Source organism: Halodesulfovibrio sp. MK-HDV, from assembly GCF_009914765.1.
Taxonomy (GTDB): Bacteria; Desulfobacterota; Desulfovibrionia; order Desulfovibrionales; family Desulfovibrionaceae; genus Halodesulfovibrio.
In genome coordinates, this window is sequence record NZ_WYDS01000018.1 from 1 (window position 1) to 104811 (window position 104811).

The 104811-nt window shown below is 44.9% G+C and carries 100 protein-coding genes, 2 tRNA genes and 1 pseudogene; 69 read left to right on the plus strand and 34 right to left on the minus strand.

From position 1 onward, the window contains the following. From rsgA to MKHDV_RS13930, 4 genes are all read right to left on the minus strand, one after another. A partial coding sequence (gene rsgA, locus MKHDV_RS13915; RefSeq protein WP_160716318.1) for a ribosome small subunit-dependent GTPase A occupies positions 1-986 on the minus strand: 986 nt, incomplete at its 3' end. A 180-nt stretch (positions 987-1166) separates the two neighbouring features. Then, the gene (hemC, locus tag MKHDV_RS13920; protein ID WP_160716320.1) at positions 1167-2111 is read right to left on the minus strand and encodes a hydroxymethylbilane synthase; all 945 of its coding nucleotides are present in this window, start codon (positions 2109-2111) and stop codon (positions 1167-1169) included. Positions 2112-2155: 44 nt separating this feature from the next. Next, complete coding sequence (locus MKHDV_RS13925) at positions 2156-2383, minus strand: zinc ribbon domain-containing protein (RefSeq protein WP_160716322.1); 228 nt, start codon at positions 2381-2383, stop codon at positions 2156-2158. 80 nt (positions 2384-2463) lie between these two features. Continuing rightward, entirely contained in the window at positions 2464-3084 is a 621-nt protein-coding gene (locus MKHDV_RS13930; RefSeq protein WP_160716324.1) for a D-sedoheptulose 7-phosphate isomerase, read from the minus strand. A 300-nt stretch (positions 3085-3384) separates the two neighbouring features. On the opposite strand from MKHDV_RS13930, the gene MKHDV_RS13935 reads away from it, so the two are divergent. The 4 genes from MKHDV_RS13935 (at position 3385) to MKHDV_RS13950 (ending at position 8359) form a co-directional block, all read left to right on the plus strand. Further along, entirely contained in the window at positions 3385-4236 is an 852-nt protein-coding gene (locus MKHDV_RS13935; protein ID WP_160716326.1) for an NAD(+)/NADH kinase, read from the plus strand. Between the two features lie 35 nt (positions 4237-4271). Continuing rightward, complete coding sequence (locus MKHDV_RS13940) at positions 4272-6020, plus strand: ARMT1-like domain-containing protein (protein ID WP_160716328.1); 1749 nt, start codon at positions 4272-4274, stop codon at positions 6018-6020. 103 nt (positions 6021-6123) lie between these two features. After that, positions 6124-7554, plus strand: coding sequence for an Asp-tRNA(Asn)/Glu-tRNA(Gln) amidotransferase subunit GatB (gene gatB, locus MKHDV_RS13945; RefSeq protein WP_160716330.1), 1431 nt, complete (start codon positions 6124-6126; stop codon positions 7552-7554). Between the two features lie 406 nt (positions 7555-7960). Further along, positions 7961-8359, plus strand: a complete 399-nt coding sequence (locus MKHDV_RS13950) for a MucR family transcriptional regulator (RefSeq protein WP_160716332.1) — start codon at positions 7961-7963, stop codon at positions 8357-8359. A 174-nt stretch (positions 8360-8533) separates the two neighbouring features. Here the strand turns inward: MKHDV_RS13950 and MKHDV_RS13955 are convergent, their stop codons facing one another. From MKHDV_RS13955 to rplM, 4 genes are all read right to left on the minus strand, one after another. Then, on the minus strand, positions 8534-9148 hold the full coding sequence (locus tag MKHDV_RS13955; RefSeq protein WP_254060489.1) for a hypothetical protein: 615 nt from the start codon (positions 9146-9148) through the stop codon (positions 8534-8536). Then, complete coding sequence (gene thrB, locus MKHDV_RS13960; protein WP_254060490.1) at positions 9145-9669, minus strand: homoserine kinase; 525 nt, start codon at positions 9667-9669, stop codon at positions 9145-9147. Before thrB ends, MKHDV_RS13955 begins: the two co-directional genes overlap by 4 nt. A 156-nt stretch (positions 9670-9825) precedes the next feature. Next, a complete protein-coding gene (rpsI, locus tag MKHDV_RS13965) occupies positions 9826-10218 on the minus strand; it encodes a 30S ribosomal protein S9 (protein WP_160716336.1) in 393 nt (130 codons plus the stop codon). Between the two features lie 20 nt (positions 10219-10238). Beyond that, entirely contained in the window at positions 10239-10673 is a 435-nt protein-coding gene (gene rplM / locus MKHDV_RS13970) for a 50S ribosomal protein L13 (RefSeq protein ID WP_160716338.1), read from the minus strand. Between the two features lie 227 nt (positions 10674-10900). Here rplM and MKHDV_RS13975 point away from each other — a divergent pair, with 227 nt between their 5' ends. The 7 genes from MKHDV_RS13975 (at position 10901) to MKHDV_RS14005 (ending at position 15635) form a co-directional block, all read left to right on the plus strand. Then, on the plus strand, positions 10901-12142 hold the full coding sequence (locus tag MKHDV_RS13975) for an HD domain-containing protein (RefSeq protein WP_160716340.1): 1242 nt from the start codon (positions 10901-10903) through the stop codon (positions 12140-12142). A gap of 204 nt (positions 12143-12346) precedes the next feature. Further along, on the plus strand, positions 12347-12730 hold the full coding sequence (locus MKHDV_RS13980) for a hypothetical protein (protein WP_160716342.1): 384 nt from the start codon (positions 12347-12349) through the stop codon (positions 12728-12730). Between the two features lie 21 nt (positions 12731-12751). After that, a complete protein-coding gene (locus MKHDV_RS13985) occupies positions 12752-13339 on the plus strand; it encodes an RNA polymerase sigma factor (RefSeq protein WP_160716344.1) in 588 nt (195 codons plus the stop codon). 1 nt (position 13340) lies between these two features. Beyond that, the gene (locus MKHDV_RS13990) at positions 13341-13643 is read left to right on the plus strand and encodes a hypothetical protein (RefSeq protein WP_160716346.1); all 303 of its coding nucleotides are present in this window, start codon (positions 13341-13343) and stop codon (positions 13641-13643) included. 9 nt (positions 13644-13652) lie between these two features. Further along, a complete protein-coding gene (locus MKHDV_RS13995; RefSeq protein ID WP_160716348.1) occupies positions 13653-14060 on the plus strand; it encodes a hypothetical protein in 408 nt (135 codons plus the stop codon). An 85-nt stretch (positions 14061-14145) separates the two neighbouring features. Next, the gene (locus MKHDV_RS14000) at positions 14146-14700 is read left to right on the plus strand and encodes a hypothetical protein (RefSeq protein ID WP_160716350.1); all 555 of its coding nucleotides are present in this window, start codon (positions 14146-14148) and stop codon (positions 14698-14700) included. Positions 14701-15155: 455 nt separating this feature from the next. Then, the gene (locus MKHDV_RS14005; protein ID WP_160716352.1) at positions 15156-15635 is read left to right on the plus strand and encodes an HPP family protein; all 480 of its coding nucleotides are present in this window, start codon (positions 15156-15158) and stop codon (positions 15633-15635) included. A 197-nt stretch (positions 15636-15832) separates the two neighbouring features. Here MKHDV_RS14005 and MKHDV_RS14010 read toward each other — a convergent pair whose 3' ends face one another. Next, positions 15833-16735: a hypothetical protein gene (locus MKHDV_RS14010; RefSeq protein WP_160716354.1), complete on the minus strand. Its 903-nt coding sequence runs from the start codon at positions 16733-16735 to the stop codon at positions 15833-15835. Between the two features lie 419 nt (positions 16736-17154). Here MKHDV_RS14010 and MKHDV_RS14015 point away from each other — a divergent pair, with 419 nt between their 5' ends. After that, complete coding sequence (locus MKHDV_RS14015; RefSeq protein ID WP_160716356.1) at positions 17155-17667, plus strand: hypothetical protein; 513 nt, start codon at positions 17155-17157, stop codon at positions 17665-17667. 149 nt (positions 17668-17816) lie between these two features. Here the strand turns inward: MKHDV_RS14015 and MKHDV_RS14020 are convergent, their stop codons facing one another. From MKHDV_RS14020 to MKHDV_RS14030, 3 genes are read right to left on the minus strand one after another with little or no spacing between them, the layout of a single operon-like run. Continuing rightward, the gene (locus tag MKHDV_RS14020; RefSeq protein WP_160716358.1) at positions 17817-18122 is read right to left on the minus strand and encodes an AlpA family transcriptional regulator; all 306 of its coding nucleotides are present in this window, start codon (positions 18120-18122) and stop codon (positions 17817-17819) included. A gap of 30 nt (positions 18123-18152) precedes the next feature. After that, entirely contained in the window at positions 18153-18599 is a 447-nt protein-coding gene (locus tag MKHDV_RS14025; RefSeq protein WP_160716360.1) for a hypothetical protein, read from the minus strand. Beyond that, positions 18590-18895 carry a hypothetical protein gene (locus MKHDV_RS14030; RefSeq protein ID WP_160716362.1) on the minus strand — a complete coding sequence of 102 codons (306 nt, stop codon included), beginning with the start codon at positions 18893-18895 and terminating at the stop codon, positions 18590-18592. The genes MKHDV_RS14025 and MKHDV_RS14030 overlap by 10 nt, the downstream gene beginning before the upstream one ends. Before the next feature lie 181 nt (positions 18896-19076). Between MKHDV_RS14030 and MKHDV_RS14035 the strand changes: the two genes are divergently transcribed. From MKHDV_RS14035 to MKHDV_RS14045, 3 genes are all read left to right on the plus strand, one after another. Then, positions 19077-19853, plus strand: a complete 777-nt coding sequence (locus MKHDV_RS14035) for a S24 family peptidase (RefSeq protein WP_160716364.1) — start codon at positions 19077-19079, stop codon at positions 19851-19853. A 342-nt stretch (positions 19854-20195) separates the two neighbouring features. Further along, complete coding sequence (locus tag MKHDV_RS14040; RefSeq protein ID WP_160716366.1) at positions 20196-20687, plus strand: hypothetical protein; 492 nt, start codon at positions 20196-20198, stop codon at positions 20685-20687. A gap of 30 nt (positions 20688-20717) precedes the next feature. Continuing rightward, positions 20718-22289: an SH3 domain-containing C40 family peptidase gene (locus MKHDV_RS14045; RefSeq protein WP_160716368.1), complete on the plus strand. Its 1572-nt coding sequence runs from the start codon at positions 20718-20720 to the stop codon at positions 22287-22289. Between the two features lie 42 nt (positions 22290-22331). Here the strand turns inward: MKHDV_RS14045 and MKHDV_RS14050 are convergent, their stop codons facing one another. After that, positions 22332-22976 carry a class I SAM-dependent methyltransferase gene (locus MKHDV_RS14050; protein ID WP_160716370.1) on the minus strand — a complete coding sequence of 215 codons (645 nt, stop codon included), beginning with the start codon at positions 22974-22976 and terminating at the stop codon, positions 22332-22334. Between the two features lie 688 nt (positions 22977-23664). On the opposite strand from MKHDV_RS14050, the gene mtaB reads away from it, so the two are divergent. The 7 genes from mtaB to recJ all read left to right on the plus strand — a co-directional run bounded on the left by mtaB (position 23665) and on the right by recJ (position 30523). Further along, a complete protein-coding gene (gene mtaB / locus MKHDV_RS14055; protein ID WP_160716372.1) occupies positions 23665-24963 on the plus strand; it encodes a tRNA (N(6)-L-threonylcarbamoyladenosine(37)-C(2))-methylthiotransferase MtaB in 1299 nt (432 codons plus the stop codon). A gap of 265 nt (positions 24964-25228) precedes the next feature. Continuing rightward, entirely contained in the window at positions 25229-26110 is an 882-nt protein-coding gene (locus tag MKHDV_RS14060; RefSeq protein WP_160716374.1) for a YicC/YloC family endoribonuclease, read from the plus strand. A gap of 3 nt (positions 26111-26113) precedes the next feature. Beyond that, positions 26114-26368 (plus strand): DUF370 domain-containing protein, encoded by a 255-nt coding sequence (locus tag MKHDV_RS14065; protein ID WP_019999788.1) that lies wholly within the window; start codon positions 26114-26116, stop codon positions 26366-26368. Then, positions 26368-27027, plus strand: a complete 660-nt coding sequence (gene gmk, locus MKHDV_RS14070; RefSeq protein ID WP_160716376.1) for a guanylate kinase — start codon at positions 26368-26370, stop codon at positions 27025-27027. Before MKHDV_RS14065 ends, gmk begins: the two co-directional genes overlap by 1 nt. 1 nt (position 27028) lies before the next feature. Then, positions 27029-27724: an orotidine-5'-phosphate decarboxylase gene (gene pyrF, locus MKHDV_RS14075; RefSeq protein WP_160716378.1), complete on the plus strand. Its 696-nt coding sequence runs from the start codon at positions 27029-27031 to the stop codon at positions 27722-27724. A 33-nt stretch (positions 27725-27757) separates the two neighbouring features. Continuing rightward, complete coding sequence (locus tag MKHDV_RS14080; protein WP_160716380.1) at positions 27758-28702, plus strand: lipopolysaccharide assembly protein LapB; 945 nt, start codon at positions 27758-27760, stop codon at positions 28700-28702. Positions 28703-28813: 111 nt separating this feature from the next. Then, entirely contained in the window at positions 28814-30523 is a 1710-nt protein-coding gene (gene recJ, locus MKHDV_RS14085; protein ID WP_160716382.1) for a single-stranded-DNA-specific exonuclease RecJ, read from the plus strand. Between the two features lie 112 nt (positions 30524-30635). On the opposite strand, the gene MKHDV_RS14090 is transcribed toward recJ, so the two are convergent. Then, positions 30636-30935 carry a TIGR03905 family TSCPD domain-containing protein gene (locus tag MKHDV_RS14090; protein ID WP_160716384.1) on the minus strand — a complete coding sequence of 100 codons (300 nt, stop codon included), beginning with the start codon at positions 30933-30935 and terminating at the stop codon, positions 30636-30638. 109 nt (positions 30936-31044) lie between these two features. Here MKHDV_RS14090 and MKHDV_RS14095 point away from each other — a divergent pair, with 109 nt between their 5' ends. Beyond that, complete coding sequence (locus MKHDV_RS14095; RefSeq protein ID WP_160716386.1) at positions 31045-31968, plus strand: Smr/MutS family protein; 924 nt, start codon at positions 31045-31047, stop codon at positions 31966-31968. Between the two features lie 147 nt (positions 31969-32115). Here MKHDV_RS14095 and MKHDV_RS14100 read toward each other — a convergent pair whose 3' ends face one another. Beyond that, positions 32116-33732, minus strand: coding sequence for a diguanylate cyclase domain-containing protein (locus MKHDV_RS14100; RefSeq protein WP_160716388.1), 1617 nt, complete (start codon positions 33730-33732; stop codon positions 32116-32118). A gap of 116 nt (positions 33733-33848) precedes the next feature. Then, the gene (locus MKHDV_RS14105) at positions 33849-34316 is read right to left on the minus strand and encodes a hypothetical protein (RefSeq protein ID WP_160716390.1); all 468 of its coding nucleotides are present in this window, start codon (positions 34314-34316) and stop codon (positions 33849-33851) included. A 119-nt stretch (positions 34317-34435) separates the two neighbouring features. Here MKHDV_RS14105 and MKHDV_RS14110 point away from each other — a divergent pair, with 119 nt between their 5' ends. The 9 genes and pseudogenes from MKHDV_RS14110 (at position 34436) to MKHDV_RS14150 (ending at position 42424) form a co-directional block, all read left to right on the plus strand. After that, positions 34436-35014: a tetratricopeptide repeat protein gene (locus tag MKHDV_RS14110; RefSeq protein WP_160716510.1), complete on the plus strand. Its 579-nt coding sequence runs from the start codon at positions 34436-34438 to the stop codon at positions 35012-35014. Between the two features lie 389 nt (positions 35015-35403). After that, complete coding sequence (locus MKHDV_RS14115) at positions 35404-35934, plus strand: hypothetical protein (RefSeq protein WP_160716392.1); 531 nt, start codon at positions 35404-35406, stop codon at positions 35932-35934. Then, positions 35924-36199, plus strand: a complete 276-nt coding sequence (locus tag MKHDV_RS14120) for a hypothetical protein (RefSeq protein ID WP_160716394.1) — start codon at positions 35924-35926, stop codon at positions 36197-36199. The genes MKHDV_RS14115 and MKHDV_RS14120 overlap by 11 nt, the downstream gene beginning before the upstream one ends. Beyond that, on the plus strand, positions 36199-36885 hold the full coding sequence (locus MKHDV_RS14125) for a terminase small subunit (RefSeq protein WP_160716396.1): 687 nt from the start codon (positions 36199-36201) through the stop codon (positions 36883-36885). The genes MKHDV_RS14120 and MKHDV_RS14125 overlap by 1 nt, the downstream gene beginning before the upstream one ends. Before the next feature lie 965 nt (positions 36886-37850). Continuing rightward, a pseudogene (locus tag MKHDV_RS14130) lies at positions 37851-38971 on the plus strand (branched-chain amino acid ABC transporter substrate-binding protein). A gap of 84 nt (positions 38972-39055) precedes the next feature. Next, positions 39056-39961, plus strand: coding sequence for a branched-chain amino acid ABC transporter permease (locus MKHDV_RS14135; RefSeq protein ID WP_160716398.1), 906 nt, complete (start codon positions 39056-39058; stop codon positions 39959-39961). After that, positions 39958-40926, plus strand: coding sequence for a branched-chain amino acid ABC transporter permease (locus MKHDV_RS14140; protein ID WP_174239244.1), 969 nt, complete (start codon positions 39958-39960; stop codon positions 40924-40926). The genes MKHDV_RS14135 and MKHDV_RS14140 overlap by 4 nt, the downstream gene beginning before the upstream one ends. Next, positions 40923-41693 carry an ABC transporter ATP-binding protein gene (locus tag MKHDV_RS14145; RefSeq protein ID WP_160716400.1) on the plus strand — a complete coding sequence of 257 codons (771 nt, stop codon included), beginning with the start codon at positions 40923-40925 and terminating at the stop codon, positions 41691-41693. Before MKHDV_RS14140 ends, MKHDV_RS14145 begins: the two co-directional genes overlap by 4 nt. 14 nt (positions 41694-41707) lie before the next feature. After that, positions 41708-42424 (plus strand): ABC transporter ATP-binding protein, encoded by a 717-nt coding sequence (locus MKHDV_RS14150; RefSeq protein WP_160716402.1) that lies wholly within the window; start codon positions 41708-41710, stop codon positions 42422-42424. 153 nt (positions 42425-42577) lie between these two features. On the opposite strand, the gene MKHDV_RS14155 is transcribed toward MKHDV_RS14150, so the two are convergent. Together MKHDV_RS14155 and MKHDV_RS14160 are read right to left on the minus strand one after the other, a co-directional pair. Further along, positions 42578-42802, minus strand: coding sequence for a SlyX family protein (locus MKHDV_RS14155; protein WP_160716404.1), 225 nt, complete (start codon positions 42800-42802; stop codon positions 42578-42580). After that, a complete protein-coding gene (locus MKHDV_RS14160; RefSeq protein ID WP_160716406.1) occupies positions 42799-43269 on the minus strand; it encodes an EVE domain-containing protein in 471 nt (156 codons plus the stop codon). The genes MKHDV_RS14155 and MKHDV_RS14160 overlap by 4 nt, the downstream gene beginning before the upstream one ends. A gap of 414 nt (positions 43270-43683) precedes the next feature. Between MKHDV_RS14160 and MKHDV_RS14165 the strand changes: the two genes are divergently transcribed. Next, complete coding sequence (locus tag MKHDV_RS14165) at positions 43684-44154, plus strand: DUF3124 domain-containing protein (RefSeq protein ID WP_160716408.1); 471 nt, start codon at positions 43684-43686, stop codon at positions 44152-44154. On the opposite strand, the gene MKHDV_RS14170 is transcribed toward MKHDV_RS14165, so the two are convergent. Continuing rightward, positions 44155-45561, minus strand: a complete 1407-nt coding sequence (locus tag MKHDV_RS14170) for a DNA integrity scanning protein DisA nucleotide-binding domain protein (RefSeq protein WP_162859872.1) — start codon at positions 45559-45561, stop codon at positions 44155-44157. 402 nt (positions 45562-45963) lie between these two features. Here MKHDV_RS14170 and MKHDV_RS14175 point away from each other — a divergent pair, with 402 nt between their 5' ends. Continuing rightward, positions 45964-47994, plus strand: a complete 2031-nt coding sequence (locus MKHDV_RS14175) for a hypothetical protein (protein ID WP_160716412.1) — start codon at positions 45964-45966, stop codon at positions 47992-47994. A 163-nt stretch (positions 47995-48157) separates the two neighbouring features. Here MKHDV_RS14175 and MKHDV_RS14180 read toward each other — a convergent pair whose 3' ends face one another. The 6 genes from MKHDV_RS14180 to MKHDV_RS14205 form a co-directional block, all read right to left on the minus strand. Further along, a complete protein-coding gene (locus MKHDV_RS14180) occupies positions 48158-50134 on the minus strand; it encodes a YgiQ family radical SAM protein (RefSeq protein WP_160716414.1) in 1977 nt (658 codons plus the stop codon). Positions 50135-50228: 94 nt separating this feature from the next. Then, positions 50229-50873: a LysE family translocator gene (locus MKHDV_RS14185; RefSeq protein WP_160716416.1), complete on the minus strand. Its 645-nt coding sequence runs from the start codon at positions 50871-50873 to the stop codon at positions 50229-50231. 176 nt (positions 50874-51049) lie between these two features. Beyond that, positions 51050-51382, minus strand: a complete 333-nt coding sequence (locus MKHDV_RS14190; protein WP_160716418.1) for a calcium-binding protein — start codon at positions 51380-51382, stop codon at positions 51050-51052. A gap of 325 nt (positions 51383-51707) precedes the next feature. After that, positions 51708-51783, minus strand: a tRNA-Asn gene (locus MKHDV_RS14195). 134 nt (positions 51784-51917) lie between these two features. Beyond that, a complete protein-coding gene (locus tag MKHDV_RS14200; protein WP_160716420.1) occupies positions 51918-52616 on the minus strand; it encodes a hypothetical protein in 699 nt (232 codons plus the stop codon). 332 nt (positions 52617-52948) lie between these two features. Further along, positions 52949-53024, minus strand: a tRNA-Asn gene (locus MKHDV_RS14205). A 284-nt stretch (positions 53025-53308) separates the two neighbouring features. Between MKHDV_RS14205 and lysS the strand changes: the two genes are divergently transcribed. The 13 genes from lysS to MKHDV_RS14270 all read left to right on the plus strand — a co-directional run bounded on the left by lysS (position 53309) and on the right by MKHDV_RS14270 (position 67372). Further along, positions 53309-54814, plus strand: a complete 1506-nt coding sequence (gene lysS, locus MKHDV_RS14210; RefSeq protein WP_160716514.1) for a lysine--tRNA ligase — start codon at positions 53309-53311, stop codon at positions 54812-54814. Positions 54815-54823: 9 nt separating this feature from the next. Further along, complete coding sequence (locus tag MKHDV_RS14215) at positions 54824-56050, plus strand: lipoprotein-releasing ABC transporter permease subunit (protein ID WP_160716422.1); 1227 nt, start codon at positions 54824-54826, stop codon at positions 56048-56050. After that, entirely contained in the window at positions 56050-56739 is a 690-nt protein-coding gene (locus MKHDV_RS14220; RefSeq protein WP_160716424.1) for an ABC transporter ATP-binding protein, read from the plus strand. The genes MKHDV_RS14215 and MKHDV_RS14220 overlap by 1 nt, the downstream gene beginning before the upstream one ends. Continuing rightward, on the plus strand, positions 56723-59410 hold the full coding sequence (bamA, locus tag MKHDV_RS14225; protein WP_160716426.1) for an outer membrane protein assembly factor BamA: 2688 nt from the start codon (positions 56723-56725) through the stop codon (positions 59408-59410). The genes MKHDV_RS14220 and bamA overlap by 17 nt, the downstream gene beginning before the upstream one ends. A gap of 164 nt (positions 59411-59574) precedes the next feature. Beyond that, a complete protein-coding gene (locus MKHDV_RS14230) occupies positions 59575-61338 on the plus strand; it encodes an N-acetylmuramoyl-L-alanine amidase (RefSeq protein ID WP_160716428.1) in 1764 nt (587 codons plus the stop codon). A gap of 308 nt (positions 61339-61646) precedes the next feature. After that, positions 61647-62201, plus strand: coding sequence for an OmpH family outer membrane protein (locus MKHDV_RS14235; protein WP_160716430.1), 555 nt, complete (start codon positions 61647-61649; stop codon positions 62199-62201). Positions 62202-62216: 15 nt separating this feature from the next. Next, a complete protein-coding gene (gene lpxD, locus MKHDV_RS14240) occupies positions 62217-63227 on the plus strand; it encodes a UDP-3-O-(3-hydroxymyristoyl)glucosamine N-acyltransferase (RefSeq protein ID WP_160716432.1) in 1011 nt (336 codons plus the stop codon). Positions 63228-63240: 13 nt separating this feature from the next. Next, the gene (gene fabZ / locus MKHDV_RS14245; RefSeq protein ID WP_160716434.1) at positions 63241-63705 is read left to right on the plus strand and encodes a 3-hydroxyacyl-ACP dehydratase FabZ; all 465 of its coding nucleotides are present in this window, start codon (positions 63241-63243) and stop codon (positions 63703-63705) included. 1 nt (position 63706) lies between these two features. Further along, positions 63707-64498: an acyl-ACP--UDP-N-acetylglucosamine O-acyltransferase gene (lpxA, locus tag MKHDV_RS14250; protein WP_160716436.1), complete on the plus strand. Its 792-nt coding sequence runs from the start codon at positions 63707-63709 to the stop codon at positions 64496-64498. A gap of 79 nt (positions 64499-64577) precedes the next feature. Continuing rightward, positions 64578-65414 carry an LpxI family protein gene (locus MKHDV_RS14255; protein WP_160716438.1) on the plus strand — a complete coding sequence of 279 codons (837 nt, stop codon included), beginning with the start codon at positions 64578-64580 and terminating at the stop codon, positions 65412-65414. A 164-nt stretch (positions 65415-65578) separates the two neighbouring features. Continuing rightward, positions 65579-66382, plus strand: coding sequence for a hydroxyethylthiazole kinase (gene thiM / locus MKHDV_RS14260; protein WP_160716440.1), 804 nt, complete (start codon positions 65579-65581; stop codon positions 66380-66382). After that, on the plus strand, positions 66382-67011 hold the full coding sequence (gene thiE / locus MKHDV_RS14265) for a thiamine phosphate synthase (protein WP_160716442.1): 630 nt from the start codon (positions 66382-66384) through the stop codon (positions 67009-67011). The genes thiM and thiE overlap by 1 nt, the downstream gene beginning before the upstream one ends. Before the next feature lie 46 nt (positions 67012-67057). Further along, complete coding sequence (locus tag MKHDV_RS14270; protein WP_160716444.1) at positions 67058-67372, plus strand: NifB/NifX family molybdenum-iron cluster-binding protein; 315 nt, start codon at positions 67058-67060, stop codon at positions 67370-67372. A gap of 118 nt (positions 67373-67490) precedes the next feature. Here MKHDV_RS14270 and MKHDV_RS14275 read toward each other — a convergent pair whose 3' ends face one another. Both MKHDV_RS14275 and MKHDV_RS14280 read right to left on the minus strand, forming a co-directional pair. Continuing rightward, a complete protein-coding gene (locus MKHDV_RS14275; protein WP_160716446.1) occupies positions 67491-69353 on the minus strand; it encodes a sigma-54-dependent Fis family transcriptional regulator in 1863 nt (620 codons plus the stop codon). Between the two features lie 287 nt (positions 69354-69640). Continuing rightward, entirely contained in the window at positions 69641-70780 is a 1140-nt protein-coding gene (locus tag MKHDV_RS14280; RefSeq protein ID WP_160716448.1) for an aminotransferase class I/II-fold pyridoxal phosphate-dependent enzyme, read from the minus strand. Positions 70781-70981: 201 nt separating this feature from the next. Between MKHDV_RS14280 and MKHDV_RS14285 the strand changes: the two genes are divergently transcribed. The 5 genes from MKHDV_RS14285 to MKHDV_RS14305 all read left to right on the plus strand — a co-directional run bounded on the left by MKHDV_RS14285 (position 70982) and on the right by MKHDV_RS14305 (position 77256). After that, the gene (locus tag MKHDV_RS14285) at positions 70982-72415 is read left to right on the plus strand and encodes a sigma-54 dependent transcriptional regulator (RefSeq protein WP_160716450.1); all 1434 of its coding nucleotides are present in this window, start codon (positions 70982-70984) and stop codon (positions 72413-72415) included. A 167-nt stretch (positions 72416-72582) separates the two neighbouring features. Then, positions 72583-74514: an aconitate hydratase gene (locus MKHDV_RS14290; protein WP_160716452.1), complete on the plus strand. Its 1932-nt coding sequence runs from the start codon at positions 72583-72585 to the stop codon at positions 74512-74514. 41 nt (positions 74515-74555) lie between these two features. After that, positions 74556-76442: a peptidylprolyl isomerase gene (locus tag MKHDV_RS14295; protein ID WP_160716454.1), complete on the plus strand. Its 1887-nt coding sequence runs from the start codon at positions 74556-74558 to the stop codon at positions 76440-76442. Between the two features lie 128 nt (positions 76443-76570). Beyond that, positions 76571-76819, plus strand: coding sequence for a DUF2188 domain-containing protein (locus MKHDV_RS14300; protein ID WP_160716456.1), 249 nt, complete (start codon positions 76571-76573; stop codon positions 76817-76819). 227 nt (positions 76820-77046) lie between these two features. Beyond that, positions 77047-77256 carry a hypothetical protein gene (locus MKHDV_RS14305; protein WP_160716458.1) on the plus strand — a complete coding sequence of 70 codons (210 nt, stop codon included), beginning with the start codon at positions 77047-77049 and terminating at the stop codon, positions 77254-77256. A gap of 47 nt (positions 77257-77303) precedes the next feature. On the opposite strand, the gene MKHDV_RS14310 is transcribed toward MKHDV_RS14305, so the two are convergent. The 3 genes from MKHDV_RS14310 to MKHDV_RS14320 all read right to left on the minus strand — a co-directional run bounded on the left by MKHDV_RS14310 (position 77304) and on the right by MKHDV_RS14320 (position 80024). Then, the gene (locus MKHDV_RS14310; protein ID WP_160716460.1) at positions 77304-78416 is read right to left on the minus strand and encodes an NAD(P)/FAD-dependent oxidoreductase; all 1113 of its coding nucleotides are present in this window, start codon (positions 78414-78416) and stop codon (positions 77304-77306) included. 12 nt (positions 78417-78428) lie between these two features. Further along, entirely contained in the window at positions 78429-79256 is an 828-nt protein-coding gene (locus MKHDV_RS14315; protein WP_160716462.1) for a rhodanese-like domain-containing protein, read from the minus strand. Between the two features lie 117 nt (positions 79257-79373). Continuing rightward, positions 79374-80024, minus strand: coding sequence for a peroxiredoxin (locus MKHDV_RS14320; protein WP_160716464.1), 651 nt, complete (start codon positions 80022-80024; stop codon positions 79374-79376). Positions 80025-80191: 167 nt separating this feature from the next. On the opposite strand from MKHDV_RS14320, the gene MKHDV_RS14325 reads away from it, so the two are divergent. The 5 genes from MKHDV_RS14325 to MKHDV_RS14345 all read left to right on the plus strand — a co-directional run bounded on the left by MKHDV_RS14325 (position 80192) and on the right by MKHDV_RS14345 (position 86580). After that, positions 80192-81088 (plus strand): sensor domain-containing diguanylate cyclase, encoded by an 897-nt coding sequence (locus tag MKHDV_RS14325; protein WP_160716466.1) that lies wholly within the window; start codon positions 80192-80194, stop codon positions 81086-81088. Positions 81089-81317: 229 nt separating this feature from the next. Continuing rightward, the gene (locus MKHDV_RS14330) at positions 81318-82844 is read left to right on the plus strand and encodes a hypothetical protein (protein ID WP_160716468.1); all 1527 of its coding nucleotides are present in this window, start codon (positions 81318-81320) and stop codon (positions 82842-82844) included. Beyond that, on the plus strand, positions 82837-83403 hold the full coding sequence (locus tag MKHDV_RS14335) for a hypothetical protein (protein ID WP_160716470.1): 567 nt from the start codon (positions 82837-82839) through the stop codon (positions 83401-83403). The genes MKHDV_RS14330 and MKHDV_RS14335 overlap by 8 nt, the downstream gene beginning before the upstream one ends. 448 nt (positions 83404-83851) lie before the next feature. Beyond that, complete coding sequence (locus tag MKHDV_RS14340; RefSeq protein WP_160716472.1) at positions 83852-85222, plus strand: sodium:alanine symporter family protein; 1371 nt, start codon at positions 83852-83854, stop codon at positions 85220-85222. A 296-nt stretch (positions 85223-85518) separates the two neighbouring features. After that, on the plus strand, positions 85519-86580 hold the full coding sequence (locus MKHDV_RS14345; RefSeq protein WP_160716474.1) for a metallophosphoesterase: 1062 nt from the start codon (positions 85519-85521) through the stop codon (positions 86578-86580). Between the two features lie 242 nt (positions 86581-86822). Here the strand turns inward: MKHDV_RS14345 and MKHDV_RS14350 are convergent, their stop codons facing one another. Beyond that, on the minus strand, positions 86823-88031 hold the full coding sequence (locus MKHDV_RS14350; RefSeq protein ID WP_160716476.1) for a M23 family metallopeptidase: 1209 nt from the start codon (positions 88029-88031) through the stop codon (positions 86823-86825). Positions 88032-88473: 442 nt separating this feature from the next. Here MKHDV_RS14350 and MKHDV_RS14355 point away from each other — a divergent pair, with 442 nt between their 5' ends. From MKHDV_RS14355 to MKHDV_RS14410, 12 genes are all read left to right on the plus strand, one after another. Further along, a complete protein-coding gene (locus tag MKHDV_RS14355) occupies positions 88474-88701 on the plus strand; it encodes a hypothetical protein (protein ID WP_160716478.1) in 228 nt (75 codons plus the stop codon). Positions 88702-88766: 65 nt separating this feature from the next. Then, a complete protein-coding gene (locus MKHDV_RS14360) occupies positions 88767-90497 on the plus strand; it encodes a portal protein (protein ID WP_160716480.1) in 1731 nt (576 codons plus the stop codon). 13 nt (positions 90498-90510) lie between these two features. After that, the gene (locus MKHDV_RS14365) at positions 90511-90888 is read left to right on the plus strand and encodes a hypothetical protein (protein WP_160716482.1); all 378 of its coding nucleotides are present in this window, start codon (positions 90511-90513) and stop codon (positions 90886-90888) included. A 62-nt stretch (positions 90889-90950) separates the two neighbouring features. Continuing rightward, entirely contained in the window at positions 90951-91676 is a 726-nt protein-coding gene (locus MKHDV_RS14370) for a hypothetical protein (protein ID WP_160716484.1), read from the plus strand. 12 nt (positions 91677-91688) lie between these two features. After that, positions 91689-92603: a major capsid protein gene (locus MKHDV_RS14375; protein ID WP_160716486.1), complete on the plus strand. Its 915-nt coding sequence runs from the start codon at positions 91689-91691 to the stop codon at positions 92601-92603. Positions 92604-92623: 20 nt separating this feature from the next. Further along, positions 92624-93025 (plus strand): hypothetical protein, encoded by a 402-nt coding sequence (locus tag MKHDV_RS14380; protein WP_160716488.1) that lies wholly within the window; start codon positions 92624-92626, stop codon positions 93023-93025. Between the two features lie 95 nt (positions 93026-93120). Continuing rightward, entirely contained in the window at positions 93121-93681 is a 561-nt protein-coding gene (locus MKHDV_RS14385) for a hypothetical protein (protein ID WP_254060491.1), read from the plus strand. 48 nt (positions 93682-93729) lie between these two features. Then, positions 93730-95790, plus strand: a complete 2061-nt coding sequence (locus MKHDV_RS14390) for a hypothetical protein (protein WP_160716492.1) — start codon at positions 93730-93732, stop codon at positions 95788-95790. Then, complete coding sequence (locus MKHDV_RS14395; RefSeq protein WP_160716494.1) at positions 95787-96257, plus strand: hypothetical protein; 471 nt, start codon at positions 95787-95789, stop codon at positions 96255-96257. The genes MKHDV_RS14390 and MKHDV_RS14395 overlap by 4 nt, the downstream gene beginning before the upstream one ends. Continuing rightward, entirely contained in the window at positions 96245-96742 is a 498-nt protein-coding gene (locus MKHDV_RS14400) for a hypothetical protein (RefSeq protein ID WP_160716496.1), read from the plus strand. The genes MKHDV_RS14395 and MKHDV_RS14400 overlap by 13 nt, the downstream gene beginning before the upstream one ends. A gap of 5 nt (positions 96743-96747) precedes the next feature. Continuing rightward, positions 96748-98112: a hypothetical protein gene (locus MKHDV_RS14405; RefSeq protein ID WP_160716498.1), complete on the plus strand. Its 1365-nt coding sequence runs from the start codon at positions 96748-96750 to the stop codon at positions 98110-98112. Between the two features lie 285 nt (positions 98113-98397). Continuing rightward, on the plus strand, positions 98398-98826 hold the full coding sequence (locus tag MKHDV_RS14410; RefSeq protein ID WP_160716500.1) for an FCD domain-containing protein: 429 nt from the start codon (positions 98398-98400) through the stop codon (positions 98824-98826). A 99-nt stretch (positions 98827-98925) separates the two neighbouring features. Here the strand turns inward: MKHDV_RS14410 and MKHDV_RS14415 are convergent, their stop codons facing one another. The 3 genes from MKHDV_RS14415 to MKHDV_RS14425 all read right to left on the minus strand — a co-directional run bounded on the left by MKHDV_RS14415 (position 98926) and on the right by MKHDV_RS14425 (position 104192). Further along, complete coding sequence (locus tag MKHDV_RS14415) at positions 98926-99504, minus strand: TetR/AcrR family transcriptional regulator (protein ID WP_160716502.1); 579 nt, start codon at positions 99502-99504, stop codon at positions 98926-98928. Between the two features lie 185 nt (positions 99505-99689). Continuing rightward, positions 99690-103433, minus strand: a complete 3744-nt coding sequence (locus MKHDV_RS14420; RefSeq protein WP_160716504.1) for an ATP-binding protein — start codon at positions 103431-103433, stop codon at positions 99690-99692. Between the two features lie 129 nt (positions 103434-103562). Next, positions 103563-104192 carry a tetratricopeptide repeat protein gene (locus tag MKHDV_RS14425; protein ID WP_160716506.1) on the minus strand — a complete coding sequence of 210 codons (630 nt, stop codon included), beginning with the start codon at positions 104190-104192 and terminating at the stop codon, positions 103563-103565. Positions 104193-104811 lie beyond the last annotated feature (619 nt).

Here is a 104811-nt window from a genome sequence, read left to right on the forward strand (position 1 = left end):
CCTGTGCGTGCCTGCTCTTCAATGAGCTTGTGATAGTTGTCGACTCGACGTTGGGTCAGGAGTCCCGCAGCAATCGCTTGCTGCACGGCACAGTCTGGTTCTTGGTCGTGCTTACAATCTACGAATGCACATTTATCTATGAATTCTTTAATATCGTGGAAAACTTTTTTTACGCCATCTTCACATGCAGGAAGTTGAAGTTCACGGAATCCCGGGACGTCCATGATCGTGCCGCCGCATGGCATTATGTATAAGGTGCGGCTGGAAGTGGTGTGTCGACCTTTGCTGTCTACATCACGAATAGCACCGGTGAGGGTAACTTCTTCTTCCATCATTGTGTTGATGAGGGTGGATTTACCTACCCCGGACGAACCTACAAGCGCAATAGAATGCCCTTGACCACACCAGTCTTTCAGGAGCTTTGATGTGTTGTCTGCTCTACTGTCAACAGCGATAACTGGTACGTCTTTATAGAGTTCTTTTGCATCAGCAACGCAGGCATCCGTAAAGGGCTGGTCTGCCTCATCTGCTTTAGTGAGGATGATAACCGGCTCTGCACCGCACTGGATAGCCAGTGCAAGGTAACGTTCGAGACGGGAAAGACTGAAGTCGTGGTTCAGTGAGGAGACAATGAAAACTGTATCCAGATTTGCTGCGACGAGCTGCACAGTTTTTTCATTCTGCGGAGAGCGACGCACAAAAACGGTTTTGCGATCCAGCATGCGGACGGGGTACTGCTTGTTTTTATCAAGCACAAGCCAGTCGCCGACTGTCGGTTTAGCTTCTGCTTTACCGCCAAGCCAGTTGCCCGGTAATGGCATTTGTACCTTCCCGAATTCGCCCCATACGTTCAAAAGAACGGAGTGAATGCTACAGACGCGACCAATGTGTTCAGTAGTTTCGTCTTCGGTAAGCTGCTGACTAAAAGAGTCAGACCAGCCAAGGGTGCTGAGAATATCGCTTTTCTGCGTGTCATCTGGGTGCAAGTGTGTTGTCTCCTTCGGTTCTACTAAAAAAAACCGATACATGTATTTGTTGCTGTTGTGTGCAGTATAGCAGAGCAAGCGTCAAGTCCCAAATGGCTGTATTAGACTGCATAAAAAAACAGCGGATGAACCATACTGATTCATCCGCTGTTTCGATGTGATTATCTATGTAGCAACGTGTTAGTTCTTAACAGCGTGTTCTGAAGCATAAACTTCTTCAAGGATGGCGTCTGCGCCTTTTCCTTTTACTACTTCGGCAAGATCAAGACCTGTCTGGCGTGCATTTTTTTCGCTACCGCTTGAGGTTTCGCGAATTTTACGTACGCCTTCGAGATCAGCTACAAAGCCAACCATTTCGAAGTTGTCTTCGTCTGTCATGGTTGCATATCCTGCGATAGGTACCTGACAGCCGCCCTGTAAGCCGAAAAGGAATCCACGTTCTGCTTCAACACAGATGCGGGTCGGACGGTGCTCAAGGAATGAAAGCATTTCATGCAGGTCTTTACGATCTTGATGGAATTCAATGCCGAGTGCACCCTGACCAGCTGCTGGCAGGAAGCGTGGTGCGCCGAGAATTTCATTCTTCGGTGCAGAAAGACCAAGGCGTTTAAGGCCGGAAGTTGCCATGATGATTGCATCAAAATTGCCTTCAATGAGCTTACGCAGACGTGTGTCTACGTTACCGCGCAGGGAAACAACTTTGAGATCAGGGCGAATGGACAGTAGCTGGGACTGACGACGCAGGGAGCTTGTGCCCACTGTTGCGCCTTCTGGCAAAGCATCAAGAGAATCGTACTGTACAGAAAGGAAGGTGTCTGAAGAGGCTTCACGTTCAGGGATACAACCAAGAATCAAGCCTTCGGGAAGTTCCATAGGAACATCTTTCATGGAATGAACGGCGATATCAGCGCGTCCGTCGAGCAGTGCTTCTTCGATTTCTTTTACAAAAAGACCTTTGCCGCCAACTTTGGCGAGCGGTACATCAAGAATGATGTCGCCTTTTGTTTTAAGAATCAAAAGCTCAACAGCAGTGCCTTCATGTTCTTTTTCAATGCAGTCTTTAATATGGTTAGCCTGCCACAGTGCAAGCTTAGAACCTCTGGTAGCAATAACGATTTTCTTCATGTCGTGTCCGAAAGTGCTTGGTAGTTCGAGTGTAGGTCTGCGTATTAGCCGCAGGTAGAACAATTGCCGCCGGAGCAGCCGGAACAGCTTGAGCCGCCGGAAGAACCGGTAGGGGCGGAGATGCTGCCTCCGGACATTTTAAACTTGGTAGCTGAGAGTAATTTGTGTGTGTTCGGTGACTTACATTCTGGGCATTCTGGAGTGTCATCACCAAAAACAAGTTCTTCAAACTCTTTACCGCACGCTTCGCATGCGTAATCGTACAAAGGCATAGCCGTTGCTCCTTAACTATCTATTTTGGCGAATAGATAGTGCGAAATTGAAAAAGGTCAATATTACAGCTGAAAATTTTTTATTCGGCGGCTTCTAAATCAGCCTGAAGTGCTGCTGCATCTTCAAACAGATAGTAGTCCGTAAGCTGGCAGAGGAGGTGCCCGATGGTAAGCTGCACTTCCTGAATGAGTGGAGTATGAGCGTGTGGTACGTCCAGAAGGAAGTCGCACAGTTCGGTCATTTTGCCGCCACCGTTGCCGGTAAGCCCTACAGTAACAAGTCCGCGTTCGCGGGCTGCATTGAATGCATTGATGATGTTAGTAGAGTTGCCGGAAGTGGAAATGCCAACGAGAATGTCGTTTTTATTTCCGAGCGCCTGAACTTGTTTGGAGAATACAAAGTCATAGCCATAGTCATTACCAATGGCTGTGAGAATGGAGGAATCAGTTGTCAGGGCAATGGACGGAAGTGGTGGGCGTTCGATTAAAAAACGGTTAACAAATTCTGCTGCAAGGTGCTGTGCATCCGCTGCACTGCCACCGTTACCGCAAAATAAAATTTTACCGCCTTTTGCAAGGCAAACAGCAAATTTGCGCGCAACAGCATCTACGTCTTCTGCGTGCTTAGAAAAATATTCTTCGCGTAGACGTGCGCCTTCGCGTGCGTGTTCTAAAATAGTGTCGATTGCTTGTTGTGTCATCAATTCTCCAGACGCACTTGCGTGCGTACGATATTGTATACAGGTCAGTACCACCTGACGGAATGGAAGTACACTATATACGCGGGTGTGACAATGTGCGAAGCCGTGCGTAAAAGCATGAATAATGCTAGTGTGCTATGTGTGTGCTATTGTGTTTTTAATGGTTGAAATGCAAAATAATACAATCCTGCGACGGGAATTACTGTCGTCCTAAAAAAGCTGGTGGTACAATTGGAATTATGCGATTCATTTTATCATACACTTCTTGAAGTCATAGCCGGTTTTTACTAGAGAACTGCGATGCACCATAAAATTTCTAATATTTGTATTGTAACTAAGGCCTCACATGAAGAAGCCGCGTCACTCGGGCAAAAATTGCTCGAATGGTTTGCTGCGCGTGATGTGCAAGGCGTTATTTGCGAAAATGGCACTTCTGAATGGTTGTACACACGTGAAGCTGTTCAGTGCGACCTTGTCCTTGTGCTTGGTGGCGACGGTACACTGCTTAGTGTTGCGCGACATCTTGCGGGTCGGGATATTCCCCTTGTGGGAATCAACATGGGGAAAGTAGGTTTTCTTGCCGAAATACCAAGCGACGCATGGGAAGAGCGATTACAGGCTATTCTCGATGGAAAAGTGAACTTTCGTAGAAGGCTTGCTCTCTCCTGTACTGTGACCCGTGGTGATGAGATTGTATTCAGTGGTGTCGCAGCAAATGACTTTGTCATTAACAGGGGCGCTCTTGCCCGTATTACCCGCCTGGAGCTTTCTGTAAACGGTAACCCGATGGGTGAAATCCGTGCAGATGGCATCATCATCGCTTCGCCTTCCGGTTCCACGGGATATGCTATTTCCGCCGGAGGCCCTCTTGTGCATCCGGATATGGACGCATACTCTGTCACACCTGTCTGTGCGTTTTTACGCAGTCTTTATCCTATGGTTTTACCGGGGGAACATATCTTTACTGCAGCTGTGCGCACACATGATGCAGACTTGTTCCTGACGCAGGATGGACAGGAAGGCATATTGTTGCAATCTAATGATGTTGTTTCCATTTCGAAAGCGCAGGGCGGCCTGCTGTACGCTGAGTTTGACGACAATTCGTATTATGAGAAGCTCCTCAAAAGAGGGTTTATTCGCGAAAATTGCTAGTTAAGGACAGTGTTCATACATGAGGGAGAAGAGAAATGGGGAAAGTACTGCCTGCAATTGCGTCTGCCAGAGATGTACACTGGGGAGAAGACGCAGGAATGGATGCCTGGCTGCATCACTTTAAGACAGAAAACAACATTGAACACCTCATGAATCCTGAAAACGTTGCTTCCGATGAGCAGCTCAAGTTCATGGTTGCCCTTGACGATAAACAAATTTTTATTCCTTGTTCTGATGAAACACTTAGTTGTCTGCTGGAAGAGAAGCCGTCAGATGAACTTATGCGTGAATACGGGCGTATCTGGTTGCACACCGTCCGTCTTATTCGCAAACATGCGTTTAATAAATATCACGAACGGAAAGTGATGGGGTTTTGCCGTTTGCGGTTTAAAACACATTTGTCATCACGGATTATGATTCCTTCCCGATTGCTTAAGCGCATGAACAGTATTGTACTTACACAGTGTTCTCTGGTTGATCCATCCAGCGGTGAAAAGCTTGCTGCAAACAGAAATGCATTTGAGTATTTTAAAAATCCTGCCACAGACCGAATGTTGTACTCAACACCGTCTGAGTGCATGTTTAACCCCGATTTGCGCGATTTGCGCTCGGAGTTGGACATTATAGAATTGATACGGCTCATGTACTTTTCTACCATGCCGGAGTTGTGGAGCGCAGGTACGCCTTCATATCTCGATACTGAAAGCGAAATGAACAAGCCTTGTCCTACATCACATTCGCTTGAAGTGCTCCTTGGTTCAGAAAAAGATGATCGAAAAACTATTCTGTTTCTGCCGGAAAGCAGTGGCGGAATTGTATTTGACCTCTACTTTATTCGGGCGTTACTCAGGCTGGGGCATAAAATCATTCTGGCATTGAAAGAAGGCTTTCTTTTTGATTCCCCGACATATTGGGATGCCATGCAGGATCCAGTGTTGCTCGAGTTGTGTAAGACAGCCAAAATGGTGCCGAATGACACAATTTCCAAGAACCTGTTACTTGCGCTGTTGCGTTCGCATCGGTTCCTCATTATTTCTGATGGAATGCGTGAGAAGCTGAATCTGTATAAAACAAATGTGACATTTTCTCGTGCATGGAAAGAGTGTGATATTGTTTTTGCAAAAGGTGCAGCGAACTACGATAACCTGCTGAATTGCGGGCACAGCTTTACGCGTGACGTGCTTGGATTCTACAGAAAACATGACGGCACGTTTGTATTGGAAGCAAAATCGCGTGCCAGCAATATTCGAAAATTTAGTGAAGAAGCCATTAATGACATGGCAAACCGCATCATTGAGAGTATGCGTAAAGAGAAGCAGAAGGGACGTAGTGTTATGTTTTATAGCGCAGTCATCGGTTCTATTCCCGGTGAAACGAACACAGCTATAAAGATAGTAAACACTTTTGTTGCTCACTTGCGTAAGCGTCTCGACAGTACATTTATTATTAACCCCGCTGAACACTTTGAAGAAGGTATGGACGGGGATGATTTGATGTTCATGTGGGAGCAGGTTCAACGAAGCGGCTTGTTGGACGTCTGGCGTTTTCAGACAGTTGAAGATATAGAAACGAGCTTTGGTTTGCTTGATCATAAAGTTCCATCCATCTGGTCGGGGAAAGATTCTACATTCTCCACCGGCTGTACAAAAGAAATGCGTATTGCATTGGACGTACAGAAGAGGAATCCGGAATTACAGATCATCGGGCCAAGTTCAGAGAAATTTTTCCGTAGAGCAGAATATGGCGTTGGTAAATATTATGACGCCGGTATTACCTCTATGTAACGTAGAGTTAGTAACAATTAAAAATTAACAGGCTACCTTGTTCAATATGCACAGGGTAGCTGTTCTTCGGTATTTTCCGGAAGATAGATGTAAGGAGAGTGTTATGGCTGATTTTGAAGTTGTCATCGGGCTGGAGGTTCATGCTCAGCTCAAGACGGAATCAAAATTATTCTGTTCCTGTTCGACCCGTTTCGGGTCTGAGCCGAATGAAAATGTTTGTGAAGTATGTTCCGGTATGCCGGGTGCGCTGCCAGTTTTAAACGCCAAGGCAGTTGAATTTGCCACAAAAATGGGCCTCGCAATGAATTGCACTGTGAGCCTTGATTCCATTTTTGAACGCAAAAACTACTTCTACCCTGATTCTCCTAACGGCTATCAGATTTCCCAGCTTGATAATGCAATCTGCCAGACTGGTCATATTGAAATTCCTGTTGGCGATTCCATGAAGCGTGTAGGTATTACCCGCATTCAGCTTGAAAATGATGCCGGTAAGTCTATTCACTCTCAGGCAGAAAACCTTTCATATGTCGATTTCAACCGTACCGGTGTGCCGCTTATCGAGATCGTTTCCGATCCGGATATGCGTAGCGCTGAAGAGGCTGTTTCTTACCTTAAAACACTGCACTCCATGTTGTTGTATCTCGACATTTGTGACGGCAACATGGAAGAAGGCAGCTTCCGTTGTGATGCGAACGTTTCTTTGCGTCCTCGTGGACAGGAAGAGTTTGGTACTCGTGTTGAATTGAAGAACATGAACTCCTTCCGTAACGTACAGCGTGGCATTGAATACGAAATCGTTCGTCAGGAAGACCTTATTCTTGATGGTGAAGCTGTTATTCAGGAAACTCGCCTGTACAACGCAGAAAAGAACTTTACTGCCTCCATGCGTGGTAAAGAAGAAGCGCATGACTACCGTTATTTCCCTGATCCAGATCTGATTCCAGTTAAATTGACTGAAGAACAGGTTGCAACATGGAAAAGTGAATTGCCGGAGCTTCCGCTTGAAAAATGCGCACGTTTTATATCAGAGTTCGGCTTGCCGGAATACGATGCAAATCTGCTTACACAAGATAGAGCAATTGCTGAATACTTTGAAGCAGCTGTAAAAGTATTTAATAACCCTAAAAAGTTAAGTAACTTTGTGATGGGTCAATTCATGCGTGAATTGAATGAGCGCAATATTACAGTCGCCGACGTTGCACTTAAGCCGGAAAACTTTGCAGAACTTGTCCGTATCGTTGAAGAGGGTATGATATCTACTAAGATTGGTAATGATGTTTTACCTGAACTTATGGAACAGGGCGGTTCCGCGGAAGCTTTTGTAAAAGCCAAAGGCATGGTTCAGATTTCAGATTCATCTGAACTGGAAGCAGTTATGGATGAAGTAATAGCAGAAAATCCTGCAGAAGCAGAAGCCTACCGCGGTGGTAAGCATAAGTTACAAAGCTTTTTCGTCGGTCAAGTTATGCGTAAAACGCGAGGAAAAGCGAATCCTGCTCTTGTTAATGAGCTACTACAGAAGAAATTGTTATAAGATACATAAAAGTACAATAAAGGACGCCATAACTGGCGTCCTTTTTTTTGTTTCATTGAAAAAGTTGGTTGGATAAGCAGTAGAAGGGAAGGACGGCTCTATATTGTGATCAAAACGATTGTAAGTACCGACGTACAACATGGTAAGTAAAAATAAAAAAAAAAATATATGAAAGGAACATAATGATATTCATTTTGCAATGGAAGTGAATACTAATTGAATAAGAATCCCCTTCTATGTCTGTACTGGCATAGTAAAAGACTGTCGCAAAAAAAGTATCAAAAATAAAAAGTGCTTTATTTGACGAGGGTTAAAAGAACATGTATTCAGGTGATGAATAGCATTTACATAACGCAAAAGAGTTGTGCCTAGTCGTTGAGCAATAGTATTTCATGAGGTGCATTAAATGGAAGACTACTTAAAAGAAGCGTTGGAAATTGTGAAGGCGCAAGCTAGTGTGCGGACCATGACAGAGGAAGAAATTACCTCGATGGTTAAAACACTTGCGTCTGGCATCAGGATTATTAGCGAAGAAGATGCTCTTGCTGAAGAAACACAGGAAGCTGCAGTTGATCCTAAAAAGTCCATTAAAGAAAAGACTGTAACATGTCTTGAATGTGGAAAAACTTTTAAGATTTTAACTAAACGTCATCTTGCGTTACATGATCTGGATGCGATTTCCTATCGTGAGAAGTGGGGGCTGAAAAAGAACACGCCGTTAGTTTGTAAAGCGTTACAACGCGAACGGCGTAAAAAAATGAACACAATGAAATTGTGGGAGAGAAGACGTAAAAACGAAGACTAATTTTGTTCTTTGTTAGTATGTAGAATCTACAACAATAGTGTTTCTACACTGTTTACTGTTCTCGGTACCTACAGTTTTAAAGATGTAGATATATGTGGATTCACAGTATTTGCAAACAGCACGGGATTTAACACACGAAAAAAACGCCTCATAGAGGCGTTTTTTTTGTTTTGGCTATGTGAGGTCGGGTTGGCCTTGAACGATCATCTCAGCCAGTGTGAGGTTGACTCTCGGGGCTGTCTGAAGGGCGGTCCCGGCGTACTTCATCTCCAGCTGAGCCAGTTCCTGATAAAACGGAGTTCTGTTCAGCATCGGGATCATGAATTCATCCATGCCTTCCACTTGTTCGCGGAATCGATAACATCCCTGAAAATAACGTTGCTCGCCGTTGGGAAGTATCATCAGGTTTTTAGTGCCGTGCATGCGACAAATCATAAGACGGTGATCATACAGGCCGCAAAGCCCTTCTTCGTTCAACGGACACATAACATGAGGGCGCTCTTTCTTGGCAATTGCCTCATCATACTGCGCTACAACATCTTGTGCTCGTTGAATAAAATATTCGCGTTTTTCATCCGGTAACGCGTTCAATCCTTTCCATAAATATGCCCACTCAATATATGTGTGGTGTTGGAAGTAACTGTAGCAACAGTTGTCTTTACAGTCTGCACAGGAAAGTCCGGCTTCTTCGGCAGTTTTTGAATAAGAATCTGCCATGTTCTTATAGAGTTTGGCGAGCTTGCCAAAAGTGCCTACTGATGCTGTTCGGTTGCTTTTTTTCTTTTTCACGATTGCACTCCTATAGCTGCCAGTAGCGCTGTGACACATTCTCCAGCTGTTTTATTCTCGCATTTAACACTGAAGTCTGCATAGTTTTTATATAATTCAGCACGCTCGTTGTAGAGATCTTCAATGGTCTGTCCTGGCGCGATGGCAAGGCCGCGATCCGGATTTTCGCTAATGCGCTCAAGAATCGTCGGCAGACTGACATCCAGATGGCATACCGGCCCTAATGAACTCAGGTGCTTCATTGCTTCTTCTCTGTACACAACACTACCGCCGGTGGCGATGATGCAACGCTTAGCGCGTAACGCGCTGACAACGGAGCATTCGACATCAAGAAATTCTTCTTTTGTCATAGAGTCGGTAACAGCCTGCAAGTTTGTTCCGTACTGGCCTTCAATAAGATGGTCGGTATCAATAAACACCCAGCCTAGCTCATGAGCAAGAATCTTCCCTAAGGTTGATTTGCCTGCGCTGGCCATGCCGATAAGTGTAATACAATCAGTTTCGTTCGGGTAATCTGCCATGAATGTTTCCTTGCTAATCTGGTTATCGCCTTTTGTTCTGCCTGTAGAGGCAGGCGGTGTCAATGCTGCTGGGCGTTGTCACAGGTGCATGGATATAAAAAAAGGCAGGTTCGTAAGAACCTGCCTTGAAGATCGAGTAGTAAACTCGAAGCGATTTTAACGCTTGGAGTACTGGAAGTTAGCGCGAGCGCCACGCTGACCTGGTTTTTTACGCTCTTTCTTACGAGCGTCACGGGTCAGGAAGCCTGCTTTTTTGAGTGTTGGACGCAGATCTTCGTCAATCACGAGCAGTGCACGGGAAATACCGTGACGAGCTGCAAGAGCCTGACCGGACATACCGCCGCCTGCAACGTTTATTTTGATGTCGAACTTCTCAAGCATTTTAACAAGCTCAAGAGGCTGACGGATGATCATCTGGAGAGTCTTACGTGGAAAGTATTCATCGTAAGGACGACCGTTAACAGTGATCTGACCGCTACCAGCGTAGAGGCGGGTACGAGCAGTAGCGTTTTTTCTTCTGCCTGTGCCGTAATCAAATTCGTTGGACATAGTAATCTCCTACCTCTAATCTAGTACTTAAGTTCAAGAACCTGAGGGTTCTGAGCAGCATGTGGATGCTCTGTACCAACACAGATCTTGAGCTTTTTCATGATAGCGCGACCAAGACGGTTCTTAGGAAGCATGCCCTGAACAGCTTTGCGAATAACATCTTCAGGTTTCTTCTCAAGCATTGTTGCAAGGTTAGCTTCTTTGAGGCCACCTGGGTAACCGGTGTGACGGTAGTACATTTTGTCTGCCATCTTGTTACCGGTAACTTTGATTTTTTCACAATTCACGACTACGATGAAATCACCGTTGTCAACGTGAGGTGCGAATTCTGGCTTATGTTTGCCACGAAGGCGGTGAGCGATCTGGGTAGCGAGACGACCAAGGATCTGGTCCTCTGCGTCAACTACAAACCACTCGCGGGTGATATCTTCAGGCTTAGGGCTGAAAGTTTTCATCTATATTACTCCTAGTGTCGAAACACGTTGGCTCTTATGGAGTTCTTGTTTCCATGTCAATAAAACAATAAGATTGGGGTCAGCCCAAAGTCGGTGGTTGTAAGGGGGGATCCGGATTTTGTTATAAACCCTGGAAAAGACCTCCGGCTTCGTGCGGAAAGAACGTACTTATATCATGTCTTGGTCATTGCCAAGTGATTTTTGTGAAAAAAAGAGGATTTTTTATCATGTCAAGTATTCGTAAGGGATTGTTGCAGACAGTATTTTCCGGCGCGTATATGAAACGCTGGAACGATAAACTGCGACCAGCAGAGCTGTATGAGGTCGATAAGCAGGCACATAAAATGATTATTGCGTGGCTGCTGCTGCAGGAAAATACTCGAGAGATGGAGGACGAAGAGCGTCGCGTGCTTGGCGACAGAATTGTTGAGTGGGGTATCTTTGATTACTTGTTCCGACTTGTAATTACAGATATCAAGCCGCCTGTCTATTACCGAATAAAAGAAAATCCAGAGCACCATCGCCAGCTGGTAGAATGGGTGCAAGGTGAGCTTGAACCGGTGTTGAGTACACTTGGTGCTGATTTCTGGATGCGGTTTCTTGCGTATTTCGACCCGGCTAGAAAACACGAATTAGCAGATGACATTCTTGCTGCCGCACATTGTTATGCAAGCAGTTGGGAATTTAAGCTTATTGAAGGATTGAATTCTTTTGATGATGAACTGGATGTGATTCGTGAATCGTTTGTTGAGCAACAGGCGGAATTCCAGAACTTGAAAGGCTTTAAGGGTTTGATGGATCCAAAGACTCATGCGCTCGGGCGGTTCGCTAATCTTTGTGGACAGCTGCGTTTTCAAAAGCGCTGGTCGCAAATGCCGCGTATTCCAGAAACGTCCGTTATGGGGCATATGTTTTTAGTAGGTTGTTACAGTTACTTCTTCTCAGTGGTTCAGGATGCATGTCCTGTCCGTCGTCAAAATAACTTTTTTTGCGGATTGTTCCATGACCTTCCCGAAATGCTAACTCGCGATATTATTTCACCGGTTAAAAAATCTGTGAAGGAATTGGACGTGCTTATTAAGGCGTATGAGGACGAAGAACTTGAACGACGGGTTTTTCAACCGCTTCGTGCAGAAGGGTATACTGATATTGCAGACCGGTTGGGATTTCTTCTTGGAACCGCAACCGGGTCAGAATTTCATGACTGCATAGAAGTCGACGGGAACGTAGAGCTGGTGGACTTTGAAAAGCTTCAGACTCTATATAATGATAATAAGTACAACCCGAAAGATGGCGAGATGTTAAAGGTTTGTGATGAGCTTGCAGCCTACATCGAAGCATATACAGCGGTTCGGAACGGCATTTCAATTAATGAATTGAATCAAGCCATGTGGCGATTAAGAGATAAGTATCGAAAAAAAACTATAGGTAAAATTCACATTGGAGCACTGATGTCGGATTTTGATTAAGAAGAATATCTATCTAAAAAACTCCCCTTGTATGAGGGGAGTTTTTATTTTTACAGGTATTTACTAAAAAAAAAATAAAAAGTGTAACCACGCAACAGTTAGAAACGATGTAATATGTAGAAAGATGTACCAATCTTTTATCCCATTGTGGATACAACCTTTAACTACTGATGCATTACGCATCATGATAAGAAGGTCGTTAATATGATTCGTATTCTTTCGTTGGTTGTTTCACTTGCCTTACTTTTAGGATCGGTTTCGCTTTCTTTTGCGAAAGTCGACTGCAACAGCACTTGTTGCCAAAAGATGGAAAGACTGGTGAAAAAACGCCTTGGATTAACAGATAAGGAACGTGCTGAAGTTTTTGGTATTTTACGGAATGCTAAAACTGAGCGCAGAACGTTTGTTGATCAGTTAAGAGCACCTGATATGACGCAGGAAAAGCGTTTGGGTCTTCATGCAAAGATTAAAGAAGTAGACGAGGCAGCTCGTGCAGAACTGGCTTCAATTTTTTCAGAAGCTCAGATGGAAAAATTTGACGAGATAATGATTGAGTTACGCGAAAAAATTCTTTCGTGCGTGAAGTAACTTTCGTTGGCCGGAGTATTGATGGAAGTGGTCAATGAAGACTGGGAAACAGTCCGCACCGTGCTGGAGGGTGATACTGCAGCGTATGCGTTGATCATTGATCGACATCAAGCCCATGTGGCGACTATCGTGGGGGCCCATGTGCCGCCGCAATACGTATCTGAGGTTGCGCACGAAACTTTTGTTCGTGCATATCGCTCACTTGCTTCATATGCACCCAAAAAGCCTTTTAAACATTGGCTGACAACGATTGCTCTACGAAGTTGTACGGATTTTTGGCGTTCTCATTATCGGAAGAAAGAATCACCGCTATGTGATTTTTCGGATAATTCTACCCAGTGGCTCGAGGCTGTCCGCTTTGCTGAATCTGAAAGAGAGTTCGAAAGGTTAAGCCAAGCACGGGAAGCTAAAGATATTTTGAATCTCGTGCTTGATTCATTGCCACCATTAGACCGGATGGTGCTGGTGATGACGCAACTTGAAGAATATTCCAGCCAGGAAGCAGCTGAGCTGCTGGGTATTAGTTCCGCCAATGTAAAAGTTCGTGCATTTAGAGCAAAGCGTACGTTAAAGAAGCTTTTAAAAAAGTACGGGATAGAAGGGGCATAGCATGGGAAAAAATATGCTTGGAAGGCTTATGTGTGTGTTGAAAAAAACACATGCTATGCAGATGGAAGTCTACTTACCCTCTGCGTGGGGGCAGGGTGTAATGTATGATGTTTATGCAAGCACCCGTATGCAGCCACAATCGTCATTTGAACGTTATTCACCGCAGGTTGCTCTGATGGCGGCTGTTATGCTTGTAGCCATAAGCATTCCCTGTATGCTTACCGTAGACAATGCTCTTTCATTGCTGGACTCACAACTTATTGATGCTGCAAACGATTCAGCACAGCTGTACTTATTCATGTAGGAGCGGGCAATGAACAACTGGAAAGTCTGGACAGCATTTATGCTGGTATTTCTCTTAGGAGCAGCGTGCGGGGTCCTTGGCAGCGGAATTTTTGTTGAGCAACGAATCGTCAAATTCAAAAATTTAAAGGGGACTGGTCTCGGCGGCGGAAAGCAATTTTTACATAAGATAGAAACGCAGGTTAAGCCGGATGAAGAGTCCATGAAAGAGATCCGCCGTATAGTTGCTGTAAATCGGCAACAAATCCGAGGGGTGCGGGGTAAGGCGGCGGAAGAAATACTTCAGATTTTCACTACTACAGAACAGGAAATTACTACGCTTCTTACACCAGAACAGCAGGTGCGTTTTGCAAAAATTATGAAACGTATCCGAAAACGATTCGAACGTATAAAGCTGTTGCGCTCGTTACAAAAGTAACGCTCTTGGGGGAGCTGCGCTGCAACGTGTAAAGGGATGGATTCTGTACCGCATGCCTTGGCATGCATAGTAAAAAGGATGAGAGATGAACACACTTAAAAAAGTATTTTTAGTGCTGGTAATGGTCTGCGCGTTTGTTACCTTTGCAATGCAACATGATGCATATGCACATGAATCTCGCAAGAATGTGTATGTAACAAAGCGTATGAGTAAAGTGTATCCGAATCTCAGGACGCTAGAACGCTTTATTGATGTGGCGGCTCACCGTCCTCGCAAAGTTAGACGTTTCATGCGTCGCAATGACGTTTTTGAGCTTGGTAAAGGTACACGTGTTGTAAAGATGCGCTCAATCTTGCTCGATGGGGTTGATGCGGTTGTATATAAAGTGCGTGTTCCCAATCGTAACCAGTACGGCTACGTTCTTGCTCATAACTTAAAAAAAGTGAAAAAGCACAGAAAGCACAAAGCAGAACACGTCGTTGTATACAAAAATAAGCACAAGGTTGTGTACAAAGAAAAGCATAAAGTAAAGTATGTAGAAAAGTACGTGGAACGATATGAGCCAAGGTTCGATGATAGGTACAAAGTACGATTCAAGGCTACTGTCGCAACACCTATTTTAGTCATCAATTTTTTATAGAGAACAGGAATGAAAAAAATTCTGTCACTCGCTTTGATGGCTAGTTTTCTATTTGTCTCCGCGGCATGTGTACATGGACATAGGCACAGGTATAAGCCTCGGCATCCGCGAAAAGTCATAATTATTGTCGAGCAATCGGTACAGGTTGCTGCACCGCAGATTGCTTAATTAGATTGAACATAAAAAAAGCCCGTTTTGTCGGGCTTTTTTTATGTTAGACTGGGGGCGATTTGATGCTTGAGAAATGAAAATCTGTCGATTGTTATTTTTTTCACAAAAAGTTACCGAATCATCTTTACGTCTTGCTCACAAATGTTTACCGTTACTATAACGCAATGCAGTCATATCTATTTAGATTGCAGCGCAGAGAAAAATTTATAGACCATAACTCGCCGGTGCATAAGTGCTGGGGTGTGACAGACTAACCGTACTCTGAGATATTAGGAGTTTCGATTATGCTATTACGAAGACGTGCCTGGGATATTTTACGTGACGATTATCCCGTTGTTAAAATAGATGATCCACTTGCTGAGGCTATTCGTAAACTTAACGCATGTGCTTCAGAAGGTTGCCTGTGTGCTTTAGTGGAAGACCGTAATGGTCGCATTAAAGGCGCGGTTTCAATTTGGGATACAATGCGTTTTATGGAAGACACTCTGCTCCGTGGCGACGGCATGAAATGCCTTGATGAAAATCGCTATGAACAGATGTTTACTAATGCTTGCAAAGTCTCCGGCTCCATTAGCGTGAAAGACGTTATGGATAAGGATATGACTATTATTCGACCGGATGAACCGCTTTTGCTCGTGCTGGAAGACTTTGTAAAAAAAGGTCGCAGCTATGCGGTAGTCATGGAAGGCGGACACGTTATCGGTGTCATCATGATTAACGATATTTACAAAGAGATCAGTGATCAGATTTTAGCACGCGGTTAAAGATTGATGATGAACCCGCATTCCGGCGTTCTTGCGAAAAAATCAGATGCTCACATACGTCTAGGTATGCTTTGCCCCTGATTTTCTCCCGCGTCTTGCACTGCACGAATTTGTCTCAATCGTATGTATAGTGAATATAAGAAAGCCCCCTGATTCATAAGAAACAGAGGGCTTTTTTTGAACTAATATGAAGTAGGTTACTTCAGCGGTACAAGCTCGCATTGCAGGGACTTAGCACCGTCTACAAAGCGAATGCCGAAGTTTGCCCAGAATGCTTCCATGATGTCGATGCCGTCAGAAAGATCGGCGCTGCCTTCTTCGTATTTAAGGCGGAAGTATTCAAGGAACACACGGGTGTTGTTGTCCAGCATTGGTGCTTCACTGATGAGCTGTTCTTTTTCGCGAAGATACTCATAGTGATCCATGGTTGCGTACGCAAAAATGATGGAGAATGAGAGCTGGGAAATTTTACCCTGAATCTGTGAGAGGAACTGAGAAACATTTTTGTTTTTCTGGAATTCCTGCTGCTGGAATTTAATCCAGTCATAGTATTCAGGCTTGTTGTTAATAAGAGCAATGTTGCCCATGAGAGAATTTTCAAGGTCGGCGCGCGCTGTCTCGGAAAGTTCAGTACCCAGAGCGTTCTTTACGATAGCATCACGGAATTCGAAAGATTTACGTGCAGCATCGTACTGATCGAACAATTGGTACAGGTTCATAAAGTAGTTTGCATAGCGGTCTAATTTATGACGTGTAAGAACAGGGAAGCGGCCTTTGTTTACGATAAGGGTAAACTCATGCCAGTAAATGGAGAAGCGTACCTGATTATCGTAGTGCTTTGTGAATAAGTTGGGATGGAACAGCAGGAAGTAGCCTTTCTCATGAAAGATACTTTTCGCAACAGGTTCAGCACCCGGAATGGATCTGAAATCTTTAGTGCCCTGAAGCTCGTTTACTTTGGCATCAAAGTTTTCAGGAACGATAATTTCCTGAATGCGAAAAGCCATAGTTGCATGGCGAGCCGCTTCTCCGATGATTCCAAGTTCGTCTGTAATTTCTTTACGTTGGTTGCTGTTTCCAATCTCAACACTAATCTTCATGGATGCTCCGTTATAACAAAGTAGTTTGTGCGCTCTTGCCTACCCTGACAAGCGGTTCCCTGCAAGTATGAATTGCGAGCACTGTAAAATTTAGAATAAATTTATCATACAATTTTTTATGAGTGAAATGTTGGTAAATTAAAAATAAATGAAAATAGCGCGCTGTAATTATAGTATGTATTGTGGGTCGTTGCTGGTGTGACTAAGTGTGTAAGTGGTGGTGCTTATATTCGTCTGATGGGGCGGGTAAAGGGATAAAACTTGATTAAGATTTGTTTGAGTTCTTGCCATGTGTGGGGCAAAACTGTATGGTGCGCACCTTCCTATTAGCGAAAAACACGCCGCAGGCACAGCCCTGTGGCGTTTTTGTTCCTGAATCATAATATTAGATATAACGTTGCAATAAATAGAGATTAGATATGAGCAAAACAGGCAGCCTCTCTGCAGGTGATCGTATTGATACTAAATGCACGCGCTGTAATGACATTACAGGGCATGTAATTGTGGCAATGGTAGACGGCGAAATTGTTAAAGTGGAATGTCAGGCTTGCGGTAGTGTTCACAAATACCGTGAAGCTCGTGCTGCGAAAAGCAAAGCACAGGTTTCCACAGTAAAGAAAGTTCGTAATGGCGATTCTCGCAAAGAAGCCATTTCCGCTGCCCGTTCAGCTGCTGCTAAAAAAGCTGCTCAGACGCGCGCGACTCAGCGTGCAAAGCAGGAAGCAGAAGCCGTTATGATTGCATGGAAAACTGCAATGGTAGCTAAAGGTTCTGACGGAGCTCGTACTTACAGCATGAATGACACTTTCACAAAAGGTGATGTTGTACAGCATCCTACTTTTGGTATGGGTGAAGTTCAGACCGTTACTAAACCGAACAAAATGGAAGTTTTGTTTGAAGACGGTGTTAAAGTTTTGCGTTGTCGTGTGTAGGTAGATTTTTCTTAAAAACGGGGATGACTTGTTGGTCATCCCCGTTTTTTTGTATCTATCGTCTGGCGCGGAGGGATTTGTCGAAGTGTTATGGCGTCATGCGGCGCTGTGGTCGAGCCATTTGAACTGATTTATGCCTCAGAATTGTCCTACATATCTTGCGGGGACGCGTGCGAAAACCATTCTCTGATGGATTCGGGGGAGGCTCTGTAGATTCCGTCCGAGCATTTACGCACAGGAAAATCTTCCTCTTTAATCCACTTCTTAATGGTGCTCGGTCCTGCACCTACCGCTCTACAAATGGCAGTAAGCCCTACCAGAACAATTTGACCGTTTGACATATATGTACGCGCTCTGCCTTGCAAGGCGGCAGTCGGCGGAAGTAGTGGTGAATATTCTGCCGTAGGTTCCGGTCCGTAATTGTCGCACTCATCGTTGTATCCGTAAGTGTTCATGCATGTCCTTCGGGTGGTCTTGGGTGGTGATTAAAAGCCAAGCCCAATATCCGGCATGCGGAACAGGTCTCTGGCATATCTGTCCGGTGGAATTTCACCGGTAGCCCAAGGGTCATCAAAAAGAGAATACCCGCCTGCATTGCTGCCATTTCTATGTTTTGCAAGGCATGCGTTACTACAAATTTTGCTGCTCACGCCGTTAGTGAACCTTTTTTCGCATACAATGCAGTGTTTCTCATCAGCTCCGTACCTTTCGTGTGCTGCATGGTTTGCAGAAGCAGCGCAAGAACGGGAGCAATATATTTGACCTGCTCGCTTTACAAAGTGCCTTCCGCACCATGGGCAGCTTACTGTCTGCTTAATGCGTTTGGCTTCTGCCGCGCATTTTCTTGAGCAATATTTGCCTTTACCGGCATTGTAACGTGCCGGACGGACATAAAATTCTGTTCCGCACTGATTGCATGGGACTACTGGCATGACCGTCCTCCATTATAGAACGTGTTGCATCGTTCAATTGCCCGCAAAATAGCGTGGCCAGAGTGAATAGTTGGTGATGCATGGTGATTGAACTCAGCGTAGTACAATTGTAGCAAACGCTGGTGTTCTCCTACTTCAATTTGCACCATAGGCTGATATCCGCTTCCAATACGAGGCTGATTGCACTCTGGGCAGATAGCAATACCTATGCACGCCATTCTCCAAGGTCGGGAAAAATTTCGACCACACACTGTGCAGCGAGTGCGTTCTGGGGCGTAAAAAGAATAACCGGACATATACGTTTTCCTCCGAGTGTGCGTCAGAAAGTTTTTAACTGTGCTTCCTGATTGCAAAAAATGACCATGAAGTGGCGAAGTGATCATATTGTTCACAAAATGCACATTCCCGTCAAGCAAGATTGTACATTTTGTGCAAAAAACTATTTTATTTTTTCTAACATTGTGCTATTTCATACTTATGAACAAAGACTATAACGAAGAAGAATGGCAACTTCAGGAATTCATAGCCGAGTCCATCTTGCTTGTGGGCGGGGTACCTAAACTTGCAGAAATTGCAGGGGTCAGCTCGCGTACTGTGTATGCATGGAAGAAAGGCGAAAGACACCCAAACAGACAAAATTTAAGAAGACTTACAAGCTATTTGGAAAAACTTGCTGAACAGACAGAGTCCTCAACCGAGCTTTATTTTCCTCTGTCTGTAGGGGCGGAACGTCGTGGTGCGCATGAATATGTTAACCGGAACGATGTTATGCAGGTGGATGATTCTACGACCACCTTCCTTGCTCCTGCACTAGAACCTGACGGTCATCAGGAAGAATTTTTCTTTGTAGATAAAGCAGAGGCTCGGCCTAGTGCCGGTGGTGGTTCCCTCGCGACAAGCGATTCTTCAGACGGTCGTTATGCCTTCCGGCTTGATTGGATTTTGCACAAAACGCAGGATTCTAAGAGTCTTAAGATAATGGAAGTGATGGGGCGCTCCATGGAGAGGACGCTGCATAACGGTGACCTTTGTCTTGTAAATCAATCTGATAAAGATCTTGTTGAAGACAGGGTGTATGTTGTGCGTCTTGATGATGAGATTTATGTGAAGCGCTTTTCCCGTATCCCCGGTAAATACCTGTTCCGTGGTGACAACCGCGAACTTGCGTATCAGGATATAGAAATTGACCCGCGTGATGAGTCCCTAAGCTGGGAAGTCATCGGGCGGGTTATCTGGGCAGGAAAGGATTTGTAAAACTTTTTGCACATTATGTGCGCACTTTGTAGTGCTTTGTTCATCATAGCCAACGACAATAAATTTAAAGCGTTCTCTGGGGATTTTCCTGAGAACGCTTTTTTTGTGCGATGGTTTCTATAAAACAGCACCGTTAGAACTGCTGAAATTAGTACAAGAGCTTTTGTACTAGAATGAAAGTATGTTGCGTCATACAAGTTTCAATGGAGCGTGTGACAAAATAATTATAGAATCTTCCATTTTTTCCTTCATATGATACTATCGGATCTGACTTTATCAGTGTAATAGGAGAATTGTGTAAAAATAAGTTGCCGACCATACGAGCAGAATCAGGAGGGGACTATGAATTACCGCAAAGCAGAAACCATGACAGAGTTATTTTGGCAAAAATCACGTAACCCACTTACGTTTTGGCCGCGTATTATTCTAACATTGCTTCTTTTTATTGCCTTTTGGTCACATGCCGTTTGGTGGATTATTTTTTTAGTGTTTTTACAAGCAGCAGTGATGTTCTTTGCACCACCCGCAACAGACTATGAAAATTGGATAACACGGGCAACAGACGGTTTTCGAATATGGAGTGTCGTCCGGTCAGTGGAAGAACGTAATACTATGCTGCTTATGTTCATATTTGCGACAATTGCCTTGTTGGCAGCGTTATGGGCACACAGTGTTTTTTGGGTACTCTTTTTCGGTACCCCGATAGCAATAGGGAAGTGCCTTCTTATTCGACGATTTGTCGCCATGGCTAGGAATGCTGAATATGACATGCACACGGGGCTTACTGCTGCAGATCTTCAAGCAATAGCGAGTCGCTGTAATTTGACGAATTAATTCTATTCTTGGGGAATAAGGGTGTGATACGTGGCCGAATTAGTGCGGAATTCGCAACGGTGTCATCACAGCATCAGACTGGCGTTTGCCTTGGCTGTGCTTGTGACTATGTGCATGAGCGTTGCCTCGTGCCGGAATGTCGGAAGATATCCGGTGTGGGAATACAATCAGCAAAATGCCGTTGCAGACTTAGAAAATTTGTCACAAAACCCTTCAGATTATTTAAAGCACGATGCGCACACGCCAGTCATGACGGCGGCAGAACAGGCTGTACAGTTTGCAGCGCTTAAAGTGTACCACTTTTCGCCGTGGCGGCAGTCAAAGCCGACCCATTCTAGAGAAGATGCATTTTGGGGAACAACGGCTTACCCGCATACTTTAGGTTATGCGGAGAACCTGCTTCCGTGGACAAAGGCTGCCATGTCAAAACTTGTGGCAAGGCAGTCTATGGGCACATATCCCAGCATGGCAAAACATGCGATTACAGTTCGTAGCTCTTCGTTGCGTGTGCTTCCTACTAGCAAGCCATATTTTTTCAACCCAGCCCTTCCCGGTGAAGGGTATCCGTTTGACTATTTCCAAAACTCCAGCGTTCATGCCGGAACACCGATTTTTATTTCCCATTCATCAGTTTCAGGGAAGTGGCTCTTTGCAGAAACAGCATATGCAAGTGGCTGGATTCTTGCCAACGATGTTGCGTATGTAACAAGTGAACAAGAGCAGATGGTAATGTCTGGAACATTGCACGCAATTATGCGTGATGGAGTAGCGCTCAAAACTTCGAAAGGTAATTATCTGTCTACAGGATCTGTCGGAGCTATTTTCCCTAGAGTAAAAGGGAGTAAAGCGACGAAGGCGCCTGTTATGTTGTCCAAAGTAGTTCAGGCCGCTAAAGCAAAAAGGGTAAGTGCCAGAAAAGGTTTGTTTGAGGCAATGACGGGGCTCAAATGCAACGACGCAAAGTTTAATGCTTTGAAATCAAAATATCGTGTTGTTCAACCTAAGTCATACGTATACCTACTTGTTCCAGCGCGTAAGACAAATGGGCAGGCAGAATTCTTCAAAGTTCCAGTCTGGACAAAACAGGTGGCGGAAATTCCGGCACCAATGACGCCTAGAGCAATGGCTGAGCTGGCTCAGCATGTTATCGGACAACGATACGGCTGGGGTGGGTTATATTTAGATAGAGACTGTTCTTCCGCAGTGCGTGATCTTTTCATCGCATTCGGAGTATGGTTGCCGCGAAATTCCAGCACTCAAGCTGATACGGGCAAGCAAGTTATTTCATTGAAGGGCTTAACTGCCAGCGACAAGCAAGATTTGATTGTTGAAAATGGAATTCCATTTTTCTCTCTTATCGGTATGCATGGACATATCGGGCTGTATTTAGGATATGAACCTATTACTAAAATGCCGATTATGTTGCATGACATCTGGGGTGTTCGCACGTTTAATGCGGATAGGGAAAGCAGAGCGATTATTGGTCGCATCTGTATTACCACCCTGAGGCCGGGTGAAGAGAGGCGGGATGTTAAGAAGGATTATTTCTATAGCAGGATCATGAAGCTCCAAGTCAAACCCGGAATATGGAAACGAAAATAAAAAAGAAGCCCCTGAGAGAACACAAACTCAGGGGCTATTTTTTTAGCAGCTATACTTCGATCGGTGCGACGATCTTATTTCAGCTGTTTCGGTTAAGACTGGAACAGGTTGCCTACACTGGTAGAGAAAGGCAGGAGGAAAATTGTTCCAGACAATCCTGGAGGTATCTACATTGCAAAATGATTGTGCCAGCTGTTTGCGAAAAGCTGCGAATGATGGAAGCACCGCGCCGCAAACATAGGCGTAGGTAATAAATATGCCATTGGGCTTTAAGCTTGTTCGTATGGCTTGCGTAAGTTCGCTTTGTTGCTCAGAAGAAAAAGACGCCCAAGGTAATGATGAAATAATAACATCCGCTTTGTTCACGGATTTTTGTCGTAAGATGTCAGGAAGATTTTCCGCACCATCAAGCACAAAGTGTGTGTGTGAATATTGAGCTACAAGTGTTTTATAGAGATGCGGGTTTTTTTCGATGGAAATAAAGGTGGCACCATCTTTAAGTGACCGGATTAGATGTTTTGAAATACATCCGGTGCCAGCACCAAGCTCTACCACCACATCGGCGTTAGGTAGCCATTCACTGCTTGCGATCATTTTACAAAGGCTCGGGCTGCTGGAACAGACAGTGCCTGTTGAAAATGGGTCGCGTATGAATTCTCGAAACATGCTCCAACGGGATGAACGCATTCTGTATCCTTTGCTATTATGACTGGTTGGCTTCGTCTATATTCTCAGGCGGGCAAGGTCTTTGTTTTTACAAGGACTAATGTTTTTGCCATTCTTTTTTTGTGAACAGCTACTTGCATCAGTCCCGCAAAAGGGACTTATCTTGACCGCGAGTTATACAACAACCGTGATATCGTATGATTAACAGCCGTGCGATCAGCACAGTGCCTGCAATGGTAACAGCAAAAGAAGTACCATTTAAATATAAATACGACGTGTCTTGTCATTATTTTTAGAATGCATTTAAACGACAGCAGGTTGTGTGACAGGATTTTTTTTCTAATATTTTATGCCACGATCCTATAGTGATGAGTGTGAAGATACTTGCACTGAAAGAGTGTAATTTCTTTACGTGACGTATAAAAATTATACGAAATTGTGACCTTACCATCTTGAAGAAAGATGTCGATCTTAAGATTTTTCGAATAAGAATTTGAAAGAATTGCCAAAGAGTTTCCTCGCGAGTGCAGAGTAGTTCCTTGTCTCTCTAGAGCTTTAGCTATTCTTGAACTATAAGAAATTACGGTAAAAGATAGTGTGGTGAGTTGTCGTCGGCTAACTAAGGTATTCGCCTTGCGTCTTACCAGTTGACACAGCGCGTTTTCCGGCTAGTCTGCACAAGGCGACATTACGCCGGAGCAGAATTTGAATGAGTGAATCATATACGTTTTATGCAGCGACGTTGGGCTGCAAGATTAACCAGTACGAAACACAAGCGTTACGCGAAGTGTGGGTTGCTCGCGGGTTCTCAGAATTGGACTCTGCGGCTGATGCTGATTTTATTCTCGTAAACTCGTGCGCTGTTACAGCTAAGGCTGTGAGTGACGTGCGTTCTACCGTGCGCCAGCTGCACAGAGCAAACGAGGAAGCACAGATTGTTGTTACAGGCTGTGCTGCGCAGGTGATGGGCGATGAGCTTAAAGCTCTGCCGGGCGTTACCCGTATCGTTCCGCAGGATGCAAAAACTTCGTTGAAGACATGGCCGGAATTGAAAGAGGGCATGGCTGAGCCGGAAAATGTATTTCCTGACTTTGCGGTAACTAACTATAATCGTGCCCGTGCAGTTGTAAAAGTGCAGGACGGTTGTTCGCATCGGTGCACGTACTGTATCGTGCCACTTACCCGTGGACGTTCGCGTTCCCGCAGTGTGGCAGATATTATTACAGAAGCCCGTACACTTCTGGAGTCAGGCTTCAGAGAGTTAATTCTTTCTGGTGTTAACTTGCGCCAGTTTGGACGCGATCTCGATGGCACACCGGATTTTTGGGATCTTATTGATGAGTTTGAACGTGCCCTTGGTAAAAAGTGGGGCGGGAAAGCTCGTTTTAGAATTTCATCGTTGGAACCGGGGCAGCTTGGCGCGAAGGCACTGGAAGTGCTCTCTCGCAGTACCATGGTTGCGCCTCAACTTCATATTTCGTTGCAGTCCGGTAGCGACTCTGTGCTGAAACGCATGGGACGTGGTCATTACAAGACGGCACCACTTTTGGATTTTCTAGATAAACTGCACGACGTGTGGCCTGTATACGGGCTTGGTGCAGATATTCTGATGGGCTTTCCGGGGGAAACAGAAGAAGAGTTTCAGGAAACCATGGCGTACATTACGACTATGCCGCTTACCTACGCCCATGTGTTCCCATACTCTATTCGTCCTGGAACTGCCGCTGCAACCATGTCTGATCAGCTGCCTAAACAGGTGAAGAAAGAACGCGCAAAAGCTGTGCGTGATTTAATCGCTGAAAAGCATCAGACCTTTTTACAAAAGCTTATTGATGAGAAACTACCTCTGCATGTTGTTCTGCAATCTGTGGAAGAGAACAAGGGTGTTTCTCAATTTTATACAGAATGTTATTTTGATACCCTTCCGTTTGGTACCGGCTTGCGAGATATTTGCACTGGTACCGCCATAGAAATGAAAAAGAACGGCTTGCGGGTTAGCGCAGAATAAAAAGAAAAGCAGTTGGGGTTATCCTCAACTGCTTTTTTCTATATTATTATTTTTCCACGCACTCATGCGGTTATTTACCGAAAAGTGGCAACTCTATGTTATAACATGGCTTGAATAAAGAATGGATGTAGAGTAGGTAGCGTGAAGTGTCGTAGCAAGCAACTTGTTGCGGCTATTCGCATATGCAGGAGGCAACTCTTGCAAGCAAAAAAAACCTTATGCCCTGCAGTGTTAACGCAGGGTTTTGACATATAGAGAGGAACGTATGCTTAAAAGCATGACAGGATACGGTCGTTGCACTCACGAGGGCGACGGCTTCACCATGACTTGGGAAATCCGTAGCGTAAACAGCCGCCATCTTGACCTTAAATGGCGTCTTCCAATGCTGGCTCGCTCACTGGAAACCCGTTTTGAAAAGACCGTACGTAAATTCGGCCAGCGCGGCCGTGTAGAAATAACACTCAATTTGCAGATTCAGCGTGCTGAATTGCAGGCCGTAGCATTTAACACTGCTCAGGCTTCTGCAATGCTTGAAGAACTTGCAAAATTTGCAGGCGAACGCGGTGACAATTTTGCACCGGATTACACTCGCATGCTTGGTATGTCTTTCCTGTGGGAAGACAGCAGTAATGAGCCGGAAAAAGAATTTGCTAATAAGCTTGTTGAAGGCCTTGAGCTCGCACTTACTGATTGGAACAAAGCTCGTGCAACTGAAGCAGCTGCTCTTTCTGCAGACATGCTTGAGCGTACAGGACGTATGCGCGGTTGGGTTGCAACCATTAAAGAACGTTCACCGCAGATCAAAGAAGAACGCTTTGCTACACTGCGTGACCGCATTACCGAAGTGCTTGCCCGTGTTGAATCCGAACTGGAAGAACAGCGTTTCTTACAGGAAATCACCGTACTGTCCGATAAGCTTGATGTGAGTGAAGAAATCACCCGCCTTAATGCCCATATTGAGCGCTTTGACGAGCTCATTAACGGCGGCGGCGAAGCTGGCAAACGCCTTGATTTTACCCTGCAGGAGTGCTTCCGCGAAGTGAACACCTGTGGCAACAAAATTCAAGATCAGCAGGTTGCCCGCCTCATCGTTGATTTCAAAAACGAACTCGAAAAATGCCGGGAACAGGTACAGAATCTGGAGTAGCATATGAAAAGCAGCAAGCTGCTTAACATTGGCTTTGGTAATTATGTCGTGCACCACCGTGTTGTAAGCATTGTGACGCCCACGTCTTCTCCTATGCGTCGCGTTAGGGAAGATGCGCGAAATGAAGGGCGGCTCGTGGATGCAACTCAGGGAAGAAAAACGCGATCAATAATTATCACAGATTCTAATCACGTTATTTTGTCTGCTATTCAGGCAGAAACTATTAGTCAGCGTTTCCTACAGGAGGATAACGACTAATGACTCTTGATATTTCCGGTAAGGCCACTAGAGATTTTGATGTTATTGGCCGCCGAGGAATTGTTCTTGTTTTATGCGCACCTTCCGGCACTGGTAAAACTACTTTGTCAAAGCGCTTACTCAAAGAATTTCCTCGATTTTCGTTTTCTATTTCATACACAACCCGTCAGCCACGTAAGGGCGAAGTTCACGGCAAAGACTACTACTTCATATCTGAAGAAGAGTTTTGCGAAAAACGTGATGCTGGTTACTTTGCAGAATGGGCTGAAGTGCATGGCAAGTTCTACGGCACGCCTAAAGAGGCTACGCTGGACATGCTGCAACAGGGTAACGATATTATTTTTGATATAGATGTACAGGGAGCCAGCCAGCTTTACGGTAACTTAAAGCAGGGTTGTTATGTGTTTCTCCTACCACCTTCCCGTGATGAACTTGAAAAGCGTTTACGTGGTCGTGGAACCGACGACGAGCAAACCATTATGAACCGTATTGCGAACGCTCAAAAAGAGCTGGAGCAGGCACATTGGTTTAACGCTTGGATTGTTAATGACAATCTGGATAAAGCTTACGATCAGCTTCGCAGTGCATATATTGCTGCGACACTGTCTCCGCAAAGCTCTCCGGATCTTGTAAGTTACATTATGGAAGATTGGAGTTAGCATGGCGAACCTTGTAATTGCGCTTGATTATCCGGACAAAGCAGGAGCGATGGCTATGGCCAAAATGCTCAAAGGTGCTGATGTTTGGGTAAAAGTGGGGCTGGAACTCTTTACAGCCGCAGGTCCTGAGATTATTGGTGAATTAAAACAGATGGGACTCAAAGTCTTTCTTGATATGAAATTCTTTGATATTCCAAATACAGTTCAAGGTGCGGTACGTTCAAGCGTGCGTCACGGTGTGGACATGGTAAATATTCATCTGATGGGCGGAGAGCGCATGGCGCGTGCTGCTGTTGCAGGGCTTGCCGAAGGTTCTGTAGATTCTGGAGTTTCACCAATTTTACTTGGTGTTACAGTGCTCACCTCCATGTCTCAGGAAGATTTACCTAAAGGGATGACAACATCACTGGAAGATACTGTTCTTTCATTTGCCACCTCCGGTAAGGAGTGGGGCATTCATGGTGTTGTGTGTTCCGGCTTTGAAGTTGATACAATCAAAAAGTCTTGCGGGAACGATTTCCTCTGTTTGACTCCGGGCATTCGTCCTGTTTCTCTTGGTGATGACCAGAGACGTACTATGACTCCGGCACAGGCTGTGAAAGCCGGATCAGATTATCTGGTTGTAGGACGTCCCGTAACTGGCGCTGACTCTCCGTTGCACGCTGCACAGGAGATTTTGGAGGCCATGAAGATATAACCACTAGTTGCTGCTGGATTTGAGGAGGTTGAAGTGGGATTACAAGAAATGGCTTCTCCGGAAGATAGAGAACCTATTAAAGGCATCTTTTCTACACAGGAAGTAAGGCAGGTTGATACCGGTACTGGCATTCGTAAGTCCGTGCAAAAAACTTTCTGGTTTGTAGAAGAGTTGGATGGAAAAATCGAAGTTCAACCTCTTAACGCAAACTATATCCCAGCCGGGAAAAAGCGTTTTATTACCATTGAAGATGTCATTGGTCGTTTTCAACCGGAACCTGAGTTTTATGTAACTACAGTGTTCCCGAAAATGCAGGAACTTGCTGATACTGTTGACCGTGCAGACGGTCATAGAGACAGCGGCGAGAATTTTACTGCAGAATTTGAATATGGCAATGCACTTCAGGTAGATGAAGAAAACGTTCGTGCTAACTTCGGTCTTGGTCTTACCTATCTTGACCGTGGCGAAACCAGCAAAGCTAATAATATCTTTGAACGACTTGTTAAACTGGATGCTGCTTTTGAGAAAAAGCATAAGCATTTGTTTAACGACTTTGGTATTAATCTTCGCAAAAACAAAATGACCAAGCAGGCTCTTGAGTACTATGACAGAGCGCTTGAATTGTCCGGTGGTGATGATCACCTGTTCTACAATATTGCCCGTGCTCACTTTGAAAAGAAAGATTACGCTCGGTGTGTAGATTTTCTTCTGAAGGCTATTAATAGCAATCCAGATTTTGAAGTGGTTCTTAAGTTCTTTGTATGGCTTCTCGATAAAGGCCTTGTGCCGGAAGAGCGTCTCAGCGAAGTACGCACTGTCGTACGTACCGCTGAGATAGCAGCCAAAAGAAAAGAGGAAGTTACGTCGGCTGTCGGTGACGGCATCCAGCTCGAGCAGAGTAAAGCAGACGAGGCCATCCCGACCGTTGAAGATGTTTTTGCAAATGATGACGACGATGATCTGCTGTTACAGCAGTAGTCATTCGTTTTACAGTTAGTAGTTAGTATTATATGGCAGGGGATTACATGTGTAATTCCCTGCTTTTACTGTTTTCGAACAGATAGTTTATGTTACCGTACTGGAGTTGTTTTGGCTAAAAATTGGGTACAGCGAGAAGGCGATAGCTCACCTTCCGAGTTAGCTGGGTGGGCTGAAGAGCTCGAAATTTCAAAAACGCTTATTGATATCCTCTGGCTTCGCGGATTGCATACTCCGGAAGATATGCAACAGTATCTTTCCCCGGGGCTTAAATATCTTGAGCCGTTTAATAAGTGGGCAGGATTGGAAGAAAGCGCTGCTGTACTTGCCGAAGCATTGCTTGCAGGCAAAAAAATGGCTGTGTGGGGTGATTATGATGTTGATGGTGTGACTTCTTCGGCAGTAGTAACCCAACTCGTTAAAGAACACGGTTTCGAGATCATACAGCATATTCCGAACCGCATGGAAGAAGGCTACGGCCTTAATGAGGCTTGGATTGAACGCCTTGCTGAAGACGGTGTTCAATTGCTGCTTACAGTCGACTGCGGTATTACAGATTTTGCTCCAATCGCAAAAGCTCGTGAGCTGGGCATGACTGTTGTTGTGTCAGATCATCACCTTCCCGCCGAAACTCTGCCGGATGCACATGCTGTTTGTAACCCGAAAGTTGGCGAATGCCCGTGTCCGCACCTTGCAGGTGTAGGCGTTGCCTTTTTCTTGATGTGCGCGTTGAACGTTCGGCTTGCCGCATCTACCGGTAAGCGTGCAGACGTGAAAGAGCTACTCGACTTGGTTGCTCTTGGAACCATTGCCGACGTAGTTAGCCTTTCCGGTCAAAACAGGGTGCTTGTAAAAAACGGCCTTCTTAAGATCAAAGAGGCTAGTCGCCCCGGTATTGCCGCGCTTAAAGAAGTTTCAGGCTATGCAGCGGGTGGAACCGTAGAAGCAGGTCAGGTTGCTTTTGGACTTGCACCGCGAATTAATGCTGCAGGTCGTATGGGCAAAGCAGATATTGCTCTTGAAATGCTGCTCACAGATGACTACGAACGTTCCCGTCAGCTTGCTCGTGAGCTGGATGTGATGAACGAAGAGCGCAAGAATGAAGAAGAGCGTATCCTTGATGCTGCAATGGAACAGGCTGCTTCACAGTCAGATAAGATGGGACTCGTTCTCTATGGTGAAGACTGGCACTCCGGTGTTATCGGCATTGTGGCTTCGCGTGTAGTAGAAAAATTTTATAAGCCTACGCTGATTTTATGTAGCGATGGCGAAAAAGTGAAAGGTTCTGGGCGTTCCATCAGCGAATTCCATCTGCATGCCGGTTTAGGACGTTGTAAAGATTTGCTGCTTGGATATGGCGGACATAAACTCGCTGCGGGTATGTCTTTGGAAAAAGAGAACCTTGAAGAATTACGTACTCGTTTTAATGATGTTGTTATTGAAGCCGTTGGTGATAAGCCGTTAACAGCGACGCTAAAATTTGATGCTCCAGTCGGCTTTAATCTCGCAGCAGATTTTACGTTGTTGAAAGAGCTTGAATTGCTGCAACCGTTCGGCATGGGAAACAGCGAACCAGTGTTCAAGTCTCCTGTTCTGTTGCTTAAATCACGCCGCATCTTTGCGCGTAAGCATCTCAAGCTTGAGTTGCTCGATTTGGATTCCGGTATTACGCTACACGCCAAAGCATGGAGAATGGTAGACGATATTCCACCATCCATGGAGGGAAGAAAGCTTAGACTTGCTTACTCTCCACGTATTGACCGGTACAATGGCAGTGCCAGCGTTGATTTGAAAATAAAAGACTGGGAATTTTTACCTTAGATGTAAAAATACCCTGACACTAAGTGTGTCAGGGTATTTTTTCGCATAAAGGAACAAGTCCCGAATGCGTTCTGTATCCTAGCCCCGTTACATTGTACGGGAGCATACAAGACTAAGAGAACGGGTTGAATCCGTTGGCAGCTGGCTTCATTTCGTACTGAGCAGCATTGCCGTTCTGAATGTCTTCAAGCGCTTCTGCAAGTCTGTCAGGACAAGAAGTGTCTTTAGTGCCGCAAGGGGTACCTTTGAGGATCGGAATAACGTCGTCCACAGGTTTACCTTCAAGCAATTTACTAATAGCGGAAAGGGAGCCTGGACAGCCTTTTACAAATTGTACATCGTGGATGACGCCATCAGTAACGTCGAACATGATCTGCTTAGCACAGACACCGGTTGGAACAAAAGAATACATGGGCAGCTCCTTATTTGTGCTCGACGGTTATAAGAGTACTGCAGCGCCCTTGTAAAGGGTGTTTTGCATTGGAATTTTTTTTGATAACGCGCAGTAAAGGAAGATCAGCATGGATAATAATCCTTTTAAGAATCTGAATAAAAAGAATTTTCCTGACCCGAATGCTCCTAAAACAAAACAACCTAAGCAGAAGAAAGCTTCTGGTTCGGATAAAGATTTGTTTTCTGCACCTGACGAGGATGATGACTTGTTTTCTCAGGCTATGGTGAGTGTGTCTTCTCTTGGAGGCGGGCAGGGGAAAGTGAAAAAGCGTACCCATTCAGGTGATGCTTCTATGCGCATGGATGAAGTGAAAGGCTTTGAAAAAGTGTCGAAGAAAAAAGATAAGAAACAGGCTGCAAAAGAGCGCTCCAAACAGGCGGTCGGATCTGCAAAGCCTAAGGTAGAGATTCCTGAAGAAGATGCATTCGCTGCTGCAATGATGGGTGTGAGCGGCCTGAGTAGCAAAGGCAGGGAAGTTGTTCCTGATGCGAAAGCGGATGCAAAGAAAGGTTCTGCGACTGATGATTCAAAAAAAGCATTACAGGATTTATTAGAGAGCGAAATTGAATTCGTACTCGAATATACAGATGAGTATGTTCAGGGACACGTGCAGGGTTTTGATCCTATTATGATGGGCAAATTGCGTGCAGGACAGTTTAGTCCGGAAGGGCATCTTGATATGCACGGTATGGTTGCGCCGGAAGCCCATGAGGCTATGGTGCATTTTCTTCGTGCTGCTTATAATAAAGGAAAGCACACTGTCTTGTTGATCCCCGGCCGAGGTAAGAACTCTCCTGAAGGATACGCAGTACTCCGCGAGCGTATTCAGGAATGGCTTACAAGAGAGCCGTTCAAGCGTGTTGTGCTAGCCTTTTGTACTGCGCAGAATAAAGATGGCGGCGCAGGTGCGCTGTATGTCTTATTAAGAAAATTTAAGAAGAGTCGTGGAAAAATTCAGTGGCAGCGAAACGATGTGACAATTGATTATTAGAGACGCAGCAAAGCAAAAGTGCGCCTAGTCTGACGACTACATTCACTATCGTTTAATTGGGACATGGGCTGTCGTTTAGTTAGGAAATAACTTGTGTTTAATTACGATAGATATTGTCGTTTACATCTGATGCACACTATCGTTTAATTAAGACGCTTGTTGTTCCATATCGATCGTCGGGTCCCATATTACATACGGGCTGTTGGGAGTGCGTTTGCATGCGTACATTGCATGATCTGCTTTAGAAAGAAGCTCGTCCGCGTTTGTGGCGTGTTCAGGGCACATGGCAACCCCCATCGCTGCGGTCATACTTGTTGTGGTTGCGTCGTTAAATTCCATTTGTCGAGCAATGTGGTAGGCAATACGAAGAAGTGTTGTCTGTAAATCTTCCACAGAATGAATACCGCTTAGTAAAAGTAAAAATTCATCTCCGCCTGGGCGTGCCACAAGATCAACTTCTCGTAATATGTGCTTAAGTCGCTTTGCTACTTTCTTGAGTACTTCATCCCCAAAGTCATGTCCCCGCGTATCGTTAATCTCCTTAAAGTCGTTTAAATCAATAAAGACGACCGAGAACGGAACCTGACTGCGGTGTTGCAGTTCAATAGAATGGGAGAGTTGCATTTTGAATTGGCGACGGTTTGCCACTCCTGTCAGTCCGTCGTGCAGAGCCATATGCTGAATACGGCGTTCTTGTTCCTTTTTGTCTGTAATATCTTCAAGAATCAGCACGTAACGGGCAAGAGCATCATGTTCGAGTACAGGTGAGATGGAAAGTGAAAGCCAGCATTTAGTGTTGTCTTTGCGTATTGTGAAAATGTCATCACGCCATTCCGGTGTATTTGTCAGAGTCTTCCATGAAAAATGGGTGCTGTTAGACAGAGTTTCCAGGAAAGGAACTTGGTTTCCGTGCAACTCGTCTGCCGTGTATCCGGTGATTTGTGTGAACCGGGTATTCACATATTCAACGCACCCATCAATAGAAAGGATCGCTGTTCCGGCAGGACTTTGTTCCAAGGCTTTTGAATAGAGACGAATCTCATGCTGGGCTGCATGTAGGTCAGAGTAGTCGCGAACAGCAATGATGGCGGTGCGTTTGCCGGAAATAGATACAGAGCGCATAGAAACAAGTGCGAAGAATTTTTTGCCACTTTTGCGTTCGGAAACTGCCTGTAAGTTGTTTACCGGTTTTCCTGTAAGCAGGGCGTTGGCAAACCGCTTGGCATCCTTCACACTCGCCCACGTAAAAATAGCGCTGACAGCATTATTGTAGACATCCTGCCAGTTGTGATCCAGCAAATGCAAAAAGCTTTCGTTAACATCTGTGACTAGACCTGACTCCATATCAGCAAGCAGCATAGGGTCTGGTGTTGCATGAAATGTAGTTTCAAACTTACTGGTTTCCGGATGCGCATGGCATCGTTCCAGTCTTAATCCTTGCAACTCTCGACGTGTAGCAAGTGATTTTCGTTCCACATCCACTAATCGCATACGCAGTTGCAGACTTTCTGCTTGAGCAGCAGAAAGTTTTTCAGACGTTGTCGTTGCAGTGTCTTGAAACTTGTCTTTTTGACGGATGAGATAAAAGCTGAAAATGAAGATAATGCTGCCGACCAGCAGCGGAAGAAAAAAGTGCGCAACAGAATTGTCCGAGAACCATTGGTTAACGGCAAAGTGATATATAATCGCGCAGCAGGTGGCGATAATGAAAAAGAGAGCCGGTCTACTTTTCCCTACAAAAGTAGACGGCGAGATTCTGCCCATAATCGTGTATCCCCCCACCGATTATTTGGGTTATTTTTCTATCTTTCCAAAAGGATATCAGATTCTTGTAGTGCGGGGAATAGGGATTAGCCTGATTATATATAATTTTGTAAAAATTATTGAGTCGGATAGCGTGAACTTGCTGTTTTTCCATGCAAGTCACTAGAAATTGCGTGGATAAGAGAGAGCGGAACTTTGTAAAAAAAAGTTTCAGAAAAAAGTGTTCCGTCATCTTTTGCCCAGTCTGTACCTGTCAAAACATGTGCAAGTGCAGCTATTTCTGCATCGTTTGCATGTGGAGTTCCTGTCCGTAAAGTTTTTTCCCGTACCAGAATCAGCAGGTCTTCTAGCAGGCTAAAGATATCGTCTTCTTCAATTTCTTTTTTTTGTAAAATTGTTTGAAAATGCTGAACAAAGTATTCTTGTGAATGACAGAGTTGGGAGTATACCGCATGCTGTTCATCGATTGTTTCAAGTAGCATTGCACACCGTTCTGCATTTTCTTTTTGGCGTAAAAAGGGGTAGGAACGAAGTTGCTGCATGAGAGAATGGATCTTTGTGCGTGTCGCTGCAGACGAAAACATGATGACTCCTATATAAACAAATTGTTATAGATATTCCGATAAATCGTACTGTAAAATGAGTCAATGTTTTCCTTAACTTTCCTATTTGTTGCGGTTGCAAACCGCTAGGCATACTACATATGAAGCGTATTTTCTTTTTGTTACTGGTAACAGCTTTTGCACTCTCCGGCTGTTCTGGAGCAGCTGTAAAGCCCAAAGCACCAGCTAACCCTACAGGGGTTTCTGGAAAGCTTAATCATGAGGCAGAGCTTGCATATGCAAAGGCCCATGTGTTGTGGAAAAATGGCGTGTGTGAGAACCCGGCAAAAGCAGCGGGTTTGCTGCGTGAGGCGCTTCGGCTTGAACCGGAGTATGGCGAGGCATGGCTACGGCGTGGACGCTTGTTAATTCAATTCGCCGAATATGAGGCAGCAATTGAAGACCTTGATAAAGCTGTGCGGTATTATCCTGAAAGTATTTCATATGCATATAGAGGATACGCAGAGTTTGGACTTGGTAATTACATGGGGGCCAAGAAGAACTATGAGGTTGCATTGGACCTGAATAGCTCAAATGGCACAGCATGGAACTTTTTTGGCGAGCTTCTCATATCACAGCTGAAAGTTGATGATGGGTGTGACGCTTTGGCAGAAGGCGCAGATCTCGGTTTTCCCGCTCCGTATGATGATGCACTTCTTAGCGGAGTATGTGTTCCATAGCTTCAAATGAATATGTTGTCGGATAGGCCTGTCCTTTAATTTGATGTGTCTTGCTATGGTTTCTTCGTGCGCAATTCTCGATACAAGTGCCTTTCTTCGACATACATTTTCCTTTTTTCGACCAATTCCTACGAATGCCATTTTTAATAAAATGAGCTCTACGCAAGTATGTCTCCCACACAGTTAAGCCAGTAAGGCTTTTTAGATTGCTATCACTAAGAGCGTCTTCGGAAACGAAGGCGCTCTTTTTACTTGTAAAAATCCTAGTGGAGAAAGTGAGTCCATCAGTGGTGCGTATGCGTAAGAGCATCGTAGCATCCTTGTTTCATAGGCCTATCACCGGTTGTGTTTTTTTTACGGGGTATGCTGTCGTGAAATAAGGAGATTGTATGGATTGGAAAGATTTAGGCTTGAGTGTCGCTAAAGTGGCTCCGATATTGGGAGCAGTTTTAGGAGGGCCGGTTGGAGCAATTGCGGGAGCAGCCGGGACGCTCATAAGTAGTTTTCTTGGAGTTGATCCAGAGCCAGAGGCTGTTGAGGCAGCACTTCGGGACCCGAAGACGCTGCTGAAGCTTAAACAACTTGAAGTAGAACAACAGGCGCAGTTGCTGGGCTGGCAACGTGCTCAATTGGATGCAGAACTGCGAAACGTGCAGGATGCCCGCGCCCGCGAGGTCGCATTGGCAAAAGCAGGGCATGGTGGTGCATGGGTAACAGGTGTGGTTGCTTTAGTGGTTATTGGCGGATTTTTCTGGATGTTGAACATTATTGTTTCAACTCCTGATGTGAGTGAGCCTGCTTTGCTCTTGCTCGGTTCGCTGGGTACTGCGTTTGGTGCAGTGGTGAACTACTATCTTGGTTCTTCTCTTGGCTCATACCGCAAAGATAAAGCCGGGAACGGAGGCAGTAGTGGGATGTAGCAGTGAATCTCGTTGGCATATGGATCGGAATGTCACCTTGAGTGTAGCTTTTGCGTTAATTACCGCCGTGGCAACAGTTGCAGGTGTTTTTAGCAGCTTTAGTGCTCGGCTTGAGCATGTTGAGCAAATGACCGGTTTGTTATCGAAAGAATACGCATCACAGCAGCAAGTTGTAGTAAAGGTGGCGCGTATTGATGAACGGGTAGCGGCCATGCAGGAAGTACTTTCGGAGATCAAGGCAGATCTACGGAGGGATCGCAACTAATGGCATTAGAAATTACATGCGTAAATGACGAAGCAGAGTCTGTTGAAAAGAAAGAGAAGGCTACAGTTACGAAAAAAAGTGCTGTAGGTAAAAAGAAAGGTAGTTGCGTGGCTCGCAAGATTTCAGCGAAACAGCGGCGTTTTATTAATGAGTACGTAACTGATTATAATGGATGCCTTGCTGCGTACAGAGCGGGGTATTCGAAGCGGTCTGCATCTACTACGGCAAGGCGCTTGCTTGCTGTTCCAGAAATAGTGAAGGAAATTCAGGAGCGCCAGCAGGAGCGGGCGGAGCGGACGCAGATTACACAGGATGCAGTTATCCGTGAATTGGCAGCAGTGGGGTTTGCCAGTTTGAAAGATGTATGTACTTGGGATGATGGACACCTAGTACTCATAAATTCTCAAGACCTAAGTGATGCGCAGGCAGCATCCATTGCAGAAATTACTGAGACTGTGACGACTCGCGGTGGTACTGTGCGAGTTAAACAACATTCAAAGCTAAAAGCTCTTGAGATGCTTGCTAAGCATGTCGGGCTGTATGACCCGCCTGAGATGGAATCGGAGGAAAAGAGCTTGGAAGAGCTCTCGCCTGTATTGAAAAAGCGTCTTGAAACTATTTATGGAATAATTTCAGATGAAGCAAAAGTTCATTGCTCAAATACGATTAAAGTTAGTGATACATAAAACAGTGTTCAGTTTTGGTTATCATTCTAAAATATTTGATTTTACTATGTCCACTTTAATGCTTGTACCCTTATGTGTTGAATAGTTTGGGAAGCAAGGGAATATCGGCTAGTCTGTTGTGATTGCAAAACAGATTAGCCGATTTTTTTATTTGCTTTTCAAAATGTTGTTCTGAAAATATGTTTTATTTTAGAATATTATGATACGGTTTCCATGTCGTGAGTTTATGTTGGTTGGGTCGCATTCTTTGTAAAAGTAATGTTCTGTATGCAATATAAGTGCCTCGAATAGAATTTTCTATTTACCCCTTTATATTTCTTAGAAAATGTGTATAAGAGAGGGTTCCTGCATTGAAGATATGTGGTGCTATTTTTACAGTAAAAATCGTAGAATACTGTGTTTTGCATAGTAGAGAGCTGTATTTTTGCTGGTAGTAGAACAAGATGTTTTTCCATAATGAAGGTGTAGCTGTAATTTTTTACAGATATACGCTTCTTTTTTGTTGTGTACCCATAGTCTTGGTGCATACGTTTAAAAAACACTTTTTCTACTTCTTTTTCTCTGTTGAGGAGTAGTATAAGTGGTATCTCTTTTTTGTTTAATGCAGCAAATATTTTTTCAAATACATAACACACCTTCTTTTTTTTATCGAAAGCTCGTTTTTTACTATGATATTGGTTGAAGACTCATTCAGTATTATATGAAATATGATTAGTTATATATTTCACAACCATGCATAACGTAGGTGCAGCATGGGATTCCAAAGTTTGGACAAAAACCCACAATAAAAAAATATCATTCTATCACCTTAAGAGGCATATTTTTTGACAAATTTGTTGTGGGTTGTTATGTGAGATGAATATACCCAAAGCCCTGTGAAATTGGGTTTTGAGGTTGGTTTTCGCTAAAGGAGAGGGAATTATTTGTAGGATTTTTATAGAAAGTCATCCATAGGAGGATTTCGAATGAAAAGATTTATGCGCGTTTTAGCCTTCGGGTTGGTTGCTTCATTGTTGATGTCATCTGTAGCACTGGCAGATACTATTAAAATTGGCTTACAGGCACCACTCACAGGCAAATATGCATCTGAAGGTCTTGATATGAAGAATCTTGTTGAGATTCTTGCTGCTAAAATTAATGCCGATGGTGGTGTTAACGGGAAGCAGATTGAAATTATTGCAGAAGACGATGCATTTGACCCTAAAACAGCAGCTCTTGCCGCTCAGCGTCTTGTTACTTCTGACGTAGTCGCGGTTATTGGTACCTATGGCTCTTCTATTACTGAAGCAGCACAGGATATTTATGACGAAGAAGATGTCATTCAGATTGCTACTGGTTCTACCATGGTGCGTTTGACTGAAAAAGGTCTTGCTAACTTCTTCCGTACATGTCCTCGTGACGATTCTCAGGGTGCAGCCGCAGCACAGGTTTTGAAAGATCGTGGATACAAACGTATTGCTATTCTGCACGATAACTCTTCCTACGCGAAAGGCCTTGCAGACGAAACTCGCAAGCTTCTCGACGACGACAGTGTAGTATTCTTTGATGCGCTCAACCCGGGCGAGCAGGACTACAATACTATTCTTACCAAAATTAAAGGCTACAAACCCGACGTGATTTTCTACACTGGTTACTTTAACGAAGCAGGCTTGTTGCTTCGCCAGAAAAAAGAAATGAAGTGGGATGTTCCTATGATGGGCGGCGACGCAACTAACAACCTTGACCTCGTTAAGATTGCTGGTAACGACGCAGCTAATGGCTTCTTCTTCGTGAGCCCTCCGGGCGTAACGACCTTACTTCTCCTTTTGCAAAAGACGTTCTGGAAAAATACAAAGCAGAGTACAACACGCTACCTGCTTCTATCTGGTCTGTATTTGCTGGCGATGCGTTCCTCGCAATCGTTGAAGCACTTCGCCAGACAGATTCTACCGATCCAGAAGTTCTTTCCGATTACTTACGTAACAAAATGGAAAACTTCCCTGGGCTTACCGGCACCATCGCTTTTGATGAAAAAGGTGACCGTTCCGGCAAGTTCTACCGCCTTAGCGAAGTTAATGCTAACGGCGAATTTGTAATGTTACCGTAAACTCGGCTTCATTTTTCCAGAACACAGCGCGGCAAGGGTGCTGTGTTCTGGATTTTACCGTTTTTTTTTCAACGGGATTTCCATATGGAAGAATTTATTCAGCAGCTAACAAATGGTTTGGCGGTTGGTGGCATTTATGCCCTCATCGCACTTGGTTACACCATGGTCTATGGTGTATTAAAATTGATTAACTTTGCACACGGTGACTTGTTCACCATTGGTGCTTTTTTAGGGCTGACGCTGCTCACATCGTTAGGCCTTACTGATTTTTTCGGACCAATTGCAGGCTTGTTAATTCTGGCAGTCATGGTTGTTATTCTTGTTGGTGTCGTAGGCTTTTTGCTCGAACGAGTTGCCTACCGCCCGCTTAGAACATCACCGCGTCTTTCAGCAGTCGTAAGTGCTCTTGGTGCGTCCATCTTTTTCCAGAATGCTATTATGCTTATCTGGGGCGCGCGTCCGCTCGTATATCCGCATGGGTTGTTACCAAACATCACTGTGGATATTTTTGGCGTAGAACTTCCGCTTATCCGTATTCTCATGTTTGCGACCTCTGTCATACTCATGTGCGGTTTGTATTATCTCACACATAAGACACGTATTGGTACTGCCATCCGTGCAGCTGCAATCGATCAGGGCGCAGCAAAGCTTATGGGTATTGATGTTAACCGCGTTATCAGCCTCGTATTTATGATCGGCCCTGCACTTGGTGGTGCAGCCGGTGTTATGGTTGGTCTGTACTACGGTCAGATTAACTTTACGATGGGTTGGTTATACGGCCTTAAAGCTTTTACTGCTGCAATTCTTGGTGGCATTGGCAACATTCCGGGCGCTATGCTCGGCGGCCTGCTACTTGGTGTTGTAGAATCTCTCGGAGCTGCTTACATTTCCATCGCATGGAAAGATGCAATCTCCTTCTTTGTGCTCATTCTCATTTTGATCGTCCGCCCGACCGGAATTTTGGGCGAAAGGGTGGCTGATAAGATATGATCATAAAGAAACAAGATATGTTGTACCTTGCAGGGGCTGTGCTGTTTGCATTTTCTCCGCTGGTACTCAATGCATACTGGACTGATGTTTTGAACAATATCGGCCTGTACGCAATTCTTGCGCTCAGCCTGAATATTATTCTTGGTCAGTGTGGTTTGTTCCAGATGGGACATGCAGCATTTTTTGCGGTTGGTGCATACACCTCCGCAATTTTGAATACGATGTTCGATATTCCGTTGTTATGGACAATGCCGCTTGCTGGCATCCTTGCCGGAATATTCGGTCTTATTGTAGCGCGACCAATTATTCATCTTCGTGGTGACTATCTGCTTATCGTTACGATTGGTATCGTCGAAATTGTTCGTATTGCTCTTATCAACGATGTTGGCGGGTTAACCGGTGGTGCTAACGGCATTTTCGGTATTGATCGTCCAATGTTATTCGGTTTTAAAATTAAGCGTCCACACCAGTTCTTTTATCTGATCTGGGGATTCTGTGCCGTAACAATTTTCCTCTTCCATAGGTTGGAAAATTCTCGATTCGGCAGAGCGCTTAACTATATTAAAGATGATGACGTGGCAGCAGATGGCTCTGGTATTGATATTTCCCGTTACAAGCTCACAGCATTCGTTATTGGTGCATTCTGGGCTGGTATGGTCGGAACTATCTTTGCCGGTAAAATGAAAATTATTTCTCCTGAATCGTTCTCGTTCTGGGAGTCTGTATTGCTGTTCACCATTGTTATTCTCGGTGGTATGGGTTCAATCCGCGGAGTTCTTCTCGGTGCGTTCCTTATTATCGGCCTGCCGGAAGTCTTCCGTGATTTTGCGTCTGCCCGAATGCTTATTTTCGGTGCCGCAATGGTCGCAATGATGATTTTCCGCACACAGGGTCTGTTACCTCCTTTACCACGAAAATACGATGTTTCCCGCTTTTTCAGCAAAGCTGAAGGAGAGCAGCCATGAGTCTTGTAGAGCTTAAAAACCTTACCAAAACCTTTGGCGGCCTGCTTGCGGTTAATGACGTTTCCTTCAATGTTGAGGAAGGTTCAATCGTAGGTCTTATCGGTCCTAACGGTGCTGGTAAAACCACTGTGTTTAACCTGATTACCGGTAACTATGTTCCAGATACCGGTGAAGCGGTGTTCAATGGTAAAGATGTAGTAGGTATGGAAACCCACCGCATTGTAAACCTTGGCATTGCGCGTACATTCCAGACTATTCGTCTTTTCAAGAGCTTAAATGCTCTGGAAAACGTACTTTCTGGCTGTCACTGTCGAATGAAATCCGGCATTTTTGCTTCCATGTTCCGTACTCCTTCTCAGCGTGCTGAAGAAAAGCTTGTGCTTGAAAAAGCAATGGCTGAGTTGGAATTTGTTGGTCTTAAAGACCAGTGGGATATTCAGGCAGATAGCCTTTCTTACGGAAAGCAGCGTTTGCTGGAAGTTGCCCGCGCGCTCGCAACCGAGCCAAAGTTCATCATTCTTGATGAACCTGCTGGCGGTATGAACGATCAGGAAACTCAAGAGCTTATTGATATTATCGGAGCCATTCGTGACCGTGGCATTACCGTGCTTCTTATTGAACACGATATGAGCCTTGTTATGAAAATCTGTGAACACCTTGTTGTTCTTGAATACGGTGCAGTTATCGCTGAAGGCGATCCGGAAACTATTAAAAATGATCCCCGGGTTATCGAAGCGTACCTCGGTGCCGACGATGATCTACTGTAAGGGAGACCTGCCATATGCTACTTGAACTTCGTGATCTGCACGTAAACTACGGTAAAGTTGAAGCACTGCACGGTATCAACCTCACAGTTAATGAAGGTGAGATTGTTACTATTCTTGGTGCCAACGGGGCAGGAAAATCCACCACGCTCAACTCCATTTGTGGACTTGTGAAAGCGACCAAAGGTGAGATCTTTCTCGACGGTAAGCCTATTCATTCTGTTCCGGCACATAATATTGTTAAGATGGGCATTTCCCAATCTCCGGAAGGGCGTCGTGTATTCTCTACATTAACAGTAGAGGAGAACATGGATTTAGGTGCCTTTACGTTGAAGGATAACGCAAAAATTGAGCGTAACAGAGAATGGATCTACGATCTGTTTCCTCGTCTGCTCGAACGCCGCACCCAGCTTGCAGGAACACTGTCCGGTGGTGAGCAGCAGATGCTCGCAATTGGTCGTGCGCTGATGTCCAGCCCTCGCTTGCTGTTGTTGGATGAACCGTCTCTCGGCCTTGCTCCGATACTCGTGAAGTCCATTTTTGAAACTATTCGTAAGATCAACAAGCACGGCTTAACCGTGATTCTTGTTGAGCAGAATGCGCGTGCTGCACTCAAGCTTGCTGATCGCGGGTACGTAATGGAAGTAGGGAACATCGTTCTTGCGGACGATGCCAACGTACTGCTTTCTAATCCGGATATTCAGGCCGCTTACCTCGGTGGTAAGGGTTTGTAGTATACACTTTGTTGAGTGCTGCTTACCCGCGGCGCAATCCTATAGCTTTAATAGTAAAAAGGCTGTCCTTCATACGAAGGACAGCCTTTTTTTATTTACAGAATGGGTGGAAGAGTATTGCTGCGAGGCTACGCATCGCAGGTAACTCTACTACTAAAAGTTTCCACCGTAATGTGGAGGTGGTCCATCATCCACGCCGCCATCATCAAGGGCTGGGCTAAGTTGACGGATTCGCATGATCACTGCTTCCATCTTCTTTTCCATTTCATCAAGCTGGAACTGTTGGCTGGTTATGGCTTCATTGAGTTCAGTGATGGTTTTGTCCTGAAAATACAGCTGCTCTTCTAATTGAGTGATGCGTTCTTTAGTTTCTTTCATGCCTGCTCCTTTGCAAGGTTGCAGATGATATCAAATTCATTTTTATCCACGGGCATTACAGAAAGACGGGAGCCTTTACGTAATAATTCCATGCTTTCCAGTCCTGGGACCTGACGTAATTCTTTTAACGAGAGAGCTCGCGGAAGTTTTTCTATAAACTTAACATCTACCATGTACCAGCGGGGATTATCGACGGTTGACTTGGGATCAAAATGATCGTCTTCCGGATTCCATGCTGTGTGGTCAGGATAACTTTCTCGGACAACCTCGCATACGCCTACGATGGAAGGATTGGTGACGCTGTGATAAAATAGTACCTTATCGCCAAGCTTCATTCCGTCGCGCATGAAATTGCGTGCCTGATAATTTCGTACGCCATCCCATGATGTTATCTGATTCGGCTCATTTTCAAGGGTGTCGATGGAGTAGCAGCCGGGTTCAGATTTAACGAGCCAGTAGTTAGCCATAGTAAACTCCGTTTCTATTATGAAGACTGGTAGCAGTCCAAGTATCAAATCTATTTCTATATCAACAGAATATCGCAGTCTGTTTTTGAATTCAAGTCGTAGTGTGTCTGACATGCAGTACTGACAACTGGAGTGATTGGCAGTGTGCTAGAGCGTAGCATAGTTTGGAATATGCCGTAACGGATTTCTTTTACGAAACCATTATGCTGATGCCTGAATCAAAGAAGGTGTTAAATACTATGTTATTATAGTATGTTATTTTGTAGTGTCTATGTGGGTATGTATTGAAGGGAGATAACCGGTTGTGTTGCTTCGTAACATTTCGTGAAAGATGGGAATAGTCTTTCGGGATTGAATGAAGTTTGGTAGAGTAACATAGAAAAATTGCAACAAAAATCGGTATTGGAGGAGCAGATGATAACTCGACGTGTGTCGTGGATTATGGGGTTGTTTCTTTTTGCGACGGTGGCCTTTTCTCCAGCATTAAGTGCTGCCCGAACAATGCAAAATAAGCAAACATTGTATGTGCCGGCGTATTCCTACATTTATCATGGGAATAAAGAAGCAAAGATTAACCTTACGACTACGCTTAGTATTCGAAATACAAGCCGTGCAGAAGGTATCCGTATTCTCAGTGTAGAGTTTTATGACACAGCTGGAAAGTTGTTGCGTAGTTATCTGGACGAGCCTGTGCTTATGACGCCGCTTGAGTCTTTGCGTTATGTTGTAAAGCTTGATGACGACGAAGGTGGGTCCGGCGCTAACTTCATCGTAAAATGGGAAGCGGACAAAGCAGTTGATGTGCCGATTATCGAAAGCATTATGCTTGGTACCGGTTCTTCATACGGCTTTGCATTTCTTACTCAGGGTGTTCCGATAGAATAGTTATTCTTCGAGCCAGTCGGTAAGGCGTGGCGGTGTTGATATATAGCTTATCGGTTTCCATCGGCATTGGGCAGTCAGTTCAATGCCGTGCTGGATAACGGATACAGGTCTGTCAGATGACACAACAATAGTGATGATATTTTTGTGCATGGCAGTAAAACGAACTGCGGAGTTAAATCGTGCTCCACGCGCTCTGTTTTCTCCGGGAACTGTCCTTCCGTCCAGCAGGCATGCGAAGCCGAGAAGAGTAGACGATTTGCTGATGTGCAATGCGCCATCAACCTTTGCAAGGGAACATGCAATGTCGATGTTTTCCGGCATGCTCAAATCCAATGGAGTTTGGAGTGTCTGGCCTGCAATGTTTCGCGGAATTGTATTGAGGTCTAATACGAGAGTACAGCCGTGCTTACGTTCCCGTGCTTGTATAACAACGCGTGTAATATAATGAAAAATATTATGCTGTTGCTTCGGTGTTAAGTTGGACTCAAGCAGCGCTTCTTCCAGCTGAACAAGGTTCGGCCTGCGGTTTGTTGCGAGAAAATTACCTGACGCAAAACTGCAAATGAGTTCATCATCAAGTTTGACCATCCCATGGTTACCTTCAAAGGTCGCAAGGATAGATCCGGGAGGAAGGTCACCGGATGCAACCCCAGCAAGAGTACACCCATCTGAAATAAGAAACCGTTCTGTGTTTTCCACTGCTTGCAGAGTCTTTCTGCAATGGCGGAGATTTACGAGCAACGGTTGTTCCATGCGAGGAAATGATGCTTGGAAATGAACATGCTGCAAAAGGCGCGGTTCTACAAAAGCAATGTTACCTCGCGGCCATTCCCCTTCTTCCCGCGTATTTGAAATACCCAAAATAGCATTAAGTGTAGGATAAATACGTAAATATGTATCCATTCCTAAAGCTTCGCTACGTTTGTCGATAATATAATCACGGATGGCGTGCTGGGCGTATCCTTGCAGTACATAGCTGGAAGTATCGTTGCGTAGCCCTGCGCCTTGACCAAAGTCCGCACATAATTGTGTTGCTGCATATTCCAGCCAGCGCAAGGTTGGGCCTTTGGAACAAATGTCAGGGTGTTCTTCTGTAAACCACATTTGGAAAGGAAGAGTGGTGCAGGAACCACCATAAGCGATTAGACCGGAGAGCTGTGGATCGTCTGATGGATTGAATTCAGGCAAAAGGTTGCAAGAAGTCGTTTCCTGAAAAGTAGTATAAAGATCTTTAAGGCGTGGCTGGTGACCATCTAGCAAGTTCTGCGGATCAAGAATGTAAAAAGGCCCCTCAGCTTCAAGGCATATGAGCAATGCTACTCGGCTAGGACCGGCAAAGTGGGACAAGCCGTCGCTTAATCCATCAAGAATATTGTAAATACTCCTTCTCCAATAGGAAGTATCCATTGTAGCCACCGTATCCTCCTCGCAGCAGAGTATGACGTTAGTTTTAACGTCATAACAGGAAATGAAACATCATGAATTGTGCCTTGGTCAGTGTATAACTGCATAGTGCTATTGGAATCGCTTTTATAAATTGATGCGCACGCAACTATTTATGATAAATGAAAATTAACGTCCCACTCTATGCTAAATATAACACTTGGTAGGGTATCTGCATGTTCGAAAAGGGGCAAGGGGTACAGTGCTTTTTTTGTAGTGAATGCTCCGATTACGTCAGTATATATAATCGGAAGGGTAGTGCAAATTTTTCTAACTGTAGTATAGATATACTTGGGCGTAGCGATAGTATCAGTATATATAGATAGCTGTTAGGCTGACAGAGAACAGTATACTCAGGAAATGCGTATGACTAAAAAACGGGTAAGAGGAAAAGTCCTCCCTTTTCATTCGAAGAAAAATGACGCTAACTCCGTAAAGGGTTCAGTTGGTGCTAAGCTGGGCGAGTCATCTGCCGATGTCTCTGCTGATGTGCCAACAGATGCGCCTGAAGTACTCGCTGATACGTTGGTTAAAGCGTCAGGTTCTTCTGTGAAACGAAAACAGAAGACAAATAGCGAGACAGATAAGGTTGAAATTGAGGTTACGATAGATCTTGATCCGTGGTCTGATGAGGCATGGCAAGCATCACTGACCGGTGTCGAAAATGATCCAGTGACCGAGCTGTTCGGATCAGACAAGTCGGCGTCACCCAATAATGAAGTGACTATCGAAGAGATGCAGTGGCTTTTGAAAAGTCCTTCGGATGACGCTGAAAATGACAGTTCGTCAGGCAGTGTTTCCGGTTCAAATTTTGTTCTGGGATTGCCGCCCAAACAACTTTCGGATGCTCAAAAGCATGGCACGTTGACTCATTTACTTGAGTATCGATACCAAAAATCAATGCAGTTCCCCGTGCTCGACAAAGTACTAAATAAGTTTGCAGCCGTGGCATCAAAGCGGTTGTGTAAAATGACAAATCAGTCCTGTCATGTAAAAGCTGTTCGTTCCGCACGTGCCCCGTTTGATGTATGGCTGCGGATGGATCATCCTGTAGCAACAACTTTTTCTATGTTTCCTCTGGATGGTGTGAGTGTTTTCGGAATGGAGCGTGAAGTTGCGGTCGGGCTTGCTAACGCTATTTTTTCCGCAGGGGAACAGGAACCGGTTCCTCAGTTACTTCGCAGGTTGGCAGAGCTGAAGAAGAGCAAAAAAAATATTCCTGTTTTTCCCATCGCAAGCAATGTGGTTCGCCACGTGCTTCATTTGCTATTGCTTGATTTGGAATGGGCTTTGGCTCCATTTTATGAAGTTGAATCCAAGCACAGCAAAGCTGATGAACCAGCTCTCTACAGTAAACATTTTTGGCTGGACGAACCTTGCATCGTTTGTGAGCTTTCTGTCAGCATAGATATGAACACCGCTGAAGGGCGTGATCCCGCAAGCAACAGCGGTGCGATGATGATTGTGTTCCCTGAAAAGATGCTTGAGGAGATTCTCCCGATTCTTACAGGGGAACAGTCTATTCTTGTTCCAGAATTTACAGAGATTGATACTTCAGCAGTAGAGCGGCTTTTACGGTTGGATAATGAAGCCCTACGGGCTGAATTAGTAAGTCAGCATCCATTGTCCGCAGCCGTTATACTTTCGCAGTTGTCCGAAGATAGAAGACTGACGCTTGTTGAAAAGATGAGCAAAGATAAACAGGAAGCCATAGATCGAAGGGTCGGTCATAGAGCAGGGATTGAAACGGTTCTGTCTGAATCGCAGCAATTTGTTGCTTCAGTACTTGCGCTTGGCGAAAGCCATGCCGCGCAGGTGCTCAGCAGTTTTTCTCCGGAAGCAGCTGCGGGTTTCTTACGTGAGGCTGGAAAATTGCCGTCGTTGTATCCTGAGCAGGTAAATGCATTATTGAAAAGCCGGAATAGTTCGATTGTCAGCGTCGGAGCCTTAGTCGTGGACAGTGCACTTGTTCGGCGCCTTATGATTCGATCAATTGCTGCGAAAGATATGGCGCAGGTTGTCGCGTTATGCCGGAACAGCAGAGTGCATATGCCGTTTGCATTGATTCTGTCTGTCCCCGTAGAAGACGTAGCATTGATACTCCGAAGTGAACCTGTTTCAATTCAAGGTGCAGTCATTTTACTGCTTTTGGAAACAGACAGGGATTACGCGGCAAGGCTTTTTTCTGTATTCTCTCAGGATGAGCAGCAACAAATTGTTCAACAACTGTTGCATGGTAAGCGCATCGAATCAGAAATTGTAACGCTTTTGGAAAACTATCTTATTGCACAGCTTTCAAATCGCACTGAAAAAGAAGCATTAAGCATGCCCGATCAAGAACGGTGGGCAGTTTCTGGCACTGTTGAGTGGTTGTTAAGTAATTTTTCATCTGAATAGGACGAAAGTACGCGCGTATGCATTGAAAAAAGTATGTCGCGTTTATATGTATAAAAAAAGCTCAGGTCGGCTTGCAGAATTTCTGCTTGTCGACCTGAGCTTTTATCTTTTTATGAGGGGTGATTTTACACCCTTGCACATCGCTGGAAACGTATCTTCGTAACTAGCGGTTGTTCACAGAGAATGGAGATGCTTTTTTCGGACCAGATTTGCCGGTCGGAACTGGTTGCTGCTCACGTTTAGGCTGGCTTTTGCGTTCGGAACGTTTGTCGGAGGCATGGTTACTGGAACCACGTTTCGAGTCTGGCTTACCATTTGGCTTACCATTTGACTTGCCAGCGTATGCTCCGCGTTTTCCCTGTGGTGCCTTGCTCTCTTTACGCCCGACACTTGGAATCAAAATATGGTGCTGACGAAGACGTTCAGCATCGGTGTACGCGACAAAAATATCTTCACCGTTTTCATCAATGCGAGCAAAATAAGATGCTGTTGCTACAGTACCCGGTGTAGGGATGAAACACTGCACTTGCTGTGGCTGCCAGCCTCTGGAGCGAAGCCAGTTGCCAAGTTCGCGCATGTGGTTGTCTGTACAGCCCGGGAATGCACTCATCAGGTACGGAACAACGTATTGCTCTTTTCCTGCCTGTTCAGAATATTTCTTGAATGCGCCGAGGAAATGTTCAAAGGAAGCAACACCCGGTTTTCGCATACGATTCAGCACAGCATCACAAATATGTTCCGGAGCAACTTTAAGCTGACCGCCGGTGAATTCCATGGTGTATGCACGAAGGGCTGTTTCATCCTTTTGTGCGAGATCGAAGCGAACGCCACTGGCAACGCGTACATTTTTGATTCCGGGAACCTTTTGAATGTCACGCAGCAGTGTAATGCCTTTTGTCTGATTCACAGCAAACTGCGGGCACACTTTCGGGTGCATACAGCTTTTACGCTTACATTTTTCAGGGTCAGCCTTACAGCTTGCCTGCCACATGTTGGCAGAAGGGCCGCCTACATCGCTGATAGAGCCATTGAAACGCTTGTTGCGAGTGAGGTTTTCCACTTCCTGAATGATGGATTCTTTACTGCGTGATGTGATTCTTCTGCCCTGATGCAATGCCAGAGAACAGAATGAGCAGCCGCCACCACAGCCTCGGTGAGTTGTGATGCTCGTTGTCATCATGTCAACGCACGGAATTTTTTCAGTGTAGGATGGATGCTGTGCTTTTGCGTACGGCAGACCGTAAAGTTCGTCCATTTCATCTTCAGACAACGGCAGAGCTGGCGGAGCAAGAAGAACTGCGCGCTTGCCGACTGGCTGAATAGCCCAGCCGTCAGCTTCCTGAACATGACGTTCAAGGCTAAGCGTTGCAGTCATAAGTTTTTTGTTGTCCGCATCAATTTCTTCATGGGATGGAAGCTCTACGATGTTAGCCTGTGACGGAATTTCGTCATGGGTTCCCATGTAGGCAATGCCACGTACATCTTGAGCAATGTATGAAAATGGTGTGCCGGATGTTTCGCCGTACTGGTCGAGAACATGAGCTATGTGGAGCATGGCGTATTCGCCCATGCCATAGACAACACAGTCCGCTTTACTGTCGAGCAGGATGGAGCGGCGAAGTTTGTCTGTCCAGAAATCATAGTGAGTGATGCGTCGTAATGATGCTTCAATACCACCTATGACAACCGGAATGTTAGGAAACGCACTACGAACGAGGTTTGAGTACACAATGGTGGCACGGTTCGGACGAGATCCTGCTTTGCCTCCAGGGGTGTACGCATCATCGTGACGTTTTTTTCTAAACGCCGTGTAGTGCGCCAGCATGGAATCAATGGCACCTGCGCTTACAGAAGCGAAGAGACGCGGACGACCCATTACAAGCATGTCGTCCGGTTTATCCCAGCGGGGCTGAGCAATAATGCCTACGCGATATCCATGTGCTACAAGCCAGCGTCCCAAAAGAGAGGCGGCAAAGCTTGGATGATCGACGTAAGAGTCGCCAGTAACGAAGAGTATATCGAGCTCATCCCAGCCGAGTTCATCCATTTCCTTTTTGGACATAGGAAGAAATGCAGGCTGTGTGAGTGGTGCACGCCCGAGTACTGGACGCTCTGATTTTTGATTCCATGTTTTTGTCATGGGCGGAATATAAGGATTGCGTAGTGGTCTGGCAATAGACAATGCCTTTGCAGGCAAATTAATCCTCAGGGTGCTAATCCCAAGGATTTATCCATTACATGTCTAAGAGTAGGCTGGCTAATGAAGCGGTACCGAAAACGATGATAATCGTACCTGAGACTTTGTTAATGAGTCTGCTGTGCTGCTTTACGTATGTGCGCATAGCGCTTGCAAAGAAGGAGAGACCACACCACCAGATAGCAGAGCCGAGGAATACACCGAGAACCAGTGAAGCAGCGCCGGGGGCACCTGCATCACTATCAATGCCGAAGGTGGCAAAGATAACTGTAAACGCAATGATCGTACCGGGGTTCATAGCTGTAAGAACAAAAGTGCTGAGCCAAGCAGTAAGAAGGCTTGGCTTGTTTTTTTCTTCTTTTACATCACTTGCTTCAGAAACAAAGGCTGGACGTTGGCGTAGCATGTGGATGCCGATAGCGAGAAAGAGAAGTCCACCAACAAACCTGATGACTGTGCTGGACTCAGTAATCATATTTGTAATGGCAACAAGGCCGAATGCAGCAACAGCTCCGTAAAAAAGGTCTGCGGAAGCAGCGCCGAGTCCGGAGATTACGCCCACAAGTTTGCCGTATTTAAGTGTTCTGTGAATACATAGAACTCCGACAGGTCCGACAGGGGCAGCGATAGTTAGTCCGATTAAAAGACCTTTGAGGAAAAAGTAGAAAAGGGCAAGGCTCATTGTAGGTGATAATCCTGTGAAGTTATGATTATTGAGAAAAGAACAATGCTCACACAATGATCATATCGTAAAAGAGGTTTAATGGAAGCTACATATTTGTTTATAGCGAACGGAAGACATAAAAAAAGTCGACCCAAAGGTCGACTTTTTTTTTTGCTGTAATGCTCTAAGACTGATTATTTAGTAGGAGGAGCAATGAGTTCAGGAGCGCCGGAGCCCATTTTTTCTTTTCCGCCCATCATGCCGCCACCCATCATACCGCCGCCTTTTTTCTCGCCGGTGTTATGGCCTGCCATAAAGCCGTGCCATTCATCATGAGAGATTCCGCCGGATTTATCTTTATCGATAGTCTGGAACGCGAGTTCTTTCATGGAAGGGTAGGTTGCTGAAAATTCTTCCCAGCTAACACTTTCGTCACTGTTTGTGTCCATTTTGCCAAACTTGGCGTCAGCAGACACAGCGGTTGCAAAAATGCAGATGAAAGCAAGGGCAAATAGAATTTTTTTCATAATATCTCCTTGTGCAGCAGGCTGCGTGTCGCAACACTGTGCAAGTTTATGCACGGGCACAGAATATAGTACGGAAATGTGAGTACTATCTCTGCGTTATGTTTACTATAGTAAGCAGGAGTATTGGAAATTCGTCATCCTGCAAATTAAACTTGGGTAGAATACGCAGTAATGAGAACTGCGTCTACCGTGTATAAAAACTATACACCAAAAGTTATAATCTGTTTTTATTTATAAATACAGTGAGTTGTGTCAGGTGGGATACGTTGGAGATATGTATGAGAAATAAAAAAAGCCTCTTTCTTGCGAAAGAGGCTATAAATTCTGGCTCCTCGAGTAGGACTTGAACCTACAACCTAGTGATTAACAGTCACCCGCTCTGCCAATTGAGCCATCGAGGAATATGTGTGCTTCGGTTTCCCTTAGCGCGAAAATGTGTCTACGGATTTGCTACGCACTCGTCAACCAAAAAATACAATAAAAAAGAAAAAAAAAGAAAATATACCTGATCTCATCGGGGCTTCTTGTTGAAGTACTACCTTAATTGTGGTGGAGAGGTTTTGTTAGCAGTCGTTGAGGTGATGTTGTCGGTACTTGTTTTTGAGGTTTCACTATACGGAGACCACATCACGTAAGATTCGCCTTTTTCATTTGTGAGAATATCAATGAAGATTCTTTCCCCGTTATCCAGTGTGCATGAGAGGTTTCCATCAGAAAAGTCTTTAAAACCTGAAAGCTTTACACAGGTTGCACCGAAGTAGGGAGCAGGAGTGCCAGGTTCTTGGAGTAGTTCTGTCGCTATGCTTGGAATCTGTTCTTTGATTATTTTATAGTCTGTAGTCAATAGGGTAAGGCTAATCGTCATCGCCGCAATTTGTATAACTATAGTCATTGTAGCGAGCCAAAACGGTGTTTTGCTCTTTTTAAGTATGTTGCAGCGCTTCCATATATAAGGAAGGCCAAGAATGATCCATCCCCAGTGAGGTGGAGTGATTTCGCGGTGCTTGAGCGCTTGGCGATCAACAATGAGAAAAGACATTCCAATTGCAGCGATGGTAGTGTCAGGGAAGCTATCTAGTAGTGTGCTGAATAAGCCGATGACGGTGATAACAATCGGGTAGGTCACGTAGGCCCATATGTAACAATCACCACTGGCTATGGCTTGAGCTTTTAATCGTTCTTTTTTTTGTTGCTTCTTGTCCAATACAGGTGCCAAAGGGGGAGCTAAGGACATGTGAGTCTCCTGACTATCTTGAAAATGAATAGTATGAGTCAAATTTCTGTGGGGAATAGGTATGGGGATAAAGAATAGCGAAACCGATAACGCCAGTTGGTATTTACGTCAACAGTAACTTTTACAAGAAGTTAAAATGACTATAATAGATTACGCCCATTATGCATGTGCTAAGTTGCGTGGGGTGGGTAGATTCTGACATGTCTTTAGTTTGAGTGGTCTGGCCGGAGCTTCTAGGAGAAGTTTGTTTAAGTGAGGTACGTATTGTTCTAGTGCCAAATATTTTTTGGGCACAAAAAAAGCCTCTTTCTTGCGAAAGAGGCTATGAATTCTGGCTCCTCGAGTAGGACTTGAACCTACAACCTAGTGATTAACAGTCACCCGCTCTGCCAATTGAGCCATCGAGGAATGTGTGCTTGAGGTGTTTCCCTCAGTGCGAAAAAGTGTTTAGAGAAAACCTCAGATACCGTCAAGCCTTTTTTATGTTTCTGTAAAAAAAAATTGGGAAAAACAATTTTATGCTCAGAGATGAGAGGGTTCCTTGACGATTGCTAGTAATTGGAATAACCCTTCCCAATTCAGCAGTGATCGAATTCATTATACGGAGTGATCCCGTGAGCGAACAGGAACAGTCAAAACGTAAAAAGATAAAACTTCCCACTAAATCCAGCCAGGCTGATTACTTCATGCCTATGCTGGAAAGCTTCGTTGACCGTGACGAGTTAAACGAAGTGGTGAAGAATAGAGTGGCAAAGTCCTGCGACTTATTGGATGCAGGCATTCCTTTATACCCAAACGGGTTTTCAAAGGACCACGATTTTTCTCAAATTCGTGCAGAATATGAAGGACTTGATTCCGAAGAATTAGAATCCCTTACTAAGGAATTCTTCTGCGCAGGCCGTATTGTCGGTCTTCGTTCTTTTGGTAAAGTTACCTTTTTCCACGTTCTTGATAAAAGCGGTAAAATGCAGTGTTATGCTGCCCGCGATACTCTTGGTACTGAAGCGTACCAGAAGTTTAAGAAGTTTGACATCGGCGATATCGTTGGTGTTGTGGGTACATTGTTCCGCACTAAAACAGGTGAACTGACTATAGACTGTAAGAGCGTTGAGCTTCTTACGAAGTCTATCCGTCCGCTCCCAGAAAAATATCATGGTCTTAAAGACGTTGAAATTCGATACCGTCAGCGCTACGTTGACCTTATCGTAACGCCTAAGACCCGCGAAATTTTCCGCAAACGTACTGCTATTGTACGTGAGTTCCGTAGATTTATGGAAGACAGAGGCTTCATGGAAGTTGAAACTCCTATGATGCATCCAATTCCTGGTGGCGCGACTGCTCGTCCGTTTGTTACCCACCATAACGCACAAGACCATGAGATGTTCATGCGTATTGCGCCGGAACTTTACTTGAAACGTCTTCTCGTCGGTGGTTTCGAAAAAGTTTTTGAAATTAACCGTAACTTCCGTAACGAAGGTGTTTCAACTCAGCATAACCCAGAATTTACCATGTGTGAGTTCTACTGGGCGTATGCAACTTTTAAAGATCTGATGGATCTTACAGAAGAGCTTTTCGGACACATTGCTAAGAAAGTATGCGGTTCTACCGTTATTACTTACCAGGGACAGGAAATTGACCTGACTCCGGGTACTTGGCAGCGTATCGGCTTCCTCGAATCTTTAGAGGTTGTTGGTGGTCACACCAGCGAACTTTACGACGATTACGATAAGCTTGCTGCGCATCTGAAAAGCCGTGGGGAGAAAGTACATGAAGGTGAGAAGCTTGCTAAGCTTCAGGCCAAACTGTTCGACCTTGATGTGGAACAGGATTTGATTCAGCCTACTTTCATTTACAATTACCCTACAGACCTCTCCCCGCTTTCTCGTAAAAACGAAGAAGACCCTCGTTTTACTGACCGTTATGAATTGTTCATGACTGGCCGTGAGCTCAGCAACGCATTCTCTGAACTTAACGATCCTGTTGATCAGCGTTTGCGTTTCCTTGATCAGGTTGCTGAAAAAGAAGCGGGTGATGATGAAGCACATTACATGGACGAAGATTACCTTCGTGCTCTTGAATACGGCATGCCTCCGGCAGCTGGTCAGGGCATCGGTATTGACCGTCTTGTAATGCTTTTGACTGACTCACCATCAATTCGTGAAGTCATTCTCTTCCCACTCCTTAAACCGGAGAGTTAGCCATAGCTTATGAAATTTGAGTCCTTCATAGCGCTGCGATACCTGTTTGCACGTCGGCAACAGTCTTTTATATCGGTTATTTCGATTATTTCTGTTCTCGGAGTTGCACTCGGTGTTGCTTCGCTTATCGTAGTTCTGGGTGTGATGAATGGTTTCACTAAGGACTTGAGGGATAAAATTCTGGGCGTGAATGCTCACGTAATTACCATGAGTGCAGGCGGCAATATGTCCGGCTATACTGAGTTGACCAAAGAAATTGAGGGTGTCTCCGGTGTAACCGGAGCCACCCCTTTTATTTACTCAGAGCTTATGGCTTCCTCACCTCAAGGCGTGAAAGGTATTATTTTGCGCGGGGTACAGCCTCAGTCTGCGGACAAAGTGCTTACCATTCGCAACTATATGAAAGACGGTGGTTTTCCGGATCTCGAACGTAAGGGACTCCCGGGAATTATCATCGGTAAAGAACTTGCCAAGCGTCTCGGTGTAGGCGTTGGGCGACGTATTAATCTTCTTTCACCTTCAGGCAAGAAAACATCACAAGGCTTTGTTCCGCGGGTTCGCAACTTTAGAGTTGTGGGCATCTACAAAACAGGCATGTGGGAGTATGACTCTTCCCTTGCGTTTGTAACACTTGATTCTGCACGAGAATTACTCGGGTGGGATAACAATGCTGTCACAGGGCTTGAAGTTTCTGTCAGCGATGTAAACAGTGCGGACACTGTCGCCAAAAAAATAACTGAAAAACTCGGTGGATATCCGTTCTATGCTCGAAGCTGGATGGATATGAACGCCAATTTATTTGCTGCATTGAAACTGGAAAAAACCGCAATGGGCGTTATCCTTACGCTTATTGTGCTTGTTGGTTCTTTTTCAATTATCACCACTCTGGTCATGCTTGTTATGGAAAAAACCCGCGATATAGCAGTGCTTATGTCAATGGGGGCAACCAAAAAGCAGATTCGCAGAATCTTTATGCTGCAGGGAACAATTATTGGAGTGGTAGGTACCGCTCTAGGATTTGCTCTTGGACTCGGGGTGGGGGAATTGCTCAAGCGTTATCAATTTGTACAACTGCCAAAAGGCGTGTACTCACTAGATAAGCTGCCGGTTATTTATGACTGGAAAGATTTAGTGGCAATTGGAGTATCTGCTATGGTGCTTTGTTTTATTGCCACACTGTATCCAGCTAAGCAGGCAGCAAAGTTGGAACCGGCAGATGCTTTGAGGTACGAATAATGTGTGCTGCACCGTTATATGAACTGAGGGGAGTGGGTAAGGACTATGATGGTCCTGCTGAGCTGCTGACGGTAATAAACAATTTAGACCTCGTTATTGAGCAAGGTGAGGCATTAGCCATCACTGGTGCATCAGGGTCAGGTAAAAGTACTCTCTTGCATCTCTTGGGGACCCTTGATATTCCTTCGAGGGGCGAATTGCTTTTTAATGGTAAAAACCTTGCGGAACTCACTGATGACGCGAAGGCTGTTCTACGAAATCGAGAAATCGGGTTTGTGTTTCAGTTTCATCATTTGTTGCCGGAATTTTCCACTATTGAAAACGTCGCTATGCAAGCAATAATAGGTGGAGTGACTAAAAAAGAAGCCTTTGAACGGGCCAGCGAGATGTTGCAACTTGTTGGACTGGGCGGGCGTCTTGAACATAAAGTCACAACACTGTCGGGTGGAGAAAGGCAGCGGGCAGCTATTGCTCGTGCTATACTCATGCACCCCTCTGTTTTGCTTGCAGATGAACCCACCGGAAATCTTGATGAACGCACTGGCGAATCAGTTGGAGAATTACTTCTTCGACTAAATGATGAGCTGGGTATGACACTGGTTGTAGTTACGCATAATCCTGAACTGTCGGATATTATGCGTCGCCGTCTTGAACTGCGAGCTGGAGAACTTTATGTCCAAACAGTTTAGACCGTGCGTTGTCATGGTCTTCATGTTGCTTGCGCTGCTAATGGCTGTAAGCGCATCTGCTGCGCCACGGAATGGAATTCGGGTACTTGTACTGCCTTTTGCGGTTAACTCAGGAGAAGACTTGAGTTATCTGGAAGATGGACTGCCGGAATTGATCGGGGAGCGTTTAGCTGCAAAAAACTTTTCAATTGTTCCAAATGATGAATTGGAAGCACTTTTAGCAGAAAACTCTGTTTCCGAGCTTAATATTTCAATTGTTCGCGATTTGTCTTTGTTGTCTAACGCAGACTATGCTGTCTACGGTAGCTTCACACAGGTCGGGGAACAGCTTTCTATTGATGCACGTTTGGTAGAAGCTTACGGGCTTCAGCCTGCGAAGCCTATCTACATTAATAAGACTGGACTTATTAATGTGCTTCCTGCTGTAGATGAGCTTGTTGCTCAGGCTACAAACGAGATGCTGCGTAAGCAGTCTATCTCTAATATTGTTATTCGAGGCACCAAAGTTCTGGACCCGGACGTAGTTCTTCTGCGTATGCGAATCCAGAAGGGTGATGCCCTTGACAGCAAGCGCATTAACGAAGAAATCAAGCGTATTTACGGCCTTGGTTACTTTAGTGATGTGCAGATCGGTGTTGAGAAAAAACGTGATGGTAACGAACTTGTTATCACCGTTGTTGAAAAACCGAGAATCAATAACATCGTAATCTCCGGCTCTGATGTCGTAGATAATGATGATATCCTTGCTGCAATTAACTCTAAGCAGGGAGCTGTTCTTAACGAAAAGTTCCTTTCAGACGATATTGCACGCGTTCGTGATTTGTACAGAAAGGAAGGTTACTACCTTGCTGAAGTCGATTACAAAATTGAACGCGGTAGCACCGGTGCAACACTTACTTTTAATGTCAAAGAGGGTGAAAAACTTTACATTAAAGAAATCAAGCTCGAAGGTATTGAAAAGCTTGATGTTGATGATGTGAAGGATGAACTCGCCTTGGCTGAACGAGGAATGCTCTCATGGCTCACCGGTACCGGTGTTTTGCGTGAAGACTTCCTTGAGCGTGACGTTGCAGCTATTTCTGCATACTACTTGAACCGAGGCTTCCTTGATGTTCGAGTTGGTAACGGTCGCGTTGATTACGAAGAAGATGGTATTGTAATTACTTTCCCTGTTTCAGAGGGCGAGCGTTACAAACTTGGTACAATCACCTTTACAGGTGACCTTATTGAACCTGACGCTACTTACTTGTCTCTTATCGGACTGGATGAGTGGAAGGCTGAAGAAGAGTACCTCAACTACACCGTTCTTCGTGAAGACAGCACCAAAATTGGAGACTGGTACGCCAACTATGGCTATGCCTACGCAGAAGTTGACTTCGGCATTCAGCGCCAGGAAGGCAACATTGCAAACGTCGCCTACAAGATTGATAAAAAGAACAAAGTTTATGTTCGTCGTGTAGTAATGGAAGGCAACACCCGTACGCGTGATAACGTGGTACGTCGTGCTGTTGAATTGACTGACGGTGAACTCTTTAACGGTGATAAACTGCGTGACAGTAACCGTAAATTGAACAACCTCGGCTACTTCTCTGAAGCAAGCGTAAACCTCGTCCCAACTGAGACGCAGGATGAAGTTGACCTCAAAGTTAAAGTGAAAGAGAAAAACACCGGCTCTATTATGGCTGGTGTAGGTTGGTCTTCCTATGATGGTGTTGGTTTCTCCGGCTCAATCAAGGAAGATAACTTGTGGGGTAAAGGCTACAAACTTGCTTTTACTTCCAGCTTCTCTTCCAAAAAGACTTCCTACGACTTGAGCTTCTTGAACCCGAGTGTTTACGATAGTGATCTTTCATTCAGTGCCCGTACATACATTACAGAAACTGAATATGACGATTACGATTACGACAAAACTGGTGGTAAAGTCAGCTTTGGTTACCCTGTCGGAAAGTGGTCTCGCGTTTATGCGGGTTACCGTTTCGACCAGTACCAGATTACTGATGTAGATGACGATGCAAGTAACCTTATTAAAGAGCAGTCCGATGACGGCACTCGTTATGCAAGTGTTCTTAACGCATCCTTCTCACGTAATACCATCGATAACTTCCAGCGTCCGACTGGTGGTAACGTCGTAACCTTCACCGTTAACTACGGTGGTGGCTTCCTTCAGGGTACTGATGACTTTATTAAAGTTACTGGTGAAGCTCGCCAGTTCTACGCCTTGAATGACGACCACGTATTAATGGCACGTGCTAAAGCTGGCGCATTGCTTCCAAATGGTGGCTCTCATGATGATATCCCAATTGTAGAACGTTTCTGGATTGGTGGTATTAACAGTGTGCGTGGTTACGATATCAACGACTTTGCTGTCCGTCAGGCTGACGGTGATAAAATCGGTGGTACACGTATGGCTTTCGCAAACTTTGAATACCAGTGGTATTTTGAGAATGATCTGGGTATGACTTTAGTACCTTTCTTTGACATCGGTATTGACTTTGATGACAAAGATGATGGTCTTACCTCCAACAAAGAATGGCTCTACAGTACCGGTCTTGAATTGCGCTGGCGTTCTCCAATGGGTGATTTACGCTTCGCATATGGTATCCCACTTGCTGATGTAAACGGGGAAAAACAATCTCCTCGCTTCGAATTTGCAATGGGACAGGCATTCTAAATGCAATTATGTAAAAGCGCGGCCTTATGGCCGCGCTTTTTTTTTATGGTAAAGTATTTGTCGGGGTTGCACCCTGCGGCAGGTTCCAGTATCCTTATAATGATTTGTAACAGGTGGCTTTATTCTAACTTTGAACTTCAATGCGCGGACTAACTAGGAAAACTATGCTAATTACCAGAAAAAAAGGCATGCTTTGTTTGCCTTTGCTTCTTCTTATACTTCTTCTCTCAGTTACAGATTCCTACGCCAGTATTAGCCGGGATTACCAAACCGCGTTGAATCAGTTCAGATCTCTTGTTAAGAATCCCAAACAAGCACGCTATCGTTCCAACTGGAAGAGGTTGGAAGACAAATTTATTGCTATTTATCAAACTAACCCTGATGGTTCCTACGCTCCCAAGGTTTTGTACTATATGGGGCGGGTGAACGAAGAACTGGCAAAGCGCTCGTACCTTCGTTCTGACTATCAGGCGTCGGTTGACTATTATAACCGATGCGCAAAGCGGTTTACCAAGCATTCCTGGACAGACGATTCGTTATTCAGACTGGCACGGATTCAATATTACAATTTGAATCAGGCTACAGAAGCAAGACGAACGTTGAATACGATTCTTAGAAAATACCAATCCGGCGATAAGTACAAAGAAGCACGAGCCCTCCACCGTAAAATTATTGCGGAGGTTCGTAACTCCCGTTCATCAGTTGCGTCCAAATCTACCGTTAAAAAGAAGCCTGCGAAGTCAACTCCTTCAAAAGTAAGGAAAACCAACAGGTCATCCCGCAACGTTGCGCTTAAAGGTATCCGTTTTACGAGTAGTAATGATTATACCCGTGTAGTTATTGACCTGAGCGGCGCGACGAAGCATCAGTATAAGTTCTTAAATGCTGATCCGTCCCGAAACTTACCCTTCAGACTCTATATTGATCTGGACAGAACTGTTCCGACTCAGTCCGTTAAGGACGAGTTAAAAATTTACGACGGTATTTTGCGAATGATTCGCGTTGGTAAACCTGTTCCGAGTACGAGCCGTGTTGTGCTTGATTTCGAAGCAGTGCAGAAATATACCGTTTTTGCTTTAGAAAATCCTTACAGGGTCGTTGTGGATGTCTCTGCTCCCAAAGATGGAAAGATGAGCCATCCTCCGGTGGATCTATCCAAAAAAGTCTTAGTGCATAAGACTAAGAAACCATCACGCACAATTCCGACATCCCGTAAGATTCCTGACCTTGTTGAGCAACTCGGTTTGACCGTGAAAACTGTTATGATTGATGCAGGACATGGCGGCAAAGACCCCGGTGCATCAAGAAATAGAATTCGCGAAAAAGATTATGTTCTTAAGACTGCGAAAATGTTGGGTAAAAAACTTAAGGCAAAAGGCTTTAACGTGTTGTATACACGTTCCACAGATGTTTTTGTTCCACTTGAAGAACGTACTGCTAAAGCGAATGTGCAAAAGGTAGATTTATTCGTTTCACTGCATATTAACGCCAACAGAAAAACTAGCGTGAACGGCATTGAAACATATTATTTGAACCTTGCCAGATCAAAAAGTGCACGTCGTGTTGCTGCTCGAGAGAACGCAATCACAGAGAAACGCATTAGTGATTTACAGTTTATTTTGACCGACCTCATGCTCAACTCCAAAATGCAAGAGTCTAAAGCTCTGGCGGAACTGGTTCAGAAGAGCATGGTAAAAACGGTACGTGCAAGGGGCTGGAAATCTAAAAGTAATGGAGTACGAAGTGCGCCGTTCTACGTTCTTATGGGCGCAAAGATGCCATCCATTCTTGTGGAACTGGGGTATTGTTCAAACAAGACAGAAGCAAAGCGATTACGAAACAATTCGTACTTGAACCTGTTGGCAGCAGGCATTGCTAATGCATTGAGTACCTACAGACATAATTTGAAGAACTATGCAGCGATGTAGCTGCTGGTAAATAATACGAGGCAAGGTCGATTTCTCACTGACAGCACATAGAGTTTTTGTGTAGTACTGACTTTTGGTAAATTAGTGCTGTAATATGGGGTTTATTTTATTTCATAGCAGACAATTTACTTTGGTAGCGCAGCGTATGCCTCGTACTATACCTGCTGTTACTGATTGAGTGGCAAGAACGCGCAAGTTCTTGACTGCGGAATATGATGAAGCTATCCACTCAATTCTCTTGATAGTTTTTATTGATGGTTAAATGATTAACATGTTGTTAAGTAACGAATTTTTTTTAGGAGCATTCAATGCGTAATATTCTTTTAGCGGTAGTGGCTTGTACCTTCCTTTTTGCTTCACCTGCAGTAGCTGCAAAATACGGTGAAGTTGACTTTGGAGTCATCGCTAAAGATTCTGAACCAGCATTGGCAATCACCAAAGCTATGAAGCAGACCTTTGGCGCTGAAGACAAGAAACTTAGAGACGATAAAGTTGCTTTTGATGCAAAAGTAAAAGAATTCAGCGTTCAGAGCCAGGCTCTTTCCGAGGACGCAAAGAAAGAAAAAATCACAGTACTTCGTAAAGAAGAAAGAGCTCTTGCTCAGCGTCAGCAGCAGTTCGTACAGCGCGCACGTGCAGCAGAACAGTCTGCTCTTCGTGATATGTCTGCTCTTATGCTTGAAGCTACTCGCGAGTTCGGTCAGAAAAACGGCTACGAAATGATCATTGCAAAAGCGCAGGGCGCAGTTTTGTACATCAAAAAGCCAGTAGACGTGACCAAGCAGGTAATGGTTGTTGTAAACCGTTTGTACCGTGCTAAACTCGAAAAAATTAAAGCTGCTCAGAAAAAAGCAAAAAAATAAGGAATACGGTTAAGCATGCTGCTTTCTACAATCGCACAACATCTTGGTCTTGAGTTTGCTGGTGAAGATCTTGAAATTACAGGTGTAAACACCCTAGATGATGCCCTGGAAACAGAACTTAGTTTTTTAGCTAATCCTAAGTACGCGTCTAAGCTTTCAGAAACTAAAGCTGGTGCAGTTGTTTGTACTGCCGATCAGGTAGAGAATGTTCAGCGCGCGCTTATTAGTGAAAACCCGTATTTCGATTTTGCTCGTTGCGTTGCTATTTTTGCTAAGCCGCAAGGTGAGATGAAGGGCGTTTCTGAACTGGCTTTCATCGATCCTACTGCAACAGTTGCTGATGGTGCTACCGTTTATCCGCATGCCTTCATTGGTCCGCGTGCTACTATCGGTTCCGGCACCGTTGTTTTCCCGGGTTGTTACATCGGGGAAGATTCAACTGTTGGATCTGATTGTCTTCTGTACCCAAATGCTGTGCTCATGGCAGAAACTACTCTTGGCGATGATTGCATCGTTCATGCAGGGGTTGTGCTTGGTGCTGATGGATTTGGCTTTGCTCCAACAGAATATGGAGTGCAGAAAATTCCACAGATCGGCAATGTAACAATCGGTAGCGATGTTGAAATTGGTGCTAATACCACCATTGACCGCGCGGTGCTTGGTTCTACAAGTGTCGGCGACGCAACCAAAATTGATAATCTTGTTATGCTCGGGCATAATGTAGAAATGGGCAGTAACTGCCTTATTGTGTCACAGGTGGGTATTTCCGGTTCTACCAAAGTTGGTAACGGTGTTGTTATGGCAGGACAGGCTGGTATTGCCGGTCACCTGAACATTGGCGACGGCGCAACTGTAGGACCGAAAACTGGAGTAGGAAAAGACATTCCGGCAGGTGTAACCATGGCCGGTATGCCAGCGATGGAAAAGGGGATTTTCATGCGTCATACAACTCTTTCTCCTAAAATTCCTGACCTGTTTAAGCGAGTAAGACAGCTCGAAAAAGAAATCGAAGCGTTGAAAAAATAGAGGTACACAGACAATGACCGCCACCGATAAAAATAATCTCGATATTCGTCAGATCCTTGATCTGCTTCCACATAGATATCCTTTCTTACTTGTAGACCGTGTTTTAGACTACACTCCGCTTGAGTCTATTGACGCGTATAAAAACGTGACAATGAACGAGCCTTTCTTTCAGGGACACTTCCCTGGCATTCCTGTAATGCCGGGTGTGCTCATTATGGAAGCGCTTGCTCAGGCTGGCGGACTTCTCGTGCTGAAAAGCACTGATATGCCGCTTGAAAACAAGTTGTTCCTTTTCACAGGCATGGAAAAAGTTCGTTTCCGCAAGCCTGTGTATCCTGGTGATAGACTTGAACTTAAGTGTCGTCTTATTCGTCACAAGTTGAAACTATGGAAAATGGAAGGCAAAGCATATGTTGATGGTGTGCTTGCTGCACAAGCAGAAATGACAGCCGCTATCATGAATAAGGAGGATATGTAGCGTGGCTACTGAAATTCATCCTTCCTCTTTTGTTGCGCCAAGTGCGAAACTGGGAGAAGGGGTTGTTATTGGTCCTTGCGCCGTTATCGAAGATGATGTCATTATCGGGGATGGTACAAAGATCGACGCTTTTGCTTCTGTAAAGCAGTATACCCACATGGGTAAGAATAACCATGTCCACTCCTATGCGGCAGTGGGCGGTGTTCCGCAGGATCTCAAATATCACGGTGAAGTAAGCTGGTTAAAACTTGGCGATAACAACACCATTCGTGAATTTGCTACTCTGCATCGTGGTACTGAAGACGGCGGTTTCAATACCGTTGTTGGCAGTAACAACCTCATGATGGCGTACACACACGTTGCACACGATTGTACTGTCGGTGACAATGTTATCATGTCTAACAACGCAACTCTTGCGGGACATGTTCATGTTTCTGACCATACAATTATTGCAGGTCTTTCTGCTGTGCATCAGTTTGTCCGTATTGGCAAACATGCATTCGTTGGCGGTATGACTGGTATCGGGCAGGACTTACCTCCGTATATGCTTGCTACCGGTAATCGTGCAGGTGTTCATGGTCCTAACTTGGTTGGACTGCGTCGCCTCAAAGCTCCTCGTGAAGTCATTCGTGCGCTTAAAAATGCATATAAACTCATCTGGCATTCCACCACTCCTCGTAAAGAGGCTTTGGAACAGCTGGAATATGAATTTGGTAACTTTACTGAGGTTCTCGAATTCGTAGATTTTGTGCGCAAGAGCGAACGTGGTATCTTACCATCGTATAGCGAATAGGCTACACAGTCGGATCGAAATGTTAAGAAGGAAGGTGTAGTGCCTTCCTTCTTTTTTTAAGTCTATGGAGCAAATAGATATGGCAGCATTACAAGAGCGAATTGGGATAATTGCAGGCGCAGGACAGTTTCCTGAGCTGGTAGCCCAAGGTGCCCGCGAGGAAGGTCTCTCTGTTATTATGTGTGGCTTTGTCGGTCATACAGACCCGGCAATAGAGAGCGAGGCTGATGTCTTTGAGATGCTCCATCTGGGTGCTCTTTCCAAGCTGATACAATTTTTTAAAACAAATGGTGTCACCCGCGTATGTTTCGCAGGGGCAATTAATAAGCCCAAAGCGTTGGATATTCGTCCTGATTTACGCGCAGCAAAAGTTTTGTTCAAAATTCGATCTAAAGGCGATGACGTTCTTTTGCGCGGTGTGTTGGATGAATTGGAATCTGACGGACTGCACATCGTTCAGGCTGCTGAACTTGTGCCCAATTTGCGTGGTCCTGCCGGTGTACTTACTAAGAAAAAGCTGACAGACAAGCAGCGTGAAACTCTTGCATACGGTATCCCTATGGGTGAACAGATCGGAAGCATGGACATTGGTCAATGCATTGTTGTGCGTGAGCAGATGGTCATTGCTGTAGAATGCTTAGAGGGTACAGATGCAACCATCAAGCGTGGTGCTGAGCTTGGCGGAAAGGGCTGTGTAGCAATCAAACTGTTGAAACCAAAGCAGGATGAACGCATTGATTTGCCTGCGTTAGGTTTAAATACAGTTCAGAATTTGGTGGATGGCGGGTATAGTTGCCTTGCTTTCTATGCAAATAAAACTCTATTTTTTGATAGAAAAGAGGCTATTGCACTGGCGAATAAGCATGAAATTGCCATCGTGGGTGTAGATGAGGACATTATTAATAGTCTTAAGTAAAAAGTCTACTTTTTCAGTTCCTTGACGGAACGAGCAGTATACAGTGTCATTTTGATGGAGTATAGTGGTTGTTCCGTTTTTTATTTGCAATATAGTAGCTTACGAGTAAACTATTTACTATTCTAATAGTTGAGACACGCAACGTCATTATAGGAAGGTGCACTATGTTTTCACTTAATACTGTTTGGGACAATGTAGATAAAGTGCGTGGCAGTGGGCCTGTTGTGCATAGTATTACAAACTATGTTGTCATGAATTCAACCGCGAATGCTCTCTTAAGTGCTGGCGCCTCTCCAATCATGGCTCATGCTAAAGAAGAATTGGAAGAGCTGATAACTATTTCAGGCTCTCTCGTAGTTAATATAGGCACATTAAGTGGTACTTGGATCGAAAGCATGCGGCTAGGTGCATCTATTGCTGCCGCAAACTATAAACCCGTTGTGCTCGATCCCGTTGGTGCAGGAGCTTCACTATTGCGTACAGAAACTGCCATCTCTTTGTTAGAAGAGGGTGGTATTTCTCTGGTTCGTGGAAACGCTTCAGAAATTATGGCACTTGCCGGAACAGGAGCTTCAACTCGTGGTGTCGATTCTTGTAATGATTCCAGTGAGGCAGAAGTCAGTGCTGTCGCATTAGCGAAAAAATATAGATGTACGGTTGCTGTCTCCGGTTGCATAGATGTTGTGACGGACGGTAAGACAGTTTATAATATTAAAGGCGGAAGCGAATACATGCCACTTGTTACAGGTATGGGTTGTATTGCTACCGCAATTTGTGGCGCACACCTTGCGATCTGCGAAGATAGTTTTGCCGCAGCCATTTCCGGTATGGGATGTATGGCGGCAGCAGGTGGGCTTGCTGAGGTAGCATCGAACGGACCTGGAACATTTGCTGTCCAGTTTATAGATGCTCTTCATAATGTGACTGAAAACGACATAAACAGACTTGTCGAAGTGAGGGTTGTGTAATGAGACAGGGTGCAGATTTCTCACTTTATCTGGTAACAGATAGTAGCCGTTGTACAATGATGCCGCTTGAAGAAACCGTGGCTGCTGCGGTGCGTGGTGGTGTAACTATGGTTCAGCTACGTGAAAAGACATTGGAAACAAGAAAATTTGTTGAGTGCGCGCGTCAACTTCGTGCCTTATTGGCTCCGCTTGAAATTCCGCTTATTATTAATGACCGCGTGGATATTGCACTTGCTGTACGTGCAGATGGTATTCATGTGGGACAAACTGATATGCGTGTGCAGGATGTACGTGCATTAATTGGTGGGGATGCCATTGTGGGTATCACTGTAGAGACGCCTGAACAGATTGAAGAAGCAAATGCTCTTGATATCGACTATATTGGTATTTCACCTGTTTTTTCTACACCATCAATCCCGCGCGATGTTAAGCCGTGGCAAATTCCCGGTGTTAGAAAAGCTCGTAGCCTGACTACTCTTCCAATTGTTGGATTTGAAGGAATTACTACTGCAAATGCGGCACAGGTTATTGCTGCCGGTGCAGATGGGGTTGCCGTTGTATCTGCAATTTGTGGTGCGTTATCGCCAAAAGATGCAGCTGAGGAATTACGCAAGGCAGCTTTTGTATAGACAACGTGGTAGTTCGTGAAACTACCCACAGTTCTGTGAGGGGTATATGAAGATTGCTGTGGCAGCGAAGAAAAGAAACGATATTTACGTTGTAGAACCAGTATTTGGTCGTGCCGATATGTTTGTTCTGGTTGAGCAGGAAAATGATGCGCGCGTTGTTCAAGCTAACCCTTATAGGGATGACCCTGAAGCAGCAGGGCGCAAAGTCGCTCAGTGGCTTATAAAAGAAGGCGTGAGCACGGTCTTATGTGGAGATGTAGGAGCTAAAACCCGTCTTTACTTGAGCGAGGGTGGCGTGTTTTCCGGTATCGGATATGATGGTACCGTGGATGAAGCATTAGAGAGATATTTCGCTTCGTAAGATTGAGTGAATTTTTTTCTGATCGTAAATTGTGCATAAAAGCGACGCATCGTAAAGACGATGAGTCGCTTTTTTCTTGTATTTTTTACGAGTTAAGTATTTTGGCAAACAATGCTTTCTATTTTTTTTCGATGCCTAGCTTTTGCATACGTGAGCGGAGTGTTGTCGGTTTGATGCCCAGTAACTCTGCTGCGCCTCCGCTGCCTTGTACTCGCCAGTTTGTGGCTTCCAGTGCCTGCTGAATGTTTTCGCGTTGCATGGCCATCCATTCTATTTCGGTAATAACATCCTGTGGACGTGGGGCAGATGCTGGCGGTGTTGCTGGACTGTGGTCGGACGAATAGGCGTGCACGTTCATTTCAATCGGCGGTGTTGCGTAGCTGTTGTCCTGAATATAAAATTCCATACTGCCACTATGAGACATGATCACTGCACGTTCCACAACGTTTTGCAATTCCCTTACGTTCCCCGGCCAGTTGTAGCCTTGAAGTTTCTCAACGTGATGTGGCTTCAAGCGAGGGGCAGTGATGTTCATGCGATTTGCCGCGAGGTTGATAAAGTGACGGGCAAGCAGCGGAATGTCGTTACGACGTTCGCGAAGCGGTGGTACGTTGACCGGAAATACAGATAGCCGGAAATATAGATCCTGTCGGAAACGGCCTGAGGCAACTTCTCTAGTTAGATCTTTGTTTGTAGCGGCGATGATGCGTACATTAACTTTTTTGGAGCGTTCGTCACCAACAGGTTCAAATGTGCCTTCCTGCAATACCCGAAGAAGTTTCCCCTGAAGTTCTAACGGAATTTCTCCGACTTCATCAAGAAAGAGTGTTCCGCCGTCTGCTAGCTGAAAGCGGCCAACTCTATCACGGATTGCGCCGGTAAAAGAGCCTTTCACGTGGCCAAAAAATTCACTTTCGAATAGCTCATGCGGGATTGCGGAACAGTTCACTCGTACAAAAGCATTTTGACTGCGTGTTGAACGATTGTGGATCGCTCCTGCCAACAATTCCTTACCGGTGCCGGATTCGCCAAGTAGAAGTACGCTTGCATCGGTAGGTGATACAACGCCGATTTGCTCCATGACGTGAGCAAGAGAGTCAGAATCACCAATCAGATTATCGTCGAGGTGTTTTTCCTGAACAGCACGGCGAAGAAGTTCGTTTTCTAGCTCAAGTTCACCGCGAAGCTTTTGAATTTCTCCAAAGGCGACTGCGTTAACTAAAGCGCGGGCAACGGTATCCGCAAAAATTTTGTGCATTTTCTGATGCATGGAATGCAGCTGGGCGAAAGGGCCAACCATTGGGCGATCGTAGAATGTAGAAAGAATACCAAGAAATTCGTCGTTATACATGACGGGGAATGATGAGTAGGCTTGGTATCCTTCTTTTATAGCCCATGACGGACGGTTCCAGTCTTCAGGGGATGAGCCTATAGATGGTATCCCTTTTTGACATGAAGCAAAGATGGGTTCTGTAATTGGCGCCAGATCGAATGTGCCCAACGCGTGATTCCATCCGGACGGCGTTGTTTCTTTAATGCCGGAAAACGCAACAAGCTTAAGCATTGTGTCCGCAGAGGGGTGAGGCGTTACAATGTCCGCCATTTTTTGTGTCGGTCGTAGCCAGAAAGCTCCCATTGTTACGTGGGTACCTTTGTAGCCAGTGCTTGCTCGTTCAATAATTTTGGACGGGTCACGCTCATGCGCAACAGAGAGCATCAAATCCAGAAAGGGGGTGATGTCCAGAGAGTTGAGCTTTGTTTGGAGTCTGTTGTAGCTTTGAGGTCGTATTTTATGCGGCTCCGGTTGTACATCCGGAGTTGAAGGCAGGGGGAAAGAGTCCTGCTTTGCATCTTCAGGCAGTGGAAAATCGCTGATGGTTACATCGCGACCTGAGAACGTAGTGCTAAAAAATCTTTCGGTGGATTTTTTTGTACTTTGCGCTTTTGCTTCGTCCTCTAATTTGTTGCTTGATGGTGGCATTATTTCCCCTCGCTCCATTATTTCGTTACGAAAAATCGTAATCAACGAAATTTCGTAACGCACCCGTCACATAGCGTCAACTGAAAAGTGTTGGTATTCGCTCCGTTGCTGTGAACACTGTTTTTGGCACAGGATGTGCTACTAGAAAAGCAAAAGAACGGTAACACCGCTCTTTTCGGTGTCAACTCCGTGTGGTCCCTCGCTTCACGGAAATGATTCAGTCGCTTCATTTTTGACAAAAGCCCAGTGTTCCCCTCACTGGGCTTTTGTCGTTCTAAATGCTTTTTTTAACGGGTCGATACGTTGAGAGAAGCAGCCCAGTCATGCAACGCTGTAATAAGCGTTTCCCATTCTTCAGGTGTTTTAACCTGCATACGAATAAAGCCCCTTTCTGTTCCTGGAATATTGTCGCAAAGACGAACGAGAATGCTTTTTGTGAGTAAGAATTCGTAGAACTGTGCTCCATGTTCTGGATTCTTCAGCTTGCAGAATAGAAAGTTCACTCCGGAAAAAATGCAATCTTCAGCAAAGACGTTTGTTGAACGTACTTCTTCTGTGAACATTGCCCGATATGTTCGCATTTGCGGAAGACGGCTCCGGTAGCGTTCGATGTTTAGTAGAAAATTTAGGCCGGATTTCTGCGCAGAAGCCGTTACTGTCCAAGGCATTTTACCTTGTTTGAGTTTGCTCACTGTATCAGGATCGCTCAAGGCATAGCCAAGACGAACGCCTGTGCAGTAGAAAAATTTTGTAAAGCTGTGCATGGTGATGATGCTTGTGTTCTGGTTGCACCATTCTCTGTATTGAGTTGTGCGTGTGGCATCATATTCAGGTGTACCATGCATGAATTCTCGATATGTCGAGTCTATCAACATATAAGGGCTCTGAATTGCCTGAATAATCTCCCGCATATTGGGATACGTAATGGTGGCGGGATTGTTGGGTGAGCAAAGTACGACGAGGTCGTATTTTTCTGAATTTGCAAAATCTGCTGAGTTCGGTACAAAACAAGTACCAGACGAGCAGGTGAGTAAATCGTATTCTTCAGCAAAAACAGAGCACGCTTTAGCGTATTCTGAAAACATGGGGCCGACGAGCAATACTCGTTTAGGTCTTATTTGCTGAAAAGTAAGAAAAATTGTTTCGGTTGAACCGTGGCCTACAACAATTTCTTGTTGTGAAACGGATTCATGCGCTGCAATTGCGGCTGCGAGTTCAGACGACCATGTGTCCGGATAATGATTATAGTCACTGTATGCACCCTGCATATTGGAGAAAAGAATTTCTTCTGTTATGTCACGACACAGGGAATTGGCATTGCTTGAGAAATCTGCAATGTCGTTAAGCGCAGTGCCTGTTTCCCGAGCAATCCGAAACACTTCACCGCCATGAGCGCCTTGTTGTTTGTGTGTTGTGGTATCTGTCATGATAGTAAAAAGTCTCCATATCTACGTAGTGCCTGTTGCATGCATTGTAGCAAGTGGATGCGGGTATACGTGAAGTGCGTTTCTTTTAAAAGAGGGAGCATGAGACTACCAGTATAACAACACTTTGCTAATCAGATAAATTTGTGGCAGAGTTGGTCGCTCTTTAACTTCTGTTTTTTTGATGTCACCATAGAGGATTGCATGTCATCAAGACGTATACTTTTTCTTGCACCGGCTACTTCGATTACTCGTATTTTCCCCCAGCTTAAAGACGCAGGTTTTGAAGTAGGGCTTGCGGAGAATTATAAAGGCGCTCTCGCATTTATTGCGAAGTCTCGTCCTGATGTAATTTTTTCCCGTCCTTCCCTATCCGGTTATTCTGTGGAAGAACTGCTAACAGCCGCCGAGGCGGACGCAGGCTTCCCATCTATTGTTGTGTTTTCTGATAAAGGAAACGCCAGCGAAGCTGAAAAATTTCTTCAAATGGGTGCACACGACTACTGGCTTGAACCGTTACTATTTGAAAAAATATGTGCGGCAATACCTGAACAAGGTAAAAAGCCAAAAGCTGTTCCACCAACATCCACCCTTGGTGGAAATAAAACTGCCATTCCGGTAACAGAGAAAGGGCCGACTATCATCGGTTCGAACCGCGCTATGCAGCGAGTACTGGCTCTTGCGCGGCAGGTTGCACCATCAAAAGCAACTGTGTTAATCTCTGGTGCCTCTGGTACTGGTAAAGAAATGTTCTCCCGTTATCTTCATGCGTATTCTGACCGTGGAGATAATCCTTTTATTGCAGTGAACTGCGCTGCATTGCCGGAACACTTGCTAGAAAGCGAGCTTTTCGGGCATGAAAAGGGTTCATTTACTGGTGCGATTTCACGAAAACTCGGCAGATTTGAATTAGCGCATACCGGCACAATTCTTCTTGATGAGATTTCGGAAATGGACTTGGCGCTACAGGCAAAACTTTTGCGTGTTCTTCAGGAAGGCGAGCTTGACCGCGTTGGTGGTACTGAGACGATTAAAGTTAACGTCAGGGTACTTGCAACAACAAACCGTAATCTTGAAGAGTGGGTTAAAGAAGGGCAGTTCCGTCAGGATTTATATTTCCGGTTAAATGTTATTCCGCTAAAACTTCCTTCTCTTGCAGAGCGTGGGGATGATGTTCTTGAACTCGCACATTTCTTTATTGATATGTACACAAAAGAATATTCGCTTCCGCCTGCTCAAGTTTCTGCTGAAGCGATATCATGGCTAAGCGCATACGATTGGCCAGGTAACGTTCGTGAACTGCAGAATCTTATGGAACGTGCTGTATTACTTGCTGGTGGCAACGTTATTGAACCTTGTCATTTTTTACTCGATCCGGATAACTGGCCGCTCTTCGAAGAAGAGGGAGCAGATGAGTGTACTACTTTAAGTGCATCTTCCGAATCAGGTAACGGCAATTGCAGCAACTTTAGCGGTAGCGTTATTCCAATTCATGAAATGGAACGCATACTTATTTTGAAGGGCTTGGAGCAGACATCGGGCAACCGTACGCAGGCAGCTGATCTGCTGGGGATTTCTGTTCGAACCTTACGAAACAAGCTGAATGAGTACCGTAGTCAGGGAATGGAAATTCCTTAGACGAGAGCACACACTCAACGTACTGACAGGGGATGGATTCGTTGTTCTTCGCAGATATCAGTGTATTCACGCCGACAACTTGGCGTGATGCGGCATATCGAATGTGACCAACAATATTGTTTGAACTATGAGTAGACAACTACTCGGAGCGAAAAGAGGAACAAGGGATGCCACAGAACGTAACTAAAAAGATAATTTCCGGACATCTGATCTCCGGAACTATGAGCGCAGGCAGCGAAATAGAGCTGCGTATTGATCAGACTCTTACACAGGATGCCACAGGTACTATGGCATGCTTGCAGTTTGAAGCTTTGGGTGTAGACCGTGTAAAGACAGACTTGTCTGTAAGCTACGTTGATCACAATACACTACAGATGGGATTCAGAAACCCAGACGATCACCGCTATCTTAAAACGGTTGCAGAAAAGTACGGCATTGTGTTTTCACCTGCCGGTACCGGTATCTGTCACCAGCTTCATCTTGAAAATTTTGGTAAACCGGGTGCAACTCTGGTTGGTTCCGACAGTCATACTCCTACAGCTGGTGGATTAGGTTCCCTTGCTATGGGCGCAGGCGGCTTATCCGTTGCTTTGGCAATGGCTGGCGAACCGTACACCATTACCATGCCGCAGGTTGTTCGTGTCTATTTAGAAGGCGAACTCACCGGCTGGGCATCTGCTAAAGATGTTATCTTGCACCTGTTAGGCAAGCTGACCGTTAAAGGCGGCGTTGGCAAAGTTTTCGAATTTGCCGGCCCCGGTGTAGCTTCCCTTTCCGTACCTGAGCGTGCTGTTATCACCAATATGGGGGCAGAGCTCGGCGCTACAACATCAATTTTCCCGAGTGATGAAAATACCCGCGAATTTATGAGCAGCATGGGACGTCTGGAAGACTGGACAGAACTTGTTGCTGATGAAGGCGCAGAGTATGACGAAGAAGTTCGTATTATATTGAATGACCTTGAACCGCTTGCTGCGAAACCGCACATGCCGGATCAAGTTGTTACTGTTGCCAGCCTTGCCGGCTTGAAAGTTAATCAGGTTGCTATTGGTTCCTGTACAAACTCTTCCTATGCAGACCTTGCCTCTGTGGCAAACTTGTTTGCAGGTAAGCACGTTAAGTACGAAACGGATACTCTGATTAGCCCCGGTTCCAAGCAGGTGCTTAAAATGCTCACCCGTGAGGGCTTGCTCGAGAATATTATCGATTCTGGTGCTCGTCTTTTAGAGTGTTCATGTGGCCCTTGTATCGGAATGGGTGGTTCTCCTGTTTCTGAAGGTGTGTCTGTACGTACCTTTAATAGAAATTTTGAAGGACGTTCCGGCACCAGAGATGCACAGGTCTACCTTGTGAGCCCGTTGACTGCAGCTATGGCTGCATTACATGGTGAGTTCACAGACCCTGCAGGCTGGGGTGATGCTCCGAAAATTCCTGAGTTGCCAAAGACTGTACCGTCTATTCGGGACCAGTTTATTTTCCCACCGGAAGATGGATCGGATGTTGAAATTGTGCGCGGGCCGAACATTGTGCCGCTTGAACAATTCGCTTCTGTTGACGCTGACATTGATGCCAATGTACTCATCGTCGCCGGGGATAATATTACCACTGACCATATCATGCCTGCTGGTGCTGTTATCACAGCTCTACGTTCTAATGTACCAGCGATCAGTGAGCATGTATTTGAGCGAATGGATGCATCATTTGCTACTCGCGCCAAAAGCACCTCAAACGGTGTAATTGTCGCTGGTGAAAACTATGGTCAGGGTTCTTCAAGAGAACATGCAGCACTTGCACCGCGCCATTTGGGTGTTCGTGCTGTCGTGGCAAAATCTTTTGCACGTATTCATCGCGCAAACCTTGTTAACTTTGGTATTCTTCCGTTTATTCTGGTAGATAAAGAAGCATACGCAGAGTTTGCGCAGGAACAAAATATTGCAGTACCGGCACTTGCACTTGCAGCTGGCGAGTCTGTCGATCTCATTTTGTCTTCCGGAACACGTGTAACTGTTACAAATGATTTGACGCAAAAAGAACTGGATATAATTAGAGCAGGGGGTCTGCTCAATTACGTCCGTTTCTCTAAAAGTCGTGAAGCCTAAGCGTGGGCTTTACCATATCCTCATATAAAAGGATGTAATGTATGTTGGATTCCATTCGGCAAAATTCCCAATCCTGGGGTGTTAAACTTGCCTTTGCTCTCATAGTTGTAGTTTTTGTGTTTTGGGGCGTAGGCTCCATGAACGGCCCTTCAAACTCTTCTGTGTTAGCTACTGTAAATGATACTGCTATCATGATGCCTGAGTTCAGAAGAGCATATGAACTTCAGATGAGTGCCATTAAAGCACGTTTTCCTGGTATTGACGAAGCTCAGTTCAAACAGCTGAGAATTGGTCAGCAGGTATTGCAGGGACTTATTTCCCGCACTCTCCTGCTTCAGGAAGCAGAACGTCTTGGCATGACTGTGACTCCTGTTGAATTAAAAACAGAAATTGCATCTATTCCTTTGTTCCAGAATGCTCAGGGTGAGTTTGATCCTGAAGTGTACAAGCAGATGCTTGCTGCACAGGGAATGTCTGCCGGTAGCTTTGAGCGTCAGTTCAAAGAAGATCTTTTAACCCAAAAAGTTCGTGAGAACGCTGTGATTTCTGCAAGCGTTTCTGACGAAGAAGCTCGCGAAGCATTCGTATACGCCAGCGAAAAACGTTCTATGGATTACATCATGTACTCCGCAATTGATTTCTTTAAGAAAGCAACTGTAACGGACGAAGAAATCAAGGCGTTTTACGAGACCAACATTGGTCGTTACGCAGTGCCTGCTCAGGTAACAATCAAGTTCCTTGCTATTACCCCGCAGGGTCTTGCAGGTTCCGTAGTTGTTGATGAAGCGGCTGCAGAAGCTTACTACGCTGATAATCAGAGTGCTTTCCGTACAAAAGAACAAGCTGACGCGAGTCATATTCTTGTGAAACTTAACGAAAATGCATCTGACGAAGAAGTAGCTGCTGCAACTAAAAAAATAGAAAAAGTGCTTAAGCTTGCCCGTGGTGGTAAAGACTTCGGTAAGCTTGCAGAAAAATACTCTGAAGGTCCTTCCGCCCCTACTGGTGGCGCACTTGGTAACTTCAGCCGCGGTCAGATGGTTAAACCATTTGAAGACGCAGTATTCGCTATGAAAGATGGCGAAATTTCTGAGCCTATCCGCACTCGCTTTGGTCTACACATCATTAAGGTAAACAAGCTTGAAAAAGCTCGTATTCCTGCATTTGAAGAAGTTAAAGGTCAGATCATGACCAAACTTGCTGAAGATGAGGCTGCAGACAAAGTGTCAGCTACTCTTGATACAGTGATGGAACAGATGCTCTCCGGTAAGTCTCTTGAAGACATTGCTAAAGAACAGAACCTCACCGTAGCAACTTCTCCTGAATTCTCACGAGATCAGGCTGCTGTTGCAGTGGGTATTACTAAGGAAGCAGCTGAAGAGTTGTTCTCCGTTCCTTCCGGTACAACTGTAGATACTCCACTTGAAGCAAACGACGGCTACATTATAGCTCGAGTTGAAAGCTCCAAGCCGGAATCAAGCATGCCGCTTGAACAGGTTTCTGCATCCATTAAAGAACAGCTCGTTGCAGATAAATCTGTAGAGCTTGCATTTGATGCTGCCAAAGCTGCTTCTACAAAAGTACTTGCTGGCGATATTGAAGGTCAGCCGAAAGTACAGACTACTCCGCTTGTTGAACGTAAGGGCTTTATCCCTGGCGTTGGAGCTGCGGAAGATGTTGTGAAAGCAGTATTTGAAGCTGATGGCAAAAAATGGATGGGTCCTTACAAAACGGCTGCTGGCGCAGTATTTGTTCGCTTGAATACCGTTGATAAGCCATCCGAAGAAGTTTGGTTGGCTGCAAAACCTGAAGTGGAGAAAACTCTTCTTCAGCGTAAAAAGCAGCAGATGGAACAGAGCTTTGTAAAATCTCTCGCTGATAAGTCTGAGATTGTTATCAAGAACAACGAAATTCTTGATAACCTGTAGCTCTTACTCGCTATCCCAAAAATTAAAGCCCCTCATCCGAGGGGCTTTTTTTGTGTTCTAATTCCAAACTGGAAGTGTTGGGTGCTCGTGTGCTACAATAAAAGCAACTGTAGCAAAAAGGAGCAGATATGAAGCGAACAACGTATTTTGTCCGCTCATGTGGCGGCAAGTGGAAAGTGAAGAAGGAGGGGGCAGAAAAAGAGTATTGCGTGTGCGAAACGAAAGAGGAAGGGGTTCGTGCTGCTAGGAAACTTGCGGCTGATTCATCACCGGCGCAAATTATTATCGAAAAAGAAGATGGTACTTTTCAGCAGGAATGGACGCACAAGGATTGTTCCGTTTTGTTTGAAAACAAAGGACGAATCAGCAATAAGTAGTGGATGAATAAAAGAACGCGCACTGTGATACTCTACATATTGGCAGTACAGGTGTATGAAGTCTGCAAGTGATATTATAAAGGTAAAAGCATCAATAAGAGGTATGGTGGCAACAGGCTCAGATCCATATCGAGTGAGGAAGCAAGGTGCGTTATCTAGCTTGTGTTGCAGATAATCTTACTGACTGTTGGTGTTGTCAGAACAACGCTAAGTATGAGGAGAGATCCATGGTTACATATCACGTTCATACAAAGAAAATGGCTAGCGGAGATCATGAAGTTCATGTGGAAGGATGTGTATGGTGTCCTCCGAAAAAGCAGTTATGTCCTGTGGGTAAATTTGAATGTTCAGAAAAAGCTATGAAGTCTGCAAAGAAAATATATCCAGAGGCAAATGGCTGCCACCTCTGCATGCCAAAGCATTATCATCTGCCGTAAAATTTTAAAGCTCCCCTTGCTTATTGTCTGCATGGGGAGCTTTTTTATTACATGTCGTATTTCGGCTTGAATTTTTTCATGAATTTAGAATCAATATAATCTTTAATAGCAAAGGCTCGACTACCGTTGAAGCTTAACCCGAATTTATGCAGCACACCTGTGTTGCCACCTGTATTGAAAATAAGAAGGTAGTCACCGCCTGGTTTGAATTCTTGTAGCGGTTCATTGCTCAGGCGCGCAATAACATTGTCGTTGAGAATTTGGTTTTGCCGAACCGCGTAGACACCGACCTTATCCAGTGGCTGTGGTTCGAAACATATGCAGTCCCCACCACCAAACAGGTTATCGAATTTGGGGCTTTGCAGGTACTTATTCACAAGCATGCCACCATCATCACCGTAAGGAATGCCGGACGGTTCAAAAAGCGGGCGCGGACGTACACCCATTGCAATAAAGATGATGTCATCATGATACACAGTACCGTCTGCAAGGGTTACTTTCCCTGTTGAAACTTCAGAGACATACTCCCCGCCGACAAACTGTACGCCGTGATCTATAAGAGCATTACGTGACAGGTCGCGCACTTTTTCAGGAGCACGCTTCATAAAGCTTTTGCCGTGATAAAGGTGGATGGTTGCATTTGCACCAGCTTCTTGAGCGGCAGCCCATGCGTTGCCAGCCACTTCAACTCCGGCAGGTCCGGCACCGACAACCCCAATACTCAGAGATTCTTTATCTGCTAGCTCGAAGATCCGGTTTCTTCCTTCAAGTAGTTTTTCAATGGGCTTTACCGTAAAAATATCTTTAGAGTCTGGCTTGACCAGATCATCAACAATAGAACTGCCTGTGTTGAACGAGGCAACATCATAGGCCAACTCTTTGCCCGATTCTAGCTTGATGAGTTGCTTTTCTGGATCAATGCCTACGCAACTGTCCAGATGGAATGTTGCCCCCTGTTCTTCGCACATTTGCTGTACTGGGAAGCTGATGTCTTTGGGCGTGTAGGTGCCCCCGAGCATTCCGGGCCCCATTCCGGAATAGTAATGCCGTTCACCGGGGCCAATGACGTCAACAGAATGGCCTTGATCTATCAGGTCTTTGATACTTTCCATAAGAGTCATGTGGGCGTGTCCTGCGCCTACGAGTGCAAGTTTTGCCATGGGTAACTCCTTTTATTCCCGTGAAGCGTACAGGGAGTCCATAACAGCAGCCAAACTGTTGAGATGGGCTTTCTCTTCAGAAGAAATTTGTAATAATGCTTTTTGTGTTTTTTTGTCCGGTGCTTTTTCTGAAGCCCGCATATATAAATCCATTGCCTGACCTTCAACAGACATGGCGAACGCTAAAATGTCGAGCGGCTTTTCCATGTCCGCGCCGAGACGTGATATATATTCGGCGGTGGTCAAGCCGCCTTCGAATGCACCGTCAACTTCCACATTCTCAGGAAAATCTTTGCCTGTAAGTTCTGTATATTGAGAAATTACGTGCCGTTTGTGCTTTGCTTCAATCGCAGCAAGTTTTGAGAAGAGAGATGCGGCTTCTTGATTAGCTACACGACTGGCCATATCGATGTAAAAATCGCCAAGAGCAACTTCCATACGGTAGGCAACGATAAGAACTTCTTCGAGAGATTCAAATCCGTTGAACATTTCTAAGCCTTGATCGTAGTCACCAATGCTTTCCCAGCCTTCCCATATGTTAAAGCCACCTGTCAGATTGTACACTTTGCTGAATTCGTTACCGGAAAGTAACTGAGCCGCAACACGGCTGCGTCCACCAATTGCGCAATATACCATGACCGGCTTTTCTTTATCCAGCTCATTGGCTCTGTCTAACAGCTCACCAAGAGGAATATGTTTTGCTCCGGCAATATGACCTTCGTCGTATTCTGCGGGCTGACGTACATCCACAAGCTGAATGTTCTCGTCGGAACCCAGCATTGAGAGTGCATTTTCGGTGGTTACAGACTCAACAGGGGTAAGAAATTGTTTCCAACGCATAAAATCCTCCCTTCAGTTGATGCAAGTTTAGCATCTAATGGTCACCAGTTACAATAATCTATAATAAGAAATTATTGAAAAAATCGAAAAGTTAAGCCCCCGTTCGGGGGCTTGGTTTTAATCTTCTTCTTTGAGTTCTTTATGGCAGAACCACCAGTCATATCCCTCGTGGGTGTCGAGCCTAATTTTAGCATCATCAACGGTCTGTGCCGGTGGAATGATAACGCGATCACCAATAAGTTCATTTTTCGGCCAGTTTGCAGGGATAGCTACTTTATTTCTGTCTGATGTTTGTAATGCGCGAATAGTGCGGAGTATTTCATCAATATTTCTACCGATCTCTTGCGGGTAGTAGAAAATGGTGCGTACAATGCCGCTAGGATCGATGAAGAAAACAGCCCTGACAGTGTTTGTTCCTTTGCCAGGATGAATCATTCCTAATTTTTCTGCCACTTCGCCATAGTCTGCAATGACAGGGAATGTGATTTCGACTCCGGTCTGTTCTTTAATCCATTCAATCCATTTAATATGCGCAAAAATTTGATCCATTGAAATACCGACCAGCTTACAATTCAGCGCATCAAAGTCTTTAATACGTTTTTGAAAACTCACAAATTCCGTAGTACAAACGGGGGTAAAATCGGCAGGGTGACTAAAAAGAAGAAACCAGTTTCCCTTTAAATCATCAGGGATAGTCATTGTACCTTGCGTTGTTTTTACCTTAACCTGTGGAAGCGGGTCACCTAGCAGAGGGAATAGGGTCGTCATGGCAAGCTCCTATAATAAAAGAAAATATTACTTCTAGAAATATTGCATAGTATAGCCATTAATTACTAGTAAAAAAAAGTAGCAACTTCATTTTTAATATTATTTTGTTGAAATTGCGTGTAATAAAGTACCATAATGACATAAATTCTATGAACGGGGTTTGATTTATGAATCTGTCTAAAGATGTTTTGTTCTTCGCTGATCAGGTTTCGAACGGAGTTATGATCTTTTCACCAGAATGTGAGATCCTATATACAAATCCAGCTGCACAGAAGATGTGGAATCATGAGGCACATAGTGTGATGGAAGGTTTTGCTACCGGTATCGGTGAGAAAACAATTTCCCAGTATGAACATCCAGTGATGCAGGCAATTCAATCAAACAGATCGATCTCCCAGACGCTTCTTCGAAATAGAGGCGCTGAGCCGAGTGTACCACAATGGGTCAAGATGACTGCAAACCCCATTCAGGATGCAGGGCAGCTCAAGTATGTACTTCTTTCTCTCGAGGATGTTACGCAGAGCAAGCATGTCTCAGATCTTATTACTTCACGTTCATACATGCTTGATCAACTTGATGTTGTTGATTCCATTACAGGTCTATACAACGCACGCTATGCACCTGTTTTGCTTGAAAGAACTATCTCGGATGTTGTTAAAGAAAAAACATCTTTGAGCGTTTGTGTTTTTGATATTGATCACTTTACCCGCCTGAATGAAGCACAGGGTAGAGGCTGTGGAGATGAAGTGTTGCGGTATCTTGCAGCACTGCTCGGACAGCATATGCGTGAAGGTGACGTGATGGCGCGTACCGGTGGCGGGGAGTTTTTAGTTTTACTTCCATCATGCAGTGCAGAAGAAGCACTTTCTCGGATGGAATCATTCGGAACACAACTGCGCAGTGCAAAATTAGCGTGTTCCGTACGTCCGATAACGGTAAGTGGTGGTATCGCTGAAATGGCAAATAATGAAAAAGGCGTTCAACTCGTGGAACGTGCAGATAGTTTGCTTTATCTTGCAAAGCTTGATGGACGAGATAAGTTTCTTACGGAAGATGTTGTATAGCCCAAAAATTTCTGAAATAATATTTTTTGAAAGTAATAGTCCGAGATCTATTACATATGTTGAGCAGCGCCGTACCCCTTTGGAGTGCGGCGTCTTTTTTTACCCCCCCCCATATGCGGCACGGTAGCGTTGTAACGCCGTAACGCATCGTTCTTACCCCTTTCTCATCACTTTTTGCGTAATCCCTCAGGTATTGTTGTTCTTCGATTGTTATTTGCAAGGAGAGAACATGGAGTTTGCGAACCGTCATGAGGCAGCAGCGCACTATTCAGAATTATTTCGCATTGCCCGCAAGGAATCAGAAAATGCAGCCATTCGGCTGATGGCTGAGCTAGGTCGCAGAGATCTATTTTTTTTACTGACAAGAATTATAGGTCGTAAAGATATGGATCAGGATTGGCATTTTGCACGTTGTCAGGAAGTGCAGCAAAAGCCAGACGGAATGCTCGATTTATGGGCACGCGAGCATTATAAATCGACGATTATTACCTTTGGACTCACCATTCAGAATATTTTGGTCAATCCCGAGATTACAGTGGGTATTTTTTCGCATACGCGGCCTATCGCGAAAGGTTTTCTTGCACAGATTAAATACGAGCTTGAGCAAAATGAAATTCTTAAGCGCTGTTACCCTGAAGTACTGTGGGAGTCTCCTAAACGTGAATCTCCACGATGGTCTGCGGATAACGGTATCGTTGTGCGTAGAAAAAAGAACCCTAAAGAAGCAACAGTGGAAGCATGGGGACTTGTAGATGGACAGCCGACAGGAAAACATTTTGAAATTCTAGTGTATGACGATGTCGTAACCCGTGATTCCGTTTCAACACCGGAAATGATCAGCAAGGTGACAGAGTGCTGGGCACTTTCGTTGAATCTAGGAATGCACGGGGGGCAGCAGAGGTATATCGGCACTCGTTATCACTTTAACGACACGTACAAGACGATTATGGAAAGACAAGGGGCAGAGCCGCGTATTTATGCAGCTACCGAAAATGGTAAGGCGGATGGCGTGCCTCTGTTTTTTGCGCCGGAAGATCTTGCAAAGAAGCGCAGACAGATGGGGCCGTATGTTTTTGGCTGCCAAATGCTGCAAGACCCTAAGGCGGATAGTGTGCAGGGATTTAAAGAAGAATGGTTACGGTATTGGCAGCCTTCGGAGCCTGCACACTTGGAAGGGATGAATCGGTACATCGTCATTGATCCTGCCGGTGAGAAAAAAGCAGGAAGTGACTACACGGTAATGTTGGTTATTGGTCTGGCAGAGGATGGTAACTACTATCTTATTGGTGGCGTGCGTGACCGGATGAATCTGACAGAGCGAGCGGCTTGTCTTTTTTCGTTGCATAGGCAGTACCGTCCGACAGCAGTGGGGTACGAGCGCTATGGTATGCAGGCAGATATTGAGCACTTACGTTTTGAAATGCAAAGCAGGAACTATAGATTTGATGTGGTGGAGCTTGGGGGTGCTGTTCCAAAAAAAGATCGAATAGGCAAGCTTGTTCCTTTGTTTGAGCAAGGGCGAATGTATTTACCAGTGCGATCGCCGTTCAGAGATCAGGAAGGAACATGGCGTGATTTAACAAAAGAATTTGTTGCAGATGAGTACATGGCGTTTCCAGTGAGTACTCATGATGACATGCTCGATTGTATGGCTCGAATTTTAGAACCAGTGCTCGCAACAGAGTTTCCTTCACCATTAGATATGAGTGCCGAGCAAACAGATTTAGGAAATATGGAGTATGACCTGTATGAGTAATATTTCTGGTTGTTTATCTGAAGAATATCAAATTCGTGCTCATATCCCACATTTTGCAGATTGTTTAACCGAACAAGAACTTAAAACTATATGGAAAACTCTCTGTGAAGAGGGGAAAAAAGAGATAGTTTTTTACGATGGTGAAATCACAAATGAACATGACTTTATTCAGTTTATGCAGGATGATATGAACTATGTATATGCTGCATATGAGGGAGGCAATTTACTAGCTTTAGTGTGGCTGAATAACTTTCTCGGACGCTGCGGAATGATTCATTTTACAATGTTTTACAATTCAAAGGGTAAAGAACAAAGCATTGCACTGTTTTTATTGAAATTTCTCTTGTTTTCGAAGCACAAAGGAGAATACTGCCTAGATGCCCTTTATGGCCTTACGCCCCGCGTGTATAGGCATGCTTTAAGCTTCATTGAAAAGTTGGGGTTTCGATTAGTGGCGGAGATGCCTTCGTCAGTGTTTTTTCAAAAAAAAGAGCAAAAGAGTCTCAAAAGTGCAGTTTTTTCTATTATGAAGCGTGAGTACCTTAACATGTTAGAATAGCTAAAATAAATGAAAGAAAAACAAGAGCTTGTGAAAAACTTCATTTTTACATAACCACCTGAAAAGACGTGCGTTTTATTTGATTATGTGACCAACTAGTTCTCGCCAATAGTGGACATTACAACAAAAAAGCAAAAAAAGGCACCTTGCTTGACCATTCAGTGTGCGAAAGTAAAAAGCACCCGTGTTGACGAAATAGTAAAACAGCGTAACATGACGCATGATTCGTTTTAGTCGAATGGGCTTTAGTATTTTTACTTAGTTGGGTGAGCTGTACTGGGACTTGCAGCTTTCTGACTGATGGCTAGACCCATATTCTCGAACTTTTTCGAGAAGGTATTAAGTCATAGCTGCGGGTAACGGATGAATATCTGTTGTCCCTGTGCACGTTTTTAACCACTCTGTATGTTGAGTGTTAAGGCGTGAAAGAAGCAACAGGAGTATGCTGATGGAAAGCTTTATGTCATGGCTGGAAATGATCGACGGATGGGTATGGGGCCCTGTAATGCTGACTTTATTAGTTGGTACAGGTCTGCTGCTTACAATCATGCTGAAGGGTTTACAGTTTAGAAAACTTGGCTATTCTCTGTATCTTGCGCTTGTTAGGCGTAAAGATCCTGACGCAGATGAAGGCGATATTTCTAACTTTGAAGCCTTGATGACCGCTCTTTCTGCAACTGTCGGAACCGGTAACATTGCCGGTGTTGCCACCGCGATTGCAGTTGGGGGGCCAGGTGCGTTGTTCTGGATGTGGATTACCGGCCTTGTTGGTATGGCCACTAAATTTGGTGAAGCGGTACTTGCTGTTAAATACCGCGTAAAAGATGAAAATGGCGAAATGTGTGGTGGCCCTATGTACTACATTTCACGCGGTCTCGGCTGGAAAGGCCTTGGCTCTGTGTTCGCATTTTTTGCTACGATTGCATCGTTTGGTATCGGTAACATGGTACAGTCAAACTCTGTAGCACTTGCTGTTAAAGACACTTTTGGTATCGATCCATTTATCGTTGGTATCGTTCTCGCTGTTCTTACCGCTGTCGTAGTTCTTGGTGGTATTAAGTCTATTGGTAAAGTTACCTCTATTCTTATTCCTATCATGATTGTGTTCTACGTTGGTGGCGCCATGTTTATTCTTCTTACAAACATGGAAAAAATTGGACCTGCATTTAGTCTCGTTTTTGAATACGCATTTAACCCAGTTGCAGCCACCGGTGGTTTTGCTGGTGCAACTGTTGCAGCCGCTATACGCTTCGGTGTTGCGCGTGGTGTGTTCTCTAACGAATCCGGTCTTGGTTCTGCTCCGATTGCTGCTGCTGCAGCACAGACTAAGCACCCTGTAGAGCAGGCTCTCGTTTCCATGACCCAGACCTTCATTGATACAATCGTTATTTGTACCATGACTGGTCTCGTAATTATTATGTTCAACTGGGATTCTGGTCTTACTAGTTCTTCCCTTACTACCGAAGCATTCCGTCTCGGTTTTGAAGGTGGGCAGTATGTTGTAACGATTGGGCTTATCCTCTTCGCTTACTCTACCATCCTTGGTTGGTGTTACTACGGTGAGAAATCTATTGAATATCTTCTCGGCGTAGGCGCAGTTAAACCTTACCGCATTGTGTACATTGCCGCGATTCTCTTCGGTTCTGTACAGAAAGTGGCATTGGTTTGGACTTTGGCTGATATTTTCAACGGCCTTATGGCTCTTCCAAACTTACTTGGTCTTATCTTCCTCAGTCCGGTTATTGTTCGTGAAACCCGTGAGTACTTTGCAATGAAAGCAGGTATTGCACCTGAAACATTGCGTCACGCAGACAAATAATAGCTAGCAAAACAAGTTATAGAGAAGCCCCTTCTGAGCAATCAGGAGGGGCTTTTTTTTATGTTGTAACCAAAAAGAGGTGTGCAGGTAACACAGGATAAAGAGTGGGGTGGTAGCGGTAGGATGCTTTTGACTACTTGAAATTACTTGATATACAAATGGAAAAAGCTACTCTGTAGCGGCGTGAACACTGCTCACATCTTGTAGGTAGTCTTTTCGTCTTTATTGAATGCTGACTGTGGGGAATGCATTCAAGCCCCGCCCGATAAATTGCAAGAAACAGGGAGAAGTATGCTATGAAAAATCAAAACCGCCGTCAATTTCTTCAGACCGGAGCATTTACGCTGATGGGTATGTCTTTAATGGGACGTAAAGCATTTGCTGCTCCAACTAAAACTGACTTTGCTCCTGTACGCTTTGGTGTGATTTCCGACCCGCATCTTGATATAAAAGGGAAGAATGGCATGAAGATGAGCGCAGCAAGTGTGAACTGTGTTGGTCAGGCTGTTAAGGGGCTTAATCAAGAGACTGGTCTATCTTTTGTTGTAGTTACTGGTGATCTTCTTCTTGATGGTGAAAAACAGAATGCAGAAGCCATTAAAGAATTACTGGATTCATTGACCGTCCCGTATTTTGTTATTGCCGGTAACCATGACTTTGTACCTGCAAATCCTGCGAAGCATCGTGACGGTTTTGATTACCTTAAGATTGAAGAATTTGTGAAGTTCTTTGACGGCAAAGGGTATGATGGCTCTGGTAATCGCTACTGGGCACACTCAGTTGTTCCGGGATTGCGTGTTATTGGTCTGGATGCAAATCTTCCGCTTGAACAGAAAAAATGGGGTGGAGTGCTCCCACAGGAACAATTGAATTGGCTCGATAAGCAGCTGACAGATCACAAAGATGAAATGAATATTGTGTTCATGCATCACAATGTGATTCCATGGTCAAGCGATGAGCTGAAGGGCGGGGCTAAGCAGTGGTTCTGTGCTGATAATGCTGACGCTGTACGTGCTGTGCTGGAAAAACATGCAGAGGCTGCTCCGCTTATGATTACAGGCCATCGTCATATAGGTATGCGCGTGAGCGAGCTTGCCGGTGTGAACTACATGGTTGCTCCATCTGCCAATACGCATCCTATGCGATATTCTGTGCTGACGGTTTCCCCTGAAGCTGTAACATGGAAAACTCCAATGATTGGTGTGCCTGAGTCAGTGCATATTGAAGCACGTAACAACTTGCTTGCAGCAACATGGTGGCGTGAAACGCAGTATGCAGAACGCAGTGCAACCAGCGATGCTGAAGTTCTTGAATTTTATGAAAAGAACTCACAGCGAATTGGTACAAAGGTGCTGTAGCGCAGAGTGAGTCTTTTTTTCAATAATAAAAGCCCCCGCAGAAAAATCTGTGGGGGCTTTCTTTTAGCAATGGTATAGCAATCTTTATAAGGCTGCTTTAGCAATGGCTTCTGGTGTCAGTGACGCCAGGGTATTCGTCATAATACGCTGCTGTGCAACCTGTAGGAGCAAACGTACTTGTGAGAGTTTAAACTGTGCAAGTTCAACACCCACAAGTTTGGAAGGACGGGGCAGTTCTGCTGTTAGCGGATTAACTGCTTTGCCATTTTTCGCACTTCAAAATGTAAGTGCGGTCCGGTTGAACGACCGGTGGTTCCTACATACCCGATAATATCGCCAGCTTTTACTCTGCTGCCGCGCTTAAGTCCTTTTTTGAACTTTCGCATATGCGAGTAAGAGGTTTGGGTGGATTTATTGTGACGAAGGCTTACTTGGTTACCATAACCGCCTTTGCGTCCGATAAAATCAACTTTACCGTCTGCCGCAGCATGAATTGGGGTTCCCCTTGGTGCTGCGTAGTCCATTCCTGCATGTAGAATTCTACGCTTAAGAATAGGGTGTATACGGTAGCCGAACTTGGAGCTCATTCGAGCGTTTTTTACAAGTTCAATTTTGCCTTTCTTGACAATGGTGTTCCCGTTTGCATCGTAATACGATCCTCCTGACCCTCTTTCAAAAAAGTAGAGTTGTAGGGAAGAGGTTCGTTTACCTAAACGAACATATTGGATACGTGGGGCAATGCCAGAGGCTTTGGGGTAGACTTCGTAAATAACCTCGAAGTCTTTCTTTACAATATCTTTTTTAGTTAATTTTTTTCTCTCCGCCAACAGCTTGTGAGCCTGTGAGGCAAGAGAGGCTGGGAGACCAAAGTACTGTGCATCTTTTACAAAAGATTTTTTGATGACACCAACTACGTACTGTAGTTTCCCCTTGTACTGAGTACGCTCGACAGCAGGTTTGTACGTACCGTTTGGTTGCATTCTAAGGGCAAACCGTCGGTTTTTATTTTGCTGCACGCTTAGCAGCACTAACTCCTTCTTTTTTGATTTAGGAGTGGTGCGGAGCGTTAGGGTCATTGTTAACCCTACATCGAATCGAAAAGCTTTTTGCTTTAGTGTGGTAGCAACAATTTGACGCTGTTGCTTAAGCGGAACGCCAGCTTTTTTGAGCACCCCATACAGGGTATCTCCCTTTTTTACCGTGATCTTTTTGGCAATAAGTCTTTCGTTGGCGTTTGCGGGAATGAGCTCCGTAGGGAGCGCACTCTTTGGATTAATTTGTTCCCAACCACTCAAGAGGTTGGAAAGATCATAACGTTCGTAAATTGATGCGGTACTGTTCGCTGAAGCGTTTGCAAAAGTAGGCAGTGCAATAAGTGATGTAAATATTAGTAACGCAATGGTAAAGAACAAATAATCCCTTTGTTGTTTTTTAAAAAAATACATTTTCATAAGTGTTTTCTCGTTTCCCAATGCTCGAAGTGCACTACTTACTTCAATAGTCCTTGTCTACCCCCTCTTTTTTGGATGAAATAATACATAGTTGAATGAGTTCAAGATTATTCTAATTATATTTACCATCGACTGTTTACAACTTTTAACAATTTGACGCTAAATATCGCTTTTTCACATGGCGTCCACCCCCCATACGTATACGTGGAACCATATCATCACCCCTCCATCACCCCTGTTTCATCGAATCCTAATAAAACATGCAGTAGAGTCGCCTTCGTGCTGAGCAAAGGCGGCTTTGTTGTTTCTGCCAGTATTTCAAAGGTTAGATGCGCTACTGGTTGTCCATTTCGGTGTGATCATACTTGGCGAAGTTGATTAGATCGTTTGATGGTTTGAATTGGTACAACCAGTAGCGCCTCCAAACATAAGGAGAGTTGAGATGGGTGGAGGAAAAGGAAAAATTTCTGTTTCATCACCGCCGCCGGCTCCGGCGCCACCTGCGGCGCCTCCGGTGCGGGAAGATAATACAGTGAGTAAGGCTGAAATGTATTCGAGCATTGCAAGCAGTCAGGCCAGTAGAGATTTAAGGCGTGCGACAATTCTGACAGGCGCTCAAGGGGATGAGTCGGAAGCTCGACTTAAGAAAAGTACCCTGCTTGGCAGTTAAGACTATGCAAGCCTGCTCGGGATCGTCTTTTTTGGCATTTCGATACGCAGGCAGAAGGAACGACTATGTCGCAATCATTACTTAAAACAGTTCGAAACACGGCTATTTTTCTGGAAGGACAACGGCAGGACTGGGATTCTGCGTGGCGGGATGTATCACAGTATATTGTCCCGCATAAAGGCACGTTTGCTTTTTCAAACTCCGGTTCCAGCGCACGTTTCAGTAAAAAGATAATCGATGGAACCGCGTCACGTGCAATTCGAATTCTTGCGGCAGGAATGCAGAGTGGGCTTACTTCTCCGGCGCAACCGTGGTTTCGGTTACGGCTCGTTGAAAAGGATTTGATGGAGTATACGCCTGTTCGTTTGTGGCTCGATGAAGTTGAGAGCCGTATCTATAATGAACTGGCACATGCAGGATTCTATCAGGCTGCCCATAGCATGTATTCCGAACTGGCTGCATTCGGTTCAGCAGATATGTACATGGCGTCGGATGAACAAAAGCTTTTTAGTTTTTCCTGTTTAACTTGCGGAGAATTTTCTTGGGCTTCGGATCGTTACGGAAAGATCGATACCGTTCTCCGTCGTACAAAAATGACAGTGCGGCAGTTGGCGGCGCAGTTTGGTGAAGAAGTTTTATCTGCAACCGCAAGACGTCTGCTTGCCCGTGATCCGTACAGCATGATTGAGGTTGGGCATCTTGTATGTCCACGAGAGGGGAAAAATTTTGTAACTCAGGGCAAAGGCAAGCCAGTCCTTGCCGGAAAAAAGAACATGCCGTGGGCATCCATCACATTTGAAATGGGAACAGACGCGACCACAGTCTTGAATGAAAGTGGTTTTATGGAATTTCCCCACTTATGTGGTCGATGGGATGTAACTGGCATGGATACGTACGGGTATTCACCGGCAATGGATGTGATGCCGGATGTGAAAATGCTTCAGGAAATGGCAAAAAGCCAGCTTCTTGCCGTGCATAAGGTTGTAAATCCACCAATGCGGGTTCCGGCAGGATACAAGCAGCGTTTGAATCTTATTCCTGGTGCCCAGAATTTTGTAAACAGCACACAGCAGGACGCAGTGTCCCCATTGTATCAGATTAATCCCGATATTCAGGCTGTTTCATATAAGATTGATGATGTGCGCCGAGGTATCCGTGAAGGCTTCTTTAATGATCTGTTCTTAATGTTCACTGGCGAAGGCCGTAGCAACATTACTGCCACAGAGGTGCTTGAGCGCAGTCAGGAAAAAATGGTCATGCTGGGGCCTGTGATTGAGCGGCATCAGACAGAGATTCTTGATCCTTTGCTGGCTCGAATGCTTGGTGTCTTGCAGCGGTCAGGCCGCATGCCGCCAGCACCTCCGGAATTGGAAGGCAGAGCGTTGCAGGTTGAATATGTATCTGTACTGGCGCAGGCACAAAAACTTGCAGGCTCCAACGCCATTCGTCAATTGACGGAACAGGTTGGAAGAATGGCTTCAGTTGCACCATCAGTTTTGGACAAAGTAGATTTTGACCAATGTGTTGACGAGCTTGCTTCAACCTCAGGTGTCCCAGCCAGAATTCTTCGTTCTGATGAAGATGTTGCAACACGCCGTGAGGCAGCTCAAGCGCAGATGTCTGAACTTCAGACTGCGGATCAGATTGAAAAACTGGCAAATGCTGTTTCTTCTGTTGTGGGGGCGATGAAAGAGTCCCCTGAAATTCTGGAGACTATTGTTTCAAAATTAGGTGGTGGCGCGGATGATGATTCGCAGAAACTCCTACAGGAAGCCTTAACGTTTACAGGTCGTTAAGTCGGGAGTGGGGATGCAGACTGATACTGAATTACAGGGGCTGTGCGAGTTGAGTGAAATGGAGCTTTCGCGGTTGCTGACAGAGGATTACGGGGTTGAACATGCCCGAAGCGCTGATGCAGAAACTCGGATGATCTCCTATCTGCAGGATTTGCGGGAGGTGTTACGGCTTGAATCAGGTGCGGGCGTGCGGGTGCTGCGCATGTGGTTAGATGAGGCATGCATGAATAACAGACTCGCACGGGATGAACATATGCGGGAACGTGTTGCGTTGCTTGAATATGCACGAGACCGCATGGCGGATGTCGCCTTGGCTGATCCTGTTTGTCATGTGCGGTTGCAGCTTCAGTTTTCACAGGAATGGGCATCAGCAGAGACAAACGGACTGTAGATTTTGCAGCTGGAAGAATAATGAACGGTACTTGTTAGCACCGTCGAAACGGGAGGAGAGAGATGCATACCGCGATGGATAAAACCGGTGCAGTGCCGGAGTCACATATGGGAGGCGGGGAGCAGGGGAGTTTCAGTATGAAACAGGCACCTCTTCCGGGGCCAACTCCTGCTGCGATGGCGGGCAAGCAACCAGAACAAAGTGCTGCACAAAACTTTGGCCAGAATACTGGAACAGATCATACGGGGCATACTGTTCTAGATGGCAATCCTCAGGGGGCAGGAACTTCGCAGAATGGAAACGGACAGGAAACCGTTACTACTCAGGCAGGACAGCCACAGCCGTTTGCAGTGAAATTTCCAGACGATGTTCCTGTGAATCAGGACTTGTTGGATAACTATCAAGCTTTTTGTGCTGACTGCGGTTTGAACAATGAACAGGCGCAGCAGGCGGTAGATTTTTATTTGCAAGAGCAGACTCGTCAGATGGATGCCGAGCGCGAATTCTCCATGAATATTCTGGAGAACGGCGCATGGAAAGGACAGTTTGATCAGCGCCTTTCAGTGGCGAACAGCGCCGTGCGTGCCTTGGATAGTCAGTTAGGTGGTCGCTTACAGCCGATGCTTGATTCTGGATTGGGAAATAACCACGTTTTTGCAGAAATGATGGCATGTGTCGGTGATTTGCTTCAGGAGGAAAATTTTATTCCTCATTCAGGCGGTTCCGTTACAGCCCGTTCTATGTCCACTGAAGATTTTTTACGTAACGAAGTATTTAAAACCCGCTAGGAGGGGATAATTATGGGCGCAACACTTAAAGAACTCGCAACTGTACACAGTGCAAAACAGCCGCAGCAGGTAGATAGCTTAACAGAGGAAGCACCAGTACTGGGCGTTATTCCTTTTGAAGAAGCTTCTCATGGTTTGTGGAACATGTACGAAGATGTGACGGACGTAGAAGGTGCAGGCTGGGTTGAAATGAATGCTCCGCTTCCGGGTGTGGATGTAACCAGTGACCTGAAAAAAGTTGATTTGTCCATTCTTGGCGGTGAAATTGAGTGTCCTGAAGATACAGCCCGTATGTTCGGTAACAAAGAATCGTACTTTGCCCGTAAGCTTCCTAAAATTATCCGTAAGTCGGGTATGGCTGCTGAAAAACGCATCATTTACGATAACTTTTTACGTTGGGCTGCAGATAACAAGCGCATGGTAAGTGCTGGTGCATCATCAGACGATTGTTATTCAATGCTCGCTGTTCGATTTGTCTCCGGTGAAACTACTGGGCTTTATTCCAGTGAAAGTTTCAAACAGGGTACTCTGCTTGATGTACAGCCAATCAACGGTGGTCAGCTCTACAAAGCACCATCCGGCAAGCATGAAGGCGTTCTTTGTTACGGTTGCCGACTCAAAGCGTATTTTGGTTTGCAGATTGCCAATGCGCATTCTGTAGCTGCGTTGGTAAACATCAACAAAAGCAACGCACCAACTGCCATGATGATTGATGATCTGCTTGCAGATGTGCGTGCTACCTCTGGCACCACCTATCTCTTCATGCACGGCAAAGTGCAGACTTTGCTAAATGAACATAAGGGTAAATCTCTTCAGGTTCTCCCTGGGGGGCGTGATCTTGATCGTCAGATCACACATTGGAATGGCGTGGAGGTTGTTACTTCTTACAACTTCCTTGATGGCACTGAAGCAGCACGAACTGTCTAACGTAAAAAGATGAGACTACTATGTACAAACATACCCTGCGAGTAAACGGCGAGTATTTGGCAAAGGCGCAGACTCTTCCTTCTAATGCTAATGCTGTCGGCAATGGTGGTTCCATTAAAGCAGGTTCCACAATGGGAGCCATTGAAGTTGTTATGGCTGCCGCGGATGACGTGAGCATTCCGGCTGCCACCCAAGTGAAATTACAGCTTGAAGGCAGTGACGATAATACAACTTTCACGTTGATGCCCGTTAATTATGTTGTGACCACATCTTCCGGTGTGACAAACTACAAGAAGGGTGAAGAGTTTGCCCGTCTGCCAGTGCCGTCCAATGCTCCGAAGCATGTTCGCTGCCGTGTCGCCACAAATAAAACAGGTGTAACAGGAACAGTCGATGTTTTCTGCGACTTCCTGCCGCGTTAATTAGTACTACGCAGTAGCCACTAGCGTTATCCATAATATCCAGAGAACAACGCTTGTTCTCTGGATATTTGAGGATGTTAGAACAGGGAGTTTGTATGAGATCAGCAGTGTCCATTTGTAACAAGGGGTTACAGTTTGTTGGTGGTAGCCCGATTGTTTCACTGGAAGAAAAAACACGCGGGGCAGAACTGTGCAACCAACTATATGCCGAAGTGTGTGATGAGTTGCTTGAAGCACATCACTGGAGTTTCGCAACTCGTTATGTGCAGTTACCTAAATTATTAGAAGCCCCGCCGTTTGATTTTGCCTGTGCCTACCAGCTGCCGGCTGATTGCATTGGTGTGCGGCAGTTGCAGGATAGTAAGCCTTTTGAAGTAGTGGAAGGTAGAGTCTTGTACACAGACAGTAATCCGGCAAAGGCCATAATTACAGTACGGGTGACTGATCCGGCACAATACCCTGCCATGTTCGTAGAAGTGTTGGCGCGAAAGCTTGCTGCCGAATTGGCTGTGCCTTTAATGAACAGTACAAAGCTTGAAAAAACGATGTACAGCAAATTTACACAATCTTTTGCCCGGGCTGCTGCAGTGGACGGAGCGGAAGGTGTGCAGCAGGTTGACGAATCGGATGGTTGGCTTCAGGCCAGAGTCAATTAATACGATTTGGAAATGAGTAACGAGGCGGCAGGGTAACAGGAGAAAATAATGAGTGCGGTAACTGTAATACAGAATAATTTTAACGGGGGTGAACTTTCTCCGTTTATGGGAGCGCGAACAGATCAAGTTCGGTACGGCAATGGATGTAAGAAGTTACATAATATGATGGTGCTCCCTCATGGGCCTGCTTCGAGGCGTCCTGGGTTTCAGTTTCTAGGAAAGTGCCGCGAAAGTGGTACTGCACGAGTCCGGCTTATTCCATTTTTATTTAATGTAGATCAGACATACGTTCTTGAGTTTGGAAACAACTATATGCGGGTATGGAAGGACGGCGGACTGGTGGTTAATCTCACGGGGAGACCTGTCGAAGTATTAACTCCTTGGAGTAGTGATGTCCTTGACTCACTTTCTGTGTGCCAATCTGCTGATGTACTCTTCGTCGTAAGCAGTTCTTGTCCTCCCTACAAAGTATCCCGAACAGGGCACGATACATGGCGTATAGAAAAGATTGCTTTGGGTAGCAGGATGAAGCCGCCAACAGCTCTAGCTGCGGAGATTACAGGTACCGCTTCAAGGGAATATTCGTATGTTATTACTGCCATTGATCCATTTACTCGTGAAGAAAGCGAACCATCTACTGATGTAACAGTTCAGGGGCCTGAAACTATCTCTGTTACAGCAACCATCAAGCTTACATGGAAATCAGAGCACGATGACGCTGTCTATGCTGTGTACAAATGTTGGAATGAGTCTGGAAAGCTGGGGTTTGTGGGACATGCATCGAGTAAGCAATGGGTAGATAGAGGTGTTACACCAGATTTTTCTGAAGGTGTTCCTGTTCATCGTGCCATGTTTAACAACGAAGATGAATATCCCAGTTGTGTGCAGTTTTATCAGCAGCGACTGTGCTTTGCAGCAACAAACAAACAGCCACAGACAATCTGGATGAGTCGCTCCGGCAGCTATGATAATTTTAATATTTCTGATCCTTTGCGTGATGATGACAGCATTGCAGCTACCATTGCCGCAGAACGGGTGAACAAAATCGAATGGATGATTCCGGGAAGGCATCTTGTTTTGGGTACTGCCGGTAGTGAGTGGCGTTTGAGTGGTGGGGACAACAAGGCTATAACACCTAGTTCCATTAAATTTGAGCGGCAAAGTGTTATCGGGACAGCAGCGCTACCTCCTCTTATTATTGGAGAGAATATTCTCTTTTTACAACAAGGTGGGAAGGTTATTCGAGAGCTCCAGTATTCACTGCAAAAAGATGGGTACATGGGAACGGAGCTTTCAATCCTTTCCGAACATTTGCTCAAGAATAATCCAGTGGTGTCGTGGGCGTATCAGCAGGAACCATATTCCATTGTATGGTGCGTGTTGGCTGACGGCTCACTGGTCGCGGTAACTTATGAACGCGAGCATGACGTTGTAGGATGGCATAAACATTCGTCTGACGGGCATTTTGAATCAGTGACTTGTATTCACGGAGATGCCGGAGATGAGTTGTGGTGTGTTGTTAAACGGGAAATTAACGGTGAAGAAATACGGTATATTGAAAGGCTGTCTTCCTATGGTGTTAACAGCATAGAGGATCAATTTTTTGTAGATTCAGGCATAAGCTACCGTGGAGAGAGCACTGACACGTTCTCAGGATTAGATCATCTTGAGGGCAAAACAGTTCAAGTTCTTGCAGACGGATTTGTGATGCCATCTCAAGTTGTGTCTGAGGGAAAAATAACGTTGCCACATGCAGCATCTGTTGTGCATGCAGGCCTGCAATATATATCTGAGCTCATCCCTACAGAACAGGACGTGCCGTTGACGAACGGAAGTAGCAAAGGAAAAACGCGTCGGATCAATAGAATGTGTTTGCACGTGCATGAAACAGCAGGACTTAGTGTCGGAGTCGGCAATATCGTTCCAAGGCAGGTCGTACTACGGGATGATGCCGGACTTGATGTTCCATCTTCTTTGTATAGCGGTGAAAAGATTGTTGAGATTAATGGCGGGTATGAAATGCAATCAAATATAGTTTTCAGGCAGGAGGAACCGCTTCCTGTGACGTTACTTTCATACTCCATGCAGATTGAGATAGGTGAGCGATGATTGTTCGCAAAGCAAGTGTTGAAGATGCCGTTGCGTTGCAAGGTCGCCTGCGGCAGCAGGATTATAATGAAGTATGGGCAGCGCATGGGCTTGATCCTGATGAGGTGCTTGTGGCGTGTGCCCAATATTCGACAATGCTCTGGTGTGCAAAAATAGATGAAACCGTTGCGGCGGTCTTCGGTGTGGCTCCTTCAATGGAAAATGAGGGAGAGGGGCAGCCGTGGATGCTGGGAGCTGATGAGATTTGTTCAGACCCTCGAGTCTTCTTTCGCTGGCCGCTGGAAATTCTTCCTCTGATGCATAATGTATTCCCTGTGCTTCGTAATAAGGTTGATGCACGCAATAAAAAATCTATTCAATGGCTTTGCCGGATGGGATTTTCTATGGCGCAGAATACTGTGCCGTACGGACCATTTTCGATGCCGTTTTATGAGTTTTATAAGGAGGAGTTAGTATGTGCTCATTAGGAGTTGCAAGTTTACTATTGGCCACAGCAAGTGCAGCCGCTGCAAATAACCAGAGTAGCGGAAGCATTAAGACAACTGGGGCCGTTGCAAATACAGCACCGATAGATGCGTATGCTGCACGGCAAAAAGCTGATCATGCACGTGCTGAAGGTGACCGCAAAATTAATCAGGAACGTCGTAAATATCTTCAGTCTGAAGGACGCACCCAAAGTACTTTTGCTGCAAACGGTGTTTCGCTTGCGTCGGGGAGTGCCATTGATTTGCTGGTGAACAACAGAGCTATCGCCAAGGAACAGATGAGCGATATTCGTTATGAAAGTGATATGACAGCGTGGGAATATGATATGAGCAGAACAAAAGCGGAGTCTCGTAGCCTTATTCCCACCCAAGATTATAGTCGGGAATCTTGGTCAGATACGCTTACTAATCCGGTGTTTGTTATCGGTACCGCGCAAAAAGCTATTTCTCTTTTTGGCAGGGAGTAGCCGGAATGCTTATTGAAGATAAAAAAGCGATGCCGGAGGATTCTGTCGAAGCGTTGGGTGCCTTGGAACGAATTTTAACTGCCGAACAGGAACTTCGTGCCGGAGCTGATCAAAATGGCAATGCAACAGCCTCGGAAGTTCTTCTCAAGGCTGTCTCCGGTGGAAACGAGATTTCCAGAGGTGCTGTTGCTTCTCAGTTAATAGGTAGTGCTTTGTTGCATTCTCAGTCTGACCAGTTTGCTCAAAAAAAACAGATTATTGAGCAGGCTCAGCAGTTGTGCAGCAAACGTCTTCAAGGTCTTTGTGATGATGCAAAGGTACTCGGACGAGCCTATGCAACAGCAAGTGAATCAAAGAGTGATGAGCAGTCACAAAAAAGCATGTTGGATTCCTTGAGTGAATTACAAGAAAAGATGTCGCAGACAGAGGAGCTTGCATGGATAATTCAGGGAGAGAACAGTAAAGCGAACGTTAGACAAAAGCGCTTGAATACTTCTGCATTGGTATGCAGCTTTTTGTCAGAGGTGGTAATCTGCAACCCTGCCGTTGGTTCTCTTTTACTCAAAAAGCGCGTTGACTTGCTAGTAAAAGCGGACGCAGAGCTTCTTGCAGATATTCTACTTCGTAGCGCGAGTGAGAAGGCTTATAAAGCTGTATCTCGAAAAATTGAGTCTGATGATCCACAGCAACGTGTGGAAGAGCTTTGCTCTCTTTGTCGCAACGCGTCTCCGGTTGTGCTGGAGATTTCAGATGAAAGTTATTCGCTTCTATTGGAGCGCGTTGAGGCAGAGCGTGTTCAATATTTCCAGTTAGATCGAATGCTGACAGCGGTGAAACGCAGGAGTGCAGCACGAGAGTTGTGTGAGTCTTTGGGGAATGAAGATAGAGTGCAGGCGGTAACAATTCTTTTTAATTCCCAGTTGATTTCGGAAGATGAAAAGCAATACTTATTAAATGTAGTACGGCAGCCGCGGTGGGAAACAAATTCGTTAAAATTTATTGAAGCTTTTGCTCTAGCTATTGAGTGCGAACGTGCTGCAGAACCGTATTGCATTTTTCCGGAAGCAGAGTTGTCTCCATATGATGCATTGTTGCTGTATGATGTTCTTGGAGAGTATTCTCCAAAGACACAATTCGAAAATGAACAGCTATTAAATGTATTGAATCAGTTTTTGTTATTGAAAAATGAAAATAGAAAGTCATTATTGTTCATAAAAAAAAGGAACACTGAGGTTGTCTCTGACAAGAATAGAGATATTCCAGATATGACACTGTTTCGCTATGCATTGCATGAAGTTATTTCTGCACGAAAAGAGAATGGTGATGTATTAAACACTATACATGCAATTAAAAAAGAAGTGGTTGAGTAAACTTTCTTGTATCAACATGTAAAAACATGTTTAAATGATGTTGAAAAAATACAACATATAACGAAGCTAACCGTTTTTGTATAATAAACTGGATAAACTCTAGTAAATTTATATAGAAATACTAGAACGAAACATGTGGCTACTGTTTAATGAAACTACACAATATAATGGAGCTTACACTTTTCTTTGTTATCCTATTCTTTCTAAGGGATAGGAGTTGTCGTGTATCAACAAGTAAAGTGTGTTCAACAGAAGAGTCTTAGGTCATGTGGTCGGAGTGGAAGCGTGTATGAATTTAATTCCCGTTTGCAAGATATAATGCAAGTTCAATACGGTATAGAGACCGCTTTGCTGGAATCGGTGGTCAGGAATGCCACTGGCGAGGGTATTGGACGCCTGCACGAACTGGTATCGGCGCAGAAAACCGTGTTGCATTCAGATATGGAAACAAAACTTGTATTACGCAGCTTTTATGAAGAGCTATTCACTTTGGCTTCGAACTGTATGCTGTCTATGCTTTCAGTACAGCTGATCCCGATGTTTGAAGAAGGTCGGGAGTTGTATATGGCAGTCGCATTTAATCGTAAAACGCTCTATGAACATAATAAAAAGCTCGTCTTTTGCATTGAAGAGCTTGATGAGGTAGGAGCCTGTGCCGCATTGCGCGGCCAGTTATTACGGATGGGAACGTATTATTCTGTCTACCTTAATTGACACAAAAAAAGCCGCATTATGCGGCTTTTTTTTATGTACTCTACAGCAGAAATATTCGTGCGGAAGTTGCGCGTTTGCTGTGAGTATGTGCAGGCTGTTCTAGCAAAGAATTTTTTTGAAATTCCGTAAAACAGTCTTGAGCATGTTGTCAGATGGCTCAATAAAGCCAAAATGCATGCCGCGAACAAGACCGACCATAGTAGCCATGAGCATGTCCGCTGTTTCCTGAGCATCAATATCCGCAATAATTGAACCGTCAAGCTTGCCTTCGTCAATAGAGTCACAAAGGTAGCCAGTAACGTATGCGTAGATTTCTTTGATCTGAATAAAGAAGTCTTCACTGTTACCACAGTAACGGGTTGGAGCATCGCGGAAGATAAGAGAGAATTCCATGTGGTTCTTTTTTACGAAGACGTAAAAAGACTTTATTACGGATTCTACTTTTTCGAGTGCATTTTCCGGCTCGCGAACTTCAAGATATTTTTCAATATCTTCAATGAGCTGGTTTTTTACATTCGTGATGAGTGTAAGAAAGATATCATCTTTAGTACGGAAGTGGCGGAAGATTGTTCCTTCTGCAACACCAGCTTCTTTGGCGAGAAGACTGGTAGGTGTGTTACTAAATCCACGTTCAGCAAAAAGACGTGCAGCAGTATCAAGAATAATATCGCGTTTCATGGTAGCCTCATACCTTTATTTGGCAGTATGCAAATCAGTTGTGCCAGTGGGTACTCGCACAGGTGAGAGGGGATAACTCGATACTGTGAGGCTGTCAACGGATTGAAGCAGATAATCGGTGAAGGTTGCTATAATTTTTCCTACCTTAGAGTAAACAGAGTACAGGCACGCGGCTCGGTCTTTTTCTATAAATCATCGGTTGTTGCTGAACTGTGTTTATATACGTCGCGTAGTGCTTTGCCTGTTTGAACCACGGTTGCTTCTAATTCACTCATAAGATTGCTTACCGCTTTTTGATCCTCGGCTTCTGCCGCGCGGGCAACGCAGCTCGCCATTTTGTCTACTTCTCTGAGTGCATATTTTTGTGCCTGATTCTGAAGTTTTTCTGCTGTATGTAGAATTCCTGTAATGCTGCCTTCTTCTGCATGGAGAAATATTTCTTCAAATGTTTCCTGCAGTTGAGATATTATTTTAGGAATCTGCGGAAGGAAGAACATGTCGAGAACTTCAGCAGGATGTGCGGCCTCTTCAGAGTTTAGTGTTAAATGACTCACAGCTTCGGTCAGCGGAGTGTCATCCCATTTGGGGGTATCTTCGTTTGCTTCCACAATACTGCTGAAGGCTGTGTGATTGTCTGATGTCACGAGTTGTTGCGCAACTTGAGTTCTTCGTTCATTGGCTACTCTTGAAAAGAGTTCCTCTTTGTCTTCTGTTTCGTCTAATTCCAACGCATCTAACGCACCTAGCTCATCTAACTCATCAAATGAGAACAGAGGAGGAGGTGTTACACTGCTCTTTTCTTCATCTTGTTCTACATTGTCCAGTTCCGCATTGTCTGAGATTTCATCAAGTAATATTTCTTCACGATCTTCTGAGGCTACAGGCTCTTCTTCTATAGAATTTGTAGCGACCCCACTGCCGCCAAGAACTTCTTTTAAGTAGGCTTCTTCTTCCGGTGTAATCAGCTGTGGCGTCGGAAGTGGGTTCTTATCTAACTCACTTTCATCATCTAACTCTTCTTCTAATTCTTCGAAAATGTATTCGCCATGCTCATCGATGGTGTCCTCATCTGTGGTCATATCAGAGAGTTCTGTCGCTGAAGCTTCTATTGAGTCTTCCGCGAGGTCTCTTGGAATATTCTCTGTTGCATCCATGCGGAGTTTATCATGAAGTTCCTCGGAAGGTTCATCTGAAAGATCGTTTGGCAAAAGACTTGGTTCGATAGTTTCCAAATTGTGATCAACTGAATCTGCCTGCTCTTTTGTTCCATCCAACTCGGTTGATGGAACTTCTATTTCAGCCGATTCTTCCGTGTTGTTTGACAGAGCGCTTGCTTCAAGAACTATGGGGTTAAAAGTCTCCGGTGAAATTTCTTCTTGAACTATGTTTTCCGGCAATAGATTTATTGGCTCAGGCTCAGGCTCAGGCTCAGGCTCAGGCTCAGGCTCAGGCTCAGGCTCAGGTGTTAAATCTAATCCAGAGAGAGATAGCGGCTCGAGAACCGGAGCGTCATCAAGTTCTTCAAACGCGTCATCGAATTCGTAATCACTATTTTCAAGGTCTTGATCTATAGATTCGGTAGATTCAATAGGTTCGAGAGGAAGTTTGTACAAACCAAGTGTTGCCAGTGCGGCAAGTAGCTCATTACTTGTAGCTGGCGAAGGTAGTGATTCAGAATACCCAGAATCACAAAGCAATTCAGCACTGACAGGGCTATTTGCAATGGCGATGGCAGGTGCTGATAGGCAATCAAGTTTTTTATCAATTTCAAAAAGCTGTGACAAAATATTGATGGCGTCTTCAGTCAGTTCAGCTGCAACAATAACCGCATCAACCGTGAATGTTTCGTATGTGGTTATGGCTGCATCAAACGACGTGACCTCATGGGCATGGAATACGTCTGGATCAAGAAGTTCCTGAATTGATTCAGAAGGCGCAGTTCGAGTCTCGATAATGAGCAACTGCGGGATTTCAACTTCATCATCTTCAGTTACAGAGTCCTGAAGAGGTGAGGCGTGTACGACTGTGCTTGGATAGCCTTGTTTTGTTTTGTCGAATTTTTCAAGACGTACAGTAAAGGACACTGTTGTGCCGACATTGGGCTCAGACTCTATACACAAGAAGCCATCCATCAAATGAACTAGCTCTGTTGTTACGCTTAACCCAAGACCGGAGCCGCAGTACTTACCTGAATTTTCTTCAGGCTCTTGGCAGAACCTGTCCAACACATCGTATTTATTTTGGAGTGGGATACCTCGTCCTTGGTCTTTTACTGTGACCAAAAGTTGCGCGGTATCTTTCGAAGAATCAAGGCTGGAAACAGTTATGCTTATTGAACCAGAGTCACTGAATCGAACAGCGTTTCCGAGCAGGTTTAATAAGATTTGAATAAGACGGCTCGAGTCACCCACATAGTGAACCGGAAGATTGGGGGCTATTTTCCATGTAAGCGCAAGTCCCTTTTCTTCAGTGTGCGGTAGCATTATATAGTATGCGTCTTTCAGCAGGCTTTGTAGATCAAAGCTACGTTTCTTTAGCGTTAAACGATGATTATCAGCTCTGTTTAGGTCGAGTAGATCCTTCAGTTGTAGTTGCAGAACATGCGTAGCGGTTTGCAATGTGCGGAGTGCGTGTTCCCCTTCTTCGGGAATATTAATGTCGCTTAGCTTTTCACCCATGTTAGCAATTGTAACCAACGGTGATTGCAAGTCATGACTAATTTTCTGTATGAGATTCTCAGGTGTAAATTTTGGGTGTGGACCAAGTGGTTTTGGAACGCACTGTGTCTGAAGTCTGGAGCCGTGCAAGGCTATTGGTGTAAGAATCATGAGGCCCATAGCTACGCCAGCAAAAGGCATAAGTTGAAGAACTCCTGCAATATCTGCTGAGTTTGCAGGTAATATTGCGACCATGCTCCCTAATGCAGTCAGCAGGCAGCCTGCTGTAAATCTTCTACCGCCAGGGATCTTTCGAGTAATCGCAGCATAGCCTGGAATGGCACCAAGACCTGCAAGGGCAGGCCATAGAGAAAGATAGTGCAATGAGCTTGAAAGACCAGGGATGAGCGGGAAAACGGCAACAAGTAATCCAAGCAGGGAAAGCCCCCAAAGCTGAGCATCAATATGCCGTGGGCACTCTACACTGTAGAAGAGATTTCGACCGATATGAGGAAGGATAATTAGCGCTAGTCCTGGTAAAAGAATAGTCCAGGCAGTGGAGAATTCAAGTCCGGCTGCCGTAGAGGGCAAAAATCCAAACGTGTAGTAGGCCGTTGTGAGTAGTGTATAGATACAAAGCCAGAAGCAACTCTCGGCTTTAGTGAATACAGCAAGAAAAAAGTTAAGCCCTGCAATGCCAAGGGTAAGTCCGATAAGGAGCCAGAAGACCAATGATGTGATAAAGGTCGGCATTGCGGTGCTTTTCAGCGTTACTTCGGGGGTGAACCAGATTCCGGGTTTGCCATCTACCCGTAAGTAGTATTCAGCAAGGCCGGACTTTGAAGCATCCGGAAGCGGAATATGGCAACGGGAAATTGCAGAAGATTGCCACCGTTGGGGATTGTTCGCAGGTCTGTAGAAAAGAGTTGTCGGGCGGCGCACTAACCCGCCGAACTGCATGAATGGAAAGAAGCCGTTCATACGCCATCTTTCAATTTGTTCAATGGGAATAGATATACGAATCCATGCGCGTTTGACTGAGTGGGGAATGGGAGTCTTGCCCAGTGGTGTAAAAACGTTGCTGAATTGAGGTGCTGCAACTTGAGAGATGGAAGCTGTCGGGGTATCTTCAAAAAAGACATCGTACGCGACTGGTACTCGACGCCCGGAATTAAGAGTTTCACTAAGCGAAGGCAGGCAGAGGGCAACTAAAACACAACATGATGCGAAACAGAAAAGTGTTTTTCGGAAACGTAAAAGAGTAGGAAGCATATAGTTCACCGTTATATTTATCTGAGTTGCTAGATGTAGCGACCATAGAACGATGGTAAATAAATGTCCATAATTCAAAAGAAAAACGCCGTTAGCGGTTGCTAACAGCGTTTTTCGTCGGAGAAAATATTATTTTCTATGTGCGTCAATAAACTCTTTAAGCGGCTGGCCTTGAGGAGTTTTTGCAGATGGGTTGGAGGCAAGCAGCTCTTCCCATGCAACAATTCCTTTTTCTTTTTGTTTCAAGTCATGCACGTAAACGACCCCTTTATTAAAAAGGGCATTTGCATGTATCGGGTCAATCTTCAGCGCGTTGTTGTAACTTTCGATGGCCTTTTGATATTGACCGGCGCGCCGGTACATCGTGCCAAGGTCTGTCCATACATCAGCTGATGAGTCGTCAAGTGCAAGGGCTTTGTTGTAGGCGGTTATAGCATTTTCAGGGCGGTTGGCATCATAGTAGGCGTTACCAAGTTGTTGCCATGCGCTAACGTTATCAGGTTCATTGCGAGTCAAACGTTCAAGGTCAATAATCTTTGATGCTTGAGCCTGTGAGACTTGAGGTTGCTTTGGCTGTGTTTGTTGGACTGCTCTTGTCTGTTGTGCAGGGGGTTGAGCAGAGTATATGACTGTAAGCAAGTTTCCAAGGAACACCCCGAGACAGAGGGCAAAGGCCACACACATAATGGTTGTGCTTTTCTTTACGTATATACCTTTTTCAAATTCTAGCCTCAGGCGTTCAGCTTCGCGCTTTGTCATAGAAAAGATCCGTCCTATATAATGTTATGATTTGAGAGCCAGTATGAATTGGTACCAATACCTAGAATACATAGCAATAAAAGGTACTGTAAAAATTATATACATAATTTATTAATATACTGAATTTATTACATGAAAAAAAGACACGCATTATGCCATGTATAAGATTCTCAGAAAAACATAGTTTTACGTTGACGGGGAAGTGTCATTTACGTAGAAGCTTTCTGACGTTGCGACACAAAGCAGCGTTTGCTCATTTATAGCTAAGTTTCTTGTTCCAAACCTGATTTTAGATGTTTTGAAAAAAACTTTTAAAAAGGGTTTGACAGCGAGCGGAGTAAAGCCTAAACCCTTTTCCACGCCGCGAAACAAGGTTTGTCGCACAACGGAAGAAATTAAATTTCAGAAAGTTGTTGACAGCTTAGCGGCCGGGTGGCATAAACGCCAACTCGACACAAGGCTTATTAGCCGAGTGGAGCTTTTACTAAAAAGCTCTTTGACAATTAAATAGCGAATCGGATTGATTTAGAGATCAGCTAGCGTTGTTCGTTGCTTCGGTAACGGACAATTCAATACAGAATTATTAAACTGGAGAGTTTGATTCTGGCTCAGATTGAAC

Excerpts from the sequence above, each read along its gene's own strand:
- MKHDV_RS14305 (WP_160716458.1), top strand. The coding sequence starts at position 77,047 with ATGGTTACATATCACGTTCATACAAAGAAAATGGCTAGCGGAGATCAT.
- MKHDV_RS14385 (WP_254060491.1), top strand. The coding sequence starts at position 93,121 with ATGAGATCAGCAGTGTCCATTTGTAACAAGGGGTTACAGTTTGTTGGT.
- MKHDV_RS14125 (WP_160716396.1), top strand. The coding sequence starts at position 36,199 with ATGGCATTAGAAATTACATGCGTAAATGACGAAGCAGAGTCTGTTGAA.
- MKHDV_RS14030 (WP_160716362.1), bottom strand. The coding sequence starts at position 18,895 with ATGTCCGGTTATTCTTTTTACGCCCCAGAACGCACTCGCTGCACAGTG.
- bamA (WP_160716426.1), top strand. The coding sequence starts at position 56,723 with ATGTCCAAACAGTTTAGACCGTGCGTTGTCATGGTCTTCATGTTGCTT.
- MKHDV_RS14405 (WP_160716498.1), top strand. The coding sequence starts at position 96,748 with ATGCTTATTGAAGATAAAAAAGCGATGCCGGAGGATTCTGTCGAAGCG.
- MKHDV_RS14115 (WP_160716392.1), top strand. The coding sequence starts at position 35,404 with ATGGATTGGAAAGATTTAGGCTTGAGTGTCGCTAAAGTGGCTCCGATA.
- MKHDV_RS14230 (WP_160716428.1), top strand. The coding sequence starts at position 59,575 with ATGCTAATTACCAGAAAAAAAGGCATGCTTTGTTTGCCTTTGCTTCTT.
- MKHDV_RS13950 (WP_160716332.1), top strand. The coding sequence starts at position 7,961 with ATGGAAGACTACTTAAAAGAAGCGTTGGAAATTGTGAAGGCGCAAGCT.
- MKHDV_RS14395 (WP_160716494.1), top strand. The coding sequence starts at position 95,787 with ATGATTGTTCGCAAAGCAAGTGTTGAAGATGCCGTTGCGTTGCAAGGT.
- hemC (WP_160716320.1), bottom strand. The coding sequence starts at position 2,111 with ATGAAGAAAATCGTTATTGCTACCAGAGGTTCTAAGCTTGCACTGTGG.
- MKHDV_RS14215 (WP_160716422.1), top strand. The coding sequence starts at position 54,824 with ATGAAATTTGAGTCCTTCATAGCGCTGCGATACCTGTTTGCACGTCGG.
- MKHDV_RS14375 (WP_160716486.1), top strand. The coding sequence starts at position 91,689 with ATGGGCGCAACACTTAAAGAACTCGCAACTGTACACAGTGCAAAACAG.
- MKHDV_RS14165 (WP_160716408.1), top strand. The coding sequence starts at position 43,684 with ATGATAACTCGACGTGTGTCGTGGATTATGGGGTTGTTTCTTTTTGCG.
- MKHDV_RS14185 (WP_160716416.1), bottom strand. The coding sequence starts at position 50,873 with ATGAGCCTTGCCCTTTTCTACTTTTTCCTCAAAGGTCTTTTAATCGGA.
- MKHDV_RS14065 (WP_019999788.1), top strand. The coding sequence starts at position 26,114 with ATGAAAAGCAGCAAGCTGCTTAACATTGGCTTTGGTAATTATGTCGTG.
- MKHDV_RS14335 (WP_160716470.1), top strand. The coding sequence starts at position 82,837 with ATGAGTAATATTTCTGGTTGTTTATCTGAAGAATATCAAATTCGTGCT.
- gatB (WP_160716330.1), top strand. The coding sequence starts at position 6,124 with ATGGCTGATTTTGAAGTTGTCATCGGGCTGGAGGTTCATGCTCAGCTC.
- MKHDV_RS14100 (WP_160716388.1), bottom strand. The coding sequence starts at position 33,732 with ATGGGCAGAATCTCGCCGTCTACTTTTGTAGGGAAAAGTAGACCGGCT.
- MKHDV_RS14270 (WP_160716444.1), top strand. The coding sequence starts at position 67,058 with ATGAAGATTGCTGTGGCAGCGAAGAAAAGAAACGATATTTACGTTGTA.
- MKHDV_RS14095 (WP_160716386.1), top strand. The coding sequence starts at position 31,045 with ATGGATAATAATCCTTTTAAGAATCTGAATAAAAAGAATTTTCCTGAC.
- MKHDV_RS13980 (WP_160716342.1), top strand. The coding sequence starts at position 12,347 with ATGATTCGTATTCTTTCGTTGGTTGTTTCACTTGCCTTACTTTTAGGA.
- MKHDV_RS14290 (WP_160716452.1), top strand. The coding sequence starts at position 72,583 with ATGCCACAGAACGTAACTAAAAAGATAATTTCCGGACATCTGATCTCC.
- MKHDV_RS14060 (WP_160716374.1), top strand. The coding sequence starts at position 25,229 with ATGCTTAAAAGCATGACAGGATACGGTCGTTGCACTCACGAGGGCGAC.
- pyrF (WP_160716378.1), top strand. The coding sequence starts at position 27,029 with ATGGCGAACCTTGTAATTGCGCTTGATTATCCGGACAAAGCAGGAGCG.
- MKHDV_RS14090 (WP_160716384.1), bottom strand. The coding sequence starts at position 30,935 with ATGTATTCTTTTGTTCCAACCGGTGTCTGTGCTAAGCAGATCATGTTC.
- MKHDV_RS14315 (WP_160716462.1), bottom strand. The coding sequence starts at position 79,256 with ATGCGTTGGAAACAATTTCTTACCCCTGTTGAGTCTGTAACCACCGAA.
- fabZ (WP_160716434.1), top strand. The coding sequence starts at position 63,241 with ATGACCGCCACCGATAAAAATAATCTCGATATTCGTCAGATCCTTGAT.
- gmk (WP_160716376.1), top strand. The coding sequence starts at position 26,368 with ATGACTCTTGATATTTCCGGTAAGGCCACTAGAGATTTTGATGTTATT.
- MKHDV_RS14255 (WP_160716438.1), top strand. The coding sequence starts at position 64,578 with ATGGCAGCATTACAAGAGCGAATTGGGATAATTGCAGGCGCAGGACAG.
- MKHDV_RS14420 (WP_160716504.1), bottom strand. The coding sequence starts at position 103,433 with ATGCTTCCTACTCTTTTACGTTTCCGAAAAACACTTTTCTGTTTCGCA.
- MKHDV_RS14155 (WP_160716404.1), bottom strand. The coding sequence starts at position 42,802 with ATGAAAGAAACTAAAGAACGCATCACTCAATTAGAAGAGCAGCTGTAT.
- MKHDV_RS14235 (WP_160716430.1), top strand. The coding sequence starts at position 61,647 with ATGCGTAATATTCTTTTAGCGGTAGTGGCTTGTACCTTCCTTTTTGCT.
- MKHDV_RS14010 (WP_160716354.1), bottom strand. The coding sequence starts at position 16,735 with ATGAAGATTAGTGTTGAGATTGGAAACAGCAACCAACGTAAAGAAATT.
- MKHDV_RS14280 (WP_160716448.1), bottom strand. The coding sequence starts at position 70,780 with ATGACAGATACCACAACACACAAACAACAAGGCGCTCATGGCGGTGAA.
- MKHDV_RS14035 (WP_160716364.1), top strand. The coding sequence starts at position 19,077 with ATGAACAAAGACTATAACGAAGAAGAATGGCAACTTCAGGAATTCATA.
- MKHDV_RS13940 (WP_160716328.1), top strand. The coding sequence starts at position 4,272 with ATGGGGAAAGTACTGCCTGCAATTGCGTCTGCCAGAGATGTACACTGG.
- MKHDV_RS14000 (WP_160716350.1), top strand. The coding sequence starts at position 14,146 with ATGAACACACTTAAAAAAGTATTTTTAGTGCTGGTAATGGTCTGCGCG.
- MKHDV_RS14160 (WP_160716406.1), bottom strand. The coding sequence starts at position 43,269 with ATGGCTAACTACTGGCTCGTTAAATCTGAACCCGGCTGCTACTCCATC.
- MKHDV_RS14310 (WP_160716460.1), bottom strand. The coding sequence starts at position 78,416 with ATGGCAAAACTTGCACTCGTAGGCGCAGGACACGCCCACATGACTCTT.
- MKHDV_RS14295 (WP_160716454.1), top strand. The coding sequence starts at position 74,556 with ATGTTGGATTCCATTCGGCAAAATTCCCAATCCTGGGGTGTTAAACTT.
- MKHDV_RS14145 (WP_160716400.1), top strand. The coding sequence starts at position 40,923 with ATGAGTCTTGTAGAGCTTAAAAACCTTACCAAAACCTTTGGCGGCCTG.
- MKHDV_RS14180 (WP_160716414.1), bottom strand. The coding sequence starts at position 50,134 with ATGACAAAAACATGGAATCAAAAATCAGAGCGTCCAGTACTCGGGCGT.
- MKHDV_RS14425 (WP_160716506.1), bottom strand. The coding sequence starts at position 104,192 with ATGACAAAGCGCGAAGCTGAACGCCTGAGGCTAGAATTTGAAAAAGGT.
- MKHDV_RS14200 (WP_160716420.1), bottom strand. The coding sequence starts at position 52,616 with ATGTCCTTAGCTCCCCCTTTGGCACCTGTATTGGACAAGAAGCAACAA.
- thrB (WP_254060490.1), bottom strand. The coding sequence starts at position 9,669 with ATGGCAGATTACCCGAACGAAACTGATTGTATTACACTTATCGGCATG.
- MKHDV_RS14400 (WP_160716496.1), top strand. The coding sequence starts at position 96,245 with ATGTGCTCATTAGGAGTTGCAAGTTTACTATTGGCCACAGCAAGTGCA.
- rplM (WP_160716338.1), bottom strand. The coding sequence starts at position 10,673 with ATGAAAACTTTCAGCCCTAAGCCTGAAGATATCACCCGCGAGTGGTTT.
- thiM (WP_160716440.1), top strand. The coding sequence starts at position 65,579 with ATGTTTTCACTTAATACTGTTTGGGACAATGTAGATAAAGTGCGTGGC.
- MKHDV_RS14415 (WP_160716502.1), bottom strand. The coding sequence starts at position 99,504 with ATGAAACGCGATATTATTCTTGATACTGCTGCACGTCTTTTTGCTGAA.
- MKHDV_RS14150 (WP_160716402.1), top strand. The coding sequence starts at position 41,708 with ATGCTACTTGAACTTCGTGATCTGCACGTAAACTACGGTAAAGTTGAA.
- MKHDV_RS14285 (WP_160716450.1), top strand. The coding sequence starts at position 70,982 with ATGTCATCAAGACGTATACTTTTTCTTGCACCGGCTACTTCGATTACT.
- MKHDV_RS14040 (WP_160716366.1), top strand. The coding sequence starts at position 20,196 with ATGAATTACCGCAAAGCAGAAACCATGACAGAGTTATTTTGGCAAAAA.
- MKHDV_RS14345 (WP_160716474.1), top strand. The coding sequence starts at position 85,519 with ATGAAAAATCAAAACCGCCGTCAATTTCTTCAGACCGGAGCATTTACG.
- MKHDV_RS14050 (WP_160716370.1), bottom strand. The coding sequence starts at position 22,976 with ATGCGTTCATCCCGTTGGAGCATGTTTCGAGAATTCATACGCGACCCA.
- MKHDV_RS14330 (WP_160716468.1), top strand. The coding sequence starts at position 81,318 with ATGGAGTTTGCGAACCGTCATGAGGCAGCAGCGCACTATTCAGAATTA.
- thiE (WP_160716442.1), top strand. The coding sequence starts at position 66,382 with ATGAGACAGGGTGCAGATTTCTCACTTTATCTGGTAACAGATAGTAGC.
- MKHDV_RS14350 (WP_160716476.1), bottom strand. The coding sequence starts at position 88,031 with ATGAAAATGTATTTTTTTAAAAAACAACAAAGGGATTATTTGTTCTTT.
- MKHDV_RS14300 (WP_160716456.1), top strand. The coding sequence starts at position 76,571 with ATGAAGCGAACAACGTATTTTGTCCGCTCATGTGGCGGCAAGTGGAAA.
- MKHDV_RS14220 (WP_160716424.1), top strand. The coding sequence starts at position 56,050 with ATGTGTGCTGCACCGTTATATGAACTGAGGGGAGTGGGTAAGGACTAT.
- MKHDV_RS14135 (WP_160716398.1), top strand. The coding sequence starts at position 39,056 with ATGGAAGAATTTATTCAGCAGCTAACAAATGGTTTGGCGGTTGGTGGC.
- MKHDV_RS14020 (WP_160716358.1), bottom strand. The coding sequence starts at position 18,122 with ATGAACACTTACGGATACAACGATGAGTGCGACAATTACGGACCGGAA.
- MKHDV_RS14025 (WP_160716360.1), bottom strand. The coding sequence starts at position 18,599 with ATGCCAGTAGTCCCATGCAATCAGTGCGGAACAGAATTTTATGTCCGT.
- MKHDV_RS14340 (WP_160716472.1), top strand. The coding sequence starts at position 83,852 with ATGGAAAGCTTTATGTCATGGCTGGAAATGATCGACGGATGGGTATGG.
- MKHDV_RS14005 (WP_160716352.1), top strand. The coding sequence starts at position 15,156 with ATGCTATTACGAAGACGTGCCTGGGATATTTTACGTGACGATTATCCC.
- MKHDV_RS13985 (WP_160716344.1), top strand. The coding sequence starts at position 12,752 with ATGGAAGTGGTCAATGAAGACTGGGAAACAGTCCGCACCGTGCTGGAG.
- MKHDV_RS14170 (WP_162859872.1), bottom strand. The coding sequence starts at position 45,561 with ATGGATACTTCCTATTGGAGAAGGAGTATTTACAATATTCTTGATGGA.
- MKHDV_RS14105 (WP_160716390.1), bottom strand. The coding sequence starts at position 34,316 with ATGTTTTCGTCTGCAGCGACACGCACAAAGATCCATTCTCTCATGCAG.
- mtaB (WP_160716372.1), top strand. The coding sequence starts at position 23,665 with ATGAGTGAATCATATACGTTTTATGCAGCGACGTTGGGCTGCAAGATT.
- MKHDV_RS14275 (WP_160716446.1), bottom strand. The coding sequence starts at position 69,353 with ATGCCACCATCAAGCAACAAATTAGAGGACGAAGCAAAAGCGCAAAGT.
- MKHDV_RS13925 (WP_160716322.1), bottom strand. The coding sequence starts at position 2,383 with ATGCCTTTGTACGATTACGCATGCGAAGCGTGCGGTAAAGAGTTTGAA.
- rpsI (WP_160716336.1), bottom strand. The coding sequence starts at position 10,218 with ATGTCCAACGAATTTGATTACGGCACAGGCAGAAGAAAAAACGCTACT.
- MKHDV_RS14365 (WP_160716482.1), top strand. The coding sequence starts at position 90,511 with ATGCAGACTGATACTGAATTACAGGGGCTGTGCGAGTTGAGTGAAATG.
- MKHDV_RS14360 (WP_160716480.1), top strand. The coding sequence starts at position 88,767 with ATGTCGCAATCATTACTTAAAACAGTTCGAAACACGGCTATTTTTCTG.
- MKHDV_RS14390 (WP_160716492.1), top strand. The coding sequence starts at position 93,730 with ATGAGTGCGGTAACTGTAATACAGAATAATTTTAACGGGGGTGAACTT.
- MKHDV_RS13990 (WP_160716346.1), top strand. The coding sequence starts at position 13,341 with ATGGGAAAAAATATGCTTGGAAGGCTTATGTGTGTGTTGAAAAAAACA.
- MKHDV_RS13930 (WP_160716324.1), bottom strand. The coding sequence starts at position 3,084 with ATGACACAACAAGCAATCGACACTATTTTAGAACACGCACGCGAAGGC.
- lysS (WP_160716514.1), top strand. The coding sequence starts at position 53,309 with ATGCTGGAAAGCTTCGTTGACCGTGACGAGTTAAACGAAGTGGTGAAG.
- MKHDV_RS14355 (WP_160716478.1), top strand. The coding sequence starts at position 88,474 with ATGGGTGGAGGAAAAGGAAAAATTTCTGTTTCATCACCGCCGCCGGCT.
- lpxD (WP_160716432.1), top strand. The coding sequence starts at position 62,217 with ATGCTGCTTTCTACAATCGCACAACATCTTGGTCTTGAGTTTGCTGGT.
- MKHDV_RS13935 (WP_160716326.1), top strand. The coding sequence starts at position 3,385 with ATGCACCATAAAATTTCTAATATTTGTATTGTAACTAAGGCCTCACAT.
- MKHDV_RS14370 (WP_160716484.1), top strand. The coding sequence starts at position 90,951 with ATGCATACCGCGATGGATAAAACCGGTGCAGTGCCGGAGTCACATATG.
- MKHDV_RS14190 (WP_160716418.1), bottom strand. The coding sequence starts at position 51,382 with ATGAAAAAAATTCTATTTGCCCTTGCTTTCATCTGCATTTTTGCAACC.
- MKHDV_RS14325 (WP_160716466.1), top strand. The coding sequence starts at position 80,192 with ATGAATCTGTCTAAAGATGTTTTGTTCTTCGCTGATCAGGTTTCGAAC.
- MKHDV_RS14140 (WP_174239244.1), top strand. The coding sequence starts at position 39,958 with ATGATCATAAAGAAACAAGATATGTTGTACCTTGCAGGGGCTGTGCTG.
- MKHDV_RS14110 (WP_160716510.1), top strand. The coding sequence starts at position 34,436 with ATGAAGCGTATTTTCTTTTTGTTACTGGTAACAGCTTTTGCACTCTCC.
- MKHDV_RS14175 (WP_160716412.1), top strand. The coding sequence starts at position 45,964 with ATGACTAAAAAACGGGTAAGAGGAAAAGTCCTCCCTTTTCATTCGAAG.
- MKHDV_RS14015 (WP_160716356.1), top strand. The coding sequence starts at position 17,155 with ATGAGCAAAACAGGCAGCCTCTCTGCAGGTGATCGTATTGATACTAAA.
- MKHDV_RS13995 (WP_160716348.1), top strand. The coding sequence starts at position 13,653 with ATGAACAACTGGAAAGTCTGGACAGCATTTATGCTGGTATTTCTCTTA.
- MKHDV_RS14320 (WP_160716464.1), bottom strand. The coding sequence starts at position 80,024 with ATGACGACCCTATTCCCTCTGCTAGGTGACCCGCTTCCACAGGTTAAG.
- MKHDV_RS13975 (WP_160716340.1), top strand. The coding sequence starts at position 10,901 with ATGTCAAGTATTCGTAAGGGATTGTTGCAGACAGTATTTTCCGGCGCG.
- MKHDV_RS14380 (WP_160716488.1), top strand. The coding sequence starts at position 92,624 with ATGTACAAACATACCCTGCGAGTAAACGGCGAGTATTTGGCAAAGGCG.